The following is a 114,311-nucleotide window of genomic DNA, read 5'->3' on the forward strand; positions in this document are numbered from 1 at the left end:
GCAACACAGCCCTGCTGGGCAGCGTCATCGCCAGCGACAACCAGCCCTGCTGGGCAGCGTCATCGCCAGCGACAACCAGGCGGTCAACGCCCAGAAGAACAGCTTCAAGACCGGCGGCACGCTAAGCATCAGCGACATCCAGAACACCGCCAGCTACAAGGGCGAGTCAATCGGCATCAGCTTTGGCGGCGGCGCCACCGCCAAGACTGCCGGCATCAACGGCCTGGGCATAGGCATCGGCTCAGACAAGGGCGATGCCAGCAGTACCAGCAGCGCAGGTATCAGCGGTATTGCCGGCAATACCGCCGTCAGGAGCACGGATGCCGAGACCGGCCTTAAACCCATCTTTGACGCAGCCCGGGTACAGGCCGAGATCAATGCGCAGGTGCAAATTACGCAGGCGTTTACACGCGAAGCGCCCAAAGCGGCTGCCAGCTTTGCCGACAGCCAGGCCAAGAGCCTGCGAGATCAGATCAAGGAAACCATGACGCCGTCAGAAAAGACGGCCCTGATTCAGGAAGCCGAGAAGTGGGGAGAAGGCGGCATCTACCGGATCGCCCTTCACACGGCAGTAGGCGCGTTGGGCGGCGGCATGGACGGCGCCTTGGGCGCGGCTACCAGCGCCAGTTCAGCCAACCTGATGAACGCGTTCCAGGACAACCTGCAGTTAGGCCTGCAAACGGCAGGCTTGGGTGACGGCGTCTCCAAGAGCATTGCTCAAGTCGTTGCCGGGCTGACGGCCGCAGGCATTGGCGCTGCTGTGGGCGGAACTCAAGGGGCGGCCACTGCCTGGACTGTGGATGCCAACAATCGGCAGTTGCACTATACCGAGACCCAAAAGCTAGATGCAGCAAAAAGAGGAAAAACCACAGAGGAGAAACGCCGACTGGACGCCGCAGCGTGCGCACTTACCCGGTGTGCCGACGGCATTCCTGATAGTGACCCAAACTGGATCAAGCTCAACGACATGCAGCGAGTGGGTGAAACATACGCGGCGGAAAAAGCGATTCTCCAAAAAACAGGGGAGTTTATTTACACCAATCTTGACGGAATAAGAGATGGGCTGACACGAAATGGCGAAGTGGTTACACGCGTGGGAGGCGCGGTTAACCTCGGCGCTGGCGCCATCGGCACAGTTGGCGGCGGTGTGATTGCAGCGGGTGGTGCAGCATCATGCATTGAAACTTTGGGACTTGGCTGTGTAGCCGTCCCCATCGGGATTGGCATCGCTGGGGCGTCCAACCTCCAGATGCAGCAAGGGAATGCGGCAGCCTTTGGTGCCTACCGCTCAAACGAAGGTCAGCGTGTTCTGGACTCTTTCAACCTGGAAACATATCCTGGCGAGCGTGATCCGCTCATGCTCCTTGGAATTGATGCCGCCAAGTTCGGGCTCGCGTATCTGGGAGGAAAATATATTCCAAAGGCACTAGCCAAGGCCGAAGGAATAAGCGCAAGTCCGGGGGGGAGCATTGTTGGTGAAGTTGTCGCAACAACAAAACCACTAGCACTGCCGGCCCCAAAACCGGGTGAAGTGATTCCAAATGCAATGAGTGCGGAAGAAATTTCTCAGGCAGCCGATATCGTTGCATACAAGGGCGGAAGATTTGTGGGACAGCTGAGCCACAATACCCCGGGAATTGATGGCTGGTTAAATGGTGTCCCTGTTAGCCTAAAGGAAGTAACAGGAAATGGCATGACAGCAGTGCAGCGAAATATCGTTGATGGAACTAAGCAAATGGTTAACGCAAAGCAAATTGGCGATATGTACGTAGATGCCACCAAGACTGGCATATCAGTTCAAGACGTCACAAGCTGGGTCAAACCGGGGTCACCTGTCTCCAACATCCTGAACGAAGGTACCGTGGGCAACATCAATATTAAAACCATAAATGGATGGATAACATTGACTCGTTCTACGCTGACGACTAAGGGCACGCCATGAAAAGTTCTTTTGTCCAGATGGATGCCAATCCAACACAGGACGAATTAACGAGCGCCATAAAAAATGGCTTCTCCCGTTTCAAACAAAAGACGCCAACCTTGACGATGGAACTGGTTGGGCCAATTCACCGAGATCCTTATGTAAAGGGCGCGGCTGAAAATGAATGGTGCTGGGTTTCAATTTCTGAGCAGCCTATTGATGAAAGAATTCCCGACGCCAAGAAATACATGGGATCGGTGAGTACCCGAGGAGATGATTTATTTGCTGCTCTGGTGACTTATTCGCTGTGCAAAGAATTTGGCGATTCTGTTGATGACAATGCTGGTTACCTTGAGGCCGGAAAAGAGTTCACCCTTGCTGAGCTTGAGGCCGCGTTGCAAGCCAAGCTACGCGTTTGATGATTGATTCCCATAGCGACTTAAACCATTTAGACAGGTAATTTTCCAGCCGCCCTTGATCAGCTTGTATCAACTTTGAGGGTCAAGAAAATGCGGGACTCGGATAGGAATTCACCCTCGCCTCCGGCCAAGACATCAAGGTCCAGGGCTCCAGCGTGATTGGCGACACCGGCACCACCCTGGCCGCCGGCCGCAACATCGCCATCGAAGCGGCCACCAACACCAGCAGAAGCACGTCTTTCTTTGAGAAGAAGGAGTCGGGATTCTTCCAGGAAGGCCTGTCTTACAACGCCAGTGAGCAGTCCAACGACAGGCAGGGCCGCAACACCACCGCAGCGGCCAGCACCGTGGGCGCCCTGCAAGGCAACGTGGTCGCCGTGGCCAACAACAACTACCGCCAGGTCGGCAGCGACGTGATCTCACCGCAAGGCAATATCACCATCAGCGCCGCCAAGGTGGACATCGTGGAAGCCCGCGAGACCAGCCGCAGCACCACGGAAGATAGAACCTCCCAAAGCGGCTTTGGCGTCACCTTCAGCAACCCCGTGCTGTCGGCCATCGAAAGCGTGCAGCAAAGCGCCCAGGCCATCAGCAACGCCAGCAAGGTCAAGGACTCGCGCATACAGGCACTGGCCGCAGCCAGCACGGCACTCACGGCGTACAACACCTACAACCAGGTCGCAGCCCTGGTGAAGGACCCGGCCGCAGCAGCCAGCATCGGCGTAAACCTGAGCATCGGCTCCAGCAAGAGCCAGAGCAACACAGAGAACACCAGCAACACGGCCGTGGGCTCCAATGTTGCCGCTGGGGGCGACATCACCATCGCGGCCACTGGTGCAGGCTTGGACAGCAACCTCACGGTGCAAGGCAGCCGCATCAACGCCGGCGGTAGCGCCAGCCTCATGGCAGACAACCAGGTCAACCTGCTCGCCGCCATCAACACCGCCAGCGAGCGCAACAGCAACAGCAACTCGGGCGCCAGCCTGGGCATCGGCTTCAGCGTGGGCGCCAAAAGCGGCTTCAGCCTGAACGCCAGCGTCTCCAGCGGCAAGGGCGAAGGCAACGGCGACGAGATCCGCTACACCAACACCCAGGTGCAGGCCGGCAACACGCTGGTGATCGCCTCGGGCGGCGACACCAACCTCATAGGCGCGGTCGCAGCTGCCAAACAGGTCACCGTGCAAACCGGCGGCGACCTCATCATCCAGAGCCTGCAAGACCAGTCCGTCTACAAAGAAACGCAAAGCAGCGCCGGTGCTGGGGTGAGCCTGTGCATACCGCCCTTCTGCTATGGCTCCAGCAGCGGTAGCGTAAGCGGAGGCAAAAGCAACATCGACAGCAACTACCAAAGCGTTGGCGAGCAAAGCGCGATTCGCGCGGGCGATGGCGGCTTTAACGTTGCCGTGGGCGGTAACACGACCCTGGCTGGCGGGCAGATCACCAGCACCCAAAAGGCTGTGGACGACGGCAAGAACAGTTTCCAGGCCGGCGGTGTGTTGACGCTCACCGACATCCAGAACGTTGCCAGTTATGAAGGCAGCGGCTACCAACTGGGAGCGGGGCTGAGCGGAACCCTCGGCGACCAAAGCAGCCCAGGGGCGATAGCTGACATGCGTGACCGCGGCATGACCGATGCACAAATCGAACGGGCCAGCCACACCGTAACCCGCCCGGGCGGAGGCGCCGGTTATGGGCAGACCAGCGGCGACGCCAGCAGCACCACCACGGCAGGGATCAGCGGCATTGCAGGCAACACGGGCGCCCGAACCGGTGACGCTGAAACCAGCCTCAAGCCGATCTTTGATAGGGACAAGGTCAGGGCGAATATTGATGCGCAGATCGCTATTACTGCGGCGTTTGGGCGGTCTGCCAGCACGGCTTGGGGCGACTACGCGAATCAGCAACAAGCTGGCGCACCGGATGCCAAATCCGCCGCCTGTTGGGCTGAAGGGGGCGCCTGCCGGGTTGCCGGCCATATCCTGATCGGCGGATTGGGTGGCGGCGTAGGCGGCGCTGCAGGCGCCGGCGCCGCGGCACTTGCAGCAGACGAGATTAACAAGCTCACAGAGGACCTGCCCCCGGTCCTTAAAAACCTTGTGGGCGCGGGCATTGCCGCCAGTATTGGCGCAGCGGCAGGTGGTTTGACAGGGGCAGCTGCTGCGTTTAACGAAGACACCAACAACAGGCAGCTCAACCCCAACCAGATCAGCCGCATCCAGCAGCTGGCCAATGGCAGCAATGCGGCTGTGGCACGCCTGACAATAGCCGCTTGTGCGATTCGCCGGTGCGCAGATGGCGTGCCACCCACCGATGCCAATTACCGCTTGCTGTCGGATATGCAAGCGGCTGGCGCCACCGACGAATATGCTGCCGAGCGAAGCACCTTGGCCCAACAAACCTACAGAGTCGGCACCAACCCAAGTAATCAGACGTCACCGCTCAAGTTGTTCAACGACTACAACGCCTCGGACAGCGCGGTGGATGCGTTTACCAGCAGCAACGGCGGCATTCGTACCATGGGACTGCTGCAGGCGCTGGGCGGGGCCGGGATGATAGCCGCGGGCACAGGCGCTTGTACGACCGGGTTTGGCTGCTTCCTGGGTGGTGCGGGTGCGACCTTTGGGTGGGATCAGGTCGTAACAGGTAGCAATACCGCCGCAACAGGGCAGCCTACGCTTACGATGGGAGAGCAAGTTCTGCAAGGCATGGGCCTGAGCCCGCAAGCTGCTGCGCTGACTTATGCAGCACTGGGACTTTCGCCGGCTGCGGTGGAAGGTATATTGCTGAATCGGACCGTTAATGCACAGGCGGCGGCCTATGCGGCGGCCAGAAATACGTATGCTACAAATGGGGCAAGTGGGGGAACGGCAGTAGCAGGAGAAATTGCAACCCCGGTGACTTCTGGCGGGACGGCGAATGTGGTGACCGTGCCAGGACTGAAAGGGCAGCTGGCCGCCGAAAATCTTGCCAACATTGCGGCGCAGGATGCGAGACTTGCGAAAGCGGCGAGCGGCAGTGGAGTGCCAAATCCGAATTTCTCCGTCGGAAGCGGTACGGCGACCGAAGCGAATAGCTTGGGGCAGATATGGGTAGGTGATGGAGCGCGACCATTGAACGGTGTACCCGGCGGATTGATCAGCGCTGACGGTACGCGAGTCTTTAGGCCTCCGACTGCAAAGCCCAATGCACCTGCCGAGTTCAATCCGACCGGTGTCCAGGCCAACTTCCAGATGAGGGACCCGAATACAGGGGCTGTAATTTCCAACGGACACATGGTGATCAAATGAACAAACCCACTCTCAAAGGGATTGATTTCGGTGCAGAGGATCTCAACACCTACACCCCGCAAACACCAGACAACTTTTGCATGTGGCTGACCTTAGCGATCGGACCAGAGGGGATTGAAGGCAGTCATCTGTTCCAAGTTGGGATATGCACAAATTCGTGGCTTGCGCATCAGCTATCGATCAAGAGTGCATATGTTTTGCGGCACATGATCCTCGTTGAAAGTTTCGATTTTGAATTGATCAAGAAGACAGTTAGCGAGATTATTGAGAACGCTGAACGCCCTACTTGGGAGCAGTCAGTACCAATTCTTTCCAGATACTTTGCGTGGGAGTATGAGGACTACCAGTCGTAAAGGACGTTGTGTTGGATCTGAGATGATTTTGAAAGCCATTGAAACGGCTGAGGTGCAAAAGGTCATCTCCGTTTCAGCGCAACTCGGTCTAACAAACGCAAGAGTGTTGATTTCCATCACAACTTAAACCACTTAGACGAGTAATTTTCAGTCGACCTTGACCCGCTCGGGTCTGGCTTTGCAGTGCAAAAAGAGGCGGAACTCGGAAGTAAATTCACCCTTTGGTGACCAGTTGTTTCCCAAGCGCATGGAGCAAAATTTGATGGAAAGACTGGGTCAAGTAGCTGCGGAACGCAACACTCGGTAAATTTATGAAATTTTGGCAACTTCTAAGCATTGCTGGCGAAAAATTGGTTGCGGAAAAGGCCACAACAAATTCTTTATGGGCGCACTACGCCATCTGGATTGGCGACTTGCCTGCAATCGTCAACAGTCAAAATAGAGAAAAGTTGGACGCGAATTTAGATTTCGCTTTTGTTAGCTGCGTCCTATCAGAAGTTCAGCAAATTTGCTACTTCGGTAGTGACGGAATTTTGAGATCTTGGAGGTTTTCTCCTGAAGATAAGCCAGTGTCTCTGCTAAGTGTTTTTAACTCATACGGCGGTGACATATTGGAGGAGATCCTTGAGAAAGGAAGTGTAAAACCATAGAACCGCACAACTCCTTGCAGGCAGCCTGAGCCTGAACGCCGGCAACAACGTCAACCTCAGCGCAGGCCGGCAGACCAACAGCTTCGGCTTTGGCATGACCACCGCCGAGAGCGACCTCTTCAGCAGCTCCAGCACCAAAGAGCGCCGCAGCACTGATCAGGACAACCCCGTCGGCTGTTGATTTCCATCACAACTTGAACCACTTAGACAGGTAATTTTCAGTCGGCCTTGACCCGCTTGGGTCTGGCTTTGCCGTTCAAAAAGAGGTGGAACTCGGAGAGGAGTTCACCTTTTGATGACCCTTTGTTCCCCAAGGCGCATGGATCAAGATTAGATGGAAAGACTGGGTCAAGTAGCAGTGCAACTCAACATCATTACTGCCTATCCATTCCAATAAACAAGGAGCTTTAAATGCTGTGTCCTAGATGCGCGCAAGGCGATATAGCTAAAGCGCAGATAAAAAAAACTGGGCAAGATATATATGTGTGCCAAGAGTGTGAGGCCACATGGTTTTCCTCAGCTGATATAGGCGTAATGCCATTTGTAGATTTCGGCACGTACATGGAGAAGCTTGAACTATCACCGTTGTGGGATGAGCTAAAAATTCAGAAAAAAACATAGCCATAGAAATAGCTCGCATTTGAAACCGATTTTGTTGGGCAAATGGGGGAGTGGTGTTGAATTCCGTCGAAATCTGACCCACTTAGCGCAGTAATTTCCATCCAAAACTGACCCACGTAGGCACTACCCTGCTTGTTTTAAAAGCAGGGGTGTTGATTTCCATCACAACTTAAACCACTTGGACAGGTAATTTTCAGTCGGCCTTGACCCGCTTGGGTCTGGCTTCGCCGTTCAAAAAGAGGTGGAACTCGGAAAGGAGTTCACCTTTTGATGACCCTTTGTTCCTCAAAGCGCATGGATCAAGATTTGATGGAAAGACTGGGTCAACTAGCGGCGCAACTCAACAATCAAATAGGCCTCTAGCCTAGATGGGGCGTGCGCCAGCTGCTATAAATTCAATGGCATCACCAGCTACACCAACACCCAAGTCAAGGCTGGTGAAAAAGTCAGCCTGACCACGGGCGGAGACGCCACCCTGCAGGGTGCCGTGATCCGGGCCGAGCAGGTCAAGGCCGACATTGGCGGCAACCTCAACATCGCCTCATTGCAGGACAGCAGCACCTACACCAGCAGCCAGCAAAGCCTGGGCGGCTCACTGAGTGTGGGCGTCGGCAAGATCAGCGGCAGCATCAGCGCTTCCAGCAGCAATATCAACTCCAACTTCCAGAGCGTTGCCGAACAAAGCGGCATCAAGGCCGGAAGCGGCGGCTTCCAGGTCAGCGTGGCGGGCAACACTGCCAATGCCCAGGGTCCATCTTTTGGCGCCGACCGGAAAGGGCGTATTGCCACTGTGGCCTATTGTGGGACGGCGTCTTGTCCTACGCATAACGCAGATGCGGTAAACCGGGCATTTTTAAGCTGGCTGACTACCATTTATCCAGGTGTTACAAGCCGCTGTGTTCTTTAACGAGTGTTGCGGATTGTTCTTTCATTGCCAAGTCGGCTCACAAACCGCTTTTCCTGCAACCATGACTTCAAAGAACCCAACCGAGCTCCATTTTCTTTCCACCGGTATAGCCGGCCTGGACAATATTCTGGGCGGCGGCCTCATCAAAGACCGCATTTACCTGATCGAAGGTGAACCTGGCACCGGCAAGACCACCACCGGGCTGCAGTTTCTGGTCGAAGGCGCCCGGCGCGGTGAGTCGGTTGTCTACATCACGCTGGCCGAAACGGCCGCAGAACTGGGTGGTGTTGCCGAATCCCATGGCTGGGACATGGAGGGCATCCACATTCATGAGGTCCTTCCTTCCGAAAACCTGCTGACGCCGGAGGCCGAATACACCATGTTCCACCCCTCCGAGGTCGAGATGGGCACCACCACCCAAATGATCCTGTCTGTGATCGAGGAACGAAAACCGACCCGGGTGGTGATTGATTCCCTCTCCGAATTGCAATTGCTGGCCGATACGCCGCTGCGCTATCGCCGCCAGGTGCTGGCACTGAAGCAGTTTTTTGCCAGCCGTTCCTGCACCGTGATGCTGCTCGACGATCGCACCGCCGCCGGCATTGACCTTCAGGTGCGCTCCATTGCCCATGGCGTGATCACGCTGGACCAGTCCGTGAAGGACTACGGGGCCGAACGGCGCCGCGTGCGCGTGGTGAAGTACCGCGGCATCGCCTTTCGCGGCGGAATGCATGACTACGACATCCAGTACGGCGGCCTGTGCGTGTACCCGCGCCTGGTGGCGGCCGAGTCGCGCGTGATGGGCAGACGCGAGCAGCTCAAAAGCGGCCTCACCGAGCTCGACACCCTCCTTGGCGGCGGCCTGGAAGAGGGCACGAGCACCCTCATCGCCGGGCCTCCCGGTACCGGCAAGTCGTCGCTGGCGGCCCAGTTTGTCACTGCCGCGGCGCAGCGCGGGCAGACCAGCGCCATGTTCCTGTTTGAAGAAGCAGCCAACAATTTACTCAATCGCGCGGATGGCTTGGGGATGGAAATCCGCGAGCCCTATGAAGCGGGTGTGCTGAGCATTCAGCAGATCGACCCGGCCGAACTGTCCCCCGGGGAGTTCGCGTCGGTGGTGTGCCAGGCTGCCGACCGCGGCTGCAAAGTTGTCGTCATCGACAGCATCAACGGCTACCTCAATGCCATGCCGGATGAACGCTTCCTGACCACGCATTTGCACGAACTGCTGACGTACCTGGGCCAGCGTGGTGTGGTGACCATCCTGGTCGGCGTGCAGCAGGGCATGCTGGGCGGCCAGATGTCCACCGCGGTGGACGCCAGCTATCTGGCCGACAACGTGCTCATGCTGCGCTATTTCGAGCATGACGGCGAGGTCAAGCAGGCCGTATCGGTGTTCAAAAAGCGAGGCAGCCTCCACGAGCGCACCATCCGCGAATTCTCCATGTCCCGCAAGGGTATCCACGTAGGTGCGCCTCTGCGCGGCTTCCGCGGCATCCTGACGGGGGTGCCGGTTTATGTCGGTAACGATCCTGAAGTGGGTGGCGCCCGCGGAGCGAGATAGGTGGAGCGGCGAATCGTCATTTGTGCGCCTACAGGGCGGGACGCGGCGCTGACTGCCAAAGTGCTCCGGTCAGTGGGCATCCACAGCATTGTGTGCGCGAATACCGACGAGTTGATGACGCAATTGCCGCTGGGCGCCGGTGCCTTGTTGCTGGTGGAAGAAGTTGTCAGCGGTGTGGCCATGCGGCCACTGGCCGAATACGTGGCCTCACAGCCCACCTGGTCGGACATCCCCATCCTGCTTTTGACGCGTAGCGGCGCCGATTCGCTGGATGTGCAGCGGGCGGTCGAGCATCTGGGTAATGTGACGCTGGTGGAACGACCCGTGCGCACCATTGCCCTGATTACCGCCACCCGCTCGGCCGTGCGGGCACGCGAAAGGCAATACCAGGTGCGCGATGCCGACAAGCGCAAGGACGAGTTCCTGGCTACGCTCGCGCATGAACTGCGCAATCCGCTGGCGCCGATCCGCACGTCCATGGGCATCCTCAAGCATCTTTACCCGGATTCGGGCCAGATCACGCAGCTGCGCAATGTCGTGGACCGCCAGGTTGCTCACCTGACGCGATTGGTGGATGACCTGTTGGACGTGGCCCGCATCACCAGCGGCAAGGTCACCCTGAAAAGGGGGCAGATCACACTGCAATCAGTGATCAACCATGCGGTGGAGATTTCCGCTACCGCCATGGAAAGCAAGCAGCACCGGCTGGACGTGCAGGAGCCGGACGCACCGTATCTGCTGGATGCCGATCACGCACGCCTGGTGCAAAGCGTCGCCAACCTTCTGGTCAACGCCGCCAAGTTCACGCATCCAGGCGGGCATATCGTGCTGCGCGCGGAAGTCGAGGGGCCTGTGGTGACTTTCCGGGTCGCCGACAACGGGATCGGGCTTGAGGCGTCTTCTCTGGCAAAGATCTTTGACCTGTTTGCCCAGACGCCCGTGCCTGGCGAAGCGCCGACCGGCCTGGGGATCGGTCTGAGCCTGGCCAGGCAGTTTGCCGAGATGCACGGCGGCACTCTGCACGCCAACAGTGAAGGCCTGGGTCATGGCAGTGAGTTCGTCCTGGCGCTGCCGGTGGTTCTGGAGGGCGGGCAGCCTGCATCGCCTGTGCAAATGGCGGGCTCCGCCCGGTCCGGAAATGCCAAAAAAATCCTGGTGGTGGACGACAACGTGGATGCGGCCAATACCTTGGGCGCTTTGCTTGGCATGGACGGGTTTGCGGTGACAACGGCGTATGACGGTGTGGCCGCCGTTGCCGCAGCCAAGGCCCACAGGCCGGACGTTATCGTCATGGACATCGGAATGCCCGGCATGAACGGGTACGACGCAGCACGCTTGATCCGCCAGCAGCCTGCCGCTGAAACCATGGTCCTTATTGCACTTACTGGTTGGGGACAGACAACAGACAAAGCCCTTGCCAGTTTGGCCGGGTTTAACCATCACCTGGTCAAACCGGTGGATTACGAAAGCCTGATGTCCTGCCTCGTTGCCTGATGTGGGTAAAAAGCAGCGGCCGGAATGCCGGGAATTAAAGCTCAAACCAGGGAAGTGGCGCCTGATTCGAGCTTGTCCTACACGCATTTCCTATCCCGCTGACGCATCGTGGCCAAGCGTGAACCTACAGTCAAAACCCAGCCACTCAAAGCCTTCATTGGCGCCGCCATGTTTCTAGACAGCTTTCCCCTGCATGAACCAGGAATCCGGGCAACCCGGCCTGTGCGCGAAGTCGCCATGGAAACGGGGAAATCCCGCAGTGCCTGGCCGTTCATCGTTACCGGCAACGGTTTTGGTGTGTCGCACGCTGCCCGTGATTCCCGGGGCGGAATGCCCTCAATGTCGGCATCCGTATTTCCCGCCACGGATCCCGGCAGCTTTGTTACCTGACGTTCAGCGACACGAAGGACACAAGATGGGCCTGAAAAAACGTACCGATCCAAAGAGTGATCGTGACCGCAAGAACGGGTCAGCCGCACGGCCTGACGCCATATCTGCCGACGAATACGGCAGAGAGGGCACCAACAAGACCATCGCGCAGCCCAAAGCCGACAACGCGCCGTCCGAAGAGTTGGGCAATACCCCGCATGTCGGGAAAAGCCCCTACACGCGGGGTTGAATCGCGGGGTTGATCTTCTGGATTAGCGAGGGGGAGGGACCTCTTGGGTCCTTAACTTTGCAGCGCGAAGCAAGCCTGCGCTGAAAGCCGCACAAGCTCGCTTCGTTCGGGGCCTTACAGGCCTGCAGCCGCGCGAAGCGTAGCTGCTTTGTCCGTCTTTTGGTCTGCGTTCACATTCGCGATGCGAATATGAACTTCGCCCGCATACCGATACCGCGCTACGCGCGGCGGCCTTACAGGCCGGCTGCCGCCCGAAGGGCCGCAGCTTTATCGGTACGCTCCCACGTAAATTCTGGCTCGTCGCGGCCGAAGTGGCCGTAGGCTGCCGTCTTTTCGTAGATGGGGCGCAGCAGGTCCAGCATCTGGATGATGCCCTTGGGGCGCAGGTCAAAGTGTTCATTGACGAGAGCCGAGAGTTTTTCGTCGGAAATCACGCCGGTGCCTTCGGTGTAGACCGTGACGTTCATGGGGCGGGCTACGCCGATGGCGTAAGCCACCTGGATCTGGCACTGGCGTGCCAGGCCCGCGGCCACAATATTTTTGGCTACATAACGGGCTGCGTAGGCGGCTGAGCGGTCCACCTTGCTAGGGTCTTTGCCGCTGAACGCGCCGCCGCCGTGCGGGCAGGCGCCGCCGTAGGTGTCGACGATGATCTTGCGGCCGGTCAGGCCGCAGTCGCCCTGCGGGCCGCCGATAACGAAGCGGCCGGTCGGATTGATCAGGTACTTGGTGTCCTTGAGCCACTCTTTGGGCAGTACCGGCTTGATGATCTCTTCAATGATGGCTTCGGTGAACGAGGCCTTCATTTTGTGCGCGGTTTCGCTCTGGTCAGGGCTGTGCTGGGTTGACAGCACCACAGTGTCGATGCTGTGCGGTTTGCCGTCCACATAGCGCATGGTCACCTGGCTCTTGGCGTCGGGGCGCAGGAAAGGCAGGCGTCCGTCCTTGCGCAGCTGGGCCTGGCGCTCGACCAGGCGGTGTGCGTAGTAAATCGGCGCAGGCATCAGGTCCGGGGTTTCGTCGCAGGCATAGCCGAACATGAGGCCCTGGTCGCCGGCGCCGATGTTCAGGTGGTCGTCACTGGCATGGTCTACGCCCTGGGCGATGTCATTGGACTGCTTGTCGTAGCAGACCATGACTGCGCAGCCCTTGTAATCGATGCCGTATTCGGTGTTGTCGTAGCCGATGCGCTTGATGGTGTCGCGGGCGACCTGGATGTAGTCGACATGCGCGTTGGTGGTGATCTCGCCGGCCAGCACGACGAGGCCGGTGTTGGTCAGGGTTTCGGCGGCAACGCGGCTGCGCGGGTCCTGCTTGAAGATCGCGTCGAGGATTGCGTCGGAAATCTGGTCGGCGACCTTGTCGGGATGGCCTTCAGAGACGGATTCGGATGTAAAGAGAAAATCGTTCGCCATTGCGTACACTCCATGAAGTTTGTCGGCGCGTTGCCGGCTGGAATGCCTCGGCGAACGCTTTAGCAGTTTGGTTTAATGTCGCCCTGCAAGTAGTTCAGTAACTCGGCGACAGCTTGCATTATATGACGGCTGTTTTTTGGCCGGCGTAACCTTTCGATACCCCTTTCACCTGATTCATGCCCTGGTTGTTCCGCTTCTTTTCCCTCTGGCCGCTGGCCGCCCTGCATGCGCTGGGCGGCATGCTGGGCTGGCTGGTGTGGGGCTTGAGTCCGCGCTATCGCGCGCAGTTCAGGGCACATGTGGCCCAGGCCGGCCTCCCTTTTTCGCTGGCCCGGCCGGCGATTGCCGAGGCAGGACGTTTTATTGCCGAGCTGCCGAAACTGTGGATGCGGCCCGCCACTGAATCCTGCCTGGGCAATGTCCGTGTTGAAGGCCAGGTGCACGCGGAGCAGGCTTTTGCCGAAGGTCGTGGTGTGATTTTTTTCGGCCCCCATTGCGGCAGCTTTGAGCTGGGCCCGCAAGCATTGGCTGAGCTGTATGGGCCCATTACCGCAATTTACCGGCCCGCACGCAAGGCCTGGCTGGCCCGTCTGGAACGCCTGGCGCGTGACCGGGCTAACCTCACTGTCGTGCCCGCCTCCTTAAGCGGCATCCGCCTCATGCACAAAACCCTCAAGGCCAACCAGGCCGTAGCCTTGTTGACGGACCAAGTGCCGCCAGAGGGCCTGGGCGTGTGGGCGCCTTTTTTTGGCAAGCCGGCCTACACGATGACGCTGGCCGCGCGGCTGGCGTTGCAAAGCGGTGCGGTGCTGCTGCCCGTCAGTTGCGAGCGCCTGGCCCGCGGCAAAGGGTATTTCCTCAAGATATGGCCACCGGTGCAGGGGATGGACGCCTCTGATTCCGGCGCGCGCGCCGACCTGTTGCATGGGGTGACACAGATCAACCGGGCGATCGAAGCCATTGTGCTGAGCCAGCCGGGCCAGTATTTGTGGGGCTACGCACGCTACAAAACACCACGCAAGGAAACTCCCCTTTGAAGACTCCCCGTCAGTTGGCCAGCCGAGTCGTGACCCGCGGCGGCATTTTCTTTATGCGGGTGCTGGCGCTGCTGCCGCTTTCCTGGACGCGTGGCCTGGGCGTGCTGCTCGGCTGGATGTTGTATGCGGTGGTAGGCTCGCGCCGGCGCGTGGTGGCCACCAATTTCGCGCTGTGTTTCCCCGGTTATCCGGCCGCAGAACGGCGCCGCCTCACGGTGCTGACATTCGTCTTTTTTGCCCAGGCCTGGCTGGACCGCGCCTGGCTCTGGCATGCGCCCCAGGCCTGGGTGCAGCGGCGTGTTCAGGTGACGGGTGCCGTGCAGGAACTGGAGGGCAATGAGCCCACGGTGATATTCCTGCCGCATTTCGTCGGCCTGGATGCGGCATGGGCCGGTGTGGCGCTGCAGATGCCGCGGCCCTCGACCACCATTTACACCGACCAGTCGAACAAGCTGGTGGACCGCTGGATACTGCGGGGCCGGCGGCGTTTTGGCAACCTGCGGCTTTTTGGGCGGGGTGATGGCGTCAAGCCCATTGTGGCCGCGCTTCGGGAAGGGCAGCCGCTTTACCTGTTGCCCGACATGGACTTCGGCCCCGACGATTCAGTGTTCGTGCCTTTTTATGGCATACCCACCGCAACGGTCCCGTCTCTCTCGCGATTTGCACGCCTGGGCCGCGCCAAGGTGCTGCCCCTGTTGCCCCGGATCACTCCGACGGGCTATGAGGTGGAGGTGCTGCCTGCCTGGCCGGACTTCCCCAGCGATGACCCGGTGGCCGACACCGCGCGCATGAATGCGCAACTGCAGGACTACATCAACACCATGCCCGCCCAGTACTACTGGGTGCACAAGCGCTTTAAAACCCGGCCCGAAGGCGAGCCATCCCTGTATTGACGGCGGGCGGGTTGGGCCGAAATTTTAGGGAAATAGTCTTCCGGGCCAGGCGAAATCAGCGCGAACAGCTATTAAATCAATAGCAATTTAGCGCAAAAAATCCTCCAAGTGCGCCACCACCAATGCGGGCTGCTCGTGCACGATCCAGTGGGTTGCACCTTCGATGCGGCGTAAATCCATCTGCGGCACGTAGTCGCCCAGGCCTTCCAGCAGCGCGGGCGGCAAGGCTGTATCGTCCAGGGCCCAGAGCACCAGCGTCGGCAGGTGAACTTCCAGCATGTCCCGTGGAATGCTCACTGCCGCGGCGGCCGGGTCGTTGTGCGGCGGCCCGGGCCGCGGCGGTCGCAAGGGCGAAGCACGGTAGTAATTGCAGGGGCCTGTCAGGCCCTGGCGCCAGATTTCGCGGTATTGGTCCTTGACGGCTTCGGTCAGCCAGGCGTGCGGCCCATCGGCTGCGCCCATCTTGGTAAAAAAATCCCAGAGCCGCCGAAAATCGTCTTCAGCCAGCAATGCTTCAGCATCCGGGCGGATCAGGAAGTTCATGTAGGCACTGGCGGCTTGCTGTGCCGGTGAATGCTGCAGTTCGCGCAAAAAGGTGCCGGGATGCGGCGAGTTGATGATGGCCAGCTTTTTCATCAGCGCGGGGTGGCCCGCGGCCAGGTTCCAGGCCACCGCGCCGCCCCAGTCGTGGGCCACAAGGCAAGCTAGTTGGCCACCCTCCAGCGCAATCAGCGCTGCGATGTCCTGCACCAGGTGTTTGGGCCGGTAGGCTGCCACGTCCAGTGGTGCGCTGGAATGTTCAAATCCGCGCAGGTTGGGTGCCACACACCGAAAACCGCCGTTTTCGGGCCGCGCAAAATGCTCCAGCAAGCCGTCCCAGACAAAAGCGGCTTCCGGAAAGCCGTGCAGGAACATCAGGACAGGGCGGCCTTTTTCACCTGCAGTCCGGCAGGACAAGGTGATGCCGTGGGGCAATGCGTACAAGCGGGTGGCTATCATGTTGCTACTATTTTTATAGCTGCTTGCGCTCGTCCCTGTTGGGCTGGAGCCGGTATTTATCTGAAACCTCAGCGCTGGAGAGCTGTCTCAGTCATTGATCTCGGGCAGCTCTTCAGGCGCCGCTTTGGCAGGCTTTGCCGGTTTTTCGACCGATTTCTCTGCCGGATGGGCCCAGTCCCACAAATGCTGGGCCACTTCTTCGACACCGCGGCGCTTCAGCGAAGAGAAGAGTTTGACGTCTCCGCCGCCGGCCTGCAGTCGCACAATGGACAGCGCCTTGGCTGCTTCGGTCTTGTTGAGTTTGTCGGACTTGGTCAGCAGCACCAGGAACTTGAGGCCGTCTTCCACCCGTGGCCGGATCACGTCCAGCAGGATCTCGTCGAGCTCGGTCAGGCCCAGGCGCGGGTCGCACAGCAGCACCACGGCCTTGAGGTTGTCGCGCGTCTGCAGATAGTTGCCCATCACCTGCTGCCAGCGGTACTTGGCTTCCTTGGGCACGGCCGCATAGCCGTAGCCCGGCAGGTCGGCCAGCACGGCGTCCGTCACGCCCTGTTTGCCCAGGCTGAAGAGGTTGATGCTTTGGGTGCGGCCCGGCGTCTTGGAGGCAAATGCCAGCCGGTGTTGCTGCGTCAGCGTGTTGATGCAGGTGGATTTGCCGGCGTTGGAGCGGCCGACAAAGGCGATTTCAGGCACGTCGACACGGGGCAGGTGCTTGAGCTCGGGCGCTGTGGTCAGGAATTTGGCTGTGTGCAGCCAGCCCATCGCGATTTTGGGGTCGGGCGCGCCGGTTGCGGCTACAGGTTGTTTGGACGGAGAGGGTGAGGTCATGATCGGGCGGTCCCTGGAGATCGGTTGCACGCTACCGGCATGCGTTGGAGGGAGCAATGGCTTCGGGGACGGAACCCGGGAAGCGCTGAGGCGGTGCGGAGCTGCTGGCCCGTTGCCGCGGCAAGACCCGAATAATCGGGGGTGCCCTGAAGCCATTGTAAAATCAGAAAGTTATAAGTTTTGTGCGCCAACCAATTAAAACCCCCGATATGAAGCTGTTCGTTACTTCTCTCCTGGCCGCCTTGCTGGCCGTGCCTGCCGTGTCGTCTTATGCTGCCGGCGAAGCCGCACCTGCACACGGCGCCGCTTCGGCTCCCGCAGCAGCCCCGGCCAAGGTTGCCAAGCCTGATCTGGTCAAGGGCGAGGCCAGCTTCACCGCAGTTTGCGCCAGCTGCCACGGCGCCGACGGAAATTCCGGTACCCCTGCCAACCCCAAGCTGGCGCAGCAGCACCCCGAATACCTGGTCAAGCAGCTGCAGGAGTTCAAGGCCGGCAAGCGCAAGAACCCGATCATGCAAGGCTTTGCGGCGGCACTGTCTGAAGACGACATGAAAAACATCGCCTACTGGGCGACGTCCAAGAAAGCCAAAACCGGCTTTGCCAAAGACAAGGAACTGGTTGCTCTCGGCGAGCGGATCTACCGCGGCGGCGTGCAGGACCGCCAGATCGCAGCCTGCGCGGGCTGCCACAGCCCCACGGGCGCCGGCATTCCTTCCCAATATCCCCGCCTGAGCGGCCAGCATGCTGACTACACAGTGACGCAGTTGACGGCTTTCCGTGACGGCGGCCGAGGCAACAGCCTGCCCATGAGCCAGGTGGCTGCCAAGCTGAACGACCGTGAAATCCGCGCGCTGGCCGACTACATTGCCGGCCTGCGTTAAGCAAAGTACAGCAAAGGACTGGCAGGCGAGCGTTTTTTTTGCTGAAAGTACCCGCAGGCTGCCTGCAGTATTGAACCCAAGCCTCCAAAACCAATCACACCAAGGCGGGTCTTTCTGATGAAAGCCCGCCTTTTTTCTTTTTCCCTTCTTTTTCTGGTTCGCAGGCTTTCCTGAGCCAACCGCAGGTTCCATTTCAAGCATGACAGTTTCCACCGAGGGTATGAAGGTCAATTGGGGCTCCCGCAGCTGGCGGGCGGCGGTGGAGCTGCTGTCGTCCATGCGGTTTTCCATTTCGCTGCTGACGGTGATCTGCATCGCATCGATCATCGGCACGGTGCTCAAGCAGGCGGAGCCGCTGGGCAACTACGTGAACCAGTTCGGTCCGTTTTGGGCGCAGGTGTTCAGCCTGCTCAGCCTCAACACCGTGTATAGCGCCTGGTGGTTCCTGTTGATCCTGGCTTTTCTGGTGGTCTCTACTTCTTTGTGCATTGCGCGCAACGCCCCCAAGATCTTCGCGGACCTGAACCAGCTCAAGGAAAACGTCCGGGAGCAAAGCCTCAAGGCCTTTGGCCACCGTGCCGAGGCTGCATTGGCAGAGTCACCCGAAACGGCTGCGCGCCGCATTGGCCAGACGCTGGTGCAAAGCGGCTGGAAGGTGAAACTGCAGCAGCGCGCCGGCAACGGCTGGATGGTGGCGGCCAAAAAAGGCGCGGCCAACAAACTGGGCTACATCGCAGCGCACAGCGCCATCGTGCTGGTCTGCGTGGGCGGCCTGCTCGACGGCGACATGATCGTGCGCGCGCAGATGTGGCTGAACGGCAAGTCGATTTATGCCGGCGGCGGCCTGATTGCCGATGTGCCTGCCCAGCACCGGCTCAGCGACAAAAACCCGACGTTTCGCGCCAACCTGCTGGTGGCCGAAGGCACTCAGTCCAGCACCGCCATCCTGAACCAGCCGGGCGGCGTATTGCTGCAGGAACTGCCGTTTTCCATTGAGCTCAAGAAGTTCATCGTTGAGTATTACTCGACCGGCATGCCCAAGCTCTTTGCCAGCGACATCATCATCCACGACAAGGAAACCGGCGAAAAGATCCCGGCGCGGGTGGAGGTCAATCACCCGGCCAACCACCGCGGGATCGAGATTTACCAGTCGAGCTTCGACGACGGCGGCTCCAGCGTGACGCTCAAGGCCATTCCGATGGCCGCGGCCAGCAAGCCGTTTGAAATTCAGGGCACGATCGGCGGCTCCAGCGGCCTGACCAACGGGCAGGGCGATGGCGCCGAAAAGCTGACGCTGGAATACACCGCGCTGCGGGTCATCAACGTGGAAAATTTCGCGTCGGGCGGGAGCATGGGTTCCGGGGCCGATGTGCGCAAGGTCGACCTGCACCAGGCGATTGACACACGGCTTGGCGCGGCGAACAAGACCGTGACGCAAAAAGAGCTGCGCAACGTAGGCCCCAGCGTGAGCTACAAGCTGCGCGATGCATCCGGGCAGGCCCGTGAATTTCACAACTACATGCTGCCGGTCAAGACGGATCCGGCGGAAGACAGCCCGGCGGTCTACCTGATGGGCGTGCGCGAAACACCGTCCGCGCCTTTCCAGTACCTCCGGATCCCGGTGGATGCTGAAGGCGGCATGGAGACCTTTTTGCGGCTGCGCGCGGCGCTCGCCAATCCGGCGCAGCGTGAGCTGGCGGTCAGGCGCTACGCAAGCCAGGCCATTGGCCGGGAGCGGCCGGAGCTGACGCAGCAGCTTGCTGCGTCGACGTCGCGGGCACTGGCCCTTTTTGCCGGTGACGTTGCAGACGCAGCGGGCGCAGCGCAAGGCTCGACGGGCAAGCCCAAAACCGCTGCAGGCCTGCAGGCCATCTCTGATTTCATGGAGGCCAACGTGCCCGAGGCCGAGCGCAACCGCGCCGGCGAGGTGCTGATCCGTATCCTCAACGGCGCGTTGTTTGAGCTGACGCAGATGACCCGCGAGCAGGCCGGGCTCAAGCCGCTGGGCCAGGATGAAAAGACGCGGGCCTTTATGTCGCAAATGGTGCTGAGCCTGTCGGACGCCAATTTCTATCCCGCGCCCATGGCGTTTGAGCTGAAAGACTTCACCCAGGTCCAGGCCAGTGTGTTCCAGGTGGCGCGTGCACCGGGCAAGACCATCGTCTACCTGGGTTGCGCCTTCCTGATCCTGGGCGTGTTCGCCATGCTTTATGTGCGCGAACGCCGCGTCTGGGTCTGGCTGGCACCGCGCGGCGCAGGGGGCGGTCAGGCAGAAGATGGCAATGTTGCGGGTTCAATGCCAGAATCGGCCGAAGGCCACAGTCAGGCCACCATGGCCTTGTCGACCAACCGCAAGACCATGGACGGTGACAAGGAGTTTGAGATGTTGAAAACGAAACTGTTGCAGGCGCCTTTATGAATACCTCCACGATCAACCACACCGCGGTGAACACCACCACGCTGAAGGCCGGCGGCGACAGCACGCTGAGCCTGAACGAGGGCTATTTCGCCCGGCGCAATGTATTGGACTGGGTGTTTGCTGCGCTGGTCACCGGCGGCTTGCTGTATGCCTTCGCCCGCTACAGTGATTTCATGGATGTCTATGAAAAAGGCATCCTGTTCGCGGCCATTCCGGCGGCTATCGCCATGGGCTGGTTCTGGCGGCCGTTGCGGGTGCTGATGATGGTGGTCAGCGCCTTCGCGCTGCTGGGCATCGCGTCCTACCAGGGAGATCTGGCGCGCGCCGAACAGGTGTTCTGGCTCAAGTATTTCCTCTCCAGCCAGTCGGCCATTTTGTGGATGAGCGTGCTGTTCTTCATGAGCACGATTTTTTATTGGCTGGGCATGTTCGCAAGCGGCGCGACCAATGCGCAGGGCCATAGCAGCCATAGCGCCGTGCTCGAGTCGGTAGGTTCAAAAATTGCCTGGGCCGCCGTCAGCATGGCGTTGATCGGTACGCTGGTGCGCTGGTACGAAAGTTACCTGATAGGCGCAGATGTGGGACACATTCCGGTCAGCAACCTGTATGAAGTGTTCGTGCTTTTCTGCTGGCTGACCACCACCTTTTATCTCTATTTCGAAGCGCAGTACAACACGCGCACTTTAGGGGCGTTTGTCATGTTGGTGGTCAGCGCAGCCGTCGGTTTTCTGCTTTGGTACACCGTTGTGCGGGAAGCGCATGAGATCCAGCCGCTAGTGCCTGCGCTCAAAAGCTGGTGGATGAAATTGCATGTGCCGGCCAACTTTATCGGCTACGGGACTTTCGCACTCTCCGCGATGGTTGCGCTGACCATGTTGCTGAAAACCGCGACCAGCAAATCTCTGTGGATTGGCCTGGTTGCCTTGCCGACCGTCCTTGTTGTCTTGCCTTTGACGGCCGTGATGTTTTTCGGATCGGCTGAAATGGCTCCCGCCATGGGTAAGGCTCTGCGCATGGTCGTTCCCACCGTCATCTTCTTTGTGGCCGTCATTTGGGCGCGCAAGGCGATTAATGCGCACACACCGGATGCCGTCGTTATGGACGACCTGATGTACAAGGCCATCGCTGTAGGCTTTGCCTTCTTCACCATCGCCACGGTGCTAGGTGCCTTGTGGGCCGCCGAGGCCTGGGGCGGCTACTGGAGCTGGGACCCCAAAGAAACCTGGGCATTGATTGTCTGGCTCAACTACGCCGCCTGGCTGCACATGCGGCTGATGAAAGGGCTGCGCGGCACGGTCGCTGCCTGGTGGGCGCTGGTGGGGCTGGTCGTGACTTCCTTTGCCTTCCTGGGCGTCAACATGTTCCTCTCGGGCCTGCACAGCTACGGAACCTTGTAGCCGGCAGCAAGTCCTTGTAAGGTCGGGTTAATTCGCCGGCCGGGTTGAATCCCTGTAAGAAGTTGCTGCGTATTCAGACTAACCCTTAAACGGATTTCAAGGACCTCACATGCTCATCAGGACCCACGCCAGCGGCTTCGACCACCCCGTTCCCAGCGAGATCACGCCGCAGGGCATTTATCACGGCCGGCGCGACCTCATCAAACTGATGGCCACTGGCGCCGCAGGTGCTGCCATGGCCGGATGGGCCGGGCGCCAGGCGATGGCGCAAACGGTACAAAAACCCGGCAAACTGGCGGCGCTGGCCGGTGGCAAATCGGCGGTGGCCGGTGCGGTGACCATGGAAAAGATCACCGACTACAAAGACGCCTCTACCTACAACAATTACTATGAGTTCGGCACCGACAAGGCCGACCCCGCCAAGAACGCCCACACCCTGGTGACCAAGCCCTGGTCGGTGGCCGTCGAAGGCCTGGTCAAGCAGCCCAAGACTTTCACGCTCGAAGACCTGATCAAGCTGGCACCGCAGGAAGAGCGCATTTACCGCCTGCGCTGCGTCGAGGGCTGGTCCATGGTGATCCCGTGGGTGGGGTATTCGCTGTCGGAGCTCATCAAGAAGGTCGAGCCGCTGGGCAACGCCAAATACGTTGAATTCGTCACCCTGGCCGATCCCAAGACCATGCCGTTTGTGGGTTCCCGCGTGCTCGACTGGCCGTATGTGGAAGCCCTGCGCATGGACGAAGCCATGCACCCGCTGGCGCTGCTGGCCTTCGGCATGTATGGCGAAGTGCTGCCCAACCAGAACGGCGCGCCGGTGCGTATGGTGCTGCCCTGGAAGTACGGCTTCAAGAGCGGCAAGAGCATCGTCAAGATCCGCTTTACCGACAAGGAGCCGCGCACCGCCTGGAACAAGGCCGCTGCGCAGGAATACGGCTTTTATTCCAATGTGAACCCGGACGTCGACCACCCGCGCTGGAGCCAGGCCACCGAACGCCGTATCGGTGAAGACGGCCTCTTTGCCAAGAAGCGCAAGACGCTGATGTTCAATGGTTACGAAGCGCAGGTTGGCCAGCTTTACGCGGGCATGGACCTCAAGAAGAATTTCTGAACAATATGGCCCCCACGCTTGTCGCTTCGCGTACTGCGCTGCCCCCCGGGGGGGCCGCTGCGCCTGCGGCCCGGCAAAGCCGGTTCCGCGGCCCCTGCTGGTGTGAGGGGCATGGGGCGTTGCATCTCGACGAGAGTCGCTCCGATAGCGGATGGCTGTGATGGCAAGCTCGCAAAAATGGTTGCTGCATCCTGCTGCTAAACCAATGCTCTTCGCCGTTTGCCTGCTGCCCTTTGCGTGGCTCTTCTATGGCGCTTTCACTAACCAGCTGGGCGCCAATCCGGCCGAGGCGTTGATACGCGCCACCGGCGACTGGACATTGCGCTTTATCTGTATCGTCCTGACGGTCACGCCGCTTCGGGTCATCACCAGCACGCCTGCACTGGCGCGCTTTCGGCGCATGCTGGGGCTGTTCGCGTATTTCTACGTCGTCATTCACCTGCTGAGCTACAGCTGGTTCGACATGGGCTTTGACTTTGCCGATATTGCCAAAGACATCGCCAAGCGGCCTTTCATCCTTGTGGGGTTTTCGGCCTTTGTGTTGCTGACGCCCCTGGCGGCTACGTCCTTCAATGCGGCCATCAAAGCCATGGGTGCCAAACGCTGGCAGTGGCTGCACAAGCTGGTCTACCTGATTGCCGGCTTGGGGCTGCTGCATTTTTTCTGGATGCGCGCCGGCAAGAACAATTTTGCCGAAGTGTTCGTTTACGCCGCGATCATCGCCCTGCTGCTCGGCTGGCGTGTGCAGCAGTTCTTGAGGAAAAAGAGGCCAAAACCCATATACGACGTGCGCAACCAGCTATCATAATGATAGCGGTATGCGCTGATCGACGCTGATCCGATGAGGCACGTGCTTGCCCGGGCGTGGTTCCGGATTAGCCCGCTATCAGCTGTTCCTGCCGCATCTGGTCTTCAGCGCTTTCCCGCCGGCGTATGAGGTGCACTTCGCCACCGTCAACCAGCAGTTCAGCGGCCCGGCCACGCGTGTTGTAGTTGCTGGCCATGCTCATGCAGTACGCACCTGCCGACATCACGGCCAACTGGTCACCCGCTGCGACAGACAGCACGCGGTCGCGGCCTATCCAGTCGCCGCTTTCGCAGACCGGGCCCACGACGTCATATGTCGCCTCGGCGGCCGTGCCTTCCCGCAGGGGTGCGATGGCGTGGAAAGCCTGGTACATCGCGGGACGCGGCAGGTCGTTCATCGCCGCATCGACGATGCAGAAGTTCTTGTGCTCGCCCGGTTTGACATAGAGTACTTCCGTCAGGCAAACCCCGGCATTGCCGACCAGCGAGCGGCCCGGCTCGATCATCAGCTTTTTGCTGCCGTAGCCGCGTGCGTCGATCTTCGCGAGCAGCTGCTGCCAGAGCGCGTCGGCTTCGGGCGGGGTGTCGTTGTTGTAGTTGATGCCCAGGCCGCCGCCGAAATCGATATGTTCGAGCGGGATACCCGCAGCTTCAATGGCTGCCACCAGGTCGAGCACCCGGTCCATGGCGTCAAGGTACGGTGTGGTGTCGGTGATTTGCGAGCCGATGTGGCAGTCGATGCCGACGACCTGCAAGCCTTTCAGCGAAGCCGCGTGCCGGTAGATGCGCAGCGCGTCTTCGTGTGCCACACCGAACTTGTTGTCTTTAAGGCCCGTGGAAATATAAGGGTGCGTCTTGGGATCCACATCGGGATTGACGCGAATGCTGACGGGCGCACGCATGTCCATGGCGAGAGCCACCCCGGACAGCACATCCAGCTCGGCTTCGCTTTCGACATTGAAGCAGCCGATGCCGGCGCTCAGGGCCTGGCGCATTTCGCTGCGGGTTTTGCCTACGCCTGAAAAAATGATCTTCCGGGCCTCGCCACCAGCGGCCAGTACGCGGTTGAGTTCTCCGCCCGAAACGATGTCGAAGCCGCAACCCGCCCGGGCAAACGCCTGCAGGATGCCGAGGGACGAATTGGCCTTCATGGCATAGCAAATTTGCGCGTTGCGCCCTGCAAAGCCGCGCTGGTAAGCCGCCAGCGCCGAAAGCATGGCCGCCTTGGAGTAGACAAACAGCGGTGTGCCGTGTGCCGCGGCCAGATCGCCAAGCCGGACATTTTCAACAAACAGCTCGGTATCGCGGTAAGCGAAATGGGGGTGGCCGGGGAGAGGTTGGCGGGTCATGAAGAATGGGCTTTGAAGCGGTTGGAGTTATTGGCAACTATCTTAAGGAGCGCCGGGCTTGCGCGCCATGATCGATTGACGGCATGAACGGTCGGGCGCCTTTAGATTGAAGGCCCAGCCACCGGATGGCCTGAATCTTCAATGAATCGGCCAGGTTGCTGGTCAGCGAGCGGCTGACGCCGGCGTTGCAGGCGCGGCAGCCGGCGGCGCTGTAGTGGCTGTGGCCGGCACCTTCGGGGGAACCGGCAGGTAAAGTGCGCCTTTTTGTCCGCAACCGGCCAGCAAGGCCGCGCCGACCACAATTGCAGCAAGGCCATAGCGGGAGGCCGAAGGGCAGATGCGGCCTAAAATTTGAGCTGAAGAAACCATGATGGGATTGTAATGACGGACCTTGAATACCAGGATCTGGCCGAGAGTGCACTCAGGGCCGTTGAAACCGCCTGTGACCGTATCAATGATGAGACCGACGCGGACATTGATAACCAGCGCACCGGTGGCATGGTCACGCTGACTTTCTCCAACCGCAGCCAGATCATCATCAACCTGCAAAAACCCTTGCAGGAAATATGGATGGCGGCCAAGGCCGGCGGATTCCACTACAAATTCAGTGGCGGGCAATGGGCTGACACCAAGGACTCGAGCGAGTTTTTTGCCAATTTGTCTCGCTATGCCAGCGAGCAGGCTGGCCAGACATTGCTGTTCGCGGCCCCCGTGGAAGCAAATAAAGCGTAGCAGCAGAAGCTTGCAGGTGTGCCGTGATTGGCGTTGAAACAAAAAAGGGCTCCGTGGAGCCCTTTTTTGATGCGTTTCATCTCAGTTCTTGAACAAGTCCAGAATGCGCTTTTTCTCGTCCGAGGGTGGTAGCACCTGGATCGCGCCTGGCACTGCCGGCGTGGCGGCAGCTGCCGGATCTTGTTGTATGCCCACCGTGCTGACCCCCGAGCCTTTGGCATATTCGCTGTAATACCACTCTCCGCCAACGTTGACGACACCTTCGGGCGCCGGGTATTCGGTCACCGGCACGCCCTTGAGGGCGTATTCCATGAAGTTGATCCAGATCGGCAGGCTCAGGCCTCCGCCGGTTTCCCGGTCGCCGAGTTTTTTCGGCGTGTCGTAACCCATCCACACCGCCGCCGTCAGAGTAGGCTGGAAACCCACGAACCAGGTGTCGATCGAGTCATTGGTGGTACCGGTCTTGCCAAAAAGGTCGGGGCGCTTGAGCGTGGCTTGCGCTTTGGCCGCCGTACCCGAGCGTGCGACTTCCTGCAGCAGGCTGTCCATGATGAACGCATTGCGCGCATCGATGGCCCGGGCCGATTCGTCCAGCACGGGTGGCTTGCTTTCCAGCAGGACTTTGCCGCGCTGGTCGGTGATTTTGGTGACCAGGTAGGGATTGACGCGGTAACCGCCGTTGGCAAATACCGAATAGGCGGTGGCCATTTGTATCGGGGTGACCGATCCGGCGCCCAGCGCCATCGTCAGGTAGGCGGGATGTTTTTCGGCCTCAAAGCCGAAGTGGGTGATCCAGTCCTGCGCATACGGGGCGCCGATAGCCTGCAGTATGCGGATGGAAATCATGTTCTTGGATTTCTTCAGGCCGGTCCGCAGACTCATGGGACCGTCGAAAGTGCCGTCGTAGTTTTTGGGCTCCCAAGGCTGGCCGCCAGTGACGCCGGCGTCAAAAAACAGCGGGGCGTCATTCACCACGGTCGCTGGGGTAAAGCCCTTCTCGAGGGCAGCGGAGTAAATAAAGGGCTTGAAGCTGGAACCCGGCTGGCGCCATGCCTGGGTCACATGGTTGAACTTGTTTTTCTCAAAATCAAACCCGCCCACCAGCGCCCGGATGGAACCGTCGCGCGGATCAAGGGCCACAAAAGCGCCTTCCACTTCAGGCAGCTGGGTGATTTCCCAGGTGTTTTTCGGTGTTTTCGCCACGCGGATTAAGGCGCCGCGGCGAATCTTGATGTTGGGCCCTGCCTTGTCAGCCAGTCCGGATTGGGCGGGTTTCAGGCCGTCGCCGGTAATTTCAACTGTCTCGCTGTTCTGGCGCATGGCCAGAATCCGTTTGGGATTGGCTTCCAGCACGATGGCCGACATCACATCTCCGTTGTCGGGGTTGTCGGTCAGTGCGTCGTCAATCGCATCTTCCGTTTCCTGCGCATTGGCCGGAAGATCGATGAACTTCTCGGGGCCCCGGTAAATTTGCCGGCGCTCATAATCCATGATGCCCTTGCGCAAGGCCTTGTACGCGACCGTCTGGTCGGTGGCACGCAGGGTGGTATAGACATTCAGACCGCGGGTGTAGGTTTCGTCCCCGTACTGGTTGTAAACCAGCTGGCGGACCGTTTCAGCGACATATTCTGCGTGCACCCGGCCCGCGTCAGGCCCGGTCCTGACCTTGAGCTCTTCTTCTTTGGCGGCCTTGGCCTGTTCGGCGGTGATGAAGCCGTTTTCTTCCATCCGCTCGATGATGTAGAGCTGGCGGGCCCGGGCCCGCTTGGGATTGATGATGGGGTTGTAGGCCGAAGGCGCCTTGGGCAGGCCTGCCAGCATGGCTGCCTCGGAGATGGAGATGTTTTTCAGGGGCTTGCCGAAATAGGCCTCTGAGGCCGCGGCAAAGCCATAAGCCCGGTTTCCCAGAAAAATCTGGTTCATATAGATCTCAAGGATCTGGTCCTTGGTCAGCAGGTGCTCCAGCTTGAAGGTCAGCAGGATTTCATAGATCTTGCGGGTATAGCTTTTTTCGGCCGACAGATAGACATTACGGGCCACCTGCATGGTGATGGTGGAGGCGCCCTGGCTCTTGGCCCGGCCCACATTGGCAAAGCCGGCCCGGATCACGCCCAGGTAGTCCACGCCGCCATGCGAGAAAAAGCGGGCATCTTCGATGGCCAGAACCGCGTCCTTCATGACCTGCGGGATGTCCTTGATCGGGGTGAGGCTGCGGCGTTCTTCCCCGAATTCGCCAATAACCACCCCATCGGCGGAGTAAACCCGCAACGGCAACTTTGGCCGGTAGTCTGACAGGTCTGAGATATCCGGCAGGTTGGGGTAGGCAACCGACAGCGCTACAGCCACAAACAGCAAGACGGCGGCAACACCAGCCAGCAGCAGGCCGCCACTCCACAAAAAGAGCATGACCAGCCAGCGGGGGACGAGGGACTTTGCGCGACCTTGCTTGACCGGGGCAGAGTTTGAATCAGAAGACGTGGGTGTGGAGGGCATGTAGACAATCGTAAAGTCGCGTCACCATTATAAAAATCCCTGGAAGCGGGTTGTGCGGGGTGTCAGGGCAAGGGCCATACTTTTACGTTTGCAGACAACGTTTTAGGGAACCTTGCAAACTCCTGGCCCGGTACGACCGTCTGCTTTTGACAACGTTCCAGATGTCCAAAACAGGAAAAATCCTTACTGCACAAAGAGCTTACTGCTACTATTCAAGTGATTTCTTAAGTATGCAGGGCTACATATTAGCCGTCATTTGGGGACCGCCTTGATCTCTCTGGGATCGTTATTCAACCGCCAACAACCCGCTTTGCTGGGTTTAGATATCAGCTCATCCAGTGTCAAGCTGGTGGAGTTGAGCCGTGACAAGGCCGGTAATCTGGTGTTGGATCGCTGTGCGATCGAACCGCTGGAACGAGGCTGGATTACCGATGGTAACGTCGAAAAGTTTGACGAAGTGGCCGACGCGGTGCGCCGGCTCGTCAAGAAAAGCGGAACCCGCACCAAGAATGTGGCGATGGCCCTGCCGGCTTCGGCGGTCATTACCAAAAAAATCATTCTCCCGGGCGGCCTCAGCGACGCAGAGCTCGAAATTCAGGTCGAATCCGAAGCCAATCAATACATTCCGTTCTCGCTGGATGAAGTCAGCCTCGATTTCTGCGTGGTAGGCCCGAGTGCTACCTCCAGTGGCGACGTTGAAGTGCTGATTGCTGCTTCGCGCAAGGAAAAAGTGCAGGACAGGCAGGGTCTTGCGGAAGCCGCCGGGCTCAAGCCTATTGTTATAGATGTGGAGTCGTATGCCTCCCGCCTGGCCACCGCCCGCTTGATTGAGAGCCTTCCCAACAAGGGCGTGGACACCATGGTAGCCCTGTTTGAAGTGGGTGCATTGACGACCAGTATGCAGGTCATCAAAAACGATGAAGTACTTTATGAGCGTGATCAGGCCTTCGGTGGAGCACAGCTGACGCAACTCATCATTCGGCAGTACGGTTTTTCCCCTGAAGAAGCAGAAAGCAAAAAACGCAGTGGCGATTTGCCGGAAGACTACGAATCCGGCGTGCTGAAGCCTTTTGTCGAGAGCATGGCGCAGGAAATCGGACGGGCCTTGCAGTTCTTCTTTACCAGCACACCGCACAACAAAGTTGACTATGTGATGTTGGCCGGCGGCTCGTCCGCCTTGCCAGGCCTGACCGACTCTGTCACCCAGCAGACTTCATTTGCCTGCGTGCTGGCAAACCCTTTTGAGGGAATGGAGCTCGGGGAAGGCGTACGTGAAAAGAAGATGCGGCGCGAAGCGGCATCCTACCTGACCTCTTGCGGTCTGGCTTTGCGGAGGTTTCTGCAGTGATTCTCGTCAATCTGCTTCCCCATCGCGAAGCTGCGCGCAAGCGCAGGCGCGAAGTATTTTTTGCCACGCTGGGTATGGCGGCCTTGATCGGCGGTCTTATTTGCGGCGCTGTTTATTCCTGGTACCTTGCCCAAATTGAGGGCCAGCGGGGAAAGAACAATTTTCTGAAAACGGAAATTACCCGGTTGGAAGGACAGATCAAGGATATTGCCACGCTGCAGGCGGAAATTTCCGCACTCAGGGCTCGCCAGAATGCCGTGGAAGACCTGCAGGGAAACCGCAATCTGCCGGTGTATTTGCTGAGCGAACTGGTCAAGCAGTTGCCCGATGGGGTGTATATCACCAGCATGAAACAAGACAATCAGGCCGTGTTTATCACTGGCGTCGCACAGTCAAACGAACGTGTTTCGGAATTGTTGCGCAACCTTGCTAACAACAGTGCGTGGTTAACCCGGCCGGAACTTGTAGAAATCACCGCCAGCACAGTCTCACTGAGTGCGCGTGACCAGCGCAGGGTATCCAATTTTTCAATGAAGATTGGTTTGAAGCGGGCCAGCGATCCGAAAACTGTTGGCGCCACACCGGCAAGCTCAGGGACAGTACCGGTGGTGTCGGGGGCGGCTGCCAAGCCAGCTTCTGCCGCTTCGGTGCCGGCCAAGGTATGAGGCGGAATGAACGAGTTTGACTATGGCAAAAATCTCTAAAAATTCCATCGACTTTGGAGCAATTCAAAGTAGTCTGAAGTCCCAGTTTACGGGCCTGGATCCCAATGATCCACCTTCATGGCCAGCACTTCCACGTTACCTCCTGTGCGTGGCCGTGACGATTTTTGTTGTCGTGGCTCTTTGGTTTGTATGGCTCAGCGCATCCGATGAGGAGTTGACCGCAGAGAAAGCCAAGGAAGTCAAGCTTAAGGAAGACTACACGGCAAAGCTTGCGCAGGCTGTCAATCTGGATGCGCTGAAGAAGCAGCGCGAACAGGTTCAACAATATGTAACCCAGCTTGAAAAGCAGCTACCGAGCAAGGCCGAAATGGACGCACTGCTTTCTGATATTAATCAGGCGGGTTTGGGGCGTAGTCTGCAGTTCGAATTGTTTCGCCCAGGTCAGGTTAGCGTGAAGGAGTATTACGCGGAATTACCGATCGCTGTTCGAGTCACAGGCAGGTATCACGATATGGGTGCTTTTGCGGCTGATATTGCCAATCTTTCCCGCATTGTCACTTTGAATAATCTGACCATATCGCCCGGCAAAGATAGCACCTTGGTGATGGATACCACGGCCAAAACGTTCCGCTATCTGGACAATGATGAAGTAGCCTTGCAGCGCAAGAGCRCTCCTGGAGCCAAAAAATGAGTGCAGGAAAATACGCGGTAATTTTTTGCGGTTTGGCAGGGATTTTATTGGGCCTGTCCGGCTGTGGTTCCTCTGAACAGGAGGAGTTGCAGGAATGGATGACGCAGCAACGGAACGCTACCAAGCCTAAGGTAGATCCGCTGCCGGAGCCCACTAAATTTTCACCTCAGTTGTATGGCCAGGAAGGTTCCATAGAGCCTTTTAGCATTCAAAAACTGACACAGGCACTGAAACGTGAATCCAATCAGGCGACGGCCAACGCCGCCCTGATCGCACCTGAACTGAGCCGACGAAAAGAACCATTGGAGGCATATCCCCTGGATGCTATTGCCATGGTGGGTAGCCTGATCAAGGTTGGCCAGCCAGTTGCGCTGGTACGAGTGGACAACCTGATTTATCAAGCCCGCGTAGGGAATTACCTGGGCCAAAACTACGGCCGGATCACCAAGGTCACTGAAACAGATCTCGCCTTACGCGAGATAGTGCAAGACGCCGCGGGTGAGTGGATAGAGCGGACCGCGACTTTACAGTTATTAGAGGGATCAAAATGAACAAGCAGACACCGGCACTAGAGACGCAGGAAAAAAAGGGCCGCCTGCAGCTTTTGTTTGGGCGTGTGTTGCGTTGTGCTTCGCTCAGTCTGGCATTTTCTGTAACTGCCGCTCCCTTGCTGGCGCAGGCACAGAATGCCATCCAGGCTGTTTCCGGATCAGTTCAGGGTGGTGCAGAGGTTATTCGAATCGATTTGGCAGAACCTCTGGCTGCGGTACCGACGGGTTTTAGTATCCAGACGCCAGCGCGTATAGCACTTGATTTTCCCGGGGTTGGTAACTCCATGGGACGATCTGCAGTAGACCTCAACTTGGGAAATCTGCGCTCGGCGAACGTCGTGCAGGCGGGTGAAAGAACCCGTGTAGTACTGAATCTAAAGGTGCCAACGGCGTATAAGGCTGAGATTCAAGGGAAATCGTTGTTGATTACCCTCGATTCAGTGGCGGTGGCTGCGCCCTCCGCTACTACACCGCCAGTGTTTGCTGAAAATCGCAACACCGACACATTGCCCTTGAAGGACATCGACTTCCGTCGTGGCGTTGAGGGTTCTGGCCGTATCGTTGTGGACCTGCCCAATAACCAGGTTGGCGTGGATATACGCCAACAAGGCCAGACTTTGGTGGTTGAGTTCCTGAAAACCGCATTGCCAGAAGGACTTCGCCGTCGTCTGGATGTGGGCGATTTCGGAACACCAGTGCAAACCGTCACCACATTTCAAACGGGGGATAAGGTCCGTATGGTGGTCGAGCCCAAGGGCGCCTGGGAACACAGTGCGTATCAAAGTGATAACCAGTTTGTCCTGGAAGTGCGCCAGCAAAAAATTGACCCAAGCAAGCTGACGCAAGGACCTGGGTATAACGGTGAGAAGCTATCCCTGAATTTTCAGAACATTGAAATTCGCTCCCTTCTGCAGGTGATTGCAGACTTTACGAACTTCAATATCGTGACGTCGGACTCGGTTACCGGTGCGGTAACGTTGCGTCTGAAAGATGTTCCCTGGGATCAGGCACTGGACATTATTCTTCAGGCCAAGGGACTGGGCATGCGCAAAACAGGCAACGTCTTGTTGATCGCACCCAAAGACGAACTTGCAGCCAAAGACAAGCTGGAACTGGAGTCAAAGAATGCGATTCAAAGTCTGGAAACGCTCCGGACCCAGGATTTCAAGCTTAACTATGCAAAAGCTGCAGATATTGCGGCAGGGCTGTTGGGCTCCGGTGCCGGTGCTACAAAGATACTGTCTGCGCGAGGCAGCGTGATATCGGAGGCGCGCACCAATCAATTGTTCGTTACCGACATACCATCGCGACTTGAACAGGTGCAGGCGCTGATCGCGAAATTAGACGTCGCAGTCCGTCAAGTGTTGATTGAAGCTCGTATCGTTGAAGCGTCGGATTCCTTCGGTAAATCTCTGGGCGTGCGGTTAGGGGGTCGACCTTTCACCCAGGGTAATAACACCGCTTTTGGCGGGTCGTATAGCCCGACAGTTGCAGGAACTACTGCAGGTGAATTCGTGAGCCTGCCTGGTGTGGGCCAAAACGGATTCAACGCAAGTACGTTTGCCATTTCTTTGTTCAATGCCGCAAAGACACGATTCCTTAATCTTGAGATTTCTGCATCTGAAGCAGATGGCAAGACGAAAATTGTTTCCAGTCCACGTGTCGTGACTGCTGATCAGGTGAAGGCTCTGATTGAACAGGGTACAGAGCTTCCCTATCAACAGGCGACTTCCAGCGGTGCCACCGCTATTGCCTTTCGAAAGGCAAACTTGAAGCTCGAAGTCACTCCGCAAATAACGCCGGAGGGGAACATCATCCTTCAAGTGGACGTGAACAAAGATAGCGTGGGACGTGAAACAGCGAACGGATTCGCGATTGATACCAAGCATATTCAAACGCAGGTACTGGTGGAAAATGGTGGAACCGTGGTCATTGGCGGCATTTTTGAGCAAAATGATCGTGACAATGAAACCAAAGTCCCGCTTTTGGGCGACATCCCCGGTGTTGGCAATTTGTTCAAACAAAGAACGCGATCTGCCACGAAGTCTGAATTGCTGGTGTTCATCACGCCCAAAATGCTGACTAACGGATCTGCCCTGCGTTAATTCCGACCACCCGTCTGATCGCCTTGGGCGAGTTCGAGGGCGGTAGGTAAAGAAGGCGTCGTGCTGAAGGACTGCGCGTGGGACTGCCAGTCCTCTGCGTAGTTGCTTGGCATGCTTCTGGGCAACCTTTCCTCCATATCAATTGAATGCACATCCGTTGAGAATCGCCTGCGTGGGCTTGCCTGGGTCGGGGAAATCCACCGTCGGCAGGCACCTTGCCCGAAGAATGGGGTTGCGGTTCATTGACTCGGATCAGGTGATAGAACAACGTATCGGTTGCTCTATCCGTGAGTTTTTTGAGCGCGAAGGTGAAGACGCATTTCGCGACATCGAGCAACTGGTCATCGATGAGTTGACTCAGGGTGAGGTTTGCGTACTCTCCAGCGGCGGCGGGGCTGTGCTGCGCCCCGCCAACCGGCAACATCTTCGGGAGCGGGCGCAGGTGGTTTACCTGCATTCCATCCCCGAAGAGGTTTTTCGCCGTTTGCGGCATGACCAGAACCGCCCCTTGCTTCAGGTGGCCGATCCGCTGGCGCGGCTCAGGGATCTTTACGCCGCCCGTGACGCCCTCTATCGGGAAACGGCACACTATGTCATTGAAACAGGCCGCCCTTCAGTCTCTACGCTGGTCAACATGATCCTGATGCAGCTGGAGCTGGCAGGCGTGATGGCTCCGCCTCCCGACCGGCCATAACCATTGGCAAGCCTTGGAAGGGGTGGAAGCCTCTACACTTCTTCCATGCAAGAAAATTCCTCTTCCGCCGTTGCGACAATCCGGATTGATCTGGCCGAACGCAGCTATCCGATCGTCATTGGCAGCGGGCTTCTGGGAACCAGCAATACCTATCAGGACGTGCCCAAAGCCGCGACGGCGCTGGTGGTGTCAAACACCACCGTGGCACCGCTGTATGCCGCGCAACTCACCCGGGCATTGCAACAACGCTATGACAAGGTGCTGCTGGTCACCTTGCCGGATGGTGAAGCCCACAAGGACTGGCCAACCCTGCAATTGATTTTTGATGCGCTGCTGGAAAACGGCTGCGACCGAAAGACGGTGCTGTTTGCCTTGGGCGGTGGCGTGGTCGGCGACATGACCGGCTTTGCCGCGGCCAGCTACATGCGCGGCGTACCATTTGTGCAGGTGCCCACGACATTGCTGGCCCAGGTGGATTCCTCGGTTGGCGGCAAGACGGCGATCAACCACCCACTGGGCAAAAACATGATCGGTGCGTTCTACCAGCCCTTGCAGGTGGTGTGCGACCTGGATGTTCTGGCGACGCTGCCCTCTCGCGAACTGAGTGCGGGCCTGGCCGAGATCATTAAATACGGCCCCATTGCCGACATGGCATTCCTTGAATGGATCGAGACTAACCTGGAAGATCTGCTCGCCAGGGAGCCCGTGGCCATGGCCCACGCCATCCAGCGCAGTTGTGAGATCAAGGCATGGGTTGTAAGCCAGGACGAGCGGGAGTCGGGCTTGCGGGCCATCCTGAATTTCGGTCACACCTTCGGCCACGCGATTGAATCCGGTCTGGGCTATGGGGAATGGCTGCATGGCGAGGGTGTGGGCTGCGGCATGGTGATGGCCGCGCATCTGTCAGAGCGTCTGGGCCTGGTTGACAAGCCTTTTACGGAACGCCTGACCAATCTTGTCCGACGATGCGGCCTGCCGGTGCGAGGACCTGTGCTGTCAACCACCGACAATGCCGGCCGCTATCTCGAACTGATGCGCATCGACAAAAAATCCGAAGCGGGTGAGATAAGGTTTGTTGTGATCGACGGCCCCGGGAAGGCAGCCGTTCGCAGTGCGCCGGATGCCATGGTGCGCAGTGTCATAGATATGTGCTGTGAATAAGCGGCGGAAAATATGGAAGAGGTACCTGAAATTGCTATCAATTCAGGAGCTTCTTGCGCTTGTGGGGTATGGGATTCCGGTCATTTTTATGTTTAATTCATGAATCTCCAACCCTACGCCTGTGACCCTTCGCGTTCGCGCGGCCGCCGCTTTGCCGAGCCTGCTGCGCCAACCCGGTCCGAGTTTCAGCGCGACCGCGACCGTATCGTGCACTCCACCGCTTTTCGGCGCCTGGTGTACAAAACCCAGGTGTTTCTGAATCACGAAGGTGATTTGTTTCGCACCCGGCTGACTCATTCGCTGGAGGTCGCCCAGCTGGGAAGGTCCATCGCCCGCACGCTTCAGCTCAATGAAGATCTCGTGGAAGCCATTGCGCTGGCGCATGACTTGGGCCATACGCCGTTCGGCCATGCGGGCCAGGATGCCTTGAACGCATGTCTGAAAGCCTGTAACCCAGACAGCGCAGGCTTTGAGCACAACCTGCAAAGCCTGCGCGTGGTGGACTCCCTTGAGGAGCGCTATCCGGCGTACAACGGGCTGAACCTGACCTTTGAGACGCGAGAAGGAATCCTGAAGCATTGTTCCAGGCGCAATGCACGCCATATTGAAGCCCGCGAGCCGGACGGTGTTGCCCGCCGGTTCGTAGAGCCCGCTGACGGGCCGCGCTGGCAGCAACCCGGTCTGGAAGCACAACTGGCCAATCTTGCGGACGAAATAGCCTACAACGCACACGATATTGACGACGGCGTGCGCTCCGGCCTGTTAAGCCTGGAGCAACTGGAGGGTGTCGAGCTGTTCGCGCAACACTGCCGGGAAACGCAACTGGCGCACCGGGCGTTGAAAGGCCGGCGGCTGCTGTTCGAGACCATACGGCGCATGCTCAGTGCGCAGGTCTATAACGTGATGGATGCGACATCGCTTGCGATTTACAAGGTTGCCCCTGCCAGCGTGGACGAAGTTCGCAGGCATCCGGCGCTGGTGTGTTTTACCGAAGAAATGGCGACGCAGTCTGCATCCCTCAAACGTTTTTTGCTGCGAAACCTGTACCGCCACCCGAAAGTGGTGGAAACCACGCAGGCTGCCAAGCAGGTAGTTCGTGATCTGTTCGAAGCCTATATGGCCGACCCGGCCCAGATGCCGCAGGCTCACATCGACCGGTTTGACGGCATTGATGCCCCCCATGCGGCGGGCGCAAAACCCGAGAGGGTGGTCGCCGACTACATTGCCGGCATGACAGACCGCTTCGCCGCCAAAGAGCATGAACGTCTTAAGGGGCGCGCAGCCTTTCCGGTCTAAGTGGAGTTGTGGCCGCCCATCGCAGCAAACAACGTGACTGAGCCCCGGCCAACAACAACCCCGAGCCCGAACGCGGCCTGGTACGTGATGGCTGCCGGTGTGGTGGCCGCCCTTTACGTGGGCAAGCTGCCGCCTGCGCTGCCTGTGCTGGGAAAGGTATTGGGCGTGACATTGCTGCAGGCCGGATTTCTGCTGTCGCTGGTGCAGCTGGCGGGTATGGTGCTCGGGCTGCTCATCGGGCTTGTTGTGCAGCGTGCCGGCCTCAAGCGCAGCATGGTGGCCGGGCTGCTGGTGTTGTCCGGTGCCGGCCTGTTGGGCGGCGTGTCTCCCGATGTGCATTGGCTGCTGACCGCACGTGTATTCGAAGGGCTGGGATTCCTCTGGGTGGTGTTACCGGCCCCAGCCCTGATCCGCCAGCTGGTGCCACAAGAGCGACTCAACGGCATGCTGGGAGTCTGGGGCGCCTACATGCCGCTGGGCGCCTCTCTGGCATTGCTGGGAGGCCCCATGATCATCGGCCTGGCCGCACCTGACTGGGGTTGGCGAATCTTGTGGTGGCTTCTGGCCGCGCTGGCCGCAGTGCTGGCTTTGCTGGTCGCGTGGCAAGTTCCTGCACAGGGGCATCTGCATGATGGCATGTCCCCCCGGCAATCGCCGGCTCCTCATTTCCGTGGCGGAGATATTGTCCGCGCGACGCTGCGGTCGCGCGCAGCCTGGTACATGGCTGTTGCTTTTGCGATGTACTCGGGACAGTGGCTTGCTGTGGTCGGTTTCCTGCCGTCCATCTACACCCAGGCTGGCGTGAGCGGTGTGTGGGTGGCATGGCTTACGGCGCTTGCTGCTGCCGTCAATATCATCGGCAACGTCGCGGCAGGCAGGCTGCTGGAGCGTGGTGTACGACCGGTGGTTCTGCTTGGCGCAGGCTTCCTGTCGATGGCTGGAGGTGCCCAGCTCGCATTTGCCGTGCAACTGTCCCCGGAAATACAGTATGTGGCCATACTGGTCTTTTCGATGGTGGGCGGCCTGATCCCCGCAACGCTGTTTAACCTGGCCATCCAGCTTGCGCCCCGCCGTGATGCCGTGTCGACCACCGTTGGCTGGGTCCAGCAGTGGTCGGCGCTGGGGCAATTTGCCGGTCCTCCGCTGGTTGCCTGGGTGGCCAGCACTGCGGGAGGATGGCAATGGACGGGTTGGCTTGCGACGGCCGGCTGCGCCATCGCCCTCGTGTTGGCGATCTTGCTTCATCGTCTGCCTGGATCTGCCCGCCAACGCACTTGAACGGGCGTATGTTGGCGTCCCATGCGCATAGGCTTATGACGTGTTGGCATTTCCACGGTGGTTTTTGGAGGTTGCACAGATTACGCTGAGGGCTTGCGCACAATTTGTGACATTTCTTCGGAATATTGAGCGCATGCTGAGGTACGGGCATCAAACCTGCTTTGGCTATTTCGTCTCTCAAAAGGTGTTCTCATGGGTTTCAATCGACGTCAACTAATTCTGCGCGGGGTTTCCGCGGGCGCTGCGGTAGCAAGCCCTGCGCTCTGGGCTCAAAGCAAAACCAGCCGCAAAATCGTTCTTGGCCAATCGGTGCCCTTGACAGGTGCAGCCGACCAGATCGGCCTGGCGTATCTGAATGGGGCAAAGATTTATTTCGACGCCATCAATGCAAAGGGCGGTGCCGGCGGTCACAAGATCGAAGTCAAGACACTCGACGACGGCTACAACCCGGCCAAGGCTGCCGCCAATGCCAAGCAGTTGATCGACGAAGGCGTCGACGCGCTGTTCGGCTTTGCCGGAACAGCCAGCTGCGACGCCGCGTTTGCCGCTTCCAAGGCATCCGGGGCGCTCTTTTTCGCACCTTTTGCAGCATCGGATGCGTTGCATGATCCTGCGCTGGCAAACATCTTTCATGTGCGCCCGGCGCTGGCTGACGAGGCCTACAAAATTGCACGCCACTGCGCCACCCTCAACCAGGACCGTATCGGTGTATTTGCCGAAGATGACGCCATGGGGCGGGGCGGCCTTGCCGCGGTGAACCAGGCCCTGATCGACCTGAAGCGCCCAGCCATCGTTGGCAGCGCCCTGTCGCCGGTCAACAGCGACAAGGTCGATGCTGCCGTGGCGCAGCTGATGAAGGCGCAACCCCAAGCCGTTATTCAGGTCAGCCTGTTCAATTCCTCGGCGGCTTTCATCCGCAAGATGCGCCAGGCCGGGTTTGGCGGTCAGTTCCTCAATTTCTCCGTGGTGGGGATTGACCCGCTGTTCAGCGCGCTGGGCAAAGAGATCGGCGGGGTTGTTATCTCGCAAGTGGTGCCTTCGCCGCGCAGCACCGGCACGCCCATCATCAAGGAATACCTGGATGTGCTGAACCAGACCGACCAGACGCCCAGCTATGAAAGTGTTGAGGGCTATATTGCGGCCAAAACGTTTGCCGAAGGCGTGCGCCGCAGCGCGGCCGGCAGCGGCAAGCCCGACCGGGCAGGCCTGCAAAAGGCGTTTGAAACCATGACCGACTACGACGTGGGGGGCTTTCGCGTCAACCTGCGCCCGAAGAAATACGAATCGGTGCGGGCGATTGATCTCGTCACCATCACGCCTGACGGCAAAGTCGTTCGTTAAGCGCCCTTGTTCCGGGGCGTTCTAACAGCGCTTCGATGGACTCGCAGCAGGCGGAAAAAATCGGGGTCAGATTCCTTTTATCATGATGCAAACTCTCGGTATTGCATTCCATGGCCCGCCTTCCCCGTCTGACGCTCCCCGGTTACCCGCACCACATCATTCAGCGGGGAAATAACCGGCAAGCTGTCTTTTCTTCGGCCGCCGACCACCAGGTGTTTTTGGCGTTGCTCGAAGAAAGCGCCCGCAAGTTCGGCGTTGCCCTGCATGCGTACGTGCTGATGGACAACCATTTCCATTTACTGGCGACGCCTTCCACAGCGGACAGCCTGCCGCAGATGATGCAAGCTGCCGGGCGGCGCTATGTGCGTTACTTCAACGACAGCCAGGGCCGCTCCGGCACCTTGTGGGAAGGGCGTTACCGGGCCACCGTGATCGAGGCCGAGCGCTACCTGCTGGCGTGCATGGCCTATATGGACCTCAATCCAGTCCGCGCGGGACTGGTGGCCGAGGTCAAAGACTATCCGTGGTCCAGCTACGGCCATTACGCAGGCCTGCGGGTCGACGGCCTGCTCACGCCACACCCGATGGTCTGGGCATTGGGCAACACGCCGTTCGCCCGTGAAGTGGCCTACGCCGGACTGGTGCGCGCCGGCATCACGCTGGAGCAGCAAGACCAGCTGACCCGATCCGCCCTGAGTGGCTGGGCCCTGGGTGGAGATGGCTTTTTGGCGGAGTTGCAAAAGCGCACAGAGCGCCGTGTCACCAGGAACCAGGCGGGACGCCCACCCCTGCGCGTGGCTGAGGGCCCKGATGATGAATAACTTCATATTTATCAAGGCTTGACGCGCTTGACTTTAATATGTCCCCAATTTATTGTTGATTAAATTAATCGACATTTAATTGGAATCTGACCCCATTTAAACCGCTTGGCATTGTTGTTGCAATGCAATATGCTCCCATTCCCTGCGAAAAATTATGAACCTTGCGGATGGAAGCGTTGCCATGCCTTTTCTAAGGCCGCGCGGCACCGCCGTCATCCCCAACTGACGAGGAATTGCCATGACCACGGCTGCTGAAATCAAACATTTTGAAGAAAACGGTTTGTACTCCGGTGCAAACGAACATGACGCCTGCGGCGTCGGCTTCGTGGCGCACATCAAAGGGCACAAAAGCCACGCCATCGTCCAGCAAGGCCTGAAAATCCTCGAAAATCTCGACCATCGGGGTGCAGTGGGCGCTGACAAATTGATGGGTGACGGCGCCGGCATTTTGATTCAGCTGCCCGACGCGCTGTATCGCGAAGAAATGGCCAGCCAGGGCGTGCAGCTGCCGCCGCCCGGTGAGTACGGCGTCGGCATGGTGTTTCTGCCCAAAGAGCACGCATCCCGCCTGGCGTGCGAGCAGGCGCTGGAGCGCGCCGTCAAGGCTGAGGGCCAGGTGCTGCTGGGCTGGCGCGACGTGCCGGTCAACCGCGACATGCCCATGTCGCCCACCGTGCGCGAAAAAGAGCCCATCCTGCGCCAGATCTTCATCGGTCGCGGCAACGATGTGATCGTGCAGGACGCGCTGGAGCGCAAGCTGTACGTGATCCGCAAAACCGCCAGCGCCGCCATCCAGAACCTGCGCCTGACGCACAGCAAAGAATATTACGTGCCCAGCATGTCCAGCCGCACGGTGGTCTACAAAGGCCTGCTGCTGGCCGATCAAGTGGGCACCTACTACCGCGACCTGACCGACCCACGTTGCGTCTCGGCGCTTGGCCTGGTGCATCAGCGCTTTTCCACCAACACCTTCCCCGAGTGGCCACTGGCCCATCCCTACCGCTATGTGGCCCACAACGGCGAGATCAACACCGTCAAGGGCAACTACAACTGGATGAAGGCGCGTGAAGGCGTGATGTCCTCGCCAGTGCTCGGCGCCGACCTGCAAAAGCTCTATCCGATCAGCTTTGCCAGCCAGTCCGACACCGCGACCTTCGACAACTGCCTCGAGTTGCTGACCATGGCCGGCTATCCCATCAGCCAGGCCGTGATGATGATGATCCCCGAGCCCTGGGAGCAACACACCACCATGGACGAGCGCCGCAAGGCCTTCTATGAATACCACGCCGCCATGCTCGAGCCCTGGGACGGCCCGGCCTCCATCGTCTTCACCGACGGCCGCCAGATCGGCGCCACGCTGGACCGCAACGGMCTTCGTCCTTCGCGCTATTGCGTGACCGACGATGACCTCGTCATCATGGCCTCCGAATCCGGCGTGCTGCCGATTCCTGAGCACAAGATCGTGCGCAAATGGCGCCTTCAGCCCGGCAAGATGTTCCTGATCGACCTCGAACAGGGCCGCATGGTCGACGACGAGGAAATCAAGGCCACGCTGGCCCACAGCAAGCCCTACAAGCAGTGGATTGAAAATCTGCGCATCAAGCTGGACGACGTGGCCGGCAAGGCCGCCAAGACCTCTCCGGTCACTGTGCCCGCGGCTTCGAACCTTGCCCTGCTTGATCGCCAGCAGGCCTTTGGCTACACGCAGGAAGACATCAAATTCCTGATGTCCCCGATGGCCGCCAACGGCGAAGAAGCCACCGGTTCCATGGGCAACGACAGCCCGCTGGCCGTGCTGTCCAACAAGAACAAGCCGCTGTACAACTACTTCAAGCAGTTGTTTGCACAGGTGACCAACCCGCCCATCGACCCGATCCGCGAAGCCATCGTGATGTCGCTGGTGTCGTTCATCGGCCCCAAGCCCAACCTGCTGGACATCAACCAGGTCAATCCGCCGATGCGGCTGGAAGTCAGCCAGCCGGTGCTCAACGTGGCCGACATGCAAAAGCTGCGCGATATCGAGTCGCACACCCAGGGCAAGTTCAAGAGCTACACCCTGGACATCACCTATCCGCTGGCCTGGGGCCATGAAGGTGTCGAGGCCAAGCTGGCTTCGCTGTGCGCCGAGGCGGTCGACGCGATCAAGGACGGCAAGAACATCCTGATCATCAGCGACCGCGGCATCAGCGCCACGCAGGTTGCCATTCCGGCCTTGCTGGCTCTTTCCGCCATTCACCAGCACCTGGTGAAAGAAGGCCTGCGCACCACGGCCGGCCTGGTGGTCGAAACCGGCTCCGCCCGCGAAGTGCACCACTTTGCCGTGCTGGCCGGCTACGGCGCCGAAGCCGTGCACCCCTACCTCGCCATGGAAACGCTGGCCGAGCTGTCCAAAGGACTGCCGGGCGACCTCAGCACCGACAAGGCCGTCTACAACTACACCAAGGCCATCGGCAAGGGCCTGTCCAAGATCATGTCCAAGATGGGCGTGTCGACCTACATGAGCTACTGCGGCGCGCAACTGTTCGAGGCCATCGGCCTGAACCGTGACACCGTGGCCAAGTTCTTCACCGGCACGGCCAGCCAGGTTGAAGGCATGGGCGTGTTCGAGATCGCCGAAGAAGCGCTGCGCATGCACCGCGCGGCCTTCAGCGACGACCCGGTGCTGGCCAACATGCTGGACGCCGGCGGCGAATACGCCTGGCGCGTGCGCGGCGAAGACCACATGTGGACGCCCGACGCGATTGCCAAGCTGCAGCATTCCACGCGTTCCAACAACTGGAACACCTACAAGGAATACGCCCAGCTGATCAACGACCAGAACCGCCGTCATATGACGCTGCGCGGCCTGTTCGAGTTCAAGATTGACCCTTCCAAAGCCATCCCGATTGATGAAGTCGAGCCGGCCAAAGAGATCGTCAAGCGCTTTGCCACCGGCGCCATGTCGCTGGGCTCCATCAGCACCGAAGCCCATGCCACGCTGGCTGTGGCCATGAACCGCATCGGCGGCAAGAGCAACACGGGCGAGGGCGGTGAAGACCCGAACCGTTACCGGCAAGAGCTCAAAGGCATCCCGATCAAGAAGGGCGAGACGCTGAAAAGCGTGATCGGCCCTAAGCAGGTTGAGGTAGATTTGCCGCTGCAAGACGGCGACTCGCTGCGCTCGCGCATCAAGCAGGTGGCGTCCGGCCGATTTGGCGTCACGGCCGAATACCTGGTGTCGGCCGACCAGATCCAGATCAAGATGGCGCAGGGCGCCAAGCCCGGCGAAGGTGGCCAGCTGCCCGGCGGAAAAGTCAGCGAATACATCGGTTCGCTGCGTTACTCGGTGCCGGGTGTCGGTTTGATCTCGCCACCGCCGCACCACGACATCTACTCGATCGAAGACCTGGCCCAGCTGATCCACGATTTGAAGAACGTGAACCCGCGCGCCAGCATCAGCGTCAAGCTGGTGAGTGAGGTCGGCGTAGGAACCATTGCAGCGGGCGTGGCCAAGGCCAAGTCCGACCACGTGGTGATTGCCGGCCACGACGGCGGCACGGGTGCTTCGCCCTGGTCGTCCATCAAGCATGCCGGCTCGCCCTGGGAAATTGGCCTGGCCGAAACGCAGCAGACCCTGGTGCTCAACCGCCTGCGCGGCCGCATCCGCGTGCAGGCTGACGGCCAGATGAAAACCGGCCGCGACGTCATCATCGGCGCGTTGCTGGGCGCTGACGAATTCGGTTTTGCCACCGCGCCGCTGGTGGTTGAGGGTTGCATCATGATGCGCAAGTGCCACCTCAACACCTGCCCGGTCGGCGTGGCTACGCAAGACCCTGTGCTGCGCCAGAAATTCAGCGGCAAGCCCGAGCATGTGGTCAATTACTTCTTCTTCGTCGCCGAAGAAGCACGCCAGCTGATGGCGCAACTCGGCGTGCGCAAGTTTGATGACCTGATCGGCCGCGCCGACCTGCTCGACACGCAAAAAGGCATTGAGCACTGGAAGGCCAGCGGTCTTGATTTCGCCCGTCTGTTCTACCAGCCGAATGTGCCGGCCGACGTGCCACGCATGCACGTGATGGAACAAGACCACGCGCTCGAAAAAGCGCTGGACGTGCGTCTGATCGAAAAATCCAAAGCCGCAATTGAAAAGGGCGAAAAAGTCCAATTCATCGAAGTGGCGCGCAACGTCAACCGCACCGTCGGCGCCATGCTGTCGGGCGAGCTGACACGCCACCATCCGCAAGGCCTGCCCGACGACACGCTGCGCATCCAGCTCGAAGGCACGGGCGGCCAGTCCTTTGGCGCCTTCCTGGCCAAGGGCATCACCATGTACCTGATCGGCGACGCCAACGACTACACCGGCAAGGGCCTGTCGGGCGGCCGTATCGTCGTGCGCCCGAGTATCGACTTCCGCGGCGACGCGGTGAAGAACACCATCGTCGGCAACACCGTGCTGTACGGCGCGACCACCGGCGAAGCCTTCTTCAGCGGCGTGGCCGGTGAACGTTTTGCCGTGCGGCTCTCGGGCGCCACGGCGGTTGTTGAAGGCACGGGTGACCACGGTTGCGAATACATGACGGGCGGCACCGTCGCGGTGCTGGGCAAGACCGGCCGCAACTTCGCCGCCGGCATGAGCGGCGGCGTGGCTTATGTGTATGACGAAGATGGTTTGTTCGCCACGCGTTGCAACACTTCCATGGTGTCGATGGACCGCATCGTCACCACGGCCGAGCAGCACACCCATGACAAGGCCGACTGGCATGCCGAACAAAGCGATGAGGAATTGCTCAAGCGCCTCTTGCAAGACCACAACCGCTGGACCGGCAGCAAGCGCGCGCGCGAGTTGCTCGACAACTGGAGCGAGTCACGCCTGAAGTTTGTGAAGGTCTTCCCGAACGAATACAAGAAGGCGCTGATTGAGCGCAAGGAACGCCGCCTGGAAGCCGCGACCGAAACCACACGGGTCCAGGTCGCCACCAACCAGGAAGCGGTGGCGGCCAAGTAAGGCTGCTGAAGCTCTCACGCCACCTTACGTTTGCTATTAAATTTATAGCTGCTTGCGCTCATCCTTAAAGGGCTGGCGGCCTAAAACGCTTAAAAGAATTGCACAGGACGCATCATGGGAAAAATCACCGGCTTCATGGAATACGAGCGCATCGAAGAGGGCTACAAGCCCGTGCCGGAGCGCCTGAAGAACTACAAGGAATTTGTCATCGGGCTGGACGACGCGCAGGCCAACAAGCAGGCCGCGCGCTGTATGGACTGCGGCACGCCGTTTTGCAACAGCGGCTGCCCCGTCAACAACATCATTCCAGACTTCAACGACATGGTGTTTCGCGCCGACTGGAAAAACGCCATCGACACGCTGCACAGCACCAACAACTTCCCCGAGTTCACCGGTCGCATCTGCCCGGCACCCTGCGAAGCCGCCTGCACGCTGAACGTGAATGACGACGCCGTCGGCATCAAGTCCATCGAGCACGCCATCATCGACCGCGCCTGGTCCGAAGGCTGGGTCAAGCCTGTGATGCCCAAGCACAAGACCGGCAAGAAGGTTGCCGTGGTCGGCTCCGGTCCCGCCGGCATGGCCGCCGCGCAGCAGTTGGCGCGCGCCGGCCATGAGGTGACGCTGTTCGAGAAGAACGACCGTATCGGTGGCCTGCTGCGCTACGGCATCCCTGACTTCAAGATGGAAAAGGTCCATATCGATCGCCGCGTCGAGCAAATGAAGGCCGAAGGCGTGAACTTCCGCACCGGCGTGATGGTGGGCAGCATCAAAGACCCGTTGGGCAAGGATTCCAAAGTCACCAACTGGGCCAAAGAAAGCATCACCCCCGAGCAGCTGCAAAAAGACTTCGATGCCGTGATCCTCACGGGCGGCGCCGAGCAGTCGCGCGACCTGCCCGTGCCCGGCCGCGACCTCGACGGCGTTCATTTCGCGATGGAATTTTTGCCCCAGCAAAACAAGATCAACGCCGGTGACAAGGTCAAAGGCCAGCTGCGCGCCGACGGCAAGCACGTCATCGTGATTGGCGGCGGCGACACCGGTTCCGACTGCGTGGGCACCAGCAACCGCCACGGCGCGGTCAGCGTCACCCAGTTTGAACTGATGCCCCAGCCGCCCGAGGAAGAAAACCGCCCCATGACCTGGCCTTACTGGCCGATCAAGCTGCGTACATCTTCCAGCCACGAAGAAGGCTGCGAGCGCGAGTTCGCCATCTCCACCAAGGAACTGATCGGCGAAAAAGGCAAAGTCACGGGCCTGAAGACCGTTCGTGTCGAATGGAAAGACGGCAAGATGGTGGAAGTGCCAGGCTCCGAGCAAACCCTCAAGGCCGACCTGGTGCTGCTGGCCATGGGCTTTATCTCGCCGGTGGCGTCGGTTCTGGATGCGTTCGGCATCGAAAAAGACAACCGTGGCAATGCCAAGGCCCATACCGACTTCACCGGCGGCTATGCCACGAATGTGCCCAAGGTGTTTGCCGCCGGCGACATCCGCCGTGGCCAGAGCCTGGTGGTATGGGCGATTCGCGAAGGCCGYCAGGCCGCGCGCGCGGTCGACGAGTTCCTGATGGGCTTTAGCGACTTGCCGCGTTAATCGCCGCGCCCGGCCTTCGCAAATCGCCCCAAGGGGCGGTTAAGTAAACCCCAAGCTCGCGCTTGGGGTGCGCGTAGGCCGCCAGGCCGCGCGTGCGGTCGACGAGTTCCTGATGGGCTTTAGCGACTTGCCGCGTTAATCGCCGCRCSCGGCCTTCGCAAATCGCCCYAAGGGGCGGTTAARTAAACCCCAAGCTCGCGCTTGGGGTGCGCGTAGGCCGCCAGGCCGCGCGTGCGGTGGACGAGTTCCTGATGGGCTTTAGCGACTTACCCCGCTAAGCGCTGCGCCCGGCCTTCACAAATCGCCCCAAGGGGCGGTTAAATAAACCCCAAGCTCGTGCTTGGGGTGCGTAGGCCCCGCCAGGCCGCGCGCGCGGTCGACGAGTTCCTGATGGGCTTCAGCGACCTGCGTCGCTAAGCGCCGCGCCCGGCGTTTATAAATCGCCAAAAAGGGGCGATTGAGAGGCCCAAGCTGGTGCCCGGATTGCGTGAAATGGTGCCAAACCTCCAGAAATCACCCAATTGGCGTGACGGTCCGTTGCGCTTTGCGCACATCTGCCTGGTTGGCAAATAACACCGAAAACCCCGGGTGCTATCAAAAAAATAGCTGCTTGCGCCGGATAGTCGCGGCTTGCGGCCACTATCTGCCCGACAAAGCGGCAGCCTTTTTGGGCTGCCCGCGCTGCTTTAGGCCGCTCAGCCCAAGGTTTTTGGTTTCCGGTCAGGGGCTGTATAAGGGCAAACCCCGTATCATTCGGTATTACTTACCCAAGCCAACACACCTGCTGGCCTGTCTTTTCTCCTTCAATGCCCGACATTTCCGCATCATCATTGGTTGAGTTCAAGGATGTGACGTTTTCCTATCCCGGCTCTGCCGGTGATCGCGTCATCCTGGACAAGGTCACGCTGTCCGTGCCTCGCGGCAAGGTTACCGCGCTGATGGGCGCTTCGGGGGGCGGCAAAACCACCGTCCTGCGCCTCATCGGCGGGCAGCAAAAGGCTGTCAGCGGCGCTGTGCTGTTCGACGGCAAGGACGTCGGCAAGCTGGCCCAGGCGGAACTCTACGCCGCGCGCCGTCGCATGGGCATGCTGTTCCAGTTCGGTGCGTTGTTCACCGATCTGAGTGTTTTCGACAATGTGGCGTTTCCCTTGCGCGAGCACACCGAATTGGGTGAGGCCCTGATCCGCGATATCGTGCTGATGAAACTCAATGCGGTGGGCCTGCGCGGCGCGCGGGACCTGCTGCCCAGCGAAATTTCGGGCGGCATGGCCCGGCGGGTCGCGCTGGCGCGGGCCATTGTGCTGGACCCGGAACTCATCATGTACGACGAACCGTTCTCGGGGCTCGATCCGATCTCGCTCGGTACCGCCGCGCAGCTCATACGCCAGCTCAACGATACGCTGGGCATTACCAGCGTGGTGGTGTCGCATGATCTGGAAGAAACCTTCCGCATTGCCGACAAGGTCATCATCCTGGCCAATGGCGGCATTGCGGCGCAGGGCACACCTGACGAGGTGCGTCGCTCCACCGATCCGCTGGTGCACCAGTTCGTCAATGCGGAAAGCGAAGGCCCCGTGAAATTCCACTATCCGGGCCCCACTGTGGATGCCGATTTCGGCAACCCGGCGGCCAAATCAGGGAAGCGCGCATGAGCCGCTATAGCCCTGTCGCCCTGATTTCCGGCCTCGGTTTTTCCGTGCGCAGCCAGCTGGCCGAACTGGGCTACGCCGCGCGGTTGATGTCCCGGCTGGTGGCCCTCACCGGCCCCGCCCTGGCCCGCTTTGGCCTGGTGCGCGACCAGATTTTCTTTTTGGGCAACTACTCGCTGGCCATCATTGCCGTGTCGGGCCTGTTTGTCGGTTTTGTGCTGGGCCTGCAGGGCTACTACACGCTGCAGCGCTATGGCTCGGCAGAAGCGCTGGGCTTGCTGGTGGCGCTCAGCCTCGTGCGCGAACTCGGGCCTGTGGTCACTGCTTTGCTGTTTGCCGGCCGCGCCGGCACGGCGTTGACGGCCGAAATCGGCCTGATGAAAGCCGGCGAACAGCTCTCAGCCATGGAAATGATGGCGGTGGACCCGGTGCGGCGCATCCTGGCGCCCCGTTTCTGGGGCGGCATCATCGCCATGCCCCTGCTGGCTGCCGTGTTCAGCGCCGTGGGCATCATGGGTGGCTGGCTGGTGGGCGTGGTCATGATTGGTATTGATGCGGGCTCCTTCTGGAGCCAGATGCAGTCCGGTGTCGATGTCTGGCGCGACGTAGGTAACGGCATCATCAAGAGTTTTGTGTTTGGCGTCACCGTCACTTTTGTGGCCTTGCACCAGGGTTTCGAGGCCCAGCCGACGCCTGAGGGCGTGTCGCGCGCGACCACGCGGACCGTGGTGGTTGCATCGCTGGCCGTGCTGGGGCTGGATTTCCTGCTGACCGCCTCGATGTTCAGCCTTTAAAACCGTCTTCATACATTTTTAATTCCCCCATGAGAAAATCCTGCTTCCCAGTGTTTGCCTTGGGTGAACCCCGCAAGGACAAAACAGCCCGGAATGGCGAAGACGCCGGACCAGGCCACTGAAAGAAAACGATGCAACGTTCCAAAAATGATCTGTGGGTGGGTTTGTTCGTGTTGATTGGCGGCGCCGCCATCCTGTTTCTGGCGCTCAAGTCCGCGAATCTGCTCAGCCTGAATTTCGATACCTCCTACAAGGTGACGGCGAAATTCGACAACATTGGTGGCCTCAAGCCGCGAGCCGCGGTCAAAAGCGCTGGCGTGGTAGTGGGCCGGGTTGAAAATATCACTTTCGACGACAAGTCCTACCAGGCCAGCGTCAATCTGGCCATGGAAAGCCGTTACGTATTCCCGAAAGACAGCTCGCTGAAGATTTTGACCAGCGGATTGCTGGGCGAGCAGTACATCGGCGTGGAGGCCGGTGGGGACGAGAAAAATCTTGCCGCAGGGGACGTGGTCAAAAACACGCAGTCTGCCGTGGTGCTTGAGAATCTGATCAGCCAGTTTTTATATAGCAAGGCGGCAGACAGCAGTTCCGGATCAGGGTCTGCGCCGCCATCAGGGACGCCAGAAAAAAAATGACAGCAGAAATCACGATGAAAAAACCGGCCGGCTGGGCTGCGGCAGTGCTTGCACTGGCACTTCTCCAGGGATGTGCAACCGGCCCCAATGCGAGCCCGTCCGATCCGCTGGAGCCGTTCAACCGGACCATGTTCAATTTCAATGATGGTGTGGACCGCGCCGTCGTCAAACCCGTGGCAACCGCGTACCGGGATATCACGCCTGCGCCTGTGCGCACCGGTGTCACCAATTTCTTCGGCAACATTTCCGACGTGTGGTCCACCGTCAACAACCTGCTCCAGGGTAAAGGCCAGGCTTCTGTCGAAAGTTTTTTCCGCGTCACGACCAATACCATCTGGGGCGTGGGCGGCATTTTTGACGTTGCCAGCGATCTGAAGATTCCCAAGCACTCGGAAGATTTTGGCCAGACGCTCGGCGTTTGGGGTGTGGGCTCGGGCCCCTACCTCGTGCTGCCTTTGCTGGGCCCTTCTTCCGCGCGTGATTCGGTAGGTTCGCTGGTTGATTACCAGGGCGACCTGGTAAGCCGGATCGACAATGTCCGTGCCCGCAATTCCCTGACGACTTTGCGCCTGGTGAATGCCAGGGCCAACGTGCTCGGGGCCGGTGATGTCCTGGACCAGGCCGCACTCGACAAATACAGCTTCACCCGCGAAATCTACCTGCAGCGCCGCCGTAGCCTGATAGGCGGGACTTCGGTGGAAAAAGAGGAACGTTACGATTTGCCGGAAGGCACATCGGCCGCCCCAGCGGCACCAGCCTCCGCCGCCAAATAGCGTCCTGCCGGGTGTGAACAGGGGTCAAAAGGCTGTTGATTGCAAACAATATTTACAAGACTGCCGTAAAACTTCATTCACAGCCCGGAAACCATCCCGCAGAATAACCATCGAACCATCGGTTGCAACAGTGACGTATCCGTAGAGGTACAGCAATTTCCGCAACCGCATGCTTCGTCATAGAAGGAAAATCATGAAACGTAGAACACTTGGCCATTTATTTACCGCCGCCCTCAGCCTGGCCCTGATGGGGTCCGCACCGTTCGTTCGCGCAGCCGATGAGGCACCCGATGCCCTGATCAAGCGCGTTTCGGCCGATGTGCTGGACAACATCAAGACGGACAAGGCTGTAAAAGCCGGTGACCTCACCCGGGTGCTCGCGCTCGTCGACAGCAAGATCATGCCCAATGTGAACTTCACGCGCATGACGGCCTCTGCCGTCGGCCGCAACTGGCGCCAGGCCACGCCTGAGCAGCAAAAGAAGCTTCAGGACGAGTTCAAGGTCCTGCTGATCCGCACCTATTCCGGCGCACTGGCACAGGTCAGCGACCAGAGTGTCAATGTCAAGCCGCTGCGCGCGGCTCCGGAAGACACTGAAGTCGTCGTCCGCACCGAAGTTCTGGGCCGGGGCGACCCAATCCAGCTGGACTACCGCATGGAAAAAACCGCCACGGGCTGGAAGATCTATGACCTCAATGTGCTGGGCGTCTGGCTGGTGGAAACCTACCGCACCCAGTTCGCCCAGGAAATCAGCGCCAAGGGCGTTGATGGCCTGATCGCTTCCCTGGTTCAGCGCAATCAGTCCAATACCGGCGCGGGCGCCAAGAAATCCTGAGCGGCGACCGCGCCATGCTGACACTCCCTTCCGCCTTGACCCATGCGGTGGCTGCCGGTTTTTCTCATGGCCTGAAGCAGGCTGTGCAGTCCCAGCCGGGCGGGGTGGTGGTGGATGCGAGCGCACTCACCGAGTTTGATTCTTCCGCTCTGGCCGTCCTGCTTGAATGCCGCCGTGAGGCGCTGGCCGCCGGCAAGGGGTTCACGGTCACCGGCTTGCCTGTCCGCTTGCGCCAGCTGGCAGGCCTTTATGGCGTGGCGGAGCTGGTGCCTGCCACGGCCTGAGCCGTACCGCTGCGGCACCGGCCGCCCCCAGGGCATTCAGGTACCTGCCGGGATAAAACGGCGCCAGCCCTTAAAATGATGGGCTAATGCCAGCGATCTCATTTCAGTCCGTCTCCAAAACCTATTCCTCTGCGCGAAGCCAAACAGGTCCCATTGTCCGGGCGCTTGACGACGTCAGTTTTGACATCCGGCTGGGTGAGTTTTTTGGGCTGCTCGGTCCCAACGGCGCCGGCAAAACCTCTCTCATCAGCATACTCGCCGGCCTTTCTCGTGCCAGCAGCGGCCGGGTCCTGGTGCATGGCAGCGACGTGCTCACCGACTATGCCAATGCAAGGCGAAAGCTCGGCGTCGTACCCCAGGAACTGGTGTTCGACCCCTTTTTCTCCGTGCGCGAGGCGCTGCGCATCCAGTCCGGCTATTTCGGCATCAAACGCAACGACGACTGGATCGACGAACTGCTGGTCAGCCTGGGGCTGGCCGACAAAGCCAATGCCAACATGCGCCAGCTCTCCGGCGGCATGAAACGCCGCGTGCTGGTGGCGCAGGCGCTGGTGCACAAGCCGCAGGTCATCGTGCTCGACGAACCCACCGCCGGCGTTGATGTGGAACTGCGCCAGACGCTGTGGCAGTTCATCGCCAAACTCAACAAGCAGGGCAGCACGGTGCTGCTCACCACGCACTACCTCGAAGAAGCCGAGGCTTTGTGCAGCCGCATCGCCATGCTCAAGCAGGGGCGGGTGGTGGCGCTGGCTCAGACTTCCGAGCTGCTCAAGGCAGCATCGTCGAACGTGTTGCGCTTCAAGATCGACAGCGAATTGCCGGTGCACCTGGCCGCGCAGGCCCGTATCACCGGGCGCATCGTGCAGTTCCCGGCGCACAACGCCAATGAAATCGAACAATACCTCGCGGCCATCCGTGAGGCGGGGCTGGTCGCGGAAGACGTTGAAATCCGCAAGGCCGACCTGGAAGATGTGTTCCTGGACGTCATGAACAAAAAGCCGGCCGGAGAAGCCACCGAACTGAATTTAATGGGAGTGGCAACATGATCGCGTTCATCCGGGGAAGGGCCGTGCGCCGCGCCGGGCCGCCCCAAGCAAGCACAGCCCCCGAGGGGCTGGAGCCTGCGGCTCCAAAGCTGCTTGAGCAGCTTTGGACAGGCGACAGAGGCGAAGCGTCTCGCGAGCCGCGGCCTGCAAGGCCTCGCGTAGTACGCGAAGCGACAAGCGTGGGGGCTTTTGAATGACTGGCTGGCAAACACTGCTCTACAAGGAAACCCTGCGCTTCTGGAAAGTGGGTTTCCAGACGGTCGGAGCCCCGGTGTTGACCGCCGTGCTCTACATGCTGATCTTTGGCCACGTGCTGCAGGACCAGGTCAAGGTTTACGACCAGGTCAGCTACACCGCCTTCCTGGTGCCCGGACTCGTGATGATGAGCGTGTTGCAGAACGCGTTCGCCAACAGCTCTTCGTCGCTGATCCAGAGCAAGATCATGGGCAGCCTGGTGTTTGTGCTGCTCACGCCGCTGTCGCACTGGCACTGGTTTTTTGCGTACGTCGGCTCGTCCGTCGCGCGTGGCCTGCTGGTGGGTACCGGCGTGTTTGCCGTCACCGTATTTTTCGGCCAACCCGCTTTTGTGGCGCCGCTGTGGATTGTGCTGTTCGCGGTGCTCGGCGCCGCCATGCTGGGCGCGCTGGGCGTCATCGCCGGGCTGTGGTCTGAAAAGTTCGATCAGATGGCGGCCTTCCAGAATTTCGTCATCATGCCCATGACCTTCCTGAGCGGCGTGTTTTATTCGATTCACTCGCTGCCGCCTTTCTGGCAAAAGGTCAGCCACCTGAACCCGTTTTTCTACATGATTGACGGGTTCCGCTACGGATTCTTTGGCGTCAGCGATGTTTCGCCCTGGCTGAGCCTGGGTATCGTGACCACCGCGCTGCTGGTCGTGAGTGGTGTCGCGGTCAACATGCTGCGCACAGGCTACAAAATCAGACACTAGAGATATGGCCCCCACGTTCGCGCACTTCGTGTCGCTCCCGAGGCCTTGCAGGCCGCGGCTCGCGAGACGCTTCGCCTCTGTCGCCCGTCCAAGCCTGCGCAGGCAGGCTTGGAGCCGCGGGCTCCAGCCCCTCGGGGGCGCTGCGCCTGCGGCCTGGCAAAGCCAGTTCCGCGGCCCCTGCTTGCGAAGACACTCGTCTCATGCCTCAATAGAAAACTTATGACCAGCGAAGAACTTCAATCCATCATCACCGCAGGCCTGCCGTGCGAACATATCGAACTGTCGGGCGACGGCCGCCATTGGTACGCGACAATCATCTCCAGCGCCTTTGAGGGCCTGCGCTTGATCCAGCGCCACCAGAAGGTGTACGCCACGCTGGGTGGCCGCATGCAGACCGACGAAGTGCATGCGCTGTCGATGAAAACGTATACGCCCACCGAATGGGCCAACAACAACACGCAATAAGAACATGGACAAATTACTCATCAGGGGCGGCAAATCACTCGCCGGCACGGTCGAAATTTCCGGTGCCAAGAATGCCGCGCTCCCGGAACTGTGTGCAGCCCTGCTGACAGCCGACACGGTGACGCTGCAGAATGTGCCGCGCCTGCAGGATGTGGCCACCATGCTCAAGCTGGTGCGCAACATGGGTGTGCAGGCCGAACGCAGCCAGGACGTGCCCAGCACCGTGGTGCTCAATGCCGGCGGCCTGAGCTCACCCGAAGCCCCTTATGAGCTCGTCAAAACCATGCGCGCTTCCGTGCTGGCCCTCGGCCCGCTGCTGGCGCGCTTTGGCGAGGCGACTGTGTCACTGCCCGGCGGCTGCGCCATTGGTTCGCGGCCGGTCGACCAGCACATCAAGGGTATGCAGGCCATGGGCGCTGAAATTGCCGTGGAGCACGGCTACATGATCGCCAAGCTGCCGGCTGGTCAGAAGCGACTCAAGGGCACCAGCATTACCACCGACATGGTGACGGTCACCGGCACTGAAAACTTCCTGATGGCGGCCAGCCTGGCAGAAGGCGAAACCATCCTGGAGAACGCCGCGCAGGAGCCCGAGATTGGCGACCTGGCTGAAATGCTCATCAAGATGGGCGCAAAGATTGAAGGCCACGGCACGCGCCGCATCCGCATTCAGGGTGTCGAGTGCCTGCATGGCTGCACCCACCAGGTGGTGGCCGATCGCATTGAAACCGGCACCTTTTTGTGCGCGGTGGCCGCTGCCGGTGGTGACGTGGTTTTGAAGCATGGCCGAGCCGACCACCTCGACGCGGTGATCGACAAGCTGCGCGAAGCCGGCGCCGTGGTAACGGCGGGCGAAGGCTTTATCCGCATCCAGGCCAGCGGCCGAATGAAGGCGCAATCCTTCCGTACGACCGAATACCCTGGCTTCCCGACTGACATGCAGGCCCAGTTCATGGCGCTGAACGCCATTGCACAGGGCAGCAGCACGGTGACCGAGACGATTTTTGAAAACCGTTTCATGCACGTCAACGAAATGGTGCGCCTGGGTGCCAAGATCCAGATCGACGGCAAGATTGCCGTCATGGAAGGCGTTGAAAAGCTGTCGGGTGCCACCGTGATGGCTACTGATTTGCGCGCCTCCGCCAGCCTGGTAATTGCCGGCCTGGTGGCCGAAGGCGAAACCATGGTGGACCGCATCTACCACCTGGACCGCGGCTACGACCAGATGGAAGCCAAGCTGCGCGGAATCGGTGCCGACATAGAGCGAGTCAAAGCATGATCACGCTTGCTTTATCCAAGGGCCGCATCTTCGACGACATCCTGCCGCTGCTCAAGAGCGCCGGCATCGAGGTACTCGACGACCCGGAAAAATCCCGCAAACTGATCCTGGACACCAACCAGCCCGGCCTGCGTGTGGTGCTGGTGCGCGCCACCGACGTGCCCACCTATGTACAGTACGGCGGTGCCGATCTCGGCGTGGTCGGCAAAGACACGCTGATCGAATCCGGCAGCCAGGGCCTGTACCAGCCGCTCGATTTGCAAATCGCCAAATGCCGCATCAGTGTGGCCGTGCGCGAGGGCTTTGACTACGCCGCCGCCGTGCGCCAGGGCTCGCGCCTGAAAGTGGCCACCAAGTACGTGGCGATTGCCCGCGAGTTTTTCGCCACCAAGGGCGTGCACGTCGACCTGATCAAGCTCTACGGCAGCATGGAGTTGGCGCCGCTCACAGGCCTGGCCGACGCCATCGTCGACCTCGTCTCCACCGGCAGCACGCTCAAGGCCAACCACCTGGTCGAGGTCGAACGCATCATGGACATCAGCTCGCACCTCGTTGTGAACCAGACTGCGCTCAAGCTCAAGCAAGAGCCCATCCGCAAGCTGATAAACGCTTTTTCTGCCGCCACCTCTGCACCTTCCCTTAAATCTTGATGCTATGAAATTAATAGCTGCTCCCGCTCGTCTGTCAACGGTTTCAGCTGATTTTGAGGCTGAATTCAAGGCGCGCCTGCATTGGTCTGCCGACACCGATGCGGCCATTGAGCAACGCGTGGCCGACATCCTGGCCGATGTGCAGCAGCGCGGCGATGCGGCGGTGCTGGAATACACGGCGCGCTTTGATGGCCTGTCAGCTGCGTCGATGGCTGGGCTGGAACTGACGCAGGCGGATTTCAAGGCCGCATTTGATGCCATTCCCGCTGCCCAGCGCGAGGCCCTGCAGGCCGCAGCCGCCCGGGTGCGCAAGTACCACGAGGCACAGAAGAAGGCATCGGGAGAGAGCTGGAGTTATCGCGACGAAGACGGCACGCTGCTGGGCCAGAAGGTCACGCCGCTGGACCGGGTGGGCATTTACGTTCCGGGCGGCAAGGCTGCCTACCCTTCCAGCTTGCTCATGAACGCCATCCCCGCCCACGTGGCTGGTGTGCAAGAGATCATTATGGTGGTGCCAACGCCTGTGCGCGGCAGCGTAGCCACGGGCGGCTCAGGCGACCAGGCGGCGTCGAGCAAAGGCGAGCGCAATGAGCTCGTGCTGGCCGCCGCCTATGTGGCCGGGGTCACCCGCGCCTTCACCATCGGCGGCGCGCAGGCCGTGGCCGCGCTGGCCTACGGCACGCAAACCGTGCCCAAGGTCGACAAGATCACCGGCCCCGGCAATGCTTACGTGGCCAGTGCCAAAAAGCGCGTTTTCGGCACGGTGGGCATCGACATGATTGCCGGCCCGTCTGAAATTCTGGTGCTGGCCGATGGCAGCACGCCCGCCGACTGGGTGGCCATGGACTTGTTCAGCCAGGCCGAGCATGATGAGCTGGCCCAAAGCATCCTGCTGTGCCCCGACGCCGCCTATATCGATGCCGTGCAGGCTGCGATTGACCGGCTGCTGCCCGAAATGCCGCGCGCCGAGATCATCGCCAAGTCCCTCACCGGCCGCGGCGCGCTGATCCACACCCGCAGCATGGAAGAGGCCTGCGAGATCAGCAATCGCATTGCCCCCGAACACCTCGAAGTCTCCAGCCACGACCCGCACAAGTGGGAGCCTCTGCTCAAACACGCCGGCGCGATCTTCCTGGGCGCCTACACCAGCGAATCGCTGGGCGACTACTGCGCCGGCCCCAACCACGTGCTGCCCACCAGCGGCACGGCGCGCTTCAGTTCGCCACTGGGTGTCTACGACTTCCAGAAGCGCTCCAGCCTGATCGAAGTCAGCGAAGCCGGTGCGCAAGTCCTCGGCAAGATCGCCGCAGAACTTGCTTATGGCGAGGGCCTGCAGGCGCATGCTCGCGCGGCCGAAATGCGGCTTTCCAAACCCGATTGAATCGTAAATGACCCGCATTTTCAGATCGCTGAATCTTGTCGTTGCTGCTTGCATTGCGCTGGCAGGGTTGCAGGGCTGCGCGTCCGTGGTGCAACCCTCAGAGAAACCTCCCAATGCGATTGAGCTTTCAGGAGTGGTCTCCGAAGTATCTGCCTCGCCCTACTATGGTTTGAGTTCGGTTCAGCAAAGTAGCGCGACGCTTGCTGGGGGCTCTGCTGGCGTTATGCTGGCCAACGCCATTGGTGCGCAGCAGGGCAATCGCGACGTCAGCTCCATTGTGGTGACCGTTTCAAACATCTTGTCGCTGACGCTTCCTGTGAGTGGCACTTTCCGTTCCGGCGAATGCGTGAAGCTTTTTGTAGATCCCATGTTCAGGGAGCTGCTGAACCGCAAAGACGTGGCCAACATGAGCATGCCCACGGGCTCCGCTTTCGTGCAGAAAAGCAGTTGCTGAGCGAGTCGGCAATCACAATACCGCCAGACAGAATCAATTCACCCATCATGAAACAGTCAGATACCGTACTGGCCTCCGAGCTCAAAAAACTGATTCGCCAGGACGTGCAGTCCATGCATGCCTACGCCATCCAGGACTCGGCCGGCATGGTCAAGCTTGATGCCATGGAGAACCCGCACCGCCTGCCGGCATCGCTGCAGGCCCATCTGGGCCAGCGTCTGGGTGCGCTGGCATTGAACCGCTATCCGGATGGCCGCGTGAATGATCTGCGCAAGGCCCTGGCCGACTATGCGCAGATGCCCGAGGGCTTCGACATCATGCTGGGCAACGGTTCGGACGAGTTGATCTCGCTGCTGGCCATGGCCTGCGATGTGGAAGGGGGCTCCATATTGGCGCCATTGCCGGGCTTTGTGATGTACGCCATGAGCGCGCAGCTGCAGGGTCTCAAATTCATCGGCGTGCCGCTGACGGCCGACTTTGAGCTCGACCAAGCCGCCATGCTGGCCGCTATTGCCGAACACCAGCCGTCCATCATTTACCTGGCCTACCCGAACAACCCGACGGCCAACCTGTGGGACGACACGGTGATTGAAAAGATCATCGAAGCCGTGGGCGAACAAGGTGGCCTGGTCGTGATGGACGAGGCCTACCAGCCGTTTTCCAGCAAAAGCTACATCGACCGCATCGCCAGGCACAGCCATGTGCTGCTGATGCGCACCCTGAGCAAGTTCGGCCTGGCCGGCGTGCGCATCGGCTACATGATGGGCCCGAAAGCGCTGATTGCCGAGATCGACAAGGTGCGCCCGCCCTACAACATCAGTGTGCTCAACTACGAATGCGCGCTGTTCGCGCTGGAGCACCAGGGTGAATTCGCCGCCCAGGCCGCGGAGCTGGTGGCTCAACGTGCTGTGTTGCTGCAGGCCCTGGCCGGCATGGCGGCCAGGGGCGTCAAAGCCTGGAAAAGCGACGCCAACATGATCCTGGTGCGGGTGCCTGATGCGGCCAAAACCTTTGAAGGCATGAAATCGCGCAAGGTCCTGGTCAAAAACGTTTCTAAAATGCACCCATTGCTGGCCAATTGTTTGCGCCTGACGGTCGGCACCGCGGACGAGAACGTGCAAATGCTGGCGGCGCTTGAAAAATCCCTATGACCACCCCTACCCACGCTCCCCGCATTGCCGAGGTTTCACGCAACACCGCCGAAACCCAGATCATCGTCAAGCTCAACCTGGACGGCACCGGTAAAGCCAGCCTTTCCACGGGCATAGGCTTTTTCGACCACATGCTGGACCAGATCGCCCGCCACGGCCTGATCGACCTCGACATCCAGGCCAAGGGCGATTTGCACATTGACGGCCACCACACGGTGGAAGACGTGGGCATCACGCTGGGCCAGGCCGTGGCCAAGGCTGTGGGAGACAAAAAAGGCCTGCGCCGCTACGGCCACGCCTATGTGCCGCTCGACGAGGCGCTGTCGCGCGTGGTGGTCGATTTTTCGGGCCGTCCGGGCCTCGAGATGCATGTTCCTTTCAAGAGCGGCATGATCGGCACCTTCGACAGCCAGCTCGCCTACGAATTCTTCCAGGGCTTTGTGAACCACGCCTTTGTGACCTTGCACATCGACAACCTCAAGGGCGAGAACGCCCACCACCAGGCCGAAACCGTGTTCAAGGCATTTGCCCGCGCGCTGCGCATGGCGCTGGAGATCGATCCGCGCGCCGCAGGCGTGATTCCATCGACCAAGGGTTCGCTGTAACCCCTTCGCACTCAACGCCGGGAACACGTCCAATCCTTGTTTTAATGCCTGTTTTTGCCTCCAGACCAATGGTGACGGGCGCAAGCAGCTATTAAATTCGTAGCAAACTACCTTTCGACTTTCAATGGCAAAACCCAAAACAGTCGCCGTGGTCGACTACGGCATGGGCAACCTGCACTCCGTGTCACAGGCTGTTCGCCATGTGGCGGGCGGCAGCGGCTTTGACGTGCTGGTCACCTCCCGGGCCGAAGATGTGATGTCGGCCGAACGCATCGTGCTGCCTGGCCAGGGCGCCATTGCCGACTGCATGCGCGAGCTCGCAGATTCCGGCATGCTGGAGTCGGTGCTGCACGCTGCGGCCAACAAGCCGCTGTTCGGTGTTTGTGTTGGCATGCAGATGCTGCTGAGCCACAGCGACGAAGGCCAGCCCGGCGACGGCGGCGTGGGTACCACCGGCCTCGGATTAATCCCTGGGGAGGTCACCAAATTCGAGCTGGCCGGCAAAATCCAGCCCGACGGCAGCCGTTACAAGGTGCCGCAGATGGGCTGGAACCAGGTTTACCAAAATGGTGCGGGCACGGCCAGGGCCCACCCGGTCTGGGCTGGAGTTCCCGACGGCGCGTACTTTTATTTTGTACACAGCTTTTATGCCCGGCCGTCGGATGCACGCCACATCGCGGGGGAGGCCGACTACGGCGCGCGCTTTACGGCGGCGATTGCACGCGATAATATTTTTGCCACCCAGTTCCACCCCGAAAAGAGTGCCGACCACGGGCTGGCCCTGTACCGCAATTTCCTGCACTGGAATCCCTGAATACCTTGGGTCAGACCCGGTACCGGGGCGTCCGGCTTTTTGTTACCCTGAGCGTCCGTTTTGTCCTTTACCGTTTTACCGTCTTTAACCGCACATGCTACTTATCCCCGCGATTGACCTGAAAGACGGTCACTGCGTCCGCCTCAAACAGGGCGACATGGATCAATCCACCATCTTCAGCGAAGACCCGGCCGCCATGGCGCGCAGCTGGGTCGACAAGGGCGCGCGCCGCCTGCACCTGGTGGATTTGAATGGCGCCTTTGCAGGCAAGCCCAAGAATGAGGCTGCCATCAAGCAGATACTGGCCGAGGTCGGCAGCGAAATCGACGTGCAGCTGGGCGGCGGCATCCGTGACCTGGACACCATCGAGCGCTACCTTGACGCCGGCCTGCGCTACGTCATCATCGGCACCGCAGCCGTCAAGAACCCCGGTTTTCTGCAAGACGCCTGCACGGCCTTCGGCGGCCACATCATCGTCGGCCTGGACGCCAAGGACGGCAAGGTCGCCACCGACGGCTGGAGCAAGATGACCGGCCATGAGGTCATCGACCTCGGCAAGAAATTCCAGGACTACGGCGTCGAATCCATCATCTACACCGACATCGGCCGCGACGGCATGCTGACCGGCATCAACATCGACGCCACCGTCAAGCTCGCCCAGGCGCTGACGATTCCCGTGATCGCCTCCGGCGGCCTTTCGAACATGGCCGACATCGAAAAGCTCTGCGAGGTCGAGGAAGAGGGCGTGGAAGGTGTGATCTGCGGGCGCTCGATTTACAGCGGTGATCTCGATTTTGAGAAAGCTCAGGCGAGAGCCGATGAGTTGAATGGCTAGTCCATTAAGCAAGCGCAAGATTCCACTTTGGAGCGTCATTCTCACAGTGGGGTTGAGCGTAGCCGCCGTGTTGGGATATGTGGCCATTGAATACGGCTTCTCAGCCTTACCGGGTTTTTTGCTGTTTTGCCTGGCGTTGGCGATAGCGGCCCCCCTAATCGTGTTGTTTTCTGCGTCCTAACCCATGCTCGCCAAACGAATCATTCCTTGCCTTGATGTGACTGGCGGCCGCGTGGTCAAAGGCGTCAACTTCACCCAGCTGCGCGACGCAGGCGACCCGGTCGAAATCGCCGCGCGTTACAACGAGCAGGGCGCCGATGAGCTCACTTTCCTCGACATCACCGCCACCAGCGACGGGCGCGACCTGATCCTGCCGATCATCGAAGCGGTGGCTTCGCAAGTGTTTATTCCGCTGACGGTTGGCGGCGGTGTGCGCACCGTTGAAGACGTGCGTCGCCTTCTCAATTCCGGGGCCGACAAGACCAGTTTCAACTCGGCCGCCATCGCCAACCCGCAGGTGATCGCTGACGCTTCTGCCAAATACGGCTCGCAGTGCATCGTGGTGGCGATCGACGCCAAGCGCCGCGGCGCGGAAGGCGAAAAGCGCCTCACACCCGCCGGCGAACCGGTCGGCCCGGGCTGGGACGTCTACAGCCATGGCGGGCGCAAGAACACCGGCCTGGACGCCGTGGCCTGGGCCACCGAGATGGCGCGCCGCGGTGCCGGCGAAATTTTGCTGACCAGCATGGACCGCGACGGCACCAAGTCGGGCTTTGACCTGGCCCTGACCCGCGCGGTGAGTGACGCCATCAGCGTGCCCGTGATCGCCTCGGGCGGCGTCGGCAACCTGGAGCATCTGGCCGACGGCATACAGACCGGCGGCGCCGACGCGGTGCTGGCCGCCAGCATTTTTCATTACGGTGAATACACGGTGCAGCAGGCGAAAGCTCACATGGCGGCACGCGGCATCCCTGTCCGTCTGTAGCATTTCTTAAGCGGTTTTGGCCTGTAGCCCAATGAATACAGGCGCAAGCAGCTCCTGATTTGATAGCGAATCATTTTCCGGCGAAACTGGCGTCAGCACAGAGCCCCCGTGGTTTGGCGGCTTGTAATACAGCTGTTCAACGCAATCTTGGACAATACACACCATGAACTGGTTAGATGAAGTCAGCTGGGACGACAAGGGCCTGATCCCCGTCATTGCACAAGAAGCCTCCAGCGGCGATGTGCTCATGTTCGCCTGGATGAACCGGGAGGCGCTGCAAAAAACTGCCGAGCTTGGTCAGGCGGTGTATTTCAGCCGCTCGCGCGGGCGGCTCTGGCACAAGGGTGAGGAATCCGGCAACCAGCAAACGGTGCATGAGATCCGCCTGGACTGCGACAACGACGTGATCCTGCTCAAGGTGACGCAGCTGGGCCACACGCMGGGCATAGCTTGCCACACGGGCCGCCACAGCTGCTTTTTCAGTGTGTATAAAGACGGTCAATGGGTGGTGACCGAGCCGGTCCTGAAAGACCCGACAACCATGTATAAAAAAGCATCAACAGACTCCGGCAAACATGACCACGAATGACTCCCTCCAGCGCCTGGCGCAGATCATCGAAAGCCGCAAGGCGGCCAACGGCGGTGACCCGGACACCAGCTATGTGGCGCGCCTGCTGCATAAAGGCCCCGACGCTTTCCTGAAAAAAATCGGCGAAGAAGCCACGGAAACCGTGATGGCGGCCAAAGACATCGACCGCGGCGGGCCCACGGCAGAGCTCAAGGGCAAGCTGGTTGGCGAAGTGGCCGATCTGTGGTTTCACAGCCTGATTGCGCTGGCGCATTACGGCCTCAGCCCGCTGGACGTGATTGCCGAGCTGGAGCGCCGCGAAGGCACCAGCGGCATCGAGGAAAAAGCCTTGCGCAAGGCCCAGCACCGTGATGCGGCCGAAAAGCCCTGAGACGGGCGTTTCCTGGCCCCACACCGTGGCTGATTTTTCTTCTCCCTGATATCGCTTTGACTGGAACCTGAACGCATGGAAACCGACCTGGCCGAATTCGAAGGCAAGAATCCCAACGACCGCGCCGTCATGCATGTGCTGTACGGCCTGCACACGCTGGCCTGGTTCAGCGGCGGTGTGTTTGCGGTGATCGCCGTCATCATCAACTACATTCGCCGCGCGGATGAAACCGATGCGCTCTACATCGACCACCACAACTACATGATCCGCACCTTCTGGTGGACGCTGGCCTGGCTGGTGCTTCTGTCGCCGCTGTGGCTGTTGATTGTGCCGGGGTGGGTGGCCTATGGCATTGTCTGCCTCTGGTACCTGTACCGCTGCGTGCGCGGCTGGATGCGTTTTAACAGCCATCGCCCCACATAAGCCCTTTCAGCCACGACCCAAGCCATGAACCATTCCGACACCTGCATTTTTTGCAAGATCGCTGCGGGCACCATTCCAAGCCGGAAGGTGTACGAAGACGACGAGCTGTACGCTTTTCACGACATCAACCCGTGGGCGCCCGTGCATTTCCTGATCATTCCCAAGGACCATATTCCGTCCATGGCCCAGGTCGGCCCCGAACACGCTGCTTTGCTGGGGCGCATGATGGTGCTGGCCCCCAAACTGGCGATGGAGCAGGGCTGTAACCCCTATCCGGAGGGCGGCTACCGGATCGTGACCAATACCGGCGCCGAGGGTGGCCAAGAGGTGCATCACCTGCACTTTCACGTGATCGGCGGCCCGCGGCCATGGCTGAAGGGCTAGAAGGGTTACAAGCCAAAGGGAACCCTGGTGCGCACAACCACACTAAACCGGTAGGCCAATGTGTGTAATCGGTTTTCCGGCAGGCAGGGCCTTTAGAATCAACGCAATTGCGTGCAAACCGCCCCAAACCGGCAATGTTGCATTTACACCTGTATTTACAGATTAGGAGCAAATCATGGGTTCATTTTCCATTTGGCACTGGCTGATCGTGCTGTTGATCGTGGTGATGGTGTTCGGCACCAAAAAGCTCAAAAACATGGGCAGCGATCTCGGCGGCGCCGTCAAGGGTTTTAAAGACGGCATGAAGGACGGCAGCCAGACGCCCGCCGACGTGCCCGTGCCGCCCGCCAGCGTGACCAACGCCCAGGCCGCTGACAAAACGACAATCGACGTTGAAGCCAAGCAGAAGTCTTGAGCGCAATCATCTGACGCAACCTTCCAGCGACACCTTCTGCAGTGATTGATCTAGGCATCTCCAAAATGGCGCTCATCGGCGCCGTGGCGCTGATCGTTATCGGCCCGGAGAAGCTGCCGCGCGTGGCGCGTACCGTGGGTACGTTGCTGGGTAAGGCCCAGCGTTATGTGGCCGACGTCAAAAACGAGGTCAACCGCTCCATGGAGCTGGACGAGCTCAAGAAGATGAAGGAAACCGTTGAGGGCGCCGCCCGTGACGTCGAGAACTCCATCCAGACCAACGCCAGCGATTTCGAAAAATCCTGGGCCGAGGCCACGGGAGAGTCGTCCTCCGGCGCTTTGCCGGGCATGGAAATCTTCCCCGAGTACAGGCACCCGAAAAAGAAGTGGCGGCTCAAGCAGGGCGCGACGCCCCAGTGGTACAAGGCCCGTTCGGGCGTACGCACCAAGGCCCAGTCCGGCGCGGCCCGCGTGGCGCGCTTCCGTCCGCAGCCGGGCCGCATGCCTTGAGCTGCTTTCCTGCTGATTCCTTCCTGTTTGCGTGCCTCCCCGCGCAGCCCCACCAGCGCAAATTCCCCTCATGAGCGATCCCCACACCGACAAGCCCGACGAACTCGCGGGCACCGAGCAGCCTTTTGTGCAGCACCTCGTGGAGCTGCGCGACCGGATGATCAAAGCGGTGATTGCCATCGGCATTGCGGCCGCCGTGCTGGCGGTGTACCCCGGCGCCAGCGCACTCTATGACCTGATGGCCGCCCCGCTGGTGGCCACGCTCCCCAAGGGCGCCACGCTGATCGCCATCAGCGTGATCACGCCGTTCGTGGTGCCGATCAAGATCCTCTTCATGGCCGCCTTCATGATCGCGCTGCCGGTGGTGCTGTACCAGGTGTGGGCCTTTGTCGCACCGGGCCTGTATTCGCATGAGAAAAAACTGGTCATGCCGCTGGTGATTTCCAGCACCCTGCTGTTTTTCATCGGCGTGGCGTTTTGTTATTACTTCGTGTTTGGCCAGGTGTTCGCCTTCATCCAGAGCTTTGCGCCCAAGTCCATCACGGCGACGCCGGACATCGAGGAATACCTGAGCTTCGTGCTGGGCATGTTCCTCGCGTTCGGGCTGGCCTTTGAAGTGCCGATTGCGGTGATCCTGCTGGTGCGCATGGGCATACTCACCGTGGCCCAGCTGCGCCAGTACCGCGGCTATTTCTGGGTGATCGCCGCCATCGGCACCGCCCTGGTCACGCCGCCCGACGCCGGCTCCATGATCATGCTGCTGATGGTGGTGGGCGGACTGTATGAGGTCGGCATCCTGGCGGCCCTGCTGTTCGTCAAGCACACCAAGGTGCCAGAGACTGACAGCGACACCGAAGTAGCCAAACCCTGACTTCCGCCGGCGCTCGCCGGCTCAGCCCCTCCCGCATGCACGGGACGTCAAATCTTTTTGGAAAAAAACGGCCACAGCCCAATGTGGCCGTGCGCAAGTCGCTATTAATTTGGTAGCATCTTCATGCACGATTGCAGCGTGCTGACGGCGCCCCGGCTGGTCAGCGCTGCTGCACCTTGGGCCGCTGGCGCTTGCCGGGCGTCACCGGGATCTCGGTCTGCTTGTCCTTGCGCAGCACCGTCAACGGCGCCGGCGTGCCGGGCTTGAGGGCTGCCACAGCGGTCAACAACTGGCTCACGTTGCGTACGCCCTTGCCGTTCACGGCGGTGATCACGTCGCCGGGTAGAAGGCCGGCCTGCGCGGCCGGGCCGTTTTGCAGAACGCCGGTGATGATGACACCACCCTCTTTGGCCGCAGCCGCCGGAAGGCCGAATGTTTCAGCGAGTTCGGGGTTGAGGTCCTGCGGCTCCACGCCGATCCAGCCCCGCGTGACCTGGCCGTCCTTCACGATGCCGTCGAGCACCAGCTTGGCAGTCGACACCGGGATGGCGAAACCAATGCCCATGGAGCCCCCCGAGCGCGAATAAATCGCGGTGTTGATGCCCATCAGGTTGCCGTTCACGTCGACCAGCGCGCCGCCCGAGTTGCCGGGGTTGATGGCGGCGTCGGTCTGGATGAAATTTTCAAAGGTGTTGATGCCCAGCTGGTTGCGCCCCAGTGCGCTCACGATGCCGCCGGTGACCGTCTGGCCCACGCCAAACGGGTTGCCGATGGCCAGCACGGCGTCGCCCACCTGCAAGGCGTCGGAGTTGCCCAGCACGATGACGGGCAGCTTGTCCAGGTCGATCTTGAGGATGGCCAGGTCGGTGTCCGGGTCGGTGCCTATGACCTGTGCTTTTGCCTTGCGCGTGTCGTTGAGGATGACTTCGATCTCGTCGGCGCCTTCCACCACGTGGTTGTTGGTCAGGATGTAGCCGCTGGCGCTGATGATGACGCCGCTGCCCAGTCCGCCCTGCGGTTCATTGGGGCTCTGGTCGCCGAAGAAAAACTTGAACCACGGGTCTTCGGCATGCGGGTTTTTGGCGGCGGCCTTGCTGGTGTTGATGCTGACCACCGCTGCCGAGGCAACTTTGGCCGCCGATGCGAAGCCGCTTCCGGCACCGCCGCTGCGCGGTGCGGTGCCGGCCGGGGCCTCGATGACGGACACGCCCGGCATGTTGCCGCGGTCCAGCCACTGCGGCTTGAGCGTGGCCACCACGAAGTAGGCCGCCAGCAGGACGGTGACGGTTTGGGAAAAAAGAAGCCAGGTGCGTTTCATGAGGCGTGAGGGTCGGCGTGCCGGTACGAAGGTGCGGAAGACGAAAGGGGGCGGGAATCCGGGGCGGCACAGGGCCGGAAGGGGCGCGGCGCCAACTGATGGAGTTTATCGCTTCGGGTCCCCGCTCGCTGTAAGGAAGCATGCCGGCTGGCTCCGGTACCATGTTCCTGGCTGCCGCAAGGCCGCAGCCGCGGGCAGCCTGAACCGCCGCCCGCGGTCAACAACCATAACGGAGGTGACAACATGCATCAGTGTTCAAGGCGGACCTGGCTCGCGCGTGGCGCGGCCGCATTGACAGCGGGTTCGGCGGGACTGGCATTGCCGGTTCTGGCCGCACCCACGGCGACGAAATTTCCGGCCAGTGTGGTGGCGCAGGGCACCACACTGCAGCTCAACGGCGCCGGCACCCGCTTCAAGGCCATTTTCAAGGTCTATGACATGGCCCTGTACACGAGCCGCAAGGTCTCGTCGGCCGACGAGGCGATGAAGCTGGGAACGCCCATACGCCTGGCCTTTGTGGCGCTACGCGAAGTCTCCGGCACCGACCTGGGCCGGCTCTTCCTGCGCGGCATGGCCGACAACTCAAGCCGCGACGCTGTCAGCCGCCACTCGGTGTCGAGCAACCGTCTGATCGATATCTTCTCGGGCCGCAGCAAGCTGATGCCCGGCGATTCGTTCGCGATGGAGTTTGTTCCGGGCAAGGGCACCAGCTTTTTCATCGCCGAGCAGCCGCAGGGCGCAGCGGTCGGTGATGCGGAGTTCTTTCGCATGGTGCTGGGCATCTGGCTGGGGTCCGTTCCGGCGGACTTCATGCTCAAGGACGCGTTGCTGGGCCTTGAGAAAAGCTGAGCGTCCTGAAGCAGCGCCCTGAGACAATGGGGCCATGAGCACCACACGACAGGACTTGCTGCAGGCCTTTGACACGCTTTTGCAGCCCGCGCGCTTCAAGGACTACGGCCCCAACGGTCTGCAGGTCGAAGGCAAACCCTCGGTCGGCAAGATTGTTTCCGGCGTTACCGCCAGCCTGGCGCTGATCGAAGCGGCCATTGCGGCGCAGGCCGACGCCATCTTTGTGCACCACGGCCTGTTCTGGCGTGGCCAGGACGGCCGCGTCACGGGCTGGATGAAGCAGCGCCTGGCCTTGTTGCTGGCGCACGACATCAACCTCTACGCCTATCACCTGCCGCTGGACGCGCACCCCGAGCTCGGCAATAACGCCCAGCTGGGCTTGCAACTGGGCCTCACGGCGACGGGGCGTTTCGGCGAACAGGACCTGGGTTTTATCGGTGGGCGCGTCGACGGAGGGGAATTTTCAGATGCCGGCGCACTGGCAACACATCTGGAAAAAGTACTTAATCGGGTTGTAACCAAAGCAGGACCAGCGCAATCAGCTATTAAAAACATAGCATGGTGCACGGGCGGCGCGCAGGGGTATTTTGAGGCGGCGATTGCCGCAGGCGCCGACGCCTTCATCACCGGCGAGATTTCCGAACCCCAGGCGCACTACGCGCGCGAGATGGGCGTGGCCTTCATCGCCTGTGGGCACCACGCCTCCGAGCGCTACGGCGCGCCGGCCGTGGCGGCGCAGGTTGCCACGCAGCTGGGCCTTGCCCACCAGTTCATCGACATCGACAACCCGGCCTGAAGCTTTTTCCCGAGAGGATCAGGCCGGCTTGTGGCGCTGCCGCCCGGCGCGGCCGGTGTTGGAACTGGCGGGTTTGGCCCGCAGCGGTGTTTGCGGCGCGGCGTTTCGCAGCGCATGCCAGCTGGAGCCCAGCTCGGCATGCTCCACCGGCACGGCGGTGCGGGTTTCCGGGTCCAGCAGCGCGGCGCGGGAGCGCATGGCGCGGGCAGCCTGCGCCACAGACTGCGCTTCGTGCAGCAGCTGGGCGACGTCCTTGCCGGCGACCGACAGATGAACGATGCCGACGGCAATGTCCGGCTTGATCCGGGCACGCCCCCCGCCCAGGGCCGTCACGTCCATCGGCCGGCGCAGGTCGGAGGCCACGCGCAGGCCCAGTGTGCGTATCCAGCGCGGCGAATGCATGGTTTCCAGCAGCACGACAAAGCAGCGGTCATAGTAGCGGCCGGCCGGGTTGACGGCGCCGGTGTGACGCTGAATGCGGCGCGCCATCTGGATATAGATTTCGTTCAGGCCGGCCTGGCCGATCTGGGGCAGCAGGCCTTCGGGCTCGAACAGCAGCACGGCCATCAGCGCGCCGTCGCGCCGCGTGCGCAGACGCCGGCGCTGCGCACGGATGATTTTCTGCACCAWCGCCACGCCGTCATAGAGCTGGGTGATCGGGTCGTGCCCCGACGCTTCGCCGTGCTTCAATTGCCGCGTCTGCCGGTTGCGCAGCCACAGCATGGCGGCCGTGATGACCACACTGAGCAAGGCTGCCATGGCCACGCCGGCCTGCAGCGGCAGTGAAAACCGGGTGGGGCTCAGCGCCAGGCCGTACAGGCCGATCTGCGCGGGCAGCGTCAGCAGGCAGCCCAGCGCCAGGCCCCAGGCCATCCGGTCACCGAGTTGCGTGGCGCGAACCGACAGCCACAGCACCACGGAAAGATTGACGACGGCGAGCGTTGCCGAGGCGGGCAGGGCCCACTGCGGCTCCAGCAGCAGGCAGAGCGGCCCGCCGGCGATGCAGACCAGGGTGATGGTTAACAGGCTGACCTTCATCAGGTGGTCGCGCTGGTGGGCCGACAGCCATTTGCTGGCGCCGAAGCTGCCCATCGACGCGCAAGCCGGCCCGACAAGGAGTTGCGCAATGCCCAGCGACTCCTTGCCGTCCGGCCAGAGCTCCATGGGCAGGCCGCACAGCAGCATCACCACCAGCCAGCAAAGCACGAGGTAAGCCAGGGTCTGCCAGGCAGCGCGGGTGCGGCTGTAAAGGGCATCGGCCAGGGCCAGCAGCAGCACCAGGCCAAGTGCGCCGGCCGCAGCACTCCACAGCATCATTTCACCGTCGGACATCAGGACGGGCATGGCAGCATTCATGGCAGGCTGATGTCCTGTGCGCTGGCGGGCTGCCGCTGCGATGTGGTTTGCGCCAAAATACCCCCAGCATGCATCTGACCGACCCCCCTGAATTCATTGATCCGGCGCCGCGCTGTGCAGCCGGTGTGTTGACCTGTTTCTTTGTGATTATGGGCTGTCCTGTAACCAAATGCACCCTGCGGCCGCAATTCACCGCGGCGGCGCCCGGCTTGTGAACAAGCCGCTGCTCATCACCATGGGTGACGCCGCCGGCATCGGCCCGGAGATCATCGCCAGGGCTTTTCGCGATGCACCCGTTGAAATGGCGGGCTGCACCGTGGTGGGTGATGTCGCCACGATGCGCCGCGCTGCCGCGCTGACAGCGTCCCCGCTGGCGCTGCCGGTGGCCCGGCTGGACGCCCTGGCCGATGCGGTGGGGGTGCCGCCCCATTGCATCGGGGTGTTGCAAAAATGCGAGTTGGAGGCCGTGCCTTACGGCCAGGTCAATGCGCAGGCGGGCCAGGCCGCGGCCGACTGCATCGTCTGGGCTGCCCGCAGCGTGCTGGCCGGTGAGGCGTGCGCCATGGTGACAGCGCCCATCCACAAGGAAGCATTGGCGGCGGCCGGCGGCTGGGCAGCGGCCTTTCCGGGCCACACCGAAATGCTCCAGGCTGAAGCTGCCGCTTTTCTGGGTAAATCGGCGGCGGACGTGCCGGTGCGCATGATGCTGGCCAACGACGAACTCAAGACCGTGTTGGTGAGCATTCACATGTCACTGCGGCACGCCATTGAGGCCGTCACCTTTGACAACGTGTTGCAGACCTTGCGCATCACCCATCGCGCAGTGGCTGCCAGCCTGGGCCGGGCACCGCGCATTGCGGTGGCGGGGCTGAATCCGCACGCCGGTGAAGGCGGACTGTTCGGCAGCGAAGAGCAGGCCATCATCGCGCCGGCCATCGCTACCGCCCGCGCAGAAGGGCTGGATGTGAGCGGTCCCTTCGCACCCGACACGGTATTCATGCGCGCGCGCCATGCCGCCGGCAAGCCCGGCGAGTTTGACGTGGTGGTGGCGATGTACCACGACCAGGGGCTGATCCCGGTCAAGTACCTGGGCGTGGAGCAGGGCGTGAATGTGACGCTGGGCCTCCCGCTGGTGCGCACGAGCCCAGACCACGGCACGGCGTTTGACATCGCCGGCACGGGGCGCGCGGACGCATCCAGCTTGCTGGCGGCTGTTCGCATGGCGCGCCAGCTAAAAATCAAGCGAAATCGGGCTCTGACCCAATAGCAGTCTGCGCTAGCAGCTATTGAATCAATAGCAAGCACCGTCTCTTCGCAAGCGGGGGCCGCGGTCTGGCTTTGCCAGCCGCAAGGCGCCGTCCCCTGTAGGGGAGAGGCCCGCTACACGAAGTGAGCGGGCAACAGGGGGGTAGATATCTTTCAAGCGAGGGCCGCGGTCTGGCTTTGCCAGCCGCAAGGCGCCGTCCCCTGCAGGGGAGAGGCCCGCTACACGAAGTGAGCGGACCACAGGGGGGTGCTTACTTTTTTAGACTGTCGCGGATTTCACGCAGCAGCACGATGTCTTCAGGCGGCGCGGCGGGCGGTGGCGCGGCTTCGTGGTGGCGTTTGAGCCGGTTGATCTGCTTGACCATCAGGAAAATGATGAAGGCCAGGATGACGAAGTTGACGCTCACCGTCAGGAAGTGGCCGTAGGCAAAGACCGGGACGCCGGCTTTTTTGAGGGCTTCAAGCGACATGTCGGTGCCCGGCGGCACGGTGCCAAGCAATACGTACATGCTGGAAAAGTCCAGCTTGCCGAAGACCAGGCCCACCAGCGGCATGATCAGGTCGCTCACCACGGCGTCGACGATCTTGCCGAAAGCGGCGCCAATGATCACGCCTACGGCCAGATCGATCACATTGCCCTTGACGGCAAATTCCTTGAATTCCTGCATCATTCCCATGAGTCTCTCCTGTTATTGGCAGCGGTTGCCGGCCGTACCGGCGTTCTGAAAAAAATGATTATGAAGGCTGGCCGTGTTTTCGGGCGGCGCGGAAGGGGCGGCTTGCAACAAAGTATGCGAAGGCGGCCGACTGCCTTAAAAACAGGCACTTCCAGCCCAGCCATGCGGGCCGCCACCGCCCGGGCCGGGCCCTCTGCCTTGAAAAACGACATCGCGCTCCGCTACAATTGCGGGTTGACCCCACTAAGCCTCCCACCAAGCCTATTTCAAGCCAGTTCTTGAAGGACTCTCATGACCCAAGCAAGCGAAGCAAGCGCGAACGGTGTGCCCCACGGCGCCCCCGTCGATAAAGATAAAAGAAACTGGCTCGTGGCCACCTGCGCTGTAGGCGGCGCAGGCGTTGCAGCCACCGCAATCCCCTTTGTCAGCACTTTCCAGCCCTCCGAAAAAGCCAAGGCTGCCGGTGCGGCCGTCGAGGTCGATATCTCCGGTGTGAAGCCCGGCGAAAAGATCACGGTGGAATGGCGCGGCAAGCCCGTCTGGATCATCAAACGCACGCCCGAGCAGCTCGCCGAGCTGCCCAAGGTCGACGCCCTCCTGGCCGACCCCAAATCCGAGCGCAAGCCCGACGAACTGACCCCTGAATACGCCCGCAACGAAAACCGCTCCATCAAGCCCGAAACGCTTGTGGTGGTGGGCATCTGCTCGCACCTGGGCTGCTCGCCTTCCGACAAGTTCCAGCCTGGCGCGCAGCCTTCGCTGCCCAACGACTGGGCCGGCGGTTTCCTGTGCCCCTGCCATGGCTCGACCTTCGACATGGCTGGCCGCGTGTACAAGAACAAGCCCGCGCCGGACAACCTGGAAGTGCCGCCGCACATGTACCTTTCGGACACCCGTCTGCTGATTGGTGAAGACAAGAAGGCCTGAAGGCGCTTGCCGTAACCCGCGTTAACCAAGCTCCTTCACAAGACCCTGTAGCCAGCACCTGATACCCGCCGACCTTTCTGCCGCGTACCAGGTGCTTGCCAAAGAATCCCACCGAACCAGGATCAGTTATGGCTGAATTCAAAGAAATTTCCCCCGATGCCCCGCTCGCCGTCAAGGCGATGAACTGGGTCGACAACCGGTTTCCCGCCAGCAAGCTCTACAAAGAGCACATGAGCGAGTACTACGCACCGAAGAACTTCAACTTCTGGTACGTCTTCGGCTCGCTGGCCATGCTGGTGCTGGTCATCCAGATCGTCACCGGCATCTTCCTGACGATGAACTACAAGCCCGATGCCGCGCTGGCCTTCGGCTCTGTCGAATACATCATGCGCGACGTGCCCTGGGGCTGGCTGATCCGCTACATGCACTCCACCGGTGCTTCGGCCTTCTTCGTGGTGGTCTACCTGCACATGTTCCGCGGCCTGCTCTACGGCAGCTACCGCAAGCCGCGTGAGCTGGTCTGGATCTTCGGCTGCGCGATTTTCCTGTGCCTGATGGCCGAGGCCTTCATGGGCTACCTGCTGCCATGGGGCCAGATGAGCTACTGGGGTGCCCAGGTGATCGTCAACCTGTTTGCCGCCATCCCTTTCATCGGCCCTGACCTGGCGCTGCTGATCCGCGGCGACTATGTGGTCGGCGACGCGACGCTGAACCGCTTCTTTGCTTTCCACGTCATCGCCGTGCCGCTGGTGCTGCTGGGCCTGGTGGCTGCGCACATCATCGCACTGCATGAAGTCGGCTCCAACAACCCTGACGGCGTTGAAATCAAGGGCCCGAATGCACCGAAGGACGCCGCAGGCCACCCGCTCGACGGCATTCCCTTCCACCCTTATTACACGGTGCACGACATCTTTGGTGTGAGCGTCTTCCTGATGATCTTCACGGCGATCATCTTTTTCGCGCCCGAGTTCGGCGGCTACTTCCTGGAGTACAACAACTTCATCCCGGCCGACCCGCTGAAGACGCCGGCACACATCGCACCGGTCTGGTACTTCACGCCTTACTACTCCATGCTGCGCGCCATCACCGGTGAAATGGCCGGTGCGCTGGGCATCATCGCGATCGTCGCCGCAGTGCTTGCCGCCCGCAAACTCTCCGGCATCTTCAAACCGGCGGTGCTGGTGATTGCCATTGGCGCGGCCTTGCTGCTGGGCCTGCTGCCTTCCATCGCCAACTGGATCGGCCTGGTCATTCCCTCCGCCGGCGCCGGCATCGCGCAAGGCCTGGATGCGCTGGCCAAACCGCTGGCCGGCGTGCCTTTCCTGGGCGAGCTCTGGGGCATGATGATCAAGGGTATCGACGCCAAGTTCTGGGGCGTGGTCGTGATGGGTGGTGCGGTCATCATCCTGTTCTTCCTGCCATGGCTGGACCATAGCCCGGTCAAGTCCATCCGCTACCGCCCTGACTGGCACAAATACCTCTACGGCATTTTTGTCGTGAATTTCCTGGTGCTCGGTTACCTGGGCGTTCAGCCGCCATCGGCCATCGGTGAGCGCGTGTCCCAGCTCGGCACCCTGTTCTATTTTGGTTTCTTCCTTTTGATGCCGTGGTGGAGCCGCCTGGGTACGCCCAAAACGCCGCCTGACCGTATTATTTTCCACGGTCACTAAGCAGGAGATAACAACAATGAAAAAACTGATTTTTTCCCTGATCGCGGCCCTCGGCCTGGTTGCCGGTGCACACGCTTCCGAAGGCGGTATTGCCTGGGACAAGGCACCGAACAACACGAATGACCTGGGCTCGCTGCAAAACGGTGCCAAGCTGTTCGTCAATTACTGCCTGAACTGCCACTCCGCTGCTTTCATGCGCTTTAACCGCCTGAAAGACATCGGCCTGACCGAGCAGCAAATCAAGGACAACCTGCTGTTCACGACCGAAAAAGTCGGCGACACCATGAAGGCCGCGATTGATCCCAAGCAGGCGAAGGACTGGTTCGGCGGCAATCCGCCCGACCTGACCGTGATTGCACGTTCGCGATCGGGTGCCGGCGGCACGGGTGCCGACTATCTTTACACCTACCTGCGCAGCTACTACCCCGACAACACCAAAGCCACGGGCTGGAACAACCGCGCTTTCCCGAGTGTGGCCATGCCGCATGTGCTGTGGGAACTGCAGGGTACGCGCGAGCCGCAGTACGACTACAAGGAAGAGCACGGCCACAAAGTGGAGATTTTTAAAGGTTGGAAGCAGCTCACCCCCGGCACCATGACGCAGTTGCAGTATGACGAGGCGATGGGCGACCTTGTGGGCTACCTGCAATGGATGGGCGAGCCGGCCCAGAACACCCGTATTCGTGTCGGCGTCTGGGTGCTGATTTTCCTTCTCGGCTTGACCTTTGTTGCCTGGCGCCTGAATGCGGCGTTCTGGAAAGACGTCAAGTAATTTTTCGCCGGGGCTAAGCTCCCGGCACCTTCTGGAGTGGATGCTTTCAATGTATCCACTCCTTTGCATTTAGGAGTTCCGCACCATGATGGTCCTTTATTCAGGCACGACCTGCCCCTTCTCGCACCGCTGCCGTTTTGTGCTGTTTGAAAAGGGCATGGATTTCGAAATCCGCGATGTTGACCTGTACAACAAGCCGGAAGACATCAATGTGATGAACCCATACGGGCAGGTACCTATCCTGGTCGAGCGCGACCTGATCCTGTACGAATCGAACATCATCAACGAGTACATCGACGAGCGCTTTCCGCACCCGCAACTCATGCCCGGCGACCCGGTTGACCGTGCGCGCGTGCGCCTCTTCCTGCTGAACTTCGAAAAAGAACTGTTCGTCCATGTCAGCACGCTGGAATCGCGCGCCTCCAAAGGCAACGAAAAGGCGCTTGAAAAGGCCCGTTCGCACATCCGTGACCGCCTGACACAGCTCGCACCGATCTTCCTGAAAAACAAGTTCATGCTCGGCGACAACTTCTCCATGCTGGACGTGGCGATTGCCCCGCTGCTGTGGCGCCTGGACTACTACGACATTGACCTGTCGAAAAATGCCGCCCCGCTGCTCAAGTACGCGGAGCGCATCTTTTCGCGCCCCGCCTATATCGAAGCACTGACGCCGTCCGAAAAGGTCATGCGAAAGTAATGGCCCCCACGCTTGTCGCTTCGCATACTGCGCTGCCCCCCGAGGGGGCGCTGCGCCTGCGGCCCGGCGAAGCCGGTTCCGCGGCCCCGGCTGGCGAAGAGTGTGACACGCTGTTTCGGATTTAACTTGGCTGAATTCATGAACGCCCTGGACTCCACGTCGACCCGCCCTTATTTGATACGGGCTTTGTACGAGTGGTGCACCGACAACGGCTTCACGCCTTATGTGGCCGTGTCGGTGGATGACACCGTGCAGGTGCCGCGCGAGTACGTCAAGAACAACGAGATCGTGCTCAACATCAGTTTTGACGCGACCTCGTCGCTCAAGCTCGGCAACGATTTCATCGAGTTCAAGGCGCGATTTGCCGGCAGTGCCCGGGAAATCATGGTGCCCATCAGCCACGTGATTGCGATCTATGCCCGTGAAAACGGGCAAGGCATGGCCTTTCCCATGGTTGCGGCTTCCGCCGGTCCGGTTTCCGGTGCTGAGGCGGGTGCCGAAGACCCTCATGGCGCACCTCCGGTGGCTGCCGCGCCGGCTGCGCACCCGCACAGCCCGGCGGAAGGCCCGGAAAAGATCATGCAGCTGGTGCCCGAAAGCAACGCTGATACGCAAGCCGATGACGGTTCCGAGCCGCCGGATCCGCCCAAGTCGCCGCGCACACGGCCTTCACTGAAACGGGTCAAGTAAAATAGCTTTGTGCCGCTTTAGCTCAGTTGGTAGAGCAACCGCCTTGTAAGCGGTAGGTCGTCAGTTCGATTCCGACAAGCGGCACCATTTCTCCTTTCCTGTTGCCTTCCCCATGCCATATGGGTACCATACGCTACGAAATTGGTAGCAGGCAATGTGATCAACATGCGGGCCAGGACGTATTGAGGCTTCTGTGAGCCGGTCTGGACGACTACTTTTTGGCTATTAGTATCTTGAGCCGAATTGATGTAACCTTCCAACCTTTGCCGAGAAGGCGCGCCTGGATCAGGGGGAGCAACTGCCGGATTTTTGCAGCAGCCGCATTGCCATTTACCAGCAGGCACCAGGTTTCACCGTCAATCGGTCCGGCCTGAACGGCGGGCCGCAGGGCTTCAGGAAGCAGCGATTCAATGGCCTTGAGCCTTTCGCTGGACTCCTGAACGAGCTCCGTCAGCCGTGCCAGGGAAGGTGAATTCCCGGCCGCCTGGTAAACGGAAAGCGCCTGGGGAAGGCGCCGGTCAGTGGTCATGATGGGCAGATAGCAGCCTGGCAAGCGCAAGCTGAAAAAAAAGAGGTAGACAAGTGCATTTGATTATCACGGATGCGTGGCTGGCGAAAAGCCGGGCCATTTATTTAAGCGGTACCAAACTGGTGCTGGCCGGCTTTGTCGCCGCCCTGGCGCTCATGCTCGTGGCTGCGGGTCTCTATCACTGGGTGTTCCTCAAGGGAGCCCGGGAGGGCTGGCCGGTCGTCGGCTCACTGGTCAAACTCATGGTCAAGGACGAATTCGACCAGCGCGACCGCTTCATGCGCGAAAACCTCGACGTCATGGCCAGGCGGGTCGGCGAAATGCAGGCCAAGATGATGCAGCTCGAAGCGCTCGGCGAGCGGGTGTCGGGCCTGGCAGGGGTCAGCCCGAATGACATCAAGGTGACGCCCGGCCGCGGTGGCGTGCTGGTGGCGGGTCCCTCGCTGACCATGGAAGAGCTGCAAGCCACCCTGGCTGACCTGGACAAACTGACTGACCAGCGCGTGGACCTCATGACCGTGATGGAGTCGCGCCTCTTCGACCAGAAGATCAAGAAAATGATGGTTCCCACCCAGGAACCGGTGGCCGGTGGCAATCTGGGCTCACCTTTCGGCTGGCGCATTGACCCGATGAACGGGCGCTCGGCCTTGCACACCGGCTTGGATTTCCCGTCCGAGCCGGGTACCGCGATACTGGCCGCCGCAGGCGGTGTGGTCGTCACGCAGGAATACCACCCCGCCTACGGCAACATGGTGGAAATCGACCACGGCAACGAACTCGTCACACGCTACGCCCATGCGTCCCGCGTGCTGGTCAAAAAAGGCGACCTGATTAAGCGTGGCCAGAAGATTGCAGAAGTGGGCACCACGGGCCGTTCCACCGGTCCGCACCTGCATTTCGAGGTGCTGGTCCAGGGTGTCTTCCAGGACCCGCAAAAATTCCTGACCGCAGGGCAAAAACTGCCCGGGCCCACGGTGGCAGCGGTTTCTCCGCGTCCGGCTGTGCCGGCTCCCCAGCTGCCGCGCCCCCACTAGGCGCTTGCCGTTGCCGTGCCACGTGCACGGCTTTTGGTTTGCCGCTGAGGTTTTACGGCGGCGGGCCATGCGACTCCCTTGGCAGAGTTAAAATCAGGGGTTTGGGCCCAGTTGAAGTAACTGTTGGCGCCCACACCTAGGTTCCGTACACAAAAAGGGATTTCGGCCGCATTGCCTAGCTCGCGGGAGCGGTCAAAGGCGGCCTCGCATTTATGGCTTCCAACATCCTGACCAAAATTTTCGGCAGCCGCAACGACCGCCTGCTCAAAACCTACCGCAAAACCGTAGAACGCATCAATGCGCTGGAACTCGAGTATGAGAAACTGAGCGACGACCAGCTGCGCACCAAAACCCAGGAATTCAAAGACCGGGTGGCCGCAGGCGAAGAGCTCGATGCCATTCTTCCTGAGGCTTTTGCCGTGGTCCGGGAGGGCAGCAAGCGCGTCATGAAGATGCGTCACTTTGATGTGCAGCTGCTGGGCGGCATGTCGCTGCACAACGGCAAGATTTCCGAAATGCGCACCGGCGAGGGCAAGACCCTCACCGCCACGCTGCCGGTCTACCTCAACGCACTGACCGGAAAAGGCGTGCATGTGGTGACGGTCAATGACTACCTGGCCAGCCGCGACGCGCGCTGGATGGGCAAGCTCTACAACTTCCTGGGCCTCACCGTAGGCATCAACCTGCCCAACATGTCGCGCGAGGAAAAGCAGGCGGCCTACGGCTCCGACATCACCTACGGCACCAACAACGAGTACGGCTTTGACTACCTGCGCGACAACATGGTCTACGAGGTGGCAGACCGCGTGCAGCGCGGCCTGAACTACGCCATCGTCGACGAGGTCGATTCGATCCTGATCGACGAAGCGCGCACGCCGCTCATCATCAGCGGCCAGGCTGAAGACCACACCGAGATGTATCTGGCGATGAACAAGGTCGTGCCCTTGCTGACGCGCCAGGAAGGCGAAGCCGATCCGCGCACCGGCGAAGGCGTGACCAGGCCCGGCGACTACACCATCGACGAGAAAACCCACCAGGTTTTCCTGACCGAGCAGGGCCATGAGAACGCCGAGCGCCTGCTGTTCAACCTGGGCCTGATTCCGGAAGGCGCCACGCTATACGATCCGGCCAATATTTCGCTGATGCATCACCTGTATGCAGCGCTGCGCGCCAACCTGCTGTACCACCGCGACCAGCACTATGTGGTGCAGGACGGCGAGGTCGTGATCGTTGACGAATTCACCGGCCGCCTGATGTCGGGCCGCCGCTGGAGCGACGGCCTGCACCAGGCTGTCGAAGCCAAGGAAGGCGTGCAGATCCAGGCTGAGAACCAGACGCTGGCCTCCATCACCTTCCAGAACTATTTCCGCCTTTACAGCAAACTGGCCGGCATGACCGGTACGGCCGACACCGAAGCCTACGAATTCCAGGAAATCTACGGCCTCGAAACCACGGTCATCCCGCCCAATCGCGTCAGCCGCCGCGACGACCAGCTGGACCGCGTCTACAAGACCACCCGCGAGAAGTACGAAGCTGCGATCAAGGACATCCGTGAATGCTATGAGCGCGGCCAGCCCGTGCTGGTCGGCACGACGTCGATTGAGAACTCCGAAATCATCGACCAGTTGCTGATCAAGGAAAACCTGCCGCACCAGGTGCTCAACGCCAAGCAGCATGCCCGCGAAGCTGACATCATTGCCCAGGCCGGGCGGCCGAAAATGATCACCATCGCCACCAACATGGCGGGCCGCGGCACCGACATCGTGCTGGGCGGCAATGTGGAAAAATTGATTGAAGCGGTTGAAACGGACGAGTCGCTCGATGTGGCGGCTCAGGAAGCGGAAATCACCCGTCTGCGCGCGGTCTGGAAAGAAGAGCATGAGCAGGTTACCTCCCTGGGCGGCTTGCGCATCATCGCGACCGAACGCCACGAATCGCGCCGTATCGACAACCAGCTGCGCGGCCGTTCGGGCCGCCAGGGCGACCCCGGTTCATCGCGCTTTTATTTGAGCCTGGACGACCCGCTGATGCGCATCTTCGCGGGCGACCGCGTCAAGGCCATCATGGAGCGGCTCAAGATGCCCGATGGCGAGGCTATCGAGGCGGGCATTGTGACCCGCAGCATCGAGTCGGCCCAGCGCAAGGTGGAAGCGCGCAACTTCGACATCCGCAAGCAGTTGCTGGAATACGATGACGTAGCCAATGACCAGCGCAAGGTGATTTACCAGCAGCGCAACGACATCATGGATGCGGCCAACCTGCAGGCGCAAATCGCTTCCCTGCGCGAGGGCTGTTTCACCGACCTGGCGCGGCAGTATGTGCCGGTTGAAAGCGTTGAAGAGCAGTGGGACATCGCCGGGCTCGAGAACGTGCTGCGTGACGAGTGGCAGATCGAGTTGCCCCTGCGCCAGGAGCTGGAAGCCGCGACCGCCATCACCGACGACGAAGTCGTGGAAAAAGTCATTGCCGCGGCCAACGCCGCATTCGCCGACAAGGTCGAGAAAATCGGCGAAGAAAACTTCACGCAGTTCGAACGCATCGTCCTGCTGCAGAGCATCGACAGCCACTGGCGTGAACACCTGAGCGCCCTCGACTACCTGCGCCAGGGCATTCACCTGCGCGGCTATGCGCAGAAGCAGCCCAAGCAGGAATACAAGCGCGAGGCTTTTGAACTCTTCGGCCAGCTGCTCGACAGCGTGAAGAACGAAGTCACCAAGGTGCTGATGACGGTCAAGATCCAGTCGGGTGAACAGCTGGAGCAGGCCGCCGAGGAAATGGAAAGCCGGGCCGAGAACATCACCAACGTCACCTACACCGCACCCACTGAAACCGGTGAGGTGGAAACGACGCTGGACAGCGAATCGCAGCGCCGCGCGTCGTCCATACCGGCTGACGAAGTGCCGCGTGTGGGCCGCAACGACCCTTGCCCTTGCGGCTCGGGCAAGAAGTACAAAAACTGCCACGGCCGACTGAACTGAGCACCGCGCTGCGCTGAACACTGCCGATTTAACCCTGATTTTCCGGAGTCCTGGAACATGCCCGTCAATCTGGTTGCCACGCCCGCCGCGGACCTTTACCCTGTGCCCGGCGTGCGCTGGGGAATCACCGAAGCGGGCATCCGCAAGGCCAATCGCAAAGACCTTTCGGTGCTGCTGCTTGACGAGGGCGCCTCGGTCGGGGCCGTCTTCACGCAAAACCGCTTTTGTGCGGCGCCCGTGCAGATCTGCCGCGAGCACCTGGCTAAAAATGACGGCAAGACGGCCGGCATACGCGCCATGCTTATCAACACGGGCAATGCCAACGCCGGCACCGGCGACGACGGCCTGAGCCGCGCGCACGCCAGCTGCATCGCACTGGCCCGGCTGCTGGACATTGCACCTGAGCAGATCCTGCCGTTTTCCACTGGCGTCATCATGGAGCCGCTGCCCAACGACCGCATCGCGGCCGGCCTGCCTGCCGCACTGGAGGCTGCCAAGGCCGACAACTGGGGCAACGCCGCCGAAGCCATCATGACGACGGATACGGTCGCCAAGGCTTTCTCCGCGCGCGTGAAGATTGCAGGCGCCGACGTCCCCATCACCGGCATCAGCAAGGGCGCCGGCATGATCCGGCCCAACATGGCCACCATGCTGGGCTTCATGGCCACCGATGCCTGCGTTGCCCAGCCGCTCATGGCGCAGCTGGCCACAGAACTGGCCGAAGGGTCATTCAACCGCGTGACTGTCGACGGCGACACCTCAACCAACGACTCGTTCGTCGTGATGGCCACCAACAAGGCGAAGCACCCGCCCATCACTTCACTCGACAGCGCAGAAGGCAAGGCCCTGCGCGCTGCCATGCTGGACATTGCCCGCAAGCTGGCCCAAGCCATCGTGCGCGACGGCGAAGGCGCCACCAAGTTCATCACCGTCGCCGTCGAAGGCGGCAAGACCGGCGAAGAGTGCCGCAAGGTGGCCTATGCGATCGCGCATTCGCCGCTGGTGAAAACCGCCTTCTTCGCCAGCGACCCCAACCTCGGCCGCATCCTGGCAGCAGTCGGCTACGCCGGTATCGATGACCTGGACCAGACAAAAATCGACCTCTACCTGGACGACGTGCTGGTCGCCAAAAACGGTGGCCGCCATCCTGCTTATGTCGAGGCTGACGGCCAGCGTGTGATGAAGCAAAGCGAGATCACTGTGCGCGTGGTGCTGGGCCGAGGCGATGCAGCCGACACGGTCTGGACCTGCGATCTCTCCTATGACTACGTCAAAATCAACGCGGATTACCGCAGCTAGTCCGGCCGAGCATGAACGAGCAGTTTGAACGCCTGATCACCCGTGTCGAGTCCCTGATGGCACGGATTGAATCCGTGCTGCCGCAACCGCTCACCGCGCCGGACTGGAGCGCTTCGATTGCCTACCGCTACCGCAAGCGCAGCTCCGGCCACGGCTCGCTGGAGCCGGTGCGCCACATCGGCAACATGAGCCTGGGCGACCTCAAGGAAATCGAGGACCAGAAGGAAAAGATCCGGCGCAACACCGAGCAGTTTGTCAGCGGCAAGCCCGCCAACAACGTGCTGCTGACCGGCGCGCGCGGCACTGGCAAGTCCTCGCTGATCAAGGCCTGCCTCAATGAATATTCGGCGCGCGGCCTGCGGCTGATCGAGGTCGACAAAGCCGACCTGACTGACCTGCCGGACATCGTCGACGTTGTGTCCGGACTGCCCGAAAAATTCATCGTCTTTTGCGACGACCTGAGTTTTGAAGAAGGCGAGCCCGGCTACAAGGCGCTCAAGTCCATCCTCGATGGTTCTGTGGCAGCGGCGACGCCCAATGTGCTGATCTACGCGACCAGCAACCGGCGCCACCTGCTGCCCGAGTACATGACCGAAAACCTCACCTACACCCACGGTGACGATGGTGAGGTGCATCCCGGTGAAGTGGTCGAAGAAAAGATTTCGCTGTCGGAGCGCTTCGGCCTGTGGGTCAGTTTTTACCCCTTCACCCAGGACGAATACCTGACCATCGTCGCGCAGTGGCTGTCGTCCTTCGGCGTGGGCCCCGACGCAATTGCGGCCGCGAGGCCCGCATCGCTGGTCTGGGCGCTGGAGCGCGGCTCACGCAGCGGCCGCGTGGCCTACCAGTTCGCCCGCGACTACGCCGGCCGCGATAGTGCCAGCCGGCCCGCGGCGGCTGCACCCATCGCGGCGTATGAGCGGCCGGGCGCTGCGGTGGCTGCTGCGTCGCCCGACGGCGACCACGCTCCCGACCATTCGACATGAGCGTGCTGGTCGCCGACGGCGAGCGCCCGCGCGAGGGCGGTGTGGACCGCAAGGTGGTCGACGTGGCCGTCGGCGTGCTGATCCGGCCCAATGGCGATTTCCTCCTCACCTCACGCCCACCGGGCAAGGTCTACGAAGGTTATTGGGAATTTCCGGGCGGCAAGCTCGAAGCCGGTGAAACGGTCGAAGAAGCCTTGCGCCGCGAACTGCAGGAAGAAATCGGCGTCACCATAGGCGCCGCCCAACCCTGGAAAGTCGAAATGGTCGACTATCCGCACGCCTTGGTCCGCCTCAACTTCTGCAAGGTCTTCGACTGGACCGGCGAACTCCACATGCACGAAGGCCAGTCCTTTGCCTGGCAAAACCTGCCGGTCACGGTGCAGCCGGTGCTGCCGGGCACGGTGCCTGTGCTGGACTGGTTTGCCGCAGAAAAATAGAACACCCCCGTTCAGGCTCACTTCGTGTAGCCTGCTCCCCCCTTGCAGGGGGCGGCGCCTGCGGCCCGGCAAAGCCGAAAACTAAGTTCACCCCGTCGGACGCTCACTGCGTGTAGCGCCTTCCCCCTTCCAGGGGCGGCGCCTGCGGACTGGCAGAGCCAGATCCGCGGCCCCTGCTGGCAAGGCAGCCGACCGCTATTAAATTTATAGCTGCTTGCGCTTGCCAGTATTGGGCTAGAGGCACTATTCATGGGTAAAAAGAGGCCAAAAAGCCCCTTTTAGACATCAAAATGCCTTCAAGACCCGTTGTGTCGGCCGCCAAACGGCGCTAAGACCCGGTTTTCAGGCATCAAATAGCGCCTCAGCCCAATAGTGGCAAGCGCAAGCAGCTATTGAATTGATAGCGGTGTTTTGCCAGCAGGGGCCGCAGGTCCGGCTTTGCCGGCCTGCAGGCGCCGCCCCCTGCAAGGGGGAAAGGGGCTACACGCAGTGAGCCCCGATGGGGGTGTGCCTAGAACTCCCAGGCTTTGCTCGCCCCCATCACGGCATTGGGGTAGGGCGACTTGCCCCGCGATCCGTTGTAGCGGCCCAGGCCCATGAAGAGGTCGCCGCGTTCGCGGTCCAGGTAGTGGCGCAGGATCACGCAGCCAAAGCGCAGGTTGGTCTGCATGTGAAAGAGTTTGGAGGGGTCGCCGTCGCCGATCACACGCGTCCAGAAAGGCATGACCTGCATGTAGCCGCGCGCGCCGACGTTGCTAACCGCGAATTTGCGGAAATTGCTTTCGACCTGGATCAGGCCCAGCACCAGTGTGGTGTCCAGCCCGGCGCGGCGGCTTTCGTACCAGACGGTTTGCAAAAACTCCTTGCGGATTTGCCACTCGGGTTTTTTCTTCTTGAGCCGCTCGCTCATGGCGCCCAGCCAGCGCAGGTAGGCGAGCCGGCTTTCGGTGTCCTTGAACTCGGGCACGGGAGGTGCCTGGTTGGCAATCGCCGAACTCAAAGCCGTGCGCACCGAGTCGATCAGCGGCTCTTCCACCTGCGCGCCAGCATGCGCCTGCTGTGCCAGCAGCAGCGGGCTGAGGGCGATGGGCAGGGCCTGCAGGCAGCTTCGCCTGGAAATCCCCTGCGCCTTGGCCGGAGCGGCACCGGATGCGGACGTCGTCAATGAGCGCACGGAAACCATTGGAGCGTCAAAGCGCCAGCTTTCCCTTGAGGAAATCAAAGGCGCCGGCAACGTCGATCTTGCTCGAAGCCGCATCGCGCCGGTGCTGGTATTCGAGCTGGCCGTCTTTGAGGCCGCGGTCGCCGATGGTGACGCGGTGCGGCACGCCAATCAGTTCCCAGTCGGCAAACATGGCGCCGGGCCGTTCGCCGCGGTCATCCAGGATCACGTCTACGCCGGCTGCAAGCAGTTCGGCGTAAAGCTTGCTGGCGGCCGCTTCGACTTCGGGAAAACGGTCAGGGCTGATGGGGCACAGCACCACGGTGAAAGGCGCAATCGCGTCGGGCCAGATGATGCCGCGTTCGTCGTGGTTCTGCTCGATGGCGGCGGCCGGCAGGCGCGTGATGCCAATGCCGTAGCAGCCCATTTCCAGGAACTGGGGCTTGCCGTTTTCACCGAGGAAGGTGGCGTTCATGGCTTGGCTGTATTTGGTGCCGAGGTAGAACACGTGGCCGACCTCGATGCCGCGCTCAATCACCAGCGCACCCTTGCCGTCGGGCGAAGGGTCGCCCGCAACCACGTTGCGGATGTCGGCCACCAGTTCGGGCTCGGGCAGGTCGCGGCCCCAGTTGACGCCGGTGGTGTGGAAGTCCACTTCGTTGGCGCCGCACACCCAGTCGGCCATGGCCGCGACTTCGCGGTCCGCCACCAGCTTGACGGGTTTCTTCAGGTTGAGCGGGCCGAGGTAGCCAGGCTTGCAGCCGAAATGGTCTTCAATTTCCGGCAGGGTGGCAAAGCGAAAGTCCGCCAGGCCCGGCACCTTGCCAACCTTGACCTCGTTCATGTCGTGGTCGCCGCGCAGCAGCAGCAGCCAGACCTGCGTCTTGATGACCTTGCCGGTTTCATCCATCTGGTCGGTGGCCAGTACCAGCGACTTGACGGTGGAAGCGAGCGGGATGCCCAGCAGTTCCGCCACGTCGGCGCAGGTGGCTTTGCCGGGCGTGGCGGTTTTGGTCAGCGCCTGGGAAGCGGCCTTGCGTGCGCCCTGGGGCGCCAGCGCCTCGGCTTTTTCCATGTTGGCGGCGTAGTCGCTGCCGGGGCAATACACGATGGCGTCTTCGCCGGTGGCGGCGATCACCTGGAACTCTTCGCTGAGGTCACCGCCAATGGCGCCGCTGTCCGCCGCGACGGCGCGGTAGGTCAGGCCGAAGCGGTCAAAAATCTTGCGGTAGGCCGCGGCCATGACCTGGTAGCTGGCCTTGGCGCTCGCCTGGTCGCGGTCGAAGCTGTAGGCATCCTTCATGATGAACTCGCGTCCGCGCATCAGGCCGAAGCGCGGCCGGCGCTCGTCGCGGAACTTGGTCTGGATCTGGTACAGGTTTTTGGGCAGCTGCTTGTAGCTCTTGATGTCCTGGCGCATCACATCGGTGACGACTTCCTCGCTGGTCGGCTGGACGACAAAGTCGCGGCCGTGGCGGTCCTTGATGCGCAGCAGCTCGGGGCCCATTTTTTCAAAGCGGCCGGTTTCCTGCCAGAGCTCGGCCGGCTGGATCACCGGCATGGTCATTTCGATCGCGCCGGCGCGATTCATTTCCTCGCGCACGATGGCCTCGACCTTGCGGATCACGCGCAGGCCCATCGGCATGTAGTTGTACACGCCGGCGCCCAGTTTCTTGATCATGCCGGCCCGCATCATGAGCTGGTGGCTGACGACTTCCGCGTCGGCAGGCGCTTCCTTGAGGGTGGAAATAAAGAACTGGGAGGCTTTCATGGGCGGTTTTCGGGGATTCCGGGGTTGGAAAAAGGGATGGAAAAGAGTCGAAAAGGGGGCAGGAAAGGAACGGGAAAGGGGTGCTGCAGCCCGCTGTGCGCTTGGCGCTGGGGCCTTCGCTGTGCATAATGGACTCAGTTTAAAAAATTGAGGTTTGATTATGCTTGACCGGGACGGCTTTAGGCCCAACGTCGGCATCATCTTGCTCAACCAGAGAAGTCAGGTATTTTGGGGCAAACGTATCCGTACCCACTCGTGGCAATTTCCGCAGGGTGGCATTGACCGGGGCGAAAATCCCGAGCAGGCCATGTACCGCGAGTTGCATGAAGAAGTGGGGCTGATGCCGCAGCATGTGAATGTGCTGGCCCGAACCCGAGACTGGTTGCGCTATGAGGTGCCTGACCGGTTCATCCGCCGCGATGCGCGCGGACATTACAAAGGCCAGAAACAAATCTGGTTCCTGCTGCAACTGGTTGGCCACGACTGGGACTTGAACCTGCGCGCCACAGACCATCCGGAGTTCGATGCCTGGCGCTGGAACGACTACTGGGTGCCGCTGGACGTGGTGGTCGAGTTCAAGCGTGGCGTGTACGAAATGGCCCTGACCGAGCTGTCGCGGTTCGTTCCGCGCACGGACGCGCGTTTCGAGCAACGCCCCGACCACCGCAACCGTTATTTGCGCGGGGGATTGCATCAGCGTGACCATGCGGGCCAGGCCGGCGAGGGCGGTTTACCGACCGCTGGCGAGCCCTTTCATGCACCAATGACACGGCTGGGAGCGTCTTTCGAACTGCCGCCCGGCGCCACTTTTGAACCCGATCCGCAGACCAGCCTGGATGCGAACAGCCAACCAACCAAACCATGAATCTCAAACCCGCCCTTGTGGCCGCCGCACTTTTGCTGGGCATCAGCTGTACATCGTGGGCCGTCGCCCCGCTGGAAGATCCCGAAGAGTGGAAAGAAGACAGCGTCTCGGCGCCGCCGGCCTTCGACCTCACCAAACTCGTCACGTTTGAGGTGTCGCCCAATTCCCAGCTGGTGTACGGTGTGGACCCTGCGACCATCCAGATTTCGAACAAGGACAGCGTCGTGCGCTACGTGATCGTGGCCTCCAATGCCAGCGGCGCGCGCAATGTGATGTACGAAGGCATACGCTGCAGCACCGRTGAATTCAAGACATACGCCCGTTATTCAGACGGCAAATGGACCAACGTCAGCAAGCCCGAATGGAAGTCGGTGTTCGGCAACATGCCGTCCAAGCATGCCTTTCGTTTGGCCAGGGCCGGCGCCTGCGACAGCGCGGCACCTGTGCAAACAGTGGACCTGATGGTGTCGCGGCTGAAGAACCCGAACTTCAGGACCCGGGAATAAGGCACAGGAAGCAGGGCCGCAGCCGGCAAAGCCTAGCGGGTCAATACCAGGTTGGTGCGGTGAACCATCTCGGGCTCGCCGGTGTAGCCCAGCAGTTTTTCGAACTCTGACGATGCCTTGCGGCAGATCATGCGGGCTTCGGCGCTCGAATAATTGGCCAGGCCGCGCGCGATCTCGGCGCCTCCGGGGTCCCTGATGGCGATGACATCGCCGCGCGAAAACTCCCCCTGAACGGCCGTCATGCCGATGGGCAGCAGGCTTTTGCCCTCATCGCGCACCTTGCCCACGGCGCCTGCGTCCACCGTGACTGAGCCCCGCATTTGCAGGTGATCGGCCATCCATTGTTTGCGTGCCTGCATCTTCTGGGTTTGCGCCACCAGCAGCGTGCCGATGGGCTCGCCCCGGGTCAGCCGGACCAGTGCTTGCGGCTCGCGGCCCCAGGCGATAACTGTCGATGCGCCTGAGCCCGCGGCGCGTTTGGCGGCCAGGATCTTGGTGATCATGCCGCCCTTGCCGATGCTGGAACCTGCGCCTCCCGCCATGGTCTCCAGCGCTGCGTCGCCGGCCTTGGCCTCATGCACAAACTGCGCGGCCGGGTCCTTGCGCGGATCGGCGGTGTAGAGGCCGCGCTGGTCTGTGAGGATGACCAGCGCGTCGGCTTCCACCAGGTTGGCGACCAGTGCGCCCAGCGTGTCGTTGTCGCCAAACTTGATCTCGTCATTGACGACGGTGTCGTTTTCATTGATGACAGGCACCACGCCAAGCTGCAACAGCGCCAGCAGGGTGGAGCGCGCATTGAGGTAGCGTTCGCGGTCTGCCAGATCGGCGTGCGTCAGCAGGACCTGGGCGCTGCCGATGCCGTTTTCGCGCAGCTTGGTTTCATAAACCTGTACCAGACCCATCTGGCCCACGGCGGCGGCGGCCTGCAGCTCATGGATGGCCTTGGGCCGCGTTGCCCAGCCGAGGCGTTTCATGCCCTCGGCAATGGCGCCGCTGCTGACCATGATGACCTCCCGGCCGTCCTTCACGAGGGCTGCCAGCTGCTCGCACCACTGGCCGATGGCCACGGAATCCAGCCCGCGCCCTTCGTTGGTGACCAGGCTGGAGCCCACCTTCACCACGATGCGTTTGGCGTTGCGCAGGACCAAGGAGCCGGTTTGTTCTTGCATTTAAGTGTATTTTAGGGCTCTAGCCCAATCAGGGCGGGCGCAAGCAGCTATCGTTTATATAGCAAATGCCGGCGGCGTTTGCCCGGAAATCAGCGGGGAAAGGCCGTTACGGGGATTCCGGCGGCAGTTCGGCAAATCGCGGATCAACCTCTTCCACCGGCTGCTCGCTTTTCTGGACTTGCTTGACGTGCTGGTAAATGGTTTTGACCAGCTGCTCGCAACCCTCGCGCGTCAAGGCCGAGATTTCGAAGACGGGGCCCTTGAACTTGAAGCGCTTGACGAAATCCTTCACCAGCGCGGCACGTTTGTCCTTGTCCACCATGTCGAGCTTGTTGAGGACGAGCCAGCGTGGTTTGTCGTAAAGGGCTTCGTCGTATTTTTTGAGTTCGCCCACAATTGCCTTGGCTTGCGCCACCGGGTCCACGCCTTCATCGAAAGGCGCCATATCGACAATATGCAACAGCAGGCGGGTGCGCTGCAGATGCCGGAGGAACAGGTGGCCCAGGCCGGCGCCTTCCGAAGCACCCTCGATAAGGCCGGGCAGATCGGCCACCACGAAGCTTTGTTCCGGGCCCACGCGTACCACGCCGAGGTTGGGATGCAGGGTGGTGAAAGGGTAGTCTGCAATGCGCGGGCGCGCGTTCGACACGGCCGAAATGAAGGTGGACTTGCCGGCATTGGGCATGCCCAGCAAGCCGACGTCGGCCAGTACCTTGAGTTCGAGCTTGAGGCTCTTGCGCTCGCCGGGCCAGCCGGGTGTCTTGCTGCGTGGCGCGCGGTTGGTCGAGCTTTTGAAGCGCAGGTTGCCGAAGCCGCCGTCGCCGCCCTTGGCGATCAGCACCTGTTCACCGGGAACCAGCAATTCGTAAAGTACTTCCCCGGTTTCGCCATCGGTCAGGATGGTTCCGACCGGCATCTTCAGGATGATGTCGTCGCCCTTGGCGCCGAACATGTCCGAACCCATGCCATGCTGGCCGTTACGGGCCTCGTGGCGGCGTGAAAACCGGAAGTCCACCAGCGTGTTCAGGTTGATGTCGGCCACCGCGTACACATGACCGCCGCGTCCGCCGTCGCCGCCGTTTGGGCCGCCGAACTCCTTGTACTTTTCGTGGCTGAAGGAGACGCAGCCACTCCCGCCATCGCCTGCGGCAATGTCAATAAAGGCTTCGTCAACAAATTTCATGATGGAGTGCTGCGGTTAAAACAGGGGGCGTCAGGGGCCGGAGATCAAGTTTACAAACAAAAAAGCCCCGACAGGTCGGGGCTTCGTTTCAGTCGAAGTGACTTATCGAAGTGATCAGCTTACGCCGGGGTCACATTCACGGTGTGCTTGTTCAGCGCACCCTTGATGGAAAACGAGACCGAGCCGTCAACCAGCGCGAACAGCGTGTGGTCCTTGCCGATGCCGACATTGACGCCTGGGTGGAACTTGGTGCCGCGCTGGCGCACGATGATGCTGCCTGCGTTAATGACTTCACCGCCAAATTTCTTGACGCCGAGCATTTTGGGCTGTGAATCACGCCCGTTTCGCGTAGAGCCGCCGCCTTTTTTCTGTGCCATTTTTCGTTACTCCTGGTACGTCCCTGTTCAACCGGCGATGGCGCCGATTTGCAGTTCCGTGTAGTTTTGCCGGTGGCCCTGACGCTTTTGGTAGTGCTTGCGACGGCGCATTTTGAAAATGCGAACCTTGTCGTGCCTACCCTGGGAAAGGACAGTGACTGTAACAGTGGCGCCGGACACCAAGGGCGTACCAACCGTGATTGTGCTGCCGGTGCCGACAGCCAATACCTGGTCAATAACGATCTCTTGGCCTACGTCCGCAGCAATCTGTTCTACTTTAATTTTTTCTCCAGTAGCAACCTTGTATTGTTTGCCACCGGTTTTTATGACCGCGTACATGTAAGACCTCTTTATTGAGTTCTGCAGACGGATTTCCGCAGAGCCCAATATTCTAGCATGCCGGGCCAAAATTGGCCAGCCGCCCGTTTTCCGGGCTTTTTCGGGCCGAATGTGGGGACTGAGCCGGGTATGGCGGGCGGGGGTCTTCCTATAATCTGCCCAAACTTACGTCTGGATCCGCCTTTTGTCTGCCAATTCTTCAAGCACCGCCGCAGCCCTCGCCCTGATTGCAGACGACATGCGGGGAATGGACGCCGTCATCGAGCTTCGCCTGAAGTCCGAGGTGCCCCTTGTAAGCCAGGTCTCCCGGTACATCGTTGCGGCCGGCGGCAAGCGGTTGCGGCCGGCACTGTTGCTTTTGATGTGCGGCGCTTTGGGCTACAAAGAGGCTCAGCGCTACAACCTCGCCGCCGTCGTCGAGTTCATCCATACCGCAACGCTTCTGCATGATGATGTGGTGGACGAGTCCACGTTGCGCCGCGGGCGAGCAACCGCCAACGAAGCCTTTGGCAACCCTGCCAGCGTTCTGGTGGGTGATTTTCTGTATTCCCGGGCCTTCCAGATGATGGTCGAAGCTGGCGATATGCGTGTCATGCAAACCCTTGCCGAGGCAACCAACGTGATCGCCGAGGGCGAGGTGCTGCAACTTATGAACATGCACGACGCGACACTGTCGGAGGAGGGCTACCTCCGGGTGATCCGCTCCAAGACGGCCAAGCTGTTCGAAGCCAGCGCCCGCCTGGCGGCCTTGCTGGCCCAGTCGCCGCCAGCCATTGAGCAAAGCTGCGCAGACTACGGCCAGGCACTGGGCACCGCATTCCAGGTGATCGACGACGTGCTGGACTACGACGGGGATGTGTCTGAGATGGGGAAGAACCTGGGCGACGATTTACGCGAAGGCAAGGCGACACTTCCGCTGATCATCGCCATGCAGCGAGGTACCGGGGCTGAGCGTACGACCATCCGGCAGGCAATTGAGACGGGTGGCACGGACCAGATGACACAGATCATCGCCATCGTGCAACAGACCGGAGCGCTGCAGGCCACCCGGGATGCTGCGGCTGTAGAAGCACAGCGCGCGCTGAATGCCTTGCAGGCCCTGCCCCAAAACATTTACAGTAATGCCCTGATGCAGCTGGCCTCCCAATTGCTGGAAAGGCGTTTCTGACGGCTGCCGGATCGGGGTGTAGCTTAGCCTGGTAGAGCGCTACGTTCGGGACGTAGAGGCCGGAGGTTCGAATCCTCTCACCCCGACCAAAAATATCCTGGCCTTGGCCGTATGTGTGCGTTTCTTCGCATACTTCCAACGCCGGGCAGGCCTCTGGCGCGTTTTCGATTTACACCTTGTAATCTATAAGCGATGATACCTATTTAAGCCTATCCAGAGAATCCATGGCCGCTGTCGACACTGCTATTAACCAACCACCATCCATGGCATTGCCAGGTCTGGGTCGGGCCTTGGTGGTTGCGGGGAAGCTGGGTCAAAAGGCTGCTGAAGACATCTTTCGCAAAGCCCAAACGGGGCGCACCAGCTTCATCGCCGAACTGACGGGCTCCGGAGCGGTTTCCGCGTCTGACTTGGCGCACACCATGTCGACCGCCTTCGCGGCGCCTTTGCTTGACCTGGACGCCATAGACATACAGCGCCTGCCCAAGGGACTGCTCGATTCCAAAATCTGTGCAACGTACCGTATCGTTGTTCTGAGCAAACGCAATAACCGGCTGATTGTTGCAACGGCAGATCCATCTGACCAGGAGGCGGCCGAAAAAATCAAGTTTTCCACCCAGATGGGGGTCGACTGGGTCATCGCCGAATACGACAAGCTGTCCAAGCTGTCGGAAGTATCCAACACCAGCGCCTCTGAGGCGATGGAAAGCATCATCGGCGATGACTTTGAGTTTGATGAAACCAGTGTGGATTCTGGCGCAACCGAAGATGAAGCGGGTGTCTCCGAAGTTGAGGACGCTCCGGTTGTCAAATTTCTCCAGAAGATGCTGCTTGATGCTTTCAGCATGCGCGCTTCCGACCTGCATTTCGAGCCGTTTGAGCATACCTACAGGGTGCGCTTCCGGGTGGACGGCGAATTGCGCGAAATCGCGTCACCACCGGTCGCCATCAAGGAAAAGCTCGCCGCGCGCATCAAGGTTATCTCCAAGCTGGATATCTCGGAAAAACGCGTACCGCAAGACGGCAAAATGAAACTCAAGATCGGCCCCGACCGGGTCATCGATTTCCGGGTGAGCACCTTGCCGACCATGTATGGCGAAAAAATCGTTATCCGTATTCTGGATCCGAGCAGCGCCAAGCTGGGCATTGATGCACTGGGGTATGAAACGATTGAAAAAGAGCGCCTGATGGCCGCCATTCAGCGACCCTACGGCATGGTGCTGGTGACGGGGCCCACGGGTTCCGGTAAAACCGTGTCGCTGTACACCTGCCTGAATATTCTGAACAAGCCGGGTGTCAACATTGCCACCGCTGAGGATCCCGCCGAAATCACATTGCCCGGTGTCAACCAAGTCAGCATGAATGACAAGGCCGGCATGACTTTTTCTGTCGCGCTCAAAGCCTTTTTGCGGCAGGATCCGGACATCATCATGGTCGGTGAGATTCGCGATCTTGAAACGGCTGATATCGCCATCAAGGCCGCGCAGACCGGCCACATGGTCATGTCCACGCTGCATACGAACGACGCACCCACCACGTTGACGCGTATGCGCAACATGGGCATTGCTCCTTTTAATATTGCCTCAAGCGTGATCCTGATCACGGCCCAGCGCCTTGCGCGCCGGCTTTGCCCCAACTGCAAGTCTCCTGCTGATATCCCTCGCGAGACATTGCTGGAGGCCGGTTTCAAAGAGGATGACGTCGACGGCTCGTGGACGCCGTATCGGCCTGTGGGTTGCTCCATGTCCACAAATGGTTACAAGGGGCGTGTCGGTATTTATCAGGTGATGCCGATTTCCGAGGAAATCCAGCGTATTGTCCTTCGCGACGGAAGTGCGCTTGAAATCGCTGCGCAGGCTGAACTCGAAGGGGTCCGAAGCCTGCGCCAGTCCGGATTGCAAAAAGTTAAACTCGGAATGACCTCACTGGAAGAGGTTTTGGGTTGCACGAATGTTTAAATTTGCTCACGCAAAGTGCTGATTAATCGGCGTCTGTAGCGAAAGGTGGCTTGGGCCATCGATAAAACGAGAAAACCATCATGGCAACTGCAGCATCTGTCAAAGGCGTCAAGGAATTTGTTTTTGAGTGGGAGGGCAAAGACCGCGGCGGCAAACAGGTTCGGGGCGAAACCCGGGCCGCCGGAGAAAACCAGGTCAAGGCTTCCCTGCGCCGCCAGGGCGTTTTGCCCACCAAGATCAAAAAGCGCAGCATGCGCTCCGGCAAGAAGATCAGGCCGAGGGATATCGCTATCTTTACCCGCCAGCTGGCTACGATGATGAAAGCGGGCGTTCCGCTTTTGCAGTCGTTTGATATTGTGGGTCGCGGCAATCCGAACGCCAGCGTCACCAAGCTTCTCAACGATGTGCGCACTGACGTGGAAACCGGTACCTCCTTGAGCGCGGCTTTTCGCAAATACCCGATGTATTTCAATGCGCTGTACTGCAATCTGGTCGAGGCCGGTGAAGCTGCAGGTATTCTGGAATCCCTGCTGGACCGCCTTGCGGTCTACATGGAGAAAACGGAAGCCATCAAATCGAAAATCAAGTCGGCCCTGATGTATCCCATTTCGGTGGTGATTGTGGCCTTTGTGGTGGTCGCGGTCATCATGATTTTTGTGATCCCGGCTTTCAAGGAAGTGTTTAAATCTTTTGGCGCTGACTTGCCGGCACCAACGCTGTTTGTGATTGCCGTTAGTGAATTCTTCGTAGCCTATTGGTGGCTCATTTTTGGCGGCATCGGTGGTGGCCTTTACTTTTTCTTCCAGGCCTGGAAGCGCAACGAAAAAATGCAGAAGTTCATGGACAGAGCCTTGCTCAAGGTGCCTGTCTTTGGCTCCCTGATTGAAAAATCGTGCATTGCCCGATGGACCCGTACCTTGTCCACCATGTTTGCCGCCGGCGTTCCATTGGTTGAAGCGCTGGATTCCGTCGGTGGAGCGTCTGGTAACTCCCTCTATGCCGATGCCACCGAAAAAATCCAGCAGGAAGTCTCCACGGGCACCAGCCTGACCGCCGCGATGGGCAATGCGAATCTGTTCCCGACCATGGTGTTGCAGATGTGCGCCATTGGTGAGGAATCCGGCTCCGTCGATCACATGCTCGGTAAGGCCGCCGACTTTTATGAGGCGGAAGTCGACGAGATGGTGGCCGGCCTTTCGAGCCTGATGGAGCCCATCATCATTGTGTTTTTGGGTACCCTTATTGGCGGCATCGTGGTATCGATGTACCTGCCCATTTTCAAGCTGGGTCAAGTCGTTTGATGGGTACGGGTATGGGCCCGGCGTTTGATGCGTCGCTGGCCGGCATCCTGGGCCTGCTGATTGGCAGTTTCCTGAATGTTGTGATTTACCGCCTCCCCAAAATGATGGAGCGGCAGTGGGCGCAGGAATGCGCGGAACTGGCTGGGCATGCAGCAGAACCTTCCGACAAGTTCAATCTGCTGGTGCCACGCTCACGGTGCTCCAGTTGCGGCCATGCCATCCGCTGGTACGAGAACATTCCGGTGGTCAGTTATGTGTTCCTGCGAGGCAAGTGTTCGGTATGCGGCTCGCCCTACGGTATGCGCTACCCCGTCGTGGAGGCAGTGACGGGCGCCTTGTTCTTCTTTTGTGTGTGGCGTTGGGGCTGGTCGCTGACTGCGCTGGGCTGGTGCGGCTTTTCGGCCGCACTGCTGGCCCTGGCGATGATCGACTGGGACACCACGCTGCTGCCGGACGATATCACCTTGCCTTTGCTGTGGGCCGGCCTGATCGTTGCCGCCCTGCAGTGGAACCCTTCGGTTAGCCTGCCAACGGCCTTATGGGGTGCCGTCGCTGGCTACCTGTCTCTATGGCTCGTGTACTGGGCCTTCAAACTGGCCACCGGCAAGGAGGGCATGGGCTATGGCGACTTCAAGCTTTTCGCCGCACTCGGTGCCTGGTTCGGCTGGCCTGCGCTGGTTCCCATGATCCTGATGGCTTCGGTGATTGGTGCTGTCATAGGTATTGCGTTGAAGTTCTCCACCGGCTTGCGCGAGGGCGGTTATGTGCCCTTTGGACCTTTCCTGGCCGGTGCGGGTTTCACGGCCATGATTTTTGGGCCGCAATCCATTTTGCGATTTGTGGGCTTGTGATGCCATGTCCCGTGCAGCCMTGCGTATTGGACTGACCGGTGGCATAGGCAGCGGTAAAAGCACGCTTGCCGGTATTCTGGTTGCTCACGGCGCGGCGTTGGTGGATGCTGATGCCATCTCCCGTGCGGTCACGGCAGCCGGTGGGGCGGCTGTGCCGGAAATTGCAGCGCTGTTCGGCGGAGAACTGATCACCCCCGAAGGCGCCATGCACAGGGAACGGATGCGGCAGCTGGTCTTTGACGACCCGTCTGCACGGCGCAGGCTCGAGTCCATCGTGCACCCCTGGGTAAGCCGGGAAACCCTGCATCAATATGAGCAGGCGGTCGCGGGCGGCAGTGCTTGTGTCATTTTTGACGTCCCGTTGCTGGTGGAGTCGGGACGATGGCGACAGCAGCTTGACCAGGTTCTGGTTGTGGATTGCAGCGAGGTGACCCAGATTGACCGCGTGATGACCCGAAACGGCTGGCCACGGGAGGTTGTGGAGAAAATCATGGCTGGCCAGGCAAGCCGCGCGCAGCGCCTGTCTGCGGCTGACATATGCCTCTATAACGATGGCTTGTCTCTGGCGAGCCTGGAAGCCCTGGTCCGACAGCTTGCCAGGCGCTTCGGGCTATGATGCGCAAACAAACCTCCTCATTCAAAGCTGACGAAATCTAGCGCTGTGATCCTTTACGAGTATCCTTTTCACGAACGAATACGCACTTACCTGCGACTTGAGCACCTGTTTCGCCGTCTCGGTGAACTGGTGGAGCGTGAGAGCCCGACGGATCATCATTACGCGATCACGACCATTTTTGAAATCATGGATGTCGGCGCGCGGGCCGACCTGAAGACCGACGTGCTCAAGGACCTTGAGAAGCAAAAACATGTCCTCAACGGCTACCGCGGCAACCCGGCCATTTCCGAAGCCGTTCTGGACGAGGTGACCGGCCAGCTTGAGGGCTGTTTTTCCGCCTTGAACAACCTGCCGGGCAAAGCCGGTCATTCCCTGACGGAAAACGACTGGCTGATGAGCATTCGCAGCCGTGTCGGCATCCCGGGCGGGACCTGTGAGTTTGATTTGCCGGCCTACTATGCATGGCAACACCTGGACACCGAAACACGCCAGCAAGACCTGCAGCGCTGGATCACACCGCTGGTGCCGCTGGCCGAATCCATACGTGTACTGCTAACGCTGTTGCGTGACTCCGGGGCGCCTCAAAAAGTGGTGGCGCCCGGCGGGCAATACCAGCAGACGTTGCCGCAGGGGCGTACCTTCCAGCTGTTGCGCCTGCGGATAGACCCGGCTCTGGGGCTGATTCCCGAAATCAGCGGTAACCGGCTGATTGTGTCGGTGCGCCTCATGCGTCACGGCAGTGACGACCGGCTGCACGCCAGCACCGAAGATTCTGCGTTTGAGCTGACGCTTTGCTCCTGATTTCAGGACTTGCAGCCTCCCCGCCATCACACCCGATTGATCCCCAGACCTGTCTACAAACATGCCTGCGATGAAGAACGATTCCCCGCCCCTCAAACGGGTCGTATGCCCGGGCTGCGGCGGTGAAAGCATTTACGCACCCAGCAACCCTTTTCGCCCATTTTGCAGCGAGCGTTGCAAGAACATAGACTTGGGCGCCTGGGCCAGCGAAGGGTTCCGCCTGCCGGCGGATGTGCCACCTGATGATGAACAATTTGGCGACCCCAAGCTGCAATAAAGCTTGAGGCGAAACGCGGTGTCACCTGCGTTTGCGAAAGAATAAAAAGGGAGGAAAAAGTATGAACAGGAATTTTTGCAATGCGCTGGCTGCCGTCTTGGCCATGGCGCTGCTGGGCGGTAATGTGCAGGCTCAATCGGCCCAGGATGGGGTAAAGCCCGCCAAGGCCAAAAAAACCAAGAAGACCGCCGCTCAATCCGGTGCGGTAAATTCAGGCGGCAAAGTCAAATTCATCTCAGGGTCCGGCGAGACACCCGGCCAGCGCGATGCCCGGCTCAAACGCGAATGCAAGGGCGCGGTAGATGCAGGCGCCTGCGCGGGCTACACGCGCTGATCCATCGATGGCGCCGGTGCAAAGCCGGCACAACGCCTGCAACGCTCAGTTGGTGGTGGGGGTTCCCAGCACCTGTTGCAGCTCGCCGTTCTGGTACATCTCCATCATGATGTCCGAGCCGCCGATGAACTCGCCTTTCACGTAGAGCTGTGGAATGGTCGGCCAGTTGCTGAACTCCTTGATGCCGTGGCGGATTTCCTCGTCTTCCAGCACGTTCACGGTGGCGGGCTTGTTCACGCCGCAGGCCTTCAGCACCTGGATGGCACGGCCGGAAAAACCGCACATCGGGAATTGGGCCGTGCCTTTCATGAAAAGGACCACATCGCTCGATTTGACGATTTCGGCGATGCGTTGCTGGGTAGGGTCTGTCGTGCTCATGGTGAATCCTTTTGGGGTGTGGGCCGAAGCGCCTGTACCGGGCCGAAAAACGCGTTTCGGCGAGGCTGTTTCAAATACATGGAATCTGGAAACCAGAATTCAACCTCCCGATTATCCTGCCGTTTGATTTCCCGTGTGGATTCATCGTTCGCCCGGCCACAGCCCGCCAGAACAGCGTTCGATGCCCGCCAGGTCGCGCCGGCTCTGAACCTGTACAAAGCCCTCTTGCGCCAGCAGTGACCGCACGGCTTCTGCCTGGTCGTAGCCATGCTCCAGCAACAGCCAGCCGCCTGGCAGCAGGCTGGCGGGCGCCTTCCGGGTGATCTCCCGGATGTCCTCCAGCCCGTCCGGGCCGGCAGTCAGGGCGGCCAGGGGCTCGTGAATCAGGGCAGCCAGATGTGGGTCAGCGCTGGCAATGTAAGGCGGATTGCTGGCGATCAGGTGAAAGTGTCCGCTAACTTCCTGCAGCCAGTGACTTTGAATGAAATCGATCTCCAGGTTCAGGCGGGTCGCATTATCCCGGGCGACATCCAGCGAGTCCGCACTCGCATCCACCGCCGTCACGCGGCCCTGTCGGCCCGTCTTGGGCAGGCTGTGGGCAATGGCCAGGGCAATGGCCCCGCTGCCCGTGCCAAGGTCCAGAATTCGCGGGTCGGCCGGTGCGCCGGGCACCTGCAGCAGCTCAAGCGCCCAGCTCACCAGCGTTTCGGTGTCGGGGCGCGGTACCAGCACACGGGCATCCACCTGAAGCGTCAGGCCGAAAAACTCCTTGCTGCCCACGATGTAAGCCAGCGGTTCTCCGCTGGCGCGGCGCAGGCACAGCGCCTGGAAACGCTGCGCGGCATCTTCTGCCAGCTCGTCCGTATCGTGGGCCAGCAGCCAGGCGCGGGCATGCTCCGGTTTGCCCAGCGCATGCAACAACAACAACTGGGCATCCAGGCGGTCCAGCCCCAATGCCTGGGCGGCAGCCAGGGCTTGCGCGCAGGTAAGCCCGCTCAACTGAACCCCCTTGAAGTGCTATGAAAATAGTAGCTGCTTGCGCACATCCTGATTGGGCTGGAGGCCTTTTTGTTGCTCAACTGCTGATGTTCAGGCGCCATTGTTGGCGGTCTCAAGCTCCGCCAGCAGCTCGGCGCCGCGCGCCACCTGCAGGGCCGTGACCACATCGCCCAGGTCGCCTTCCATGATGGCCAGAAGCTTGTACAGCGTCAGGTTGATGCGGTGGTCGGTCAACCGCCCCTGCGGGAAGTTGTAGGTGCGGATGCGGTCGCTGCGGTCGCCTGTGCCCACCAGCCCCTTGCGCAGGGCGGCATCTTTGGCGGCGCGCTCGGAGCGGTCTTTTTCGTGGATGCGTGCGGTGAGTACCTTGAGCGCCTGGGCCTTGTTGCTGTGCTGGCTCCGGCCTTCCTGGCATTCCGCCACGATGCCGGTCGGAATGTGCGTGATGCGCACGGCCGAATCCGTCTTGTTGATGTGCTGGCCGCCGGCACCACTGGCGCGGTACGTGTCAATACGCAGGTCGGCCGGGTTGATCTGGATGGCTACGGCTTCGTCCGGCTCCGGCATCACGGCCACCGTGCAGGCGCTGGTGTGGATGCGACCTTGCGTTTCGGTGGCGGGCACGCGCTGTACGCGGTGGCCGCCTGACTCAAATCGCAGCTTGCCGTACACACCGACGCCCAGGGCGTCCGTGGCGCCGTCAATGCGCAGCACGACCTCCTTGTAGCCGCCCAGTTCGCTGGAGGATTCACTGATGATTTCCACCTGCCAGCGGTTGCGTTCGGCAAAGCGGGTGTACATCCGGAACAGGTCACCGGCGAACAGCGCTGATTCATCACCGCCGGTGCCGGCACGGATTTCGATGAAAGCCGCGCGCGCGTCGTCCGGGTCCTTCGGAATCAACATCAGCTGCAGGGCCTCGTCGATCTTCGCGATATCGGCTTTGGCGGCGGCGATTTCTTCCTCCGCCATCGCAGCCATTTCCGGGTCATCTTTGGCTTCAGTCAGCATGCCTTCAGCACTGCCGAGGTCGGCCTCGCGACTGGTGAGCCGCAAGTACTGGTCGGCGATCACGCTGGCTTCGGCGTGCTCCCGGGTCAGCGAACGGAAGCGGTCCAGGTCGCTGACCACGTCGCTGGCAGACAGCAGCGCGTCCAGCTCGTGCAGCCGCAGCAGCTGGCGGTCCAGGGTTTGGCGAAGAAAAGGTTTCATGGGAATGGAGGACTGGAAAAAGGGGGCCGGAAGGCCGTCAACAACGACGCTCCGTCAGCGGAGCAACCGGCTGTGGCCGGCACAGGAAGTCAGTGCCTTGGCGGCCGCTAACGCTCTTTGTCGTCGGACTGGATTTTGGGCAGCTGGCCGCGCAAAAACAGCCTGGATACGGTCTGTGCCGTGGCTTCGCGGCTGTTGGCGTCGCCCGCATGCAGCTCGGCCAGCGCGCCGTGCAGCATTTTCTGGGTGAGGCCGCGGGTCAGCGCGTCCAGCACCGTGTCGATGGGCTCGCCCCGGGCCAGCAGCTTTTTGGCCCGCACGATTTCGGCAGCGCGCCACTCGTCGGTCTGCGCATTGAGCTGCTGGATCAGCGGCACGCTGCGGCGCTGGCCCAGCCAGTGCATGAAGTTCTGCACGCCCGCGTCGATGATGACCTCGGCTTGCGCCACGGCGGCCTTGCGGCTGTCCTTGCCGGTCTGCACCACGTGGGCCAGGTCGTCCACCGTGTAGAGGTAGATGTCGGGCAGGGCCTTGACTTCGGGTTCGATGTCGCGCGGCACGGCCAGGTCGACCATGAACATCGGGCGATGTTTGCGCAGTTTGACGGCGCGCTCGACCGCGCCCAGGCCGATGATGGGGAGCGTACTGGCGGTGCAGCTGATCACGGCGTCGAACTCATGCAGGCGGCTGGGCAAATCGGCCAGGCGCATCACTTCGGCGCCGAAGCGGCCGGCCAGCTTCTCGCCGCGCTCCAGCGTGCGGTTGGCGATGGCCATGGCTTTGGGGTTTTTGGCGGCGAAGTGGGTAGCCGCGAGGTCAATCATCTCGCCGGCGCCGACAAACAGCACCTTGATGTCGCCGAGGTCTTCAAACAGCTGGCCGGCCAGCCGCACGCTGGCCGCCGCCATGCTGATGCTGTGCGCGCCGATTTCGGTGCTGCTGCGCACTTCCTTGGCCACGGCAAAGGAGCGCTGGAACAGCTGGTGCAAGGTGGTGCCCATGGCGCCCGCGTCTTCGGCGGCGCGCACGGCGTCCTTCATCTGGCCCAAAATCTGGGGCTCGCCCAGCACCATGGAATCGAGCCCGCTGGCCACGCGAAAAGCATGACGGGCCGCTGCATCGTCGTGCAGGGTATAGGCATGTGAGCGCAGCAAGGCGGGCGAGACGCCGCCACTGTGCGCCAGCCAGTCCAGCGTGTGGTCCAGGTCGTTCTTTTCGCCAGCGCAGTAAATCTCAGTGCGATTGCAGGTAGAGAGCAGCGTGGCCTCGGGCTGGCGGGCCAGCGACTCGCGCAAACCGCGCAAAGTGGGCTCGACCTGGTCCAGGGCGTAGGCGAACCGGCCGCGCAAATCGAGCGGTGCGGTGTTGTGGTTTAGCCCAAGGGCCCAGACTGACATCCTCCGATTATAAAATTGAAGCGGTCAGGACGGTACAAAGGCCGGACAATCGCCCTGATAGTCCTTTTTTTGGCCGTTTTGAAGCTTGTTTTGGATTTGCTCTGAAGCCAGGCGAGTTTTTAACTATCCCTACGCGCATGACCTTTTACCTGCTGGCGAACCACCTGCTCAATCTTGTCCTGCCGGCCGCCGCGGTGGCCCTGCTGCTGGTGCTGGCAACTCAGCTTATGGGTGGATTATTTAGATCAAAAATGCCTTTAGCCCAGACCTGGTATGCGCAAGCAGCTATTGTTTTTGTAGCAAACGTGGTGGTGCTGGTGGCCGGGCTTGTGTTCTTCGGCCATGACGGGAAGATGCTGACGTATGCCGCCATGGTGGTCGGCGCGGCCGTCTGCCAGTGGGTTTTGCTGGGCGCCTGGCGGGCCTGAAGGGGTTCTATAAATCCAATTGCCGGGCGCATGGCTGCGTTGCGCGCTGCTCGGAATCCTCATGCACCCAAGTGCATTCCGGTGTCCTGCGCTCCGTGCGCCTTGCCCTGCACCCGGTAATTGAATTTCTAAAGTCCCTTCGAATAGCGACTACAAATCGGGCTTGAAGACGTTCACTGCGTCGGTGATGATGCCGTCGGTGCCCAGGGCCAGCAGCCGCTGCACGTTCGCTTCGTCATTCACCGTATAGCTCAGCAACTTGAAGCCGGCTTTTTTGGCCTGGGCCACCGTATCGGCGTTCCAGAGTTTGTGGTTGCAGACGATGGCCACGCAGCCCAGCTGAGCCGCTGTTTCCAGCCAGTTGGCGGGGAGTTGGTCGAGCAGCAGGCCGCGTGGCAACTGGGGCTGGGCATTTCGAGCCGCCTCCAGCGACAGCGGCTGGAAGGACGTCAGCAGTGGGGGAATGGCTTGGCCCTGCCACAGCCGGGTCGCTTCGTTGGCCACCACGGTGCCGGTGTGACTGTCGATGCCCGGTGTGGGCTTGATCTCGATATTGAGGAAGTAGCCCTTGTCCAGGCAAAAGCGGGCGATGCGCTCAAAGCTGGCGAGGCCCTCCGCGGCAAACGCCGGGGAATGCCAGCCGCCGGCGTCAAGCTTGGCCAGCGCCTCCCAACTTAACTCGCCAGCCACACCTTTGCCGTTGCTGGTGCGCTCCAGCGTGGCGTCGTGCAGCAAAAAGGGAACGCCGTCGGCGCTCAGTTTCACGTCGCACTCAAACATGCGGTAGCCATGGCTGGCGCCCAACATGAAGGAGGCCAAGGTGTTTTCCGGCGCCAGCTTGCCGGCGCCGCGATGCGCTACCCAGCGCGGGTAGGGCCAGTTGGCAGCTGATACGGGGTTTGTCATGGGTGTGCTCAGGACCTGTGGAGACGAGACGAAAGCCGGAAATTAGATCCGTTTGCCCGTTTCCGAGTCAAACCAGTGCAGGCGATCTGCGCGCGGCGTAACGTGGATGGTCGCACCGATCTCGGGTGCCGTTGACAGGCTTTCGTCGGTGCGCACGATGATGGCTTCGCTGCCCATGCGGCAGTACAACAGGCGCTCGGCGCCCAGCATTTCGATCGTGTCGACCTGCACTGCCCAGCCGGTGGGACCCACCGTCAGGTGCTCGGGGCGTATGCCCAGAATGGCGCCGGGCTTGCCGCCGAAGTCGGCATTCGGGGCCTGCTTGAGCAAATTCATGGGAGGCGAGCCCATGAAGCTGGCCACAAAGGTGGTGGCGGGCCGGTTGTAAACCTCTTCGGGCGTACCGAACTGTTCCATGCGGCCGGCGTTCATCACCATCATGCGCTGGGCCAGCGTCATGGCTTCGACCTGATCATGCGTGACGAAGAGGGATGTGATGCCGAGTTCGCGGTGCAGCTTCTGAATTTCAAGACGCGTCTGCACGCGCAGTTTGGCGTCCAGGTTGGACAGCGGCTCGTCAAACAAAAACACCTGCGGCTGGCGCACGATGGCGCGGCCCATGGCCACGCGCTGGCGCTGTCCGCCCGAGAGCGCGCGGGGCTTGCGGTCCAGCAGGTGGCCCAGCTCCAGGATTTTGGCGGCCTTGTCGACGCGCGTCTTGATCTCGTCCTTGGGCACCTTGGCGATCTTCAGGCCGTAAGCCATGTTGTCGAATACGCTCATGTGCGGGTAGAGCGCGTAGTTCTGGAACACCATCGCGATGTCACGCTCGGAAGGTTCCAGCTCGTTGACGACCTTGCCGCCAATGGAGATCTGCCCGTCGCTGACTTCCTCCAGCCCGGCCACCATGCGCAGCAGGGTGGACTTGCCGCAACCCGAAGGCCCGACGATGACGATGAACTCGTGGTCGTTGATCTCGGCGTTCACGCCGTGCAGCACTTGCAGTGCGTCCTTGCCGGAACCGTAGCGCTTGATGACGTTATTGAATGAAAGGGATGCCATGTCTGTATTTCCGTTGTGTCTTGGTTGTTCTTGGCTGGTTTGGGCTGGCTCTATTTTTCGGTGTCGACCAGGCCCTTGACGAACCATTTCTGCATCAGCACCACCACGAGGGCGGGCGGCAGCATCGCCAAAATTGCAGTGGCCATGACCACGTTCCATTCGTTCTGGCCGTCACCGCCGGCGATCATGCGTTTGATGCCCACGACGACCGGGTACATGTCTTCACTCGTCGTGGCCAGCAGCGGCCAGAGGTACTGGTTCCAGCCGTAGATGAACTGGATGACAAAAAGCGCGGCGATCGAAGTCTTCGACAGCGGCAGCAGCACGTCGAAGAAAAAGCGCATGGGGCTGGCGCCATCCATGCGTGAGGCTTCGGTGAGCTCGTCAGGCACCGTCAGGAAGAACTGGCGGAACAAGAAAGTCGCCGTGGCCGAGGCAATCAGCGGTACCGTCAGGCCCGCATAGGTGTTGAGCATGTTCAGATCCGACAGCACCTTGTAGGTGGGCAGAATGCGCACTTCCACCGGCAGCATCAGCGTCACGAAGATGGCCCAGAAGCAGGTCTTCTTGAAGGGGAAGCGGAAGTACACGATGGCGAATGCCGACAGCAGCGAGATCGTGATCTTGCCGATCGCGATCACCATCGCCGTGACGAAGCTGACCCACATCATGTGCGCCACCGGTGCATTGGAGCCGACGGCGGATTCGCGCCCGAACAGCGCCGCCTTGTAGCTGTCGATCATGTTGGTGCCCGGCAGCAGCGGCATGGGCGCCTGCACGATTTCCTGCGCCGTGTGGGTCGAGGCCACGAAAGCCAGGTAGAGGGGGAAGGCGACGATAAAGACGCCCAGGATCACGATGACGTGGGCGAGGATGCCGTGGGTTCCGCGTTTTTCAACCATTGGCGTTCACCTTGGACTGTATGTGTGAGGGATAGACATGTTTTTCCGCCGGGCCGCCCCAAGGAAAAAAGCGCCCCCGAGGGGCTGGAGCCCGCAGCTCCAAGCCTGCCTGCGCAGGCTTGGACGGGCGATAGAGGCGAAGCGTCTCGCGAGCCGCGGCCTGCAAGGCCTCGCGCATTACATGAAATGAAAAGCGTGGGGGCGTCATCAGTACTGAACCTTTTTCTCGACGTAGCGGAATTGAATTACGGTCAGCGCCACCACGATCACCATCAATACCACCGACTGCGCAGCCGAGCCGCCCAGGTCCATGGCCTTGAAGCCGTCGTAATACACCTTGTAGACCAGGATGGCCGTGTCCTTGCCCGGCCCGCCCTGTGTGGCGGCGTCGACGATGGCAAACGTGTCGAAGAAGGCATAGACCACGTTGATGACCAGCAGGAAGAAGGTCGTGGGCGACAGCAACGGGAACTGGATGGTCCAGAAGCGGCGCCAGGGTTTCGCACCGTCAATGGCGGCGGCTTCGATCAGTGACTTGGGAATCGACTGCAGGCCCGCCAGAAAAAACAGGAAGTTATAGGAAATCTGCTTCCACACCGAGGCCATCACGATCAGCGTCATGGCATGGCCGGAGTCGAGCAGATGATTCCAGTTGATGCCTATCTTGCCCAGCGCGTAGGCGACCACGCCCAGCGAGGGAGAAAACATGAACACCCACAGCACGGCCGCCACAGCCGGGGCAACCGCGTAGGGCAACACGAGCATGGTTTTGTAGAACATGCCGCCGCGCACGATGCGGTCGGCAAACACCGCCAGCAACAGTGACAGGCTGATGCCGATGCCAGCCACCATCACCGAGAAAAACGCGGTCGTCTTGAACGACTCCACATAGCTCGGGTCGTCCAGCAATTGCCGAAAATTGGCCAGGCCGACGAATTCGATGGAGGTGCCGAAAGGGTCTTGCTGTTGCAGCGACTGCAGAAGCGCCTGCGCCGCTGGCCAGAAGAAAAACACCAGGATGACCGCCATTTGCGGCAGCAGCAGCAGCCAGGGCAGCCAGCTGGATCGAAAGACAACGCGTTTTTCCATAGGGCCTTCAGTGGGCAAAAACTTGTGAGTGCTAAAACATAAAAACCCGCCTGGCCTTCCCCGATGAGGGGGAGAGGGCGCAGCGGGCCGAGTTTAGCCCGCCGTGCGGGCCTGCTCTGTCTCTTGGGCGATCAGCCCTTGTTGGCCTTCTGGAAGCGCTCAAGCTGCTCATTGCCGCGCTTGACGATGGAGCCCAACGCTTCTTTGGCCGTCTTCTTGCCGTTCCAGACCTGCTCGAGTTCTTCGTCCTCGATCGCGCGAATCTGCACATAGTTGCCCAGACGGATGCCGCGGCTCTTGTCCGTGACCTTGCGGATCATTTGCGTCACCGCGACGTCGGTGCCCGGGTTCTGTTTGTAGAAGCCGGACTTTTCGGTCAGGTCGTACGAAGCCATCGTCACAGGCAGGTAACCGGTGCGCTTGTGGCTGGCGGACTGCACTTCAGGCGTCGAGATGAAACTGAAGAATTTGGCCACGCCCTTGTATTCAGCGGGCTTCTTGCCCGACATGACCCAGAGGCTGGCGCCGCCGATCACGGTGTTCTGTGGCGCGCCGGGAACGTCCTGGTAATAGGGCAGCGGGGCCAGGCCGTAAGCGAACTTGGCGTTTTTCGCCACATTGCCGTAAAAGCCCGACGAGGTGTTGATCATGGCGCACTCGCCCGACACGAAGCTGGCTTCCGGTACGTTGCCGCGGCCCTTGTAGATAAAGAGCCCCTGTTTGGCCATGTTGGCCAGATTCTCGATGTGGCGCACGTGCAGCGGCGAATCCACCTTCAGGCGCGCATCCATGCCTTGCAGGCCGTTGGCTTTGGTGGCGAACTCGACGTTGTGCCAGGCCGAGAAACTTTCCACCTGTGTCCAGTTCTGCCAGGCGGTCGTGAAGGGGCATTTGTGACCGGATGCCTTCAGTTTGGCGGCGGCGTTGACGACCTCAGGCCAGGTCACGGGGGCCTTGTCGGTCGGCAGGCCCGCAGCCTTGAACGCGTCCTTGTTGAAATAGAAGATGGTGGTGGAGCTGTTGAACGGGAAGCTCAACATCTGGCCGTTCGGCGCGGTGTAGTAGCCGGCAACAGCGGGTATGTAGGCTTTCGGATCGAACTTTTCCCCGGCGTCCTGCATGATCTTGCCGACCGGGACGATGGCTCCCTTGCTGGCCTGCATCGTGGCGGTGCCCACTTCAAACACCTGAAGGATATGTGGCGCATTGCCGGCGCGGAAGGCCGCGATGGACGCCGTCATGGACTCATCGTACGTGCCCTTGAACGTGGGCACTACCTTGTATTCCTTCTGGCTCTCATTGAATTGCTTGGCCAGGTCATTGACCCATTCGCCGTTGACGGCCGTCATTGAATGCCACCACTGGATCTCGGTCTGGGCCTGGCTGGCCAGCGGCGCGCACAGGCCGAGGGCCGCGAAGGCGAATGCTGAGAGACGGTTTTTCATTAAAACTCCTGGGATTGGACGCGCACCGGGGCGCGCCACGTTAAACGGGACAGTGTAAAAACTGTTTGTGACAAGCGATTTAATCGATTTGCGGGCTTCCCGACAAGCGGGATTTCCATAAGGACACATACGACTTCCATGGCGCCACGGGTAAATGTTGCGCTGCGGTAATATAGGGCAACAGCGCTGGACACGGGTCCGAAGCCGCTGGCTTTTCACGATGAACGCCCCTACTACCCTCCAAGAATTGAACGTCTTTGCCGATGACGCAAAGGCTGGCGAAGCCCGCATTCGCGAGATTCCCTATAACTACACCTCGTTTTCCGATCGGGAGGTGGTCATCCGCCTGCTCGGCGAGCGTGCCTGGGACTTGCTGAACCGCCTGCGCGACGAGCGCCGCACCGGCCGCTCCGCGCGCATGCTGTATGAAGTGCTGGGCGATGTCTGGGTCGTGCAGCGCAACCCCTATTTGCAGGACGACCTGCTGGACAACCCCAAGCGGCGCAAGCTGCTGGTCGACGCCTTGCAGCACCGGCTGACTGAGGTCGAAAAACGCCGCACCCCGGATGCAGATCAACAGCGCGACGCCATTGTGGGCGAACTGCTCGACGCCGCTCGCGGCGCCGTCGCCCGCTTCTACACCTCCTTCAGCGAGATGTACGACCTTCGCCGCCTGACGGAACGCAAGCTGCGCAAGCTGACGCTCAAAGACAACATCAAGTTCGACGGCCTCTCGCGGGTGTCACATGTCACCGATGCGACTGACTGGCGTGTCGAATACCCCTTTGTGGTGCTCACGCCCGACACTGAAGTCGAAATGGCCGGCCTGGTCAAGGCCTGTATCGAGCTTGGCCTGACAATCGTGCCGCGTGGTGGCGGCACCGGCTACACCGGCGGGGCGATTCCGTTGACCTGGAAGTCGGCTGTCATCAATACCGAAAAACTCGAAGCCATGACCGAGGTCGAAATGGTTTCGTTGCCCGGCGTTGACAAGCCAGTGGCTACCGTGTGGACTGAAGCCGGCGTGGTCACCCAGCGTGTGGCCGACGCGGCCGAGCGCGGCGGCTTCGTCTTCGCGGTCGACCCGACCTCTGCCGAAGCCTCCTGCATAGGCGGCAACATCGCGATGAATGCAGGCGGCAAAAAGGCCGTGCTGTGGGGCACCGCACTGGACAACCTCGCTTCCTGGCGGATGGTCACGCCCCAGGCCGAGTGGCTGGAAGTCACGCGCGTGGGCCATAACCTCGGCAAGATCCACGACGCCGAGATGGCCAGCTTCGATCTTCAGTATTTCGAAGCCGACGGCAAAACGCCTATCCGCACCGAGCGGCTGGATATTCCCGGCAAGACTTTCCGCAAGGAAGGCCTGGGCAAAGATGTCACCGACAAATTCCTGAGCGGCTTGCCGGGTATCCAGAAAGAAGGCTGCGACGGTCTCATCACCAGCGCGCGCTGGATCGTGCACCGCATGCCGGCACATACCCGCACGGTTTGCCTCGAATTTTTCGGCAATGCCAAGGACGCGGTGCCCAGCATCGTCGAGATCAAGGATTTCATGTTCGCCGAGCAAAAGCGCGGCGGCGCCATCCTGGCGGGGCTGGAACACCTGGACGACCGCTACCTGAAGGCGGTCGGCTATGCGACCAAATCGAAAAAGCACGGCGGCCTGCCGAAGATGGTGCTCTTTGGCGACATTGCCGGCGACGACGCCGATGTGGTGGCGCGTGCCACCTCGGAAGTTGTGCGCATTGCCAACTCGCGCCACGGCGAAGGTTTTATCGCCATCAGCCCCGACGCCCGCAAGAAATTCTGGCTGGACCGCAAGCGCACCGCCGCGATCTCCAAGCACACCAATGCCTTCAAGATCAATGAAGACGTGGTGATTCCGCTGCCCCGCATGGCCGAATATACCGACGGCATCGAGCAGATCAATATCGAGCTCAGCCTGGCCAACAAGATACGGCTGTGCGACGAGCTGGAGGCTTTTTTCCTCAAGGGCAACCTGCCTTTGGGCAAATCGGACGATGCCAACGATATTCCTTCGGCAGAACTGCTGGAAGACCGTGTGGGCCAGGCGCTGGCGCTGATAGCTGAGGTACGAGCGCTATGGTCCGGCTGGCTGGCGGGTGTAGCGACCTTGTTCCCGCAGTTGCAAGACCATTCGCTGCGCGCCAGCTGGAAAACCGATATCCGGGCCCAGCTTCAGGCGATTTTCTCGGGCGGCGCGTTTTTGCCCATCCTGGAGGAGTGCAATGCCATCCACAAGCGTGTGCTCAAGGGCCGTGTCTGGGCGGCGCTGCACATGCACGCCGGCGACGGTAACGTGCACACCAACCTGCCCGTCAACAGCGACGACTACGAGATGCTGCAGACCGCGCATGTGGCGGTGGCGCGCATCATGGTGCTGGCTCGTTCGCTGGACGGCGTTATCTCCGGGGAACACGGCATTGGCATCACCAAGCTGGAGTTCCTGACCGACGAAGAGCTGCGGCCCTTTACCGAATACAAGCAAAAAGTCGATCCGGAAGGGCGCTTCAACAAAGGCAAGCTGCTACGAAATCAGGAGCTGCTCGCGCAAGAGGGGAGCGGTCTTCAGTCCAAAAATGATGCTAAGCCGATCTTGCATGCCGACTTGACCAATGCCTATACCCCCAGCTTCGGCTTGATGGGGCATGAGTCGCTGATCATGCAGCAGTCGGACATCGGCGCCATTGCCGACAGCGTGAAGGATTGCTTGCGTTGCGGCAAGTGCAAACCGGTGTGCGCCACCCATGTGCCGCGCGCTAACCTGCTGTACAGCCCACGCAACAAAATTCTGGCCACCTCGCTGCTGGTGGAGGCTTTCCTTTATGAAGAGCAGACCCGGCGCGGCGTGAGCATCAAGCACTGGGAAGAATTCGAAGACGTGGCCGACCACTGCACCGTGTGCCACAAGTGCCTGACGCCTTGCCCGGTGGACATCGATTTCGGCGAAGTCTCCATGAACATGCGCAACCTGCTGCGCAAGATGGGGCAGAAGTCTTTCCGGCCCGGCAACGCTGCCGCCATGATCTTCCTGAACGCCACCAGCCCGCAGACCATCAAGTTCATGCGCAGCGCCATGGTGGACGTGGGCTTCAAGGCCCAGCGCCTGGCCAACGACCTGATGCGCCGGCTGGCACGCAAGCAGACGGCGCTGCCGCCGGCCACGGTCGGCAAGGCGCCTGTGAAAGAGCAGGTGATCCACTTCATCAACAAGAAGATGCCGGGCGGCCTGCCCAAGAAGACAGCACGTGCGCTGCTGGACATCGAAGACAAGGACTACGTCCCGATCATTCGCAACCCCAAGAGCACCACGTCGGAAACCGAGGCGGTGTTTTATTTCCCCGGCTGCGGCTCCGAGCGCCTTTTCAGCCAGGTGGGCCTGGCGACGCAGGCCATGCTCTGGCATGCGGGGGTGCAAACTGTGCTGCCGCCGGGTTACCTCTGCTGCGGTTATCCGCAGCGCGGCAGCGGCCAGTTCGACAAAGCCGAGAAAATCATCACCGACAACCGGGTGCTGTTCCACCGCGTCGCCAACACGCTGAACTACCTGGATATCAAGACGGTGGTGGTGAGCTGCGGCACCTGCTATGACCAGCTGCAGGGTTACGAATTCGACAAGATATTCCCGGGCTGCCGCATCATCGACATCCACGAATACCTGCTTGAAAAAGGCATCACCCTGCGCACCGACCAGCCCGGCGCTGGCTACCTCTATCACGACCCCTGCCACAGCCCGATGAAGCTGCAGGAGCCAATGAAGACCGTCAAGGCGCTGCTGGGTGACAACGTGCTCAAGAATGACCGCTGCTGCGGTGAGTCGGGCACGCTGGGCGTTACCCGGCCGGACATTTCCACGCAGATCCGTTTTCGCAAGGAAGAAGAGCTGCGCAAGGGCGAAGCCCAGCTTCGCGAGGCGGGTGCCGTTGCCGAGGCGGGAAACGTCAAGATACTCACCAGCTGCCCGAGTTGCCTGCAAGGGCTCTCGCGCTACGGCAACGATCTGCAAAACGGCCTGCTCGAGGCGGATTACATCGTCGTGGAAATGGCCAATCAGATCCTGGGCAAGGAGTGGCTGCCCACGTATGTGGAGGCGGCCAACCACGGTGGCATCGAACGGGTGCTGGTCTAGGGCAATTTCTGGCTTTGATGTCAACGGGCTTATTGCCAGAATGCCGAATCCTCACGAAGGCCTGATGCGTCCGGCCTTTTCTTTTCAGAAAGCGATTTCCCATGGCAGGCCTTCAACCTGGTTCACCCACGCCCACCGCATTGACGGTTCACAGCCAGTCGCGCATTCTTGAAATCGCGTTCTCCGACGGCGCCGAGTTCAGGATTCCGTTTGAACTCATGCGCGTCTATTCGCCCTCGGCAGAGGTGCAGGGCCATGGCCCTGGCCAGGAAATTTTGCAAACCGGCAAACGCGAAGTGAATGTGGTTGAGCTCGAGCCTATTGGCAATTACGCGGTCAAGCCCGTGTTTTCCGATGGCCATGAGAGCGGAATCTTCTCGTGGGACTATCTCTACAAACTGGGCGCCGACCAGGCCCAGTTATGGGACGAGTACCAGAGGCGCCTGCAGGCGGCCGGTGTTGAGCGCGATGCACCCATGGCCGCGCCCGGCGGCCACGGCTGTGCAAGCCACTGATTCCGCGCGAGCGGTGCGCGGCCGCGACGCGGCGGCGAATGGGCATTTCGCGCCACTGTTGTTTTTCCAGCATAAAAGCGGGCAATAAGCCGCAATGCCCCATGTCAGCTCAGGGTTGTCGAGAGCAATTACACCTTTGCCCTCTAGCATTGATGGTATGAGCAGTACCCATTTCGGTTTTGAATCCGTTGACGAGCAAGACAAGGCACGCCGCGTGCGCGGGGTGTTTGACTCCGTGGCGCCCAAGTACGACGTGATGAACGACCTGATGTCGATGGGGCTGCATCGGGCGTGGAAGGCCTACACGGTGCTGGTGGCCAACGTTAAAGAGGGCTACCAGGTGCTGGACATCGCCGGCGGCACGGGCGACCTGGCGCTGGCCTTTGCCCCCAAGGTGGGCAGCACGGGCCGTGTGGTGCATACCGATATCAACGAGGCGATGCTCCGCGAAGGCCGGAACCGCCTGCTGGATGCTGGTGTCAGCTTGCCCACCCTGGTGTGCGACGCCGAACATCTGCCGTTTCCCGATGCGAGCTTCGACGTGGTGACGGTCGCCTTCGGGCTGCGCAACATGACGCACAAGGAAGATGCGCTGCGCGAGATGAACCGCGTGCTCAAGCCCGGTGGCAAGCTGCTGGTGCTGGAGTTCTCCAAAGTCGCCAAGCCGCTGGAAAAGATTTACGACTGGTATTCCTTCAAGGTGTTGCCGCGGTTGGGCAAGCTGGTGGCCAATGACGATTCAAGCTACCAGTACCTCGCCGAATCAATTCGCATGCACCCCGGCCAGGACGAACTGAAAGCCCTTATGCATAAAAGTGGTTTCGGCCATGTGGACTATCACAACATGACAGGCGGAGTTGTGGCATTGCATGTTGGAATCAAGTGTTGAAAAGTCAAACGGCCTCAAAACCGTGATCAAGGAGACGATATGAAAATCTGGTCGGCAATTTTTTCCGCAGCGCTTGCGTTAACCCTGACTTTGGGGGGAGCGCCTGCT

At 60.6% G+C, this 114,311-nt stretch carries 108 protein-coding genes, 2 tRNA genes and 2 pseudogenes (1 of these 112 running past the window's edge); 86 read left to right on the top strand and 26 right to left on the bottom strand.

From position 1 onward, the window contains the following. The 10 genes and pseudogenes from AC1DY9_RS05920 to AC1DY9_RS05965 all read left to right on the top strand — a co-directional run. Positions 1-1,942: pseudogene (locus AC1DY9_RS05920) on the top strand (hypothetical protein); the annotation flags it as partial. Then, positions 1,939-2,340, top strand: a complete 402-nt coding sequence (locus AC1DY9_RS05925) for a hypothetical protein (RefSeq protein ID WP_457279757.1) — start codon at positions 1,939-1,941, stop codon at positions 2,338-2,340. The pseudogene AC1DY9_RS05920 and the gene AC1DY9_RS05925, both read left to right, overlap by 4 nt. A 125-nt stretch (positions 2,341-2,465) precedes the next feature. Further along, positions 2,466-2,618: pseudogene (locus AC1DY9_RS05930) on the top strand (hemagglutinin repeat-containing protein); the annotation flags it as partial. 186 nt (positions 2,619-2,804) lie between these two features. After that, entirely contained in the window at positions 2,805-5,627 is a 2,823-nt protein-coding gene (locus AC1DY9_RS05935) for a hemagglutinin repeat-containing protein (RefSeq protein WP_477666385.1), read from the top strand. Further along, positions 5,624-5,980, top strand: a complete 357-nt coding sequence (locus AC1DY9_RS05940; protein ID WP_457279755.1) for an immunity 8 family protein — start codon at positions 5,624-5,626, stop codon at positions 5,978-5,980. Before AC1DY9_RS05935 ends, AC1DY9_RS05940 begins: the two co-directional genes overlap by 4 nt. A gap of 311 nt (positions 5,981-6,291) precedes the next feature. After that, on the top strand, positions 6,292-6,630 hold the full coding sequence (locus tag AC1DY9_RS05945) for a hypothetical protein (protein ID WP_457279754.1): 339 nt from the start codon (positions 6,292-6,294) through the stop codon (positions 6,628-6,630). A 1,024-nt stretch (positions 6,631-7,654) separates the two neighbouring features. After that, the gene (locus tag AC1DY9_RS05950; RefSeq protein WP_457279812.1) at positions 7,655-8,158 is read left to right on the top strand and encodes a hemagglutinin repeat-containing protein; all 504 of its coding nucleotides are present in this window, start codon (positions 7,655-7,657) and stop codon (positions 8,156-8,158) included. Positions 8,159-8,219: 61 nt separating this feature from the next. Continuing rightward, entirely contained in the window at positions 8,220-9,722 is a 1,503-nt protein-coding gene (locus AC1DY9_RS05955; protein WP_457279753.1) for an ATPase domain-containing protein, read from the top strand. Then, a complete protein-coding gene (locus AC1DY9_RS05960; protein WP_477666043.1) occupies positions 9,723-11,216 on the top strand; it encodes a hybrid sensor histidine kinase/response regulator in 1,494 nt (497 codons plus the stop codon). It begins immediately after the preceding gene. Between the two features lie 415 nt (positions 11,217-11,631). Further along, entirely contained in the window at positions 11,632-11,835 is a 204-nt protein-coding gene (locus AC1DY9_RS05965; protein ID WP_457279750.1) for a hypothetical protein, read from the top strand. Positions 11,836-12,068: 233 nt separating this feature from the next. Here AC1DY9_RS05965 and metK read toward each other — a convergent pair whose 3' ends face one another. Further along, a complete protein-coding gene (gene metK / locus AC1DY9_RS05970; protein WP_457279749.1) occupies positions 12,069-13,250 on the bottom strand; it encodes a methionine adenosyltransferase in 1,182 nt (393 codons plus the stop codon). Between the two features lie 176 nt (positions 13,251-13,426). Here metK and AC1DY9_RS05975 point away from each other — a divergent pair, with 176 nt between their 5' ends. Together AC1DY9_RS05975 and AC1DY9_RS05980 are read left to right on the top strand one after the other, a co-directional pair. After that, on the top strand, positions 13,427-14,287 hold the full coding sequence (locus AC1DY9_RS05975; RefSeq protein WP_457279748.1) for a lysophospholipid acyltransferase family protein: 861 nt from the start codon (positions 13,427-13,429) through the stop codon (positions 14,285-14,287). Further along, positions 14,284-15,180 carry a lysophospholipid acyltransferase family protein gene (locus tag AC1DY9_RS05980; RefSeq protein ID WP_457279747.1) on the top strand — a complete coding sequence of 299 codons (897 nt, stop codon included), beginning with the start codon at positions 14,284-14,286 and terminating at the stop codon, positions 15,178-15,180. Before AC1DY9_RS05975 ends, AC1DY9_RS05980 begins: the two co-directional genes overlap by 4 nt. A gap of 87 nt (positions 15,181-15,267) precedes the next feature. Here AC1DY9_RS05980 and AC1DY9_RS05985 read toward each other — a convergent pair whose 3' ends face one another. Further along, positions 15,268-16,179, bottom strand: a complete 912-nt coding sequence (locus AC1DY9_RS05985; protein ID WP_477666044.1) for an alpha/beta fold hydrolase — start codon at positions 16,177-16,179, stop codon at positions 15,268-15,270. 87 nt (positions 16,180-16,266) lie between these two features. Continuing rightward, complete coding sequence (gene yihA / locus AC1DY9_RS05990; protein ID WP_457279745.1) at positions 16,267-17,007, bottom strand: ribosome biogenesis GTP-binding protein YihA/YsxC; 741 nt, start codon at positions 17,005-17,007, stop codon at positions 16,267-16,269. A 209-nt stretch (positions 17,008-17,216) separates the two neighbouring features. Between yihA and AC1DY9_RS05995 the strand changes: the two genes are divergently transcribed. Then, the gene (locus AC1DY9_RS05995; protein WP_457279744.1) at positions 17,217-17,888 is read left to right on the top strand and encodes a c-type cytochrome; all 672 of its coding nucleotides are present in this window, start codon (positions 17,217-17,219) and stop codon (positions 17,886-17,888) included. Here AC1DY9_RS05995 and AC1DY9_RS06000 read toward each other — a convergent pair. Next, positions 17,885-18,085 (bottom strand): hypothetical protein, encoded by a 201-nt coding sequence (locus tag AC1DY9_RS06000; protein WP_477666045.1) that lies wholly within the window; start codon positions 18,083-18,085, stop codon positions 17,885-17,887. The genes AC1DY9_RS05995 and AC1DY9_RS06000 overlap by 4 nt on opposite strands. A gap of 2 nt (positions 18,086-18,087) precedes the next feature. Between AC1DY9_RS06000 and AC1DY9_RS06005 the strand changes: the two genes are divergently transcribed. From AC1DY9_RS06005 to AC1DY9_RS06020, 4 genes are all read left to right on the top strand, one after another. Further along, positions 18,088-20,307, top strand: a complete 2,220-nt coding sequence (locus tag AC1DY9_RS06005; RefSeq protein WP_457279743.1) for a cytochrome c biogenesis protein ResB — start codon at positions 18,088-18,090, stop codon at positions 20,305-20,307. Then, positions 20,304-21,704, top strand: coding sequence for a c-type cytochrome biogenesis protein CcsB (gene ccsB / locus AC1DY9_RS06010; RefSeq protein WP_457279742.1), 1,401 nt, complete (start codon positions 20,304-20,306; stop codon positions 21,702-21,704). The genes AC1DY9_RS06005 and ccsB overlap by 4 nt, the downstream gene beginning before the upstream one ends. A gap of 109 nt (positions 21,705-21,813) precedes the next feature. Continuing rightward, entirely contained in the window at positions 21,814-22,812 is a 999-nt protein-coding gene (msrP, locus tag AC1DY9_RS06015; RefSeq protein ID WP_457279741.1) for a protein-methionine-sulfoxide reductase catalytic subunit MsrP, read from the top strand. A 160-nt stretch (positions 22,813-22,972) separates the two neighbouring features. Beyond that, positions 22,973-23,620 (top strand): protein-methionine-sulfoxide reductase heme-binding subunit MsrQ, encoded by a 648-nt coding sequence (locus AC1DY9_RS06020; RefSeq protein WP_457279740.1) that lies wholly within the window; start codon positions 22,973-22,975, stop codon positions 23,618-23,620. A 67-nt stretch (positions 23,621-23,687) separates the two neighbouring features. On the opposite strand, the gene lysA is transcribed toward AC1DY9_RS06020, so the two are convergent. Together lysA and lptM are read right to left on the bottom strand one after the other, a co-directional pair. Then, entirely contained in the window at positions 23,688-24,968 is a 1,281-nt protein-coding gene (gene lysA, locus AC1DY9_RS06025; protein WP_457279739.1) for a diaminopimelate decarboxylase, read from the bottom strand. A gap of 162 nt (positions 24,969-25,130) precedes the next feature. After that, positions 25,131-25,337 (bottom strand): LPS translocon maturation chaperone LptM, encoded by a 207-nt coding sequence (gene lptM / locus AC1DY9_RS06030; RefSeq protein WP_477666046.1) that lies wholly within the window; start codon positions 25,335-25,337, stop codon positions 25,131-25,133. A 12-nt stretch (positions 25,338-25,349) separates the two neighbouring features. Between lptM and cyaY the strand changes: the two genes are divergently transcribed. Continuing rightward, on the top strand, positions 25,350-25,700 hold the full coding sequence (gene cyaY, locus AC1DY9_RS06035; RefSeq protein ID WP_457279737.1) for an iron donor protein CyaY: 351 nt from the start codon (positions 25,350-25,352) through the stop codon (positions 25,698-25,700). Positions 25,701-25,781: 81 nt separating this feature from the next. Here cyaY and AC1DY9_RS06040 read toward each other — a convergent pair whose 3' ends face one another. Further along, positions 25,782-28,193, bottom strand: a complete 2,412-nt coding sequence (locus AC1DY9_RS06040; RefSeq protein WP_477666047.1) for a penicillin-binding protein 1A — start codon at positions 28,191-28,193, stop codon at positions 25,782-25,784. A gap of 268 nt (positions 28,194-28,461) precedes the next feature. Between AC1DY9_RS06040 and AC1DY9_RS06045 the strand changes: the two genes are divergently transcribed. The 38 genes from AC1DY9_RS06045 (at position 28,462) to tatC (ending at position 65,869) form a co-directional block, all read left to right on the top strand. Next, positions 28,462-29,541 (top strand): pilus assembly protein PilM, encoded by a 1,080-nt coding sequence (locus AC1DY9_RS06045; protein WP_457279735.1) that lies wholly within the window; start codon positions 28,462-28,464, stop codon positions 29,539-29,541. Next, the gene (locus AC1DY9_RS06050; RefSeq protein WP_457279734.1) at positions 29,538-30,206 is read left to right on the top strand and encodes a PilN domain-containing protein; all 669 of its coding nucleotides are present in this window, start codon (positions 29,538-29,540) and stop codon (positions 30,204-30,206) included. The genes AC1DY9_RS06045 and AC1DY9_RS06050 overlap by 4 nt, the downstream gene beginning before the upstream one ends. Before the next feature lie 22 nt (positions 30,207-30,228). Beyond that, the gene (locus tag AC1DY9_RS06055; protein ID WP_477666048.1) at positions 30,229-30,897 is read left to right on the top strand and encodes a type IV pilus inner membrane component PilO; all 669 of its coding nucleotides are present in this window, start codon (positions 30,229-30,231) and stop codon (positions 30,895-30,897) included. Further along, on the top strand, positions 30,894-31,448 hold the full coding sequence (locus tag AC1DY9_RS06060; protein WP_457279732.1) for a pilus assembly protein PilP: 555 nt from the start codon (positions 30,894-30,896) through the stop codon (positions 31,446-31,448). The genes AC1DY9_RS06055 and AC1DY9_RS06060 overlap by 4 nt, the downstream gene beginning before the upstream one ends. Then, a complete protein-coding gene (locus tag AC1DY9_RS06065) occupies positions 31,445-33,553 on the top strand; it encodes a type IV pilus secretin PilQ (protein ID WP_457279731.1) in 2,109 nt (702 codons plus the stop codon). The genes AC1DY9_RS06060 and AC1DY9_RS06065 overlap by 4 nt, the downstream gene beginning before the upstream one ends. 157 nt (positions 33,554-33,710) lie before the next feature. Continuing rightward, a complete protein-coding gene (locus AC1DY9_RS06070; RefSeq protein ID WP_457279811.1) occupies positions 33,711-34,247 on the top strand; it encodes a shikimate kinase in 537 nt (178 codons plus the stop codon). A 45-nt stretch (positions 34,248-34,292) separates the two neighbouring features. Beyond that, complete coding sequence (gene aroB / locus AC1DY9_RS06075) at positions 34,293-35,408, top strand: 3-dehydroquinate synthase (protein ID WP_477666049.1); 1,116 nt, start codon at positions 34,293-34,295, stop codon at positions 35,406-35,408. 99 nt (positions 35,409-35,507) lie between these two features. Beyond that, complete coding sequence (locus tag AC1DY9_RS06080) at positions 35,508-36,704, top strand: deoxyguanosinetriphosphate triphosphohydrolase (protein ID WP_457279729.1); 1,197 nt, start codon at positions 35,508-35,510, stop codon at positions 36,702-36,704. 33 nt (positions 36,705-36,737) lie between these two features. Next, positions 36,738-37,982, top strand: a complete 1,245-nt coding sequence (locus AC1DY9_RS06085) for an MFS transporter (RefSeq protein WP_457279728.1) — start codon at positions 36,738-36,740, stop codon at positions 37,980-37,982. Positions 37,983-38,174: 192 nt separating this feature from the next. Continuing rightward, the gene (locus AC1DY9_RS06090) at positions 38,175-39,323 is read left to right on the top strand and encodes an ABC transporter substrate-binding protein (protein WP_457279727.1); all 1,149 of its coding nucleotides are present in this window, start codon (positions 38,175-38,177) and stop codon (positions 39,321-39,323) included. Between the two features lie 110 nt (positions 39,324-39,433). Next, positions 39,434-40,144, top strand: a complete 711-nt coding sequence (locus tag AC1DY9_RS06095) for a transposase (RefSeq protein ID WP_477666050.1) — start codon at positions 39,434-39,436, stop codon at positions 40,142-40,144. A 238-nt stretch (positions 40,145-40,382) separates the two neighbouring features. Continuing rightward, positions 40,383-45,128, top strand: a complete 4,746-nt coding sequence (locus AC1DY9_RS06100; protein WP_457279725.1) for a glutamate synthase-related protein — start codon at positions 40,383-40,385, stop codon at positions 45,126-45,128. A gap of 114 nt (positions 45,129-45,242) precedes the next feature. Continuing rightward, positions 45,243-46,721 carry a glutamate synthase subunit beta gene (locus tag AC1DY9_RS06105; RefSeq protein WP_477666051.1) on the top strand — a complete coding sequence of 493 codons (1,479 nt, stop codon included), beginning with the start codon at positions 45,243-45,245 and terminating at the stop codon, positions 46,719-46,721. An 806-nt stretch (positions 46,722-47,527) separates the two neighbouring features. Beyond that, positions 47,528-48,373 (top strand): ABC transporter ATP-binding protein, encoded by an 846-nt coding sequence (locus AC1DY9_RS06110; protein WP_457279723.1) that lies wholly within the window; start codon positions 47,528-47,530, stop codon positions 48,371-48,373. Then, positions 48,370-49,164 carry a lipid asymmetry maintenance ABC transporter permease subunit MlaE gene (gene mlaE / locus AC1DY9_RS06115; protein ID WP_457279722.1) on the top strand — a complete coding sequence of 265 codons (795 nt, stop codon included), beginning with the start codon at positions 48,370-48,372 and terminating at the stop codon, positions 49,162-49,164. The genes AC1DY9_RS06110 and mlaE overlap by 4 nt, the downstream gene beginning before the upstream one ends. 131 nt (positions 49,165-49,295) lie before the next feature. After that, positions 49,296-49,802 carry an outer membrane lipid asymmetry maintenance protein MlaD gene (gene mlaD, locus AC1DY9_RS06120; protein WP_457279721.1) on the top strand — a complete coding sequence of 169 codons (507 nt, stop codon included), beginning with the start codon at positions 49,296-49,298 and terminating at the stop codon, positions 49,800-49,802. Further along, on the top strand, positions 49,799-50,575 hold the full coding sequence (locus tag AC1DY9_RS06125; protein WP_457279720.1) for an MlaA family lipoprotein: 777 nt from the start codon (positions 49,799-49,801) through the stop codon (positions 50,573-50,575). Before mlaD ends, AC1DY9_RS06125 begins: the two co-directional genes overlap by 4 nt. A gap of 193 nt (positions 50,576-50,768) precedes the next feature. After that, positions 50,769-51,410, top strand: coding sequence for an MlaC/ttg2D family ABC transporter substrate-binding protein (locus AC1DY9_RS06130; RefSeq protein ID WP_457279719.1), 642 nt, complete (start codon positions 50,769-50,771; stop codon positions 51,408-51,410). A gap of 14 nt (positions 51,411-51,424) precedes the next feature. Then, positions 51,425-51,694 (top strand): STAS domain-containing protein, encoded by a 270-nt coding sequence (locus tag AC1DY9_RS06135; protein ID WP_477666052.1) that lies wholly within the window; start codon positions 51,425-51,427, stop codon positions 51,692-51,694. An 86-nt stretch (positions 51,695-51,780) separates the two neighbouring features. Then, positions 51,781-52,740, top strand: coding sequence for an ABC transporter ATP-binding protein (locus tag AC1DY9_RS06140; RefSeq protein ID WP_477666053.1), 960 nt, complete (start codon positions 51,781-51,783; stop codon positions 52,738-52,740). Between the two features lie 193 nt (positions 52,741-52,933). Continuing rightward, the gene (locus AC1DY9_RS06145; protein WP_457279716.1) at positions 52,934-53,689 is read left to right on the top strand and encodes an ABC transporter permease; all 756 of its coding nucleotides are present in this window, start codon (positions 52,934-52,936) and stop codon (positions 53,687-53,689) included. 219 nt (positions 53,690-53,908) lie between these two features. Then, entirely contained in the window at positions 53,909-54,154 is a 246-nt protein-coding gene (locus AC1DY9_RS06150; protein ID WP_457279715.1) for a BolA family protein, read from the top strand. Positions 54,155-54,158: 4 nt separating this feature from the next. Next, the gene (murA, locus tag AC1DY9_RS06155; RefSeq protein WP_477666054.1) at positions 54,159-55,433 is read left to right on the top strand and encodes a UDP-N-acetylglucosamine 1-carboxyvinyltransferase; all 1,275 of its coding nucleotides are present in this window, start codon (positions 54,159-54,161) and stop codon (positions 55,431-55,433) included. Further along, entirely contained in the window at positions 55,430-56,083 is a 654-nt protein-coding gene (gene hisG, locus AC1DY9_RS06160; protein ID WP_457279713.1) for an ATP phosphoribosyltransferase, read from the top strand. Before murA ends, hisG begins: the two co-directional genes overlap by 4 nt. A 4-nt stretch (positions 56,084-56,087) precedes the next feature. Continuing rightward, the gene (gene hisD / locus AC1DY9_RS06165; RefSeq protein WP_477666055.1) at positions 56,088-57,464 is read left to right on the top strand and encodes a histidinol dehydrogenase; all 1,377 of its coding nucleotides are present in this window, start codon (positions 56,088-56,090) and stop codon (positions 57,462-57,464) included. Positions 57,465-57,471: 7 nt separating this feature from the next. Continuing rightward, complete coding sequence (locus AC1DY9_RS06170; RefSeq protein WP_477666056.1) at positions 57,472-57,918, top strand: hypothetical protein; 447 nt, start codon at positions 57,472-57,474, stop codon at positions 57,916-57,918. Between the two features lie 47 nt (positions 57,919-57,965). Beyond that, positions 57,966-59,069, top strand: a complete 1,104-nt coding sequence (gene hisC, locus AC1DY9_RS06175) for a histidinol-phosphate transaminase (RefSeq protein ID WP_477666057.1) — start codon at positions 57,966-57,968, stop codon at positions 59,067-59,069. Beyond that, complete coding sequence (gene hisB / locus AC1DY9_RS06180) at positions 59,066-59,674, top strand: imidazoleglycerol-phosphate dehydratase HisB (protein WP_457279710.1); 609 nt, start codon at positions 59,066-59,068, stop codon at positions 59,672-59,674. Before hisC ends, hisB begins: the two co-directional genes overlap by 4 nt. A gap of 124 nt (positions 59,675-59,798) precedes the next feature. Continuing rightward, complete coding sequence (gene hisH / locus AC1DY9_RS06185) at positions 59,799-60,488, top strand: imidazole glycerol phosphate synthase subunit HisH (protein WP_457279709.1); 690 nt, start codon at positions 59,799-59,801, stop codon at positions 60,486-60,488. A gap of 94 nt (positions 60,489-60,582) precedes the next feature. Next, positions 60,583-61,323, top strand: a complete 741-nt coding sequence (hisA, locus tag AC1DY9_RS06190; protein WP_332700223.1) for a 1-(5-phosphoribosyl)-5-[(5-phosphoribosylamino)methylideneamino]imidazole-4-carboxamide isomerase — start codon at positions 60,583-60,585, stop codon at positions 61,321-61,323. A gap of 184 nt (positions 61,324-61,507) precedes the next feature. Beyond that, positions 61,508-62,308: an imidazole glycerol phosphate synthase subunit HisF gene (gene hisF / locus AC1DY9_RS06195; RefSeq protein ID WP_457279708.1), complete on the top strand. Its 801-nt coding sequence runs from the start codon at positions 61,508-61,510 to the stop codon at positions 62,306-62,308. Positions 62,309-62,471: 163 nt separating this feature from the next. Further along, positions 62,472-62,897, top strand: a complete 426-nt coding sequence (hisI, locus tag AC1DY9_RS06200) for a phosphoribosyl-AMP cyclohydrolase (protein ID WP_477666058.1) — start codon at positions 62,472-62,474, stop codon at positions 62,895-62,897. After that, positions 62,884-63,267: a phosphoribosyl-ATP diphosphatase gene (locus AC1DY9_RS06205; protein WP_457279706.1), complete on the top strand. Its 384-nt coding sequence runs from the start codon at positions 62,884-62,886 to the stop codon at positions 63,265-63,267. Before hisI ends, AC1DY9_RS06205 begins: the two co-directional genes overlap by 14 nt. Before the next feature lie 75 nt (positions 63,268-63,342). After that, complete coding sequence (locus AC1DY9_RS06210; RefSeq protein WP_457279705.1) at positions 63,343-63,690, top strand: DUF4870 family protein; 348 nt, start codon at positions 63,343-63,345, stop codon at positions 63,688-63,690. Positions 63,691-63,714: 24 nt separating this feature from the next. Then, positions 63,715-64,074: a histidine triad nucleotide-binding protein gene (locus AC1DY9_RS06215; RefSeq protein ID WP_457279704.1), complete on the top strand. Its 360-nt coding sequence runs from the start codon at positions 63,715-63,717 to the stop codon at positions 64,072-64,074. A gap of 175 nt (positions 64,075-64,249) precedes the next feature. Beyond that, positions 64,250-64,489, top strand: a complete 240-nt coding sequence (gene tatA, locus AC1DY9_RS06220; protein ID WP_122955331.1) for a Sec-independent protein translocase subunit TatA — start codon at positions 64,250-64,252, stop codon at positions 64,487-64,489. Between the two features lie 41 nt (positions 64,490-64,530). Then, positions 64,531-64,998, top strand: coding sequence for a Sec-independent protein translocase protein TatB (gene tatB / locus AC1DY9_RS06225; RefSeq protein WP_457279703.1), 468 nt, complete (start codon positions 64,531-64,533; stop codon positions 64,996-64,998). Between the two features lie 70 nt (positions 64,999-65,068). Continuing rightward, on the top strand, positions 65,069-65,869 hold the full coding sequence (gene tatC, locus AC1DY9_RS06230) for a twin-arginine translocase subunit TatC (protein WP_477666059.1): 801 nt from the start codon (positions 65,069-65,071) through the stop codon (positions 65,867-65,869). Positions 65,870-66,029: 160 nt separating this feature from the next. Here tatC and AC1DY9_RS06235 read toward each other — a convergent pair whose 3' ends face one another. Next, complete coding sequence (locus AC1DY9_RS06235) at positions 66,030-67,187, bottom strand: S1C family serine protease (RefSeq protein WP_457279701.1); 1,158 nt, start codon at positions 67,185-67,187, stop codon at positions 66,030-66,032. Positions 67,188-67,430: 243 nt separating this feature from the next. On the opposite strand from AC1DY9_RS06235, the gene AC1DY9_RS06240 reads away from it, so the two are divergent. Both AC1DY9_RS06240 and AC1DY9_RS06245 read left to right on the top strand, forming a co-directional pair. Next, a complete protein-coding gene (locus AC1DY9_RS06240; RefSeq protein WP_457279700.1) occupies positions 67,431-68,036 on the top strand; it encodes a chalcone isomerase family protein in 606 nt (201 codons plus the stop codon). 34 nt (positions 68,037-68,070) lie between these two features. Then, positions 68,071-68,832, top strand: a complete 762-nt coding sequence (locus AC1DY9_RS06245; RefSeq protein WP_457279699.1) for a Nif3-like dinuclear metal center hexameric protein — start codon at positions 68,071-68,073, stop codon at positions 68,830-68,832. An 18-nt stretch (positions 68,833-68,850) separates the two neighbouring features. Here the strand turns inward: AC1DY9_RS06245 and AC1DY9_RS06250 are convergent, their stop codons facing one another. Next, entirely contained in the window at positions 68,851-70,176 is a 1,326-nt protein-coding gene (locus tag AC1DY9_RS06250) for a hypothetical protein (protein ID WP_477666060.1), read from the bottom strand. Positions 70,177-70,399: 223 nt separating this feature from the next. Between AC1DY9_RS06250 and pdxA the strand changes: the two genes are divergently transcribed. Further along, entirely contained in the window at positions 70,400-71,455 is a 1,056-nt protein-coding gene (gene pdxA, locus AC1DY9_RS06255) for a 4-hydroxythreonine-4-phosphate dehydrogenase PdxA (RefSeq protein WP_477666061.1), read from the top strand. A gap of 250 nt (positions 71,456-71,705) precedes the next feature. On the opposite strand, the gene mscL is transcribed toward pdxA, so the two are convergent. Further along, positions 71,706-72,131, bottom strand: coding sequence for a large conductance mechanosensitive channel protein MscL (mscL, locus tag AC1DY9_RS06260; RefSeq protein ID WP_457279696.1), 426 nt, complete (start codon positions 72,129-72,131; stop codon positions 71,706-71,708). Positions 72,132-72,422: 291 nt separating this feature from the next. Between mscL and petA the strand changes: the two genes are divergently transcribed. From petA to AC1DY9_RS06290, 6 genes are all read left to right on the top strand, one after another. Then, positions 72,423-73,058 (top strand): ubiquinol-cytochrome c reductase iron-sulfur subunit, encoded by a 636-nt coding sequence (gene petA, locus AC1DY9_RS06265; RefSeq protein ID WP_457279695.1) that lies wholly within the window; start codon positions 72,423-72,425, stop codon positions 73,056-73,058. 128 nt (positions 73,059-73,186) lie between these two features. After that, on the top strand, positions 73,187-74,728 hold the full coding sequence (locus AC1DY9_RS06270; protein ID WP_477666062.1) for a cytochrome b: 1,542 nt from the start codon (positions 73,187-73,189) through the stop codon (positions 74,726-74,728). Positions 74,729-74,744: 16 nt separating this feature from the next. Further along, positions 74,745-75,500, top strand: a complete 756-nt coding sequence (locus AC1DY9_RS06275) for a cytochrome c1 (RefSeq protein ID WP_477666063.1) — start codon at positions 74,745-74,747, stop codon at positions 75,498-75,500. Between the two features lie 85 nt (positions 75,501-75,585). Then, on the top strand, positions 75,586-76,197 hold the full coding sequence (locus AC1DY9_RS06280) for a glutathione S-transferase N-terminal domain-containing protein (RefSeq protein ID WP_007868077.1): 612 nt from the start codon (positions 75,586-75,588) through the stop codon (positions 76,195-76,197). A gap of 138 nt (positions 76,198-76,335) precedes the next feature. Beyond that, the gene (locus AC1DY9_RS06285) at positions 76,336-76,887 is read left to right on the top strand and encodes a ClpXP protease specificity-enhancing factor (RefSeq protein ID WP_457279692.1); all 552 of its coding nucleotides are present in this window, start codon (positions 76,336-76,338) and stop codon (positions 76,885-76,887) included. Positions 76,888-76,898: 11 nt separating this feature from the next. Beyond that, a tRNA-Thr gene (locus tag AC1DY9_RS06290) sits at positions 76,899-76,974 on the top strand. 124 nt (positions 76,975-77,098) lie between these two features. Here AC1DY9_RS06290 and AC1DY9_RS06295 read toward each other — a convergent pair. Continuing rightward, positions 77,099-77,416 carry a hypothetical protein gene (locus tag AC1DY9_RS06295; RefSeq protein ID WP_457279691.1) on the bottom strand — a complete coding sequence of 106 codons (318 nt, stop codon included), beginning with the start codon at positions 77,414-77,416 and terminating at the stop codon, positions 77,099-77,101. A gap of 53 nt (positions 77,417-77,469) precedes the next feature. Between AC1DY9_RS06295 and AC1DY9_RS06300 the strand changes: the two genes are divergently transcribed. The 5 genes from AC1DY9_RS06300 to AC1DY9_RS06320 all read left to right on the top strand — a co-directional run bounded on the left by AC1DY9_RS06300 (position 77,470) and on the right by AC1DY9_RS06320 (position 84,150). Further along, positions 77,470-78,450 carry a M23 family metallopeptidase gene (locus tag AC1DY9_RS06300; RefSeq protein WP_457279690.1) on the top strand — a complete coding sequence of 327 codons (981 nt, stop codon included), beginning with the start codon at positions 77,470-77,472 and terminating at the stop codon, positions 78,448-78,450. Positions 78,451-78,662: 212 nt separating this feature from the next. Further along, positions 78,663-81,428 carry a preprotein translocase subunit SecA gene (gene secA, locus AC1DY9_RS06305; protein WP_477666064.1) on the top strand — a complete coding sequence of 922 codons (2,766 nt, stop codon included), beginning with the start codon at positions 78,663-78,665 and terminating at the stop codon, positions 81,426-81,428. A 57-nt stretch (positions 81,429-81,485) separates the two neighbouring features. Next, on the top strand, positions 81,486-82,727 hold the full coding sequence (gene argJ / locus AC1DY9_RS06310) for a bifunctional glutamate N-acetyltransferase/amino-acid acetyltransferase ArgJ (protein WP_477666065.1): 1,242 nt from the start codon (positions 81,486-81,488) through the stop codon (positions 82,725-82,727). Between the two features lie 11 nt (positions 82,728-82,738). Then, complete coding sequence (locus tag AC1DY9_RS06315; RefSeq protein ID WP_457279687.1) at positions 82,739-83,713, top strand: ATP-binding protein; 975 nt, start codon at positions 82,739-82,741, stop codon at positions 83,711-83,713. Then, the gene (locus AC1DY9_RS06320; protein WP_457279686.1) at positions 83,710-84,150 is read left to right on the top strand and encodes an NUDIX domain-containing protein; all 441 of its coding nucleotides are present in this window, start codon (positions 83,710-83,712) and stop codon (positions 84,148-84,150) included. The genes AC1DY9_RS06315 and AC1DY9_RS06320 overlap by 4 nt, the downstream gene beginning before the upstream one ends. Positions 84,151-84,661: 511 nt before the next feature. On the opposite strand, the gene AC1DY9_RS06325 is transcribed toward AC1DY9_RS06320, so the two are convergent. Together AC1DY9_RS06325 and AC1DY9_RS06330 are read right to left on the bottom strand one after the other, a co-directional pair. Beyond that, positions 84,662-85,333 (bottom strand): lytic transglycosylase domain-containing protein, encoded by a 672-nt coding sequence (locus AC1DY9_RS06325; RefSeq protein ID WP_457279685.1) that lies wholly within the window; start codon positions 85,331-85,333, stop codon positions 84,662-84,664. Positions 85,334-85,340: 7 nt separating this feature from the next. After that, entirely contained in the window at positions 85,341-87,083 is a 1,743-nt protein-coding gene (locus AC1DY9_RS06330; RefSeq protein WP_477666066.1) for a proline--tRNA ligase, read from the bottom strand. A 160-nt stretch (positions 87,084-87,243) separates the two neighbouring features. Between AC1DY9_RS06330 and AC1DY9_RS06335 the strand changes: the two genes are divergently transcribed. Continuing rightward, positions 87,244-87,948, top strand: a complete 705-nt coding sequence (locus tag AC1DY9_RS06335) for an RNA pyrophosphohydrolase (RefSeq protein ID WP_457279683.1) — start codon at positions 87,244-87,246, stop codon at positions 87,946-87,948. After that, a complete protein-coding gene (locus tag AC1DY9_RS06340) occupies positions 87,945-88,454 on the top strand; it encodes a CNP1-like family protein (protein ID WP_477666067.1) in 510 nt (169 codons plus the stop codon). The genes AC1DY9_RS06335 and AC1DY9_RS06340 overlap by 4 nt, the downstream gene beginning before the upstream one ends. 32 nt (positions 88,455-88,486) lie before the next feature. Here the strand turns inward: AC1DY9_RS06340 and proB are convergent, their stop codons facing one another. The 4 genes from proB to rplU all read right to left on the bottom strand — a co-directional run bounded on the left by proB (position 88,487) and on the right by rplU (position 91,522). Beyond that, positions 88,487-89,623, bottom strand: a complete 1,137-nt coding sequence (gene proB, locus AC1DY9_RS06345) for a glutamate 5-kinase (RefSeq protein ID WP_457279681.1) — start codon at positions 89,621-89,623, stop codon at positions 88,487-88,489. Positions 89,624-89,729: 106 nt separating this feature from the next. Beyond that, on the bottom strand, positions 89,730-90,806 hold the full coding sequence (gene cgtA / locus AC1DY9_RS06350) for an Obg family GTPase CgtA (RefSeq protein ID WP_457279680.1): 1,077 nt from the start codon (positions 90,804-90,806) through the stop codon (positions 89,730-89,732). A 119-nt stretch (positions 90,807-90,925) separates the two neighbouring features. Next, a complete protein-coding gene (gene rpmA / locus AC1DY9_RS06355) occupies positions 90,926-91,183 on the bottom strand; it encodes a 50S ribosomal protein L27 (RefSeq protein WP_457279679.1) in 258 nt (85 codons plus the stop codon). Positions 91,184-91,210: 27 nt separating this feature from the next. Beyond that, positions 91,211-91,522 (bottom strand): 50S ribosomal protein L21, encoded by a 312-nt coding sequence (gene rplU, locus AC1DY9_RS06360; RefSeq protein WP_122955355.1) that lies wholly within the window; start codon positions 91,520-91,522, stop codon positions 91,211-91,213. Positions 91,523-91,706: 184 nt separating this feature from the next. Between rplU and AC1DY9_RS06365 the strand changes: the two genes are divergently transcribed. The 9 genes from AC1DY9_RS06365 (at position 91,707) to AC1DY9_RS06405 (ending at position 98,828) form a co-directional block, all read left to right on the top strand. Further along, a complete protein-coding gene (locus tag AC1DY9_RS06365) occupies positions 91,707-92,690 on the top strand; it encodes a polyprenyl synthetase family protein (RefSeq protein WP_457279678.1) in 984 nt (327 codons plus the stop codon). 12 nt (positions 92,691-92,702) lie between these two features. Further along, positions 92,703-92,779 (top strand) — tRNA-Pro (locus tag AC1DY9_RS06370). A 135-nt stretch (positions 92,780-92,914) separates the two neighbouring features. Further along, the gene (gene pilB, locus AC1DY9_RS06375) at positions 92,915-94,648 is read left to right on the top strand and encodes a type IV-A pilus assembly ATPase PilB (RefSeq protein ID WP_477666068.1); all 1,734 of its coding nucleotides are present in this window, start codon (positions 92,915-92,917) and stop codon (positions 94,646-94,648) included. An 80-nt stretch (positions 94,649-94,728) separates the two neighbouring features. Further along, on the top strand, positions 94,729-95,949 hold the full coding sequence (locus tag AC1DY9_RS06380) for a type II secretion system F family protein (protein WP_457279676.1): 1,221 nt from the start codon (positions 94,729-94,731) through the stop codon (positions 95,947-95,949). After that, the gene (locus tag AC1DY9_RS06385) at positions 95,949-96,800 is read left to right on the top strand and encodes a prepilin peptidase (protein ID WP_457279675.1); all 852 of its coding nucleotides are present in this window, start codon (positions 95,949-95,951) and stop codon (positions 96,798-96,800) included. Before AC1DY9_RS06380 ends, AC1DY9_RS06385 begins: the two co-directional genes overlap by 1 nt. Positions 96,801-96,804: 4 nt before the next feature. Further along, positions 96,805-97,416: a dephospho-CoA kinase gene (gene coaE / locus AC1DY9_RS06390; RefSeq protein ID WP_477666069.1), complete on the top strand. Its 612-nt coding sequence runs from the start codon at positions 96,805-96,807 to the stop codon at positions 97,414-97,416. A gap of 45 nt (positions 97,417-97,461) precedes the next feature. Further along, positions 97,462-98,217: a cell division protein ZapD gene (zapD, locus tag AC1DY9_RS06395; RefSeq protein WP_457279673.1), complete on the top strand. Its 756-nt coding sequence runs from the start codon at positions 97,462-97,464 to the stop codon at positions 98,215-98,217. A gap of 61 nt (positions 98,218-98,278) precedes the next feature. Then, positions 98,279-98,494, top strand: a complete 216-nt coding sequence (locus AC1DY9_RS06400) for a DNA gyrase inhibitor YacG (protein WP_457279672.1) — start codon at positions 98,279-98,281, stop codon at positions 98,492-98,494. A gap of 61 nt (positions 98,495-98,555) precedes the next feature. Then, a complete protein-coding gene (locus AC1DY9_RS06405) occupies positions 98,556-98,828 on the top strand; it encodes a hypothetical protein (RefSeq protein WP_457279671.1) in 273 nt (90 codons plus the stop codon). A 45-nt stretch (positions 98,829-98,873) separates the two neighbouring features. On the opposite strand, the gene grxD is transcribed toward AC1DY9_RS06405, so the two are convergent. From grxD to hemA, 4 genes are all read right to left on the bottom strand, one after another. Further along, positions 98,874-99,206: a Grx4 family monothiol glutaredoxin gene (gene grxD / locus AC1DY9_RS06410; RefSeq protein WP_457279670.1), complete on the bottom strand. Its 333-nt coding sequence runs from the start codon at positions 99,204-99,206 to the stop codon at positions 98,874-98,876. Positions 99,207-99,347: 141 nt separating this feature from the next. Then, complete coding sequence (prmC, locus tag AC1DY9_RS06415) at positions 99,348-100,205, bottom strand: peptide chain release factor N(5)-glutamine methyltransferase (RefSeq protein ID WP_477666070.1); 858 nt, start codon at positions 100,203-100,205, stop codon at positions 99,348-99,350. 90 nt (positions 100,206-100,295) lie between these two features. After that, positions 100,296-101,417, bottom strand: a complete 1,122-nt coding sequence (prfA, locus tag AC1DY9_RS06420) for a peptide chain release factor 1 (RefSeq protein WP_477666071.1) — start codon at positions 101,415-101,417, stop codon at positions 100,296-100,298. A gap of 107 nt (positions 101,418-101,524) precedes the next feature. After that, positions 101,525-102,814 (bottom strand): glutamyl-tRNA reductase, encoded by a 1,290-nt coding sequence (hemA, locus tag AC1DY9_RS06425; protein WP_457279667.1) that lies wholly within the window; start codon positions 102,812-102,814, stop codon positions 101,525-101,527. A gap of 137 nt (positions 102,815-102,951) precedes the next feature. On the opposite strand from hemA, the gene AC1DY9_RS06430 reads away from it, so the two are divergent. After that, positions 102,952-103,242, top strand: coding sequence for a hypothetical protein (locus AC1DY9_RS06430; RefSeq protein WP_457279666.1), 291 nt, complete (start codon positions 102,952-102,954; stop codon positions 103,240-103,242). A gap of 150 nt (positions 103,243-103,392) precedes the next feature. On the opposite strand, the gene ugpQ is transcribed toward AC1DY9_RS06430, so the two are convergent. From ugpQ to ugpB, 5 genes are all read right to left on the bottom strand, one after another. Continuing rightward, complete coding sequence (ugpQ, locus tag AC1DY9_RS06435) at positions 103,393-104,148, bottom strand: glycerophosphodiester phosphodiesterase (protein WP_477666072.1); 756 nt, start codon at positions 104,146-104,148, stop codon at positions 103,393-103,395. Between the two features lie 42 nt (positions 104,149-104,190). Further along, positions 104,191-105,210, bottom strand: a complete 1,020-nt coding sequence (locus tag AC1DY9_RS06440) for a sn-glycerol-3-phosphate import ATP-binding protein UgpC (RefSeq protein ID WP_457279664.1) — start codon at positions 105,208-105,210, stop codon at positions 104,191-104,193. 50 nt (positions 105,211-105,260) lie between these two features. After that, a complete protein-coding gene (gene ugpE / locus AC1DY9_RS06445) occupies positions 105,261-106,112 on the bottom strand; it encodes a sn-glycerol-3-phosphate ABC transporter permease UgpE (protein ID WP_457279663.1) in 852 nt (283 codons plus the stop codon). A gap of 207 nt (positions 106,113-106,319) precedes the next feature. After that, positions 106,320-107,201, bottom strand: coding sequence for a sn-glycerol-3-phosphate ABC transporter permease UgpA (gene ugpA / locus AC1DY9_RS06450; protein ID WP_457279662.1), 882 nt, complete (start codon positions 107,199-107,201; stop codon positions 106,320-106,322). Positions 107,202-107,332: 131 nt separating this feature from the next. Then, entirely contained in the window at positions 107,333-108,646 is a 1,314-nt protein-coding gene (ugpB, locus tag AC1DY9_RS06455) for a sn-glycerol-3-phosphate ABC transporter substrate-binding protein UgpB (RefSeq protein WP_457279661.1), read from the bottom strand. 220 nt (positions 108,647-108,866) lie between these two features. Here ugpB and AC1DY9_RS06460 point away from each other — a divergent pair, with 220 nt between their 5' ends. The 4 genes from AC1DY9_RS06460 to AC1DY9_RS06475 all read left to right on the top strand — a co-directional run. Beyond that, on the top strand, positions 108,867-112,799 hold the full coding sequence (locus AC1DY9_RS06460) for a DUF3683 domain-containing protein (protein WP_457279660.1): 3,933 nt from the start codon (positions 108,867-108,869) through the stop codon (positions 112,797-112,799). A gap of 101 nt (positions 112,800-112,900) precedes the next feature. After that, positions 112,901-113,314 carry a gamma-butyrobetaine hydroxylase family protein gene (locus tag AC1DY9_RS06465; protein ID WP_477666073.1) on the top strand — a complete coding sequence of 138 codons (414 nt, stop codon included), beginning with the start codon at positions 112,901-112,903 and terminating at the stop codon, positions 113,312-113,314. Between the two features lie 157 nt (positions 113,315-113,471). Next, positions 113,472-114,203 (top strand): bifunctional demethylmenaquinone methyltransferase/2-methoxy-6-polyprenyl-1,4-benzoquinol methylase UbiE, encoded by a 732-nt coding sequence (gene ubiE / locus AC1DY9_RS06470; protein ID WP_477666074.1) that lies wholly within the window; start codon positions 113,472-113,474, stop codon positions 114,201-114,203. Between the two features lie 39 nt (positions 114,204-114,242). Then, positions 114,243-114,311, top strand: the start of a protein-coding gene (locus AC1DY9_RS06475) for a Tim44 domain-containing protein (RefSeq protein WP_477666075.1). Its footprint extends 921 nt past the window's final position; only the first 69 of its 990 coding nucleotides appear in the window; it begins with the start codon at positions 114,243-114,245; the stop codon falls past the right edge of the window.

This window comes from Polaromonas sp. P1_F6 (assembly GCF_056405695.1).

Bases quoted from the DNA above. Each gene is read 5' to 3' on its own strand.
- AC1DY9_RS05975 (WP_457279748.1), top strand. From the start codon at position 13,427: ATGCCCTGGTTGTTCCGCTTCTTTTCCCTCTGGCCGCTGGCCGCCCTG.
- hemA (WP_457279667.1), bottom strand. From the start codon at position 102,814: ATGTCAGTCTGGGCCCTTGGGCTAAACCACAACACCGCACCGCTCGAT.
- AC1DY9_RS06280 (WP_007868077.1), top strand. From the start codon at position 75,586: ATGATGGTCCTTTATTCAGGCACGACCTGCCCCTTCTCGCACCGCTGC.
- AC1DY9_RS06235 (WP_457279701.1), bottom strand. From the start codon at position 67,187: ATGAAACGCACCTGGCTTCTTTTTTCCCAAACCGTCACCGTCCTGCTG.
- AC1DY9_RS05995 (WP_457279744.1), top strand. From the start codon at position 17,217: ATGAAGCTGTTCGTTACTTCTCTCCTGGCCGCCTTGCTGGCCGTGCCT.
- AC1DY9_RS06125 (WP_457279720.1), top strand. From the start codon at position 49,799: ATGACAGCAGAAATCACGATGAAAAAACCGGCCGGCTGGGCTGCGGCA.
- lptM (WP_477666046.1), bottom strand. From the start codon at position 25,337: ATGGTTTCTTCAGCTCAAATTTTAGGCCGCATCTGCCCTTCGGCCTCC.
- AC1DY9_RS05940 (WP_457279755.1), top strand. From the start codon at position 5,624: ATGAACAAACCCACTCTCAAAGGGATTGATTTCGGTGCAGAGGATCTC.
- AC1DY9_RS06400 (WP_457279672.1), top strand. From the start codon at position 98,279: ATGCCTGCGATGAAGAACGATTCCCCGCCCCTCAAACGGGTCGTATGC.
- AC1DY9_RS06065 (WP_457279731.1), top strand. From the start codon at position 31,445: ATGAACAAGCAGACACCGGCACTAGAGACGCAGGAAAAAAAGGGCCGC.
- mlaD (WP_457279721.1), top strand. From the start codon at position 49,296: ATGCAACGTTCCAAAAATGATCTGTGGGTGGGTTTGTTCGTGTTGATT.
- AC1DY9_RS06040 (WP_477666047.1), bottom strand. From the start codon at position 28,193: ATGCCCTCCACACCCACGTCTTCTGATTCAAACTCTGCCCCGGTCAAG.
- AC1DY9_RS06430 (WP_457279666.1), top strand. From the start codon at position 102,952: ATGACCTTTTACCTGCTGGCGAACCACCTGCTCAATCTTGTCCTGCCG.
- AC1DY9_RS05925 (WP_457279757.1), top strand. From the start codon at position 1,939: ATGAAAAGTTCTTTTGTCCAGATGGATGCCAATCCAACACAGGACGAA.
- AC1DY9_RS06135 (WP_477666052.1), top strand. From the start codon at position 51,425: ATGCTGACACTCCCTTCCGCCTTGACCCATGCGGTGGCTGCCGGTTTT.
- AC1DY9_RS06205 (WP_457279706.1), top strand. From the start codon at position 62,884: ATGACCACGAATGACTCCCTCCAGCGCCTGGCGCAGATCATCGAAAGC.
- ugpE (WP_457279663.1), bottom strand. From the start codon at position 106,112: ATGGTTGAAAAACGCGGAACCCACGGCATCCTCGCCCACGTCATCGTG.
- AC1DY9_RS06460 (WP_457279660.1), top strand. From the start codon at position 108,867: ATGAACGCCCCTACTACCCTCCAAGAATTGAACGTCTTTGCCGATGAC.
- AC1DY9_RS06440 (WP_457279664.1), bottom strand. From the start codon at position 105,210: ATGGCATCCCTTTCATTCAATAACGTCATCAAGCGCTACGGTTCCGGC.
- AC1DY9_RS06270 (WP_477666062.1), top strand. From the start codon at position 73,187: ATGGCTGAATTCAAAGAAATTTCCCCCGATGCCCCGCTCGCCGTCAAG.
- ubiE (WP_477666074.1), top strand. From the start codon at position 113,472: ATGAGCAGTACCCATTTCGGTTTTGAATCCGTTGACGAGCAAGACAAG.
- cyaY (WP_457279737.1), top strand. From the start codon at position 25,350: ATGACGGACCTTGAATACCAGGATCTGGCCGAGAGTGCACTCAGGGCC.
- AC1DY9_RS06335 (WP_457279683.1), top strand. From the start codon at position 87,244: ATGCTTGACCGGGACGGCTTTAGGCCCAACGTCGGCATCATCTTGCTC.
- AC1DY9_RS06060 (WP_457279732.1), top strand. From the start codon at position 30,894: ATGAGTGCAGGAAAATACGCGGTAATTTTTTGCGGTTTGGCAGGGATT.
- tatA (WP_122955331.1), top strand. From the start codon at position 64,250: ATGGGTTCATTTTCCATTTGGCACTGGCTGATCGTGCTGTTGATCGTG.
- hisB (WP_457279710.1), top strand. From the start codon at position 59,066: ATGACCACCCCTACCCACGCTCCCCGCATTGCCGAGGTTTCACGCAAC.
- AC1DY9_RS06080 (WP_457279729.1), top strand. From the start codon at position 35,508: ATGAATCTCCAACCCTACGCCTGTGACCCTTCGCGTTCGCGCGGCCGC.
- AC1DY9_RS06210 (WP_457279705.1), top strand. From the start codon at position 63,343: ATGGAAACCGACCTGGCCGAATTCGAAGGCAAGAATCCCAACGACCGC.
- AC1DY9_RS06275 (WP_477666063.1), top strand. From the start codon at position 74,745: ATGAAAAAACTGATTTTTTCCCTGATCGCGGCCCTCGGCCTGGTTGCC.
- AC1DY9_RS06320 (WP_457279686.1), top strand. From the start codon at position 83,710: ATGAGCGTGCTGGTCGCCGACGGCGAGCGCCCGCGCGAGGGCGGTGTG.
- proB (WP_457279681.1), bottom strand. From the start codon at position 89,623: ATGCAAGAACAAACCGGCTCCTTGGTCCTGCGCAACGCCAAACGCATC.
- AC1DY9_RS06020 (WP_457279740.1), top strand. From the start codon at position 22,973: ATGGCAAGCTCGCAAAAATGGTTGCTGCATCCTGCTGCTAAACCAATG.
- hisG (WP_457279713.1), top strand. From the start codon at position 55,430: ATGATCACGCTTGCTTTATCCAAGGGCCGCATCTTCGACGACATCCTG.
- AC1DY9_RS06325 (WP_457279685.1), bottom strand. From the start codon at position 85,333: ATGGTTTCCGTGCGCTCATTGACGACGTCCGCATCCGGTGCCGCTCCG.
- AC1DY9_RS05965 (WP_457279750.1), top strand. From the start codon at position 11,632: ATGGGCCTGAAAAAACGTACCGATCCAAAGAGTGATCGTGACCGCAAG.
- ugpQ (WP_477666072.1), bottom strand. From the start codon at position 104,148: ATGACAAACCCCGTATCAGCTGCCAACTGGCCCTACCCGCGCTGGGTA.
- AC1DY9_RS06150 (WP_457279715.1), top strand. From the start codon at position 53,909: ATGACCAGCGAAGAACTTCAATCCATCATCACCGCAGGCCTGCCGTGC.
- AC1DY9_RS06110 (WP_457279723.1), top strand. From the start codon at position 47,528: ATGCCCGACATTTCCGCATCATCATTGGTTGAGTTCAAGGATGTGACG.
- prfA (WP_477666071.1), bottom strand. From the start codon at position 101,417: ATGAAACCTTTTCTTCGCCAAACCCTGGACCGCCAGCTGCTGCGGCTG.
- AC1DY9_RS06285 (WP_457279692.1), top strand. From the start codon at position 76,336: ATGAACGCCCTGGACTCCACGTCGACCCGCCCTTATTTGATACGGGCT.
- argJ (WP_477666065.1), top strand. From the start codon at position 81,486: ATGCCCGTCAATCTGGTTGCCACGCCCGCCGCGGACCTTTACCCTGTG.
- mscL (WP_457279696.1), bottom strand. From the start codon at position 72,131: ATGGGAATGATGCAGGAATTCAAGGAATTTGCCGTCAAGGGCAATGTG.
- yihA (WP_457279745.1), bottom strand. From the start codon at position 17,007: ATGACCTCACCCTCTCCGTCCAAACAACCTGTAGCCGCAACCGGCGCG.
- mlaE (WP_457279722.1), top strand. From the start codon at position 48,370: ATGAGCCGCTATAGCCCTGTCGCCCTGATTTCCGGCCTCGGTTTTTCC.
- AC1DY9_RS06170 (WP_477666056.1), top strand. From the start codon at position 57,472: ATGACCCGCATTTTCAGATCGCTGAATCTTGTCGTTGCTGCTTGCATT.
- hisD (WP_477666055.1), top strand. From the start codon at position 56,088: ATGAAATTAATAGCTGCTCCCGCTCGTCTGTCAACGGTTTCAGCTGAT.
- hisC (WP_477666057.1), top strand. From the start codon at position 57,966: ATGAAACAGTCAGATACCGTACTGGCCTCCGAGCTCAAAAAACTGATT.
- tatC (WP_477666059.1), top strand. From the start codon at position 65,069: ATGAGCGATCCCCACACCGACAAGCCCGACGAACTCGCGGGCACCGAG.
- hisF (WP_457279708.1), top strand. From the start codon at position 61,508: ATGCTCGCCAAACGAATCATTCCTTGCCTTGATGTGACTGGCGGCCGC.
- AC1DY9_RS06465 (WP_477666073.1), top strand. From the start codon at position 112,901: ATGGCAGGCCTTCAACCTGGTTCACCCACGCCCACCGCATTGACGGTT.
- petA (WP_457279695.1), top strand. From the start codon at position 72,423: ATGACCCAAGCAAGCGAAGCAAGCGCGAACGGTGTGCCCCACGGCGCC.
- AC1DY9_RS06240 (WP_457279700.1), top strand. From the start codon at position 67,431: ATGCATCAGTGTTCAAGGCGGACCTGGCTCGCGCGTGGCGCGGCCGCA.
- hisH (WP_457279709.1), top strand. From the start codon at position 59,799: ATGGCAAAACCCAAAACAGTCGCCGTGGTCGACTACGGCATGGGCAAC.
- aroB (WP_477666049.1), top strand. From the start codon at position 34,293: ATGCAAGAAAATTCCTCTTCCGCCGTTGCGACAATCCGGATTGATCTG.
- AC1DY9_RS06315 (WP_457279687.1), top strand. From the start codon at position 82,739: ATGAACGAGCAGTTTGAACGCCTGATCACCCGTGTCGAGTCCCTGATG.
- AC1DY9_RS06245 (WP_457279699.1), top strand. From the start codon at position 68,071: ATGAGCACCACACGACAGGACTTGCTGCAGGCCTTTGACACGCTTTTG.
- lysA (WP_457279739.1), bottom strand. From the start codon at position 24,968: ATGACCCGCCAACCTCTCCCCGGCCACCCCCATTTCGCTTACCGCGAT.
- AC1DY9_RS06140 (WP_477666053.1), top strand. From the start codon at position 51,781: ATGCCAGCGATCTCATTTCAGTCCGTCTCCAAAACCTATTCCTCTGCG.
- murA (WP_477666054.1), top strand. From the start codon at position 54,159: ATGGACAAATTACTCATCAGGGGCGGCAAATCACTCGCCGGCACGGTC.
- AC1DY9_RS06145 (WP_457279716.1), top strand. From the start codon at position 52,934: ATGACTGGCTGGCAAACACTGCTCTACAAGGAAACCCTGCGCTTCTGG.
- AC1DY9_RS06005 (WP_457279743.1), top strand. From the start codon at position 18,088: ATGACAGTTTCCACCGAGGGTATGAAGGTCAATTGGGGCTCCCGCAGC.
- AC1DY9_RS06090 (WP_457279727.1), top strand. From the start codon at position 38,175: ATGGGTTTCAATCGACGTCAACTAATTCTGCGCGGGGTTTCCGCGGGC.
- AC1DY9_RS06385 (WP_457279675.1), top strand. From the start codon at position 95,949: ATGGGTACGGGTATGGGCCCGGCGTTTGATGCGTCGCTGGCCGGCATC.
- AC1DY9_RS05955 (WP_457279753.1), top strand. From the start codon at position 8,220: ATGACTTCAAAGAACCCAACCGAGCTCCATTTTCTTTCCACCGGTATA.
- cgtA (WP_457279680.1), bottom strand. From the start codon at position 90,806: ATGAAATTTGTTGACGAAGCCTTTATTGACATTGCCGCAGGCGATGGC.
- metK (WP_457279749.1), bottom strand. From the start codon at position 13,250: ATGGCGAACGATTTTCTCTTTACATCCGAATCCGTCTCTGAAGGCCAT.
- AC1DY9_RS06380 (WP_457279676.1), top strand. From the start codon at position 94,729: ATGGCAACTGCAGCATCTGTCAAAGGCGTCAAGGAATTTGTTTTTGAG.
- grxD (WP_457279670.1), bottom strand. From the start codon at position 99,206: ATGAGCACGACAGACCCTACCCAGCAACGCATCGCCGAAATCGTCAAA.
- AC1DY9_RS06330 (WP_477666066.1), bottom strand. From the start codon at position 87,083: ATGAAAGCCTCCCAGTTCTTTATTTCCACCCTCAAGGAAGCGCCTGCC.
- pilB (WP_477666068.1), top strand. From the start codon at position 92,915: ATGGCCGCTGTCGACACTGCTATTAACCAACCACCATCCATGGCATTG.
- AC1DY9_RS06405 (WP_457279671.1), top strand. From the start codon at position 98,556: ATGAACAGGAATTTTTGCAATGCGCTGGCTGCCGTCTTGGCCATGGCG.
- ugpA (WP_457279662.1), bottom strand. From the start codon at position 107,201: ATGGAAAAACGCGTTGTCTTTCGATCCAGCTGGCTGCCCTGGCTGCTG.
- ccsB (WP_457279742.1), top strand. From the start codon at position 20,304: ATGAATACCTCCACGATCAACCACACCGCGGTGAACACCACCACGCTG.
- rpmA (WP_457279679.1), bottom strand. From the start codon at position 91,183: ATGGCACAGAAAAAAGGCGGCGGCTCTACGCGAAACGGGCGTGATTCA.
- AC1DY9_RS05945 (WP_457279754.1), top strand. From the start codon at position 6,292: ATGAAATTTTGGCAACTTCTAAGCATTGCTGGCGAAAAATTGGTTGCG.
- rplU (WP_122955355.1), bottom strand. From the start codon at position 91,522: ATGTACGCGGTCATAAAAACCGGTGGCAAACAATACAAGGTTGCTACT.
- hisA (WP_332700223.1), top strand. From the start codon at position 60,583: ATGCTACTTATCCCCGCGATTGACCTGAAAGACGGTCACTGCGTCCGC.
- AC1DY9_RS05985 (WP_477666044.1), bottom strand. From the start codon at position 16,179: ATGATAGCCACCCGCTTGTACGCATTGCCCCACGGCATCACCTTGTCC.
- msrP (WP_457279741.1), top strand. From the start codon at position 21,814: ATGCTCATCAGGACCCACGCCAGCGGCTTCGACCACCCCGTTCCCAGC.
- AC1DY9_RS06295 (WP_457279691.1), bottom strand. From the start codon at position 77,416: ATGACCACTGACCGGCGCCTTCCCCAGGCGCTTTCCGTTTACCAGGCG.
- AC1DY9_RS06215 (WP_457279704.1), top strand. From the start codon at position 63,715: ATGAACCATTCCGACACCTGCATTTTTTGCAAGATCGCTGCGGGCACC.
- ugpB (WP_457279661.1), bottom strand. From the start codon at position 108,646: ATGAAAAACCGTCTCTCAGCATTCGCCTTCGCGGCCCTCGGCCTGTGC.
- secA (WP_477666064.1), top strand. From the start codon at position 78,663: ATGGCTTCCAACATCCTGACCAAAATTTTCGGCAGCCGCAACGACCGC.
- AC1DY9_RS06130 (WP_457279719.1), top strand. From the start codon at position 50,769: ATGAAACGTAGAACACTTGGCCATTTATTTACCGCCGCCCTCAGCCTG.